The 113,336-nt window shown below is 71.3% G+C and carries 98 protein-coding genes, 3 pseudogenes and 1 riboswitch (1 of these 102 running past the window's edge); of the genes and pseudogenes, 44 read left to right on the forward strand and 57 right to left on the reverse strand.

Features of this window, described 5'->3' with window-relative positions:
* Positions 1-182: 182 nt before the first annotated feature.
* Together pseI and E0H26_RS17150 are read right to left on the reverse strand one after the other, a co-directional pair.
* Complete coding sequence (gene pseI / locus E0H26_RS17145) at positions 183-1,232, reverse strand: pseudaminic acid synthase (protein WP_131304702.1); 1,050 nt, start codon at positions 1,230-1,232, stop codon at positions 183-185.
* Positions 1,229-2,344, reverse strand: a complete 1,116-nt coding sequence (locus E0H26_RS17150) for a glycosyltransferase family 2 protein (RefSeq protein WP_240742233.1) — start codon at positions 2,342-2,344, stop codon at positions 1,229-1,231. Before E0H26_RS17150 ends, pseI begins: the two co-directional genes overlap by 4 nt.
* A 282-nt stretch (positions 2,345-2,626) precedes the next feature.
* Between E0H26_RS17150 and E0H26_RS17155 the strand changes: the two genes are divergently transcribed.
* The 4 genes from E0H26_RS17155 to E0H26_RS17170 all read left to right on the forward strand — a co-directional run bounded on the left by E0H26_RS17155 (position 2,627) and on the right by E0H26_RS17170 (position 6,865).
* Positions 2,627-3,793, forward strand: a complete 1,167-nt coding sequence (locus E0H26_RS17155; RefSeq protein WP_131304706.1) for an acyltransferase family protein — start codon at positions 2,627-2,629, stop codon at positions 3,791-3,793.
* Between the two features lie 106 nt (positions 3,794-3,899).
* Positions 3,900-4,322 (forward strand): hypothetical protein, encoded by a 423-nt coding sequence (locus E0H26_RS17160; protein WP_131304708.1) that lies wholly within the window; start codon positions 3,900-3,902, stop codon positions 4,320-4,322.
* 230 nt (positions 4,323-4,552) lie between these two features.
* Positions 4,553-5,305, forward strand: coding sequence for a hypothetical protein (locus E0H26_RS17165; protein WP_131304709.1), 753 nt, complete (start codon positions 4,553-4,555; stop codon positions 5,303-5,305).
* 325 nt (positions 5,306-5,630) lie between these two features.
* Positions 5,631-5,772: riboswitch (cyclic di-AMP (ydaO/yuaA leader) on the forward strand.
* Positions 5,773-5,992: 220 nt separating this feature from the next.
* Positions 5,993-6,865, forward strand: coding sequence for a C39 family peptidase (locus tag E0H26_RS17170; protein WP_131304711.1), 873 nt, complete (start codon positions 5,993-5,995; stop codon positions 6,863-6,865).
* 95 nt (positions 6,866-6,960) lie between these two features.
* Here E0H26_RS17170 and E0H26_RS17175 read toward each other — a convergent pair whose 3' ends face one another.
* Positions 6,961-7,992, reverse strand: coding sequence for a hypothetical protein (locus E0H26_RS17175; protein ID WP_206025197.1), 1,032 nt, complete (start codon positions 7,990-7,992; stop codon positions 6,961-6,963).
* 248 nt (positions 7,993-8,240) lie between these two features.
* Here E0H26_RS17175 and E0H26_RS17180 point away from each other — a divergent pair, with 248 nt between their 5' ends.
* Positions 8,241-8,972: an alpha/beta fold hydrolase gene (locus tag E0H26_RS17180; protein ID WP_131304713.1), complete on the forward strand. Its 732-nt coding sequence runs from the start codon at positions 8,241-8,243 to the stop codon at positions 8,970-8,972.
* Between the two features lie 22 nt (positions 8,973-8,994).
* On the opposite strand, the gene E0H26_RS17185 is transcribed toward E0H26_RS17180, so the two are convergent.
* From E0H26_RS17185 to E0H26_RS17205, 5 genes are all read right to left on the reverse strand, one after another.
* Entirely contained in the window at positions 8,995-9,216 is a 222-nt protein-coding gene (locus E0H26_RS17185) for a hypothetical protein (RefSeq protein ID WP_240742234.1), read from the reverse strand.
* A 64-nt stretch (positions 9,217-9,280) separates the two neighbouring features.
* Positions 9,281-10,978 (reverse strand): CDP-glycerol glycerophosphotransferase family protein, encoded by a 1,698-nt coding sequence (locus E0H26_RS17190; RefSeq protein WP_131304717.1) that lies wholly within the window; start codon positions 10,976-10,978, stop codon positions 9,281-9,283.
* Positions 10,979-11,011: 33 nt separating this feature from the next.
* On the reverse strand, positions 11,012-12,514 hold the full coding sequence (locus tag E0H26_RS17195) for a bifunctional cytidylyltransferase/SDR family oxidoreductase (protein ID WP_131304719.1): 1,503 nt from the start codon (positions 12,512-12,514) through the stop codon (positions 11,012-11,014).
* Positions 12,515-12,662: 148 nt separating this feature from the next.
* The gene (locus tag E0H26_RS17200; RefSeq protein ID WP_131304992.1) at positions 12,663-13,463 is read right to left on the reverse strand and encodes an ABC transporter ATP-binding protein; all 801 of its coding nucleotides are present in this window, start codon (positions 13,461-13,463) and stop codon (positions 12,663-12,665) included.
* Positions 13,464-13,473: 10 nt separating this feature from the next.
* A complete protein-coding gene (locus tag E0H26_RS17205; protein WP_131304721.1) occupies positions 13,474-14,373 on the reverse strand; it encodes an ABC transporter permease in 900 nt (299 codons plus the stop codon).
* 218 nt (positions 14,374-14,591) lie between these two features.
* Here E0H26_RS17205 and E0H26_RS17210 point away from each other — a divergent pair, with 218 nt between their 5' ends.
* From E0H26_RS17210 to E0H26_RS17245, 8 genes and pseudogenes are all read left to right on the forward strand, one after another.
* A complete protein-coding gene (locus tag E0H26_RS17210; protein ID WP_131304994.1) occupies positions 14,592-15,191 on the forward strand; it encodes a TetR/AcrR family transcriptional regulator in 600 nt (199 codons plus the stop codon).
* 201 nt (positions 15,192-15,392) lie between these two features.
* Complete coding sequence (locus tag E0H26_RS17215; RefSeq protein WP_206025199.1) at positions 15,393-17,870, forward strand: DUF6077 domain-containing protein; 2,478 nt, start codon at positions 15,393-15,395, stop codon at positions 17,868-17,870.
* Positions 17,871-18,015: 145 nt separating this feature from the next.
* Positions 18,016-18,327: a hypothetical protein gene (locus E0H26_RS17220; protein WP_131304723.1), complete on the forward strand. Its 312-nt coding sequence runs from the start codon at positions 18,016-18,018 to the stop codon at positions 18,325-18,327.
* Positions 18,328-18,429: 102 nt separating this feature from the next.
* A complete protein-coding gene (locus tag E0H26_RS17225) occupies positions 18,430-19,086 on the forward strand; it encodes a response regulator transcription factor (protein WP_131304725.1) in 657 nt (218 codons plus the stop codon).
* Between the two features lie 10 nt (positions 19,087-19,096).
* Positions 19,097-20,455 (forward strand): annotated as a pseudogene (locus tag E0H26_RS17230) (sensor histidine kinase); the annotation flags it as partial.
* Positions 20,456-20,780: 325 nt separating this feature from the next.
* Entirely contained in the window at positions 20,781-21,668 is an 888-nt protein-coding gene (locus E0H26_RS17235) for an ABC transporter ATP-binding protein (RefSeq protein WP_206025211.1), read from the forward strand.
* Positions 21,665-22,528 carry an ABC transporter permease gene (locus E0H26_RS17240; protein WP_131304729.1) on the forward strand — a complete coding sequence of 288 codons (864 nt, stop codon included), beginning with the start codon at positions 21,665-21,667 and terminating at the stop codon, positions 22,526-22,528. Before E0H26_RS17235 ends, E0H26_RS17240 begins: the two co-directional genes overlap by 4 nt.
* A 9-nt stretch (positions 22,529-22,537) precedes the next feature.
* Positions 22,538-22,792, forward strand: coding sequence for a helix-turn-helix transcriptional regulator (locus E0H26_RS17245; protein WP_131304731.1), 255 nt, complete (start codon positions 22,538-22,540; stop codon positions 22,790-22,792).
* Positions 22,793-22,802: 10 nt separating this feature from the next.
* Here E0H26_RS17245 and E0H26_RS17250 read toward each other — a convergent pair whose 3' ends face one another.
* The 4 genes from E0H26_RS17250 to E0H26_RS17265 form a co-directional block, all read right to left on the reverse strand.
* On the reverse strand, positions 22,803-23,711 hold the full coding sequence (locus tag E0H26_RS17250; RefSeq protein WP_131304998.1) for a TAXI family TRAP transporter solute-binding subunit: 909 nt from the start codon (positions 23,709-23,711) through the stop codon (positions 22,803-22,805).
* Between the two features lie 152 nt (positions 23,712-23,863).
* A complete protein-coding gene (locus tag E0H26_RS17255; RefSeq protein ID WP_240742236.1) occupies positions 23,864-24,538 on the reverse strand; it encodes a hypothetical protein in 675 nt (224 codons plus the stop codon).
* A gap of 98 nt (positions 24,539-24,636) precedes the next feature.
* Positions 24,637-25,431 (reverse strand): peroxide stress protein YaaA, encoded by a 795-nt coding sequence (gene yaaA / locus E0H26_RS17260; RefSeq protein ID WP_165521899.1) that lies wholly within the window; start codon positions 25,429-25,431, stop codon positions 24,637-24,639.
* A gap of 67 nt (positions 25,432-25,498) precedes the next feature.
* A complete protein-coding gene (locus E0H26_RS17265; protein WP_240742237.1) occupies positions 25,499-27,124 on the reverse strand; it encodes an ArnT family glycosyltransferase in 1,626 nt (541 codons plus the stop codon).
* A gap of 189 nt (positions 27,125-27,313) precedes the next feature.
* Here E0H26_RS17265 and E0H26_RS17270 point away from each other — a divergent pair, with 189 nt between their 5' ends.
* Entirely contained in the window at positions 27,314-28,354 is a 1,041-nt protein-coding gene (locus tag E0H26_RS17270) for an App1 family protein (protein WP_131304737.1), read from the forward strand.
* 136 nt (positions 28,355-28,490) lie between these two features.
* On the opposite strand, the gene E0H26_RS17275 is transcribed toward E0H26_RS17270, so the two are convergent.
* From E0H26_RS17275 to E0H26_RS17285, 3 genes are all read right to left on the reverse strand, one after another.
* Positions 28,491-29,024, reverse strand: coding sequence for a hypothetical protein (locus E0H26_RS17275; RefSeq protein ID WP_131304739.1), 534 nt, complete (start codon positions 29,022-29,024; stop codon positions 28,491-28,493).
* A 134-nt stretch (positions 29,025-29,158) separates the two neighbouring features.
* On the reverse strand, positions 29,159-31,261 hold the full coding sequence (glgB, locus tag E0H26_RS17280; protein ID WP_131304741.1) for a 1,4-alpha-glucan branching protein GlgB: 2,103 nt from the start codon (positions 31,259-31,261) through the stop codon (positions 29,159-29,161).
* Entirely contained in the window at positions 31,249-33,345 is a 2,097-nt protein-coding gene (locus E0H26_RS17285; protein ID WP_131304743.1) for an alpha-1,4-glucan--maltose-1-phosphate maltosyltransferase, read from the reverse strand. Before E0H26_RS17285 ends, glgB begins: the two co-directional genes overlap by 13 nt.
* Positions 33,346-33,632: 287 nt before the next feature.
* Here E0H26_RS17285 and E0H26_RS17290 point away from each other — a divergent pair, with 287 nt between their 5' ends.
* On the forward strand, positions 33,633-33,872 hold the full coding sequence (locus tag E0H26_RS17290; RefSeq protein ID WP_131304745.1) for an AbrB/MazE/SpoVT family DNA-binding domain-containing protein: 240 nt from the start codon (positions 33,633-33,635) through the stop codon (positions 33,870-33,872).
* Positions 33,862-34,329: a type II toxin-antitoxin system VapC family toxin gene (locus E0H26_RS17295; RefSeq protein WP_131304747.1), complete on the forward strand. Its 468-nt coding sequence runs from the start codon at positions 33,862-33,864 to the stop codon at positions 34,327-34,329. The genes E0H26_RS17290 and E0H26_RS17295 overlap by 11 nt, the downstream gene beginning before the upstream one ends.
* Here E0H26_RS17295 and glgA read toward each other — a convergent pair.
* On the reverse strand, positions 34,311-35,507 hold the full coding sequence (gene glgA / locus E0H26_RS17300; protein WP_131304749.1) for a glycogen synthase: 1,197 nt from the start codon (positions 35,505-35,507) through the stop codon (positions 34,311-34,313). The two genes, E0H26_RS17295 and glgA, sit on opposite strands and share 19 nt — an antisense overlap.
* 71 nt (positions 35,508-35,578) lie before the next feature.
* Here glgA and glgC point away from each other — a divergent pair, with 71 nt between their 5' ends.
* Together glgC and pgm are read left to right on the forward strand one after the other, a co-directional pair.
* Entirely contained in the window at positions 35,579-36,811 is a 1,233-nt protein-coding gene (gene glgC / locus E0H26_RS17305) for a glucose-1-phosphate adenylyltransferase (protein ID WP_131304751.1), read from the forward strand.
* 164 nt (positions 36,812-36,975) lie between these two features.
* A complete protein-coding gene (pgm, locus tag E0H26_RS17310) occupies positions 36,976-38,616 on the forward strand; it encodes a phosphoglucomutase (alpha-D-glucose-1,6-bisphosphate-dependent) (protein WP_131304753.1) in 1,641 nt (546 codons plus the stop codon).
* Positions 38,617-38,750: 134 nt separating this feature from the next.
* On the opposite strand, the gene E0H26_RS17315 is transcribed toward pgm, so the two are convergent.
* From E0H26_RS17315 to E0H26_RS17325, 3 genes are all read right to left on the reverse strand, one after another.
* Positions 38,751-40,625: a nucleoside-diphosphate sugar epimerase/dehydratase gene (locus E0H26_RS17315; RefSeq protein ID WP_131304755.1), complete on the reverse strand. Its 1,875-nt coding sequence runs from the start codon at positions 40,623-40,625 to the stop codon at positions 38,751-38,753.
* Positions 40,626-40,734: 109 nt separating this feature from the next.
* The gene (locus E0H26_RS17320; RefSeq protein ID WP_206025201.1) at positions 40,735-41,697 is read right to left on the reverse strand and encodes a dTDP-4-dehydrorhamnose reductase family protein; all 963 of its coding nucleotides are present in this window, start codon (positions 41,695-41,697) and stop codon (positions 40,735-40,737) included.
* Complete coding sequence (locus E0H26_RS17325) at positions 41,694-42,737, reverse strand: polysaccharide biosynthesis protein (RefSeq protein ID WP_131304757.1); 1,044 nt, start codon at positions 42,735-42,737, stop codon at positions 41,694-41,696. Before E0H26_RS17325 ends, E0H26_RS17320 begins: the two co-directional genes overlap by 4 nt.
* A gap of 67 nt (positions 42,738-42,804) precedes the next feature.
* Here E0H26_RS17325 and wecB point away from each other — a divergent pair, with 67 nt between their 5' ends.
* The 5 genes from wecB (at position 42,805) to E0H26_RS17345 (ending at position 49,327) form a co-directional block, all read left to right on the forward strand.
* Positions 42,805-44,040 carry a non-hydrolyzing UDP-N-acetylglucosamine 2-epimerase gene (gene wecB, locus E0H26_RS17330; protein ID WP_240742239.1) on the forward strand — a complete coding sequence of 412 codons (1,236 nt, stop codon included), beginning with the start codon at positions 42,805-42,807 and terminating at the stop codon, positions 44,038-44,040.
* Positions 44,041-44,340: 300 nt separating this feature from the next.
* Positions 44,341-45,603, forward strand: a complete 1,263-nt coding sequence (locus E0H26_RS17335) for a glycosyltransferase family 4 protein (RefSeq protein ID WP_131304759.1) — start codon at positions 44,341-44,343, stop codon at positions 45,601-45,603.
* Positions 45,604-45,667: 64 nt separating this feature from the next.
* Complete coding sequence (locus E0H26_RS29355) at positions 45,668-47,074, forward strand: MATE family efflux transporter (RefSeq protein WP_165521900.1); 1,407 nt, start codon at positions 45,668-45,670, stop codon at positions 47,072-47,074.
* Positions 47,016-48,116: a polysaccharide pyruvyl transferase family protein gene (locus E0H26_RS17340; protein ID WP_165521901.1), complete on the forward strand. Its 1,101-nt coding sequence runs from the start codon at positions 47,016-47,018 to the stop codon at positions 48,114-48,116. The genes E0H26_RS29355 and E0H26_RS17340 overlap by 59 nt, the downstream gene beginning before the upstream one ends.
* On the forward strand, positions 48,113-49,327 hold the full coding sequence (locus tag E0H26_RS17345; RefSeq protein ID WP_131304763.1) for a glycosyltransferase family 4 protein: 1,215 nt from the start codon (positions 48,113-48,115) through the stop codon (positions 49,325-49,327). The genes E0H26_RS17340 and E0H26_RS17345 overlap by 4 nt, the downstream gene beginning before the upstream one ends.
* Here the strand turns inward: E0H26_RS17345 and E0H26_RS17350 are convergent.
* The 4 genes and pseudogenes from E0H26_RS17350 to E0H26_RS17365 all read right to left on the reverse strand — a co-directional run bounded on the left by E0H26_RS17350 (position 49,290) and on the right by E0H26_RS17365 (position 55,162).
* Positions 49,290-50,648, reverse strand: coding sequence for a glycosyltransferase family 4 protein (locus tag E0H26_RS17350; protein ID WP_131304765.1), 1,359 nt, complete (start codon positions 50,646-50,648; stop codon positions 49,290-49,292). The two genes, E0H26_RS17345 and E0H26_RS17350, sit on opposite strands and share 38 nt — an antisense overlap.
* Positions 50,649-50,754: 106 nt before the next feature.
* Entirely contained in the window at positions 50,755-51,849 is a 1,095-nt protein-coding gene (locus tag E0H26_RS17355; RefSeq protein WP_338106219.1) for a DegT/DnrJ/EryC1/StrS family aminotransferase, read from the reverse strand.
* A 367-nt stretch (positions 51,850-52,216) separates the two neighbouring features.
* The gene (locus E0H26_RS17360) at positions 52,217-52,636 is read right to left on the reverse strand and encodes a hypothetical protein (RefSeq protein ID WP_131304769.1); all 420 of its coding nucleotides are present in this window, start codon (positions 52,634-52,636) and stop codon (positions 52,217-52,219) included.
* 107 nt (positions 52,637-52,743) lie between these two features.
* Positions 52,744-55,162: pseudogene (locus tag E0H26_RS17365) on the reverse strand (Tex family protein).
* Here E0H26_RS17365 and E0H26_RS17370 point away from each other — a divergent pair.
* Entirely contained in the window at positions 55,161-56,672 is a 1,512-nt protein-coding gene (locus E0H26_RS17370) for a deoxyguanosinetriphosphate triphosphohydrolase family protein (RefSeq protein WP_131304773.1), read from the forward strand. The pseudogene E0H26_RS17365 and the gene E0H26_RS17370 overlap by 2 nt on opposite strands.
* Before the next feature lie 22 nt (positions 56,673-56,694).
* On the opposite strand, the gene E0H26_RS17375 is transcribed toward E0H26_RS17370, so the two are convergent.
* The 9 genes and pseudogenes from E0H26_RS17375 to E0H26_RS17415 form a co-directional block, all read right to left on the reverse strand.
* Positions 56,695-57,642: a 1-aminocyclopropane-1-carboxylate deaminase/D-cysteine desulfhydrase gene (locus tag E0H26_RS17375; protein ID WP_131304775.1), complete on the reverse strand. Its 948-nt coding sequence runs from the start codon at positions 57,640-57,642 to the stop codon at positions 56,695-56,697.
* Complete coding sequence (locus E0H26_RS17380) at positions 57,639-58,841, reverse strand: GNAT family N-acetyltransferase (protein ID WP_131304777.1); 1,203 nt, start codon at positions 58,839-58,841, stop codon at positions 57,639-57,641. The genes E0H26_RS17375 and E0H26_RS17380 overlap by 4 nt, the downstream gene beginning before the upstream one ends.
* Entirely contained in the window at positions 58,834-59,940 is a 1,107-nt protein-coding gene (locus E0H26_RS17385; protein ID WP_131304779.1) for an ATP-grasp domain-containing protein, read from the reverse strand. Before E0H26_RS17385 ends, E0H26_RS17380 begins: the two co-directional genes overlap by 8 nt.
* 372 nt (positions 59,941-60,312) lie before the next feature.
* Positions 60,313-61,464 carry an MBL fold metallo-hydrolase gene (locus E0H26_RS17390; protein ID WP_131304781.1) on the reverse strand — a complete coding sequence of 384 codons (1,152 nt, stop codon included), beginning with the start codon at positions 61,462-61,464 and terminating at the stop codon, positions 60,313-60,315.
* 31 nt (positions 61,465-61,495) lie between these two features.
* Positions 61,496-62,413, reverse strand: a complete 918-nt coding sequence (locus tag E0H26_RS17395; RefSeq protein ID WP_165521904.1) for a serine hydrolase — start codon at positions 62,411-62,413, stop codon at positions 61,496-61,498.
* A 53-nt stretch (positions 62,414-62,466) separates the two neighbouring features.
* Positions 62,467-62,649 (reverse strand): annotated as a pseudogene (locus E0H26_RS17400) (glutathione-dependent formaldehyde dehydrogenase); the annotation flags it as partial.
* Between the two features lie 523 nt (positions 62,650-63,172).
* Positions 63,173-63,934: a succinate dehydrogenase/fumarate reductase iron-sulfur subunit gene (locus E0H26_RS17405; protein WP_131304783.1), complete on the reverse strand. Its 762-nt coding sequence runs from the start codon at positions 63,932-63,934 to the stop codon at positions 63,173-63,175.
* A complete protein-coding gene (locus E0H26_RS17410; protein ID WP_131304784.1) occupies positions 63,931-65,871 on the reverse strand; it encodes a fumarate reductase/succinate dehydrogenase flavoprotein subunit in 1,941 nt (646 codons plus the stop codon). Before E0H26_RS17410 ends, E0H26_RS17405 begins: the two co-directional genes overlap by 4 nt.
* Before the next feature lie 2 nt (positions 65,872-65,873).
* A complete protein-coding gene (locus E0H26_RS17415) occupies positions 65,874-66,566 on the reverse strand; it encodes a succinate dehydrogenase cytochrome b subunit (RefSeq protein ID WP_276320400.1) in 693 nt (230 codons plus the stop codon).
* A 77-nt stretch (positions 66,567-66,643) separates the two neighbouring features.
* Here E0H26_RS17415 and E0H26_RS17420 point away from each other — a divergent pair, with 77 nt between their 5' ends.
* Both E0H26_RS17420 and E0H26_RS17425 read left to right on the forward strand, forming a co-directional pair.
* Complete coding sequence (locus E0H26_RS17420) at positions 66,644-67,576, forward strand: LysR family transcriptional regulator (RefSeq protein WP_131304788.1); 933 nt, start codon at positions 66,644-66,646, stop codon at positions 67,574-67,576.
* A 91-nt stretch (positions 67,577-67,667) separates the two neighbouring features.
* On the forward strand, positions 67,668-69,011 hold the full coding sequence (locus E0H26_RS17425; protein ID WP_131304791.1) for an NAD(P)/FAD-dependent oxidoreductase: 1,344 nt from the start codon (positions 67,668-67,670) through the stop codon (positions 69,009-69,011).
* Here the strand turns inward: E0H26_RS17425 and hrpA are convergent.
* Together hrpA and E0H26_RS17435 are read right to left on the reverse strand one after the other, a co-directional pair.
* Positions 68,978-73,036: an ATP-dependent RNA helicase HrpA gene (gene hrpA / locus E0H26_RS17430; RefSeq protein ID WP_131304793.1), complete on the reverse strand. Its 4,059-nt coding sequence runs from the start codon at positions 73,034-73,036 to the stop codon at positions 68,978-68,980. The genes E0H26_RS17425 and hrpA overlap by 34 nt on opposite strands.
* A 458-nt stretch (positions 73,037-73,494) precedes the next feature.
* Positions 73,495-73,803: a hypothetical protein gene (locus E0H26_RS17435; protein ID WP_131304795.1), complete on the reverse strand. Its 309-nt coding sequence runs from the start codon at positions 73,801-73,803 to the stop codon at positions 73,495-73,497.
* On the opposite strand from E0H26_RS17435, the gene E0H26_RS17440 reads away from it, so the two are divergent.
* On the forward strand, positions 73,796-74,182 hold the full coding sequence (locus tag E0H26_RS17440) for a cytidine/deoxycytidylate deaminase family protein (protein ID WP_131304797.1): 387 nt from the start codon (positions 73,796-73,798) through the stop codon (positions 74,180-74,182). The two genes, E0H26_RS17435 and E0H26_RS17440, sit on opposite strands and share 8 nt — an antisense overlap.
* Before the next feature lie 313 nt (positions 74,183-74,495).
* Here the strand turns inward: E0H26_RS17440 and E0H26_RS17445 are convergent, their stop codons facing one another.
* From E0H26_RS17445 to trmB, 4 genes are all read right to left on the reverse strand, one after another.
* Positions 74,496-74,951: a hypothetical protein gene (locus tag E0H26_RS17445; RefSeq protein ID WP_131304799.1), complete on the reverse strand. Its 456-nt coding sequence runs from the start codon at positions 74,949-74,951 to the stop codon at positions 74,496-74,498.
* Positions 74,952-76,053: 1,102 nt separating this feature from the next.
* A complete protein-coding gene (locus E0H26_RS17460) occupies positions 76,054-76,695 on the reverse strand; it encodes a hypothetical protein (protein WP_131304803.1) in 642 nt (213 codons plus the stop codon).
* A 139-nt stretch (positions 76,696-76,834) separates the two neighbouring features.
* Positions 76,835-79,339 (reverse strand): DEAD/DEAH box helicase, encoded by a 2,505-nt coding sequence (locus tag E0H26_RS17465; RefSeq protein WP_131304805.1) that lies wholly within the window; start codon positions 79,337-79,339, stop codon positions 76,835-76,837.
* A 118-nt stretch (positions 79,340-79,457) separates the two neighbouring features.
* Positions 79,458-80,081 carry a tRNA (guanosine(46)-N7)-methyltransferase TrmB gene (gene trmB, locus E0H26_RS17470; RefSeq protein WP_240742242.1) on the reverse strand — a complete coding sequence of 208 codons (624 nt, stop codon included), beginning with the start codon at positions 80,079-80,081 and terminating at the stop codon, positions 79,458-79,460.
* 216 nt (positions 80,082-80,297) lie between these two features.
* On the opposite strand from trmB, the gene E0H26_RS17475 reads away from it, so the two are divergent.
* Positions 80,298-80,933: a hypothetical protein gene (locus E0H26_RS17475; protein WP_420812857.1), complete on the forward strand. Its 636-nt coding sequence runs from the start codon at positions 80,298-80,300 to the stop codon at positions 80,931-80,933.
* 376 nt (positions 80,934-81,309) lie between these two features.
* Positions 81,310-81,909 (forward strand): class F sortase, encoded by a 600-nt coding sequence (locus E0H26_RS17480; protein WP_240742248.1) that lies wholly within the window; start codon positions 81,310-81,312, stop codon positions 81,907-81,909.
* 449 nt (positions 81,910-82,358) lie between these two features.
* On the opposite strand, the gene E0H26_RS17485 is transcribed toward E0H26_RS17480, so the two are convergent.
* The 3 genes from E0H26_RS17485 to E0H26_RS17495 all read right to left on the reverse strand — a co-directional run bounded on the left by E0H26_RS17485 (position 82,359) and on the right by E0H26_RS17495 (position 84,573).
* A complete protein-coding gene (locus E0H26_RS17485) occupies positions 82,359-82,670 on the reverse strand; it encodes an antibiotic biosynthesis monooxygenase family protein (RefSeq protein WP_131304807.1) in 312 nt (103 codons plus the stop codon).
* Between the two features lie 61 nt (positions 82,671-82,731).
* Positions 82,732-83,529, reverse strand: a complete 798-nt coding sequence (locus E0H26_RS17490) for an exodeoxyribonuclease III (RefSeq protein WP_131304809.1) — start codon at positions 83,527-83,529, stop codon at positions 82,732-82,734.
* 132 nt (positions 83,530-83,661) lie between these two features.
* Positions 83,662-84,573: a proteasome assembly chaperone family protein gene (locus E0H26_RS17495; protein ID WP_131304811.1), complete on the reverse strand. Its 912-nt coding sequence runs from the start codon at positions 84,571-84,573 to the stop codon at positions 83,662-83,664.
* A gap of 190 nt (positions 84,574-84,763) precedes the next feature.
* Between E0H26_RS17495 and E0H26_RS17500 the strand changes: the two genes are divergently transcribed.
* Positions 84,764-85,531, forward strand: a complete 768-nt coding sequence (locus E0H26_RS17500; RefSeq protein ID WP_131304813.1) for an EcsC family protein — start codon at positions 84,764-84,766, stop codon at positions 85,529-85,531.
* On the opposite strand, the gene E0H26_RS17505 is transcribed toward E0H26_RS17500, so the two are convergent.
* Together E0H26_RS17505 and E0H26_RS17510 are read right to left on the reverse strand one after the other, a co-directional pair.
* Positions 85,519-86,370 (reverse strand): GDSL-type esterase/lipase family protein, encoded by an 852-nt coding sequence (locus E0H26_RS17505; RefSeq protein WP_131304815.1) that lies wholly within the window; start codon positions 86,368-86,370, stop codon positions 85,519-85,521. The genes E0H26_RS17500 and E0H26_RS17505 overlap by 13 nt on opposite strands.
* A 111-nt stretch (positions 86,371-86,481) precedes the next feature.
* Complete coding sequence (locus E0H26_RS17510) at positions 86,482-87,090, reverse strand: antibiotic biosynthesis monooxygenase (RefSeq protein ID WP_131304817.1); 609 nt, start codon at positions 87,088-87,090, stop codon at positions 86,482-86,484.
* 121 nt (positions 87,091-87,211) lie between these two features.
* Here E0H26_RS17510 and E0H26_RS17515 point away from each other — a divergent pair, with 121 nt between their 5' ends.
* The 3 genes from E0H26_RS17515 to E0H26_RS17525 are packed head-to-tail and all read left to right on the forward strand — an operon-like array spanning position 87,212 to position 89,909.
* The gene (locus tag E0H26_RS17515) at positions 87,212-87,475 is read left to right on the forward strand and encodes a DUF6343 family protein (protein ID WP_131304819.1); all 264 of its coding nucleotides are present in this window, start codon (positions 87,212-87,214) and stop codon (positions 87,473-87,475) included.
* Positions 87,476-87,490: 15 nt separating this feature from the next.
* Complete coding sequence (locus E0H26_RS17520) at positions 87,491-88,903, forward strand: NADP-dependent succinic semialdehyde dehydrogenase (RefSeq protein ID WP_131304821.1); 1,413 nt, start codon at positions 87,491-87,493, stop codon at positions 88,901-88,903.
* Positions 88,904-88,943: 40 nt separating this feature from the next.
* Complete coding sequence (locus E0H26_RS17525; RefSeq protein ID WP_131304823.1) at positions 88,944-89,909, forward strand: TIGR03885 family FMN-dependent LLM class oxidoreductase; 966 nt, start codon at positions 88,944-88,946, stop codon at positions 89,907-89,909.
* A 114-nt stretch (positions 89,910-90,023) separates the two neighbouring features.
* Here the strand turns inward: E0H26_RS17525 and E0H26_RS17530 are convergent, their stop codons facing one another.
* Both E0H26_RS17530 and E0H26_RS17535 read right to left on the reverse strand, forming a co-directional pair.
* Positions 90,024-90,548 (reverse strand): GNAT family N-acetyltransferase, encoded by a 525-nt coding sequence (locus E0H26_RS17530; RefSeq protein ID WP_131304825.1) that lies wholly within the window; start codon positions 90,546-90,548, stop codon positions 90,024-90,026.
* 839 nt (positions 90,549-91,387) lie between these two features.
* On the reverse strand, positions 91,388-94,000 hold the full coding sequence (locus E0H26_RS17535; protein ID WP_131304827.1) for a glycoside hydrolase family 9 protein: 2,613 nt from the start codon (positions 93,998-94,000) through the stop codon (positions 91,388-91,390).
* Positions 94,001-94,216: 216 nt separating this feature from the next.
* On the opposite strand from E0H26_RS17535, the gene E0H26_RS17540 reads away from it, so the two are divergent.
* Both E0H26_RS17540 and E0H26_RS17545 read left to right on the forward strand, forming a co-directional pair.
* The gene (locus E0H26_RS17540) at positions 94,217-94,945 is read left to right on the forward strand and encodes a PP2C family protein-serine/threonine phosphatase (RefSeq protein WP_131304829.1); all 729 of its coding nucleotides are present in this window, start codon (positions 94,217-94,219) and stop codon (positions 94,943-94,945) included.
* Between the two features lie 228 nt (positions 94,946-95,173).
* Positions 95,174-96,400, forward strand: coding sequence for an epoxide hydrolase family protein (locus E0H26_RS17545; RefSeq protein ID WP_131304831.1), 1,227 nt, complete (start codon positions 95,174-95,176; stop codon positions 96,398-96,400).
* A gap of 123 nt (positions 96,401-96,523) precedes the next feature.
* Here the strand turns inward: E0H26_RS17545 and E0H26_RS17550 are convergent, their stop codons facing one another.
* Complete coding sequence (locus E0H26_RS17550) at positions 96,524-96,724, reverse strand: DUF397 domain-containing protein (protein WP_131304832.1); 201 nt, start codon at positions 96,722-96,724, stop codon at positions 96,524-96,526.
* Between the two features lie 43 nt (positions 96,725-96,767).
* Positions 96,768-97,610 carry a helix-turn-helix domain-containing protein gene (locus E0H26_RS17555; RefSeq protein WP_131304834.1) on the reverse strand — a complete coding sequence of 281 codons (843 nt, stop codon included), beginning with the start codon at positions 97,608-97,610 and terminating at the stop codon, positions 96,768-96,770.
* A 143-nt stretch (positions 97,611-97,753) separates the two neighbouring features.
* Here E0H26_RS17555 and E0H26_RS17560 point away from each other — a divergent pair, with 143 nt between their 5' ends.
* The 3 genes from E0H26_RS17560 to E0H26_RS17570 are packed head-to-tail and all read left to right on the forward strand — an operon-like array spanning position 97,754 to position 100,541.
* Positions 97,754-98,380 (forward strand): GOLPH3/VPS74 family protein, encoded by a 627-nt coding sequence (locus E0H26_RS17560; RefSeq protein ID WP_131304836.1) that lies wholly within the window; start codon positions 97,754-97,756, stop codon positions 98,378-98,380.
* A 41-nt stretch (positions 98,381-98,421) separates the two neighbouring features.
* Positions 98,422-99,945 carry an APC family permease gene (locus E0H26_RS17565; RefSeq protein WP_131304838.1) on the forward strand — a complete coding sequence of 508 codons (1,524 nt, stop codon included), beginning with the start codon at positions 98,422-98,424 and terminating at the stop codon, positions 99,943-99,945.
* Positions 99,942-100,541, forward strand: coding sequence for a GNAT family N-acetyltransferase (locus E0H26_RS17570; protein ID WP_131304840.1), 600 nt, complete (start codon positions 99,942-99,944; stop codon positions 100,539-100,541). Before E0H26_RS17565 ends, E0H26_RS17570 begins: the two co-directional genes overlap by 4 nt.
* Positions 100,542-100,597: 56 nt before the next feature.
* On the opposite strand, the gene E0H26_RS17575 is transcribed toward E0H26_RS17570, so the two are convergent.
* Positions 100,598-101,422: a SigB/SigF/SigG family RNA polymerase sigma factor gene (locus E0H26_RS17575; RefSeq protein WP_131304842.1), complete on the reverse strand. Its 825-nt coding sequence runs from the start codon at positions 101,420-101,422 to the stop codon at positions 100,598-100,600.
* A gap of 421 nt (positions 101,423-101,843) precedes the next feature.
* Between E0H26_RS17575 and E0H26_RS17580 the strand changes: the two genes are divergently transcribed.
* Positions 101,844-102,545, forward strand: coding sequence for an acetoacetate decarboxylase family protein (locus tag E0H26_RS17580; RefSeq protein WP_240742243.1), 702 nt, complete (start codon positions 101,844-101,846; stop codon positions 102,543-102,545).
* A 119-nt stretch (positions 102,546-102,664) separates the two neighbouring features.
* Positions 102,665-102,793 carry a hypothetical protein gene (locus tag E0H26_RS30330; protein ID WP_276320401.1) on the forward strand — a complete coding sequence of 43 codons (129 nt, stop codon included), beginning with the start codon at positions 102,665-102,667 and terminating at the stop codon, positions 102,791-102,793.
* A 59-nt stretch (positions 102,794-102,852) separates the two neighbouring features.
* On the opposite strand, the gene E0H26_RS17585 is transcribed toward E0H26_RS30330, so the two are convergent.
* A complete protein-coding gene (locus tag E0H26_RS17585) occupies positions 102,853-103,842 on the reverse strand; it encodes a pirin family protein (RefSeq protein WP_131304846.1) in 990 nt (329 codons plus the stop codon).
* An 11-nt stretch (positions 103,843-103,853) separates the two neighbouring features.
* Positions 103,854-104,330, reverse strand: coding sequence for a MarR family winged helix-turn-helix transcriptional regulator (locus tag E0H26_RS17590; protein WP_131304848.1), 477 nt, complete (start codon positions 104,328-104,330; stop codon positions 103,854-103,856).
* Between the two features lie 169 nt (positions 104,331-104,499).
* Between E0H26_RS17590 and E0H26_RS17595 the strand changes: the two genes are divergently transcribed.
* Positions 104,500-105,021 carry a GNAT family N-acetyltransferase gene (locus tag E0H26_RS17595; RefSeq protein WP_240742244.1) on the forward strand — a complete coding sequence of 174 codons (522 nt, stop codon included), beginning with the start codon at positions 104,500-104,502 and terminating at the stop codon, positions 105,019-105,021.
* A gap of 91 nt (positions 105,022-105,112) precedes the next feature.
* On the opposite strand, the gene E0H26_RS17600 is transcribed toward E0H26_RS17595, so the two are convergent.
* Both E0H26_RS17600 and E0H26_RS17605 read right to left on the reverse strand, forming a co-directional pair.
* A complete protein-coding gene (locus tag E0H26_RS17600) occupies positions 105,113-105,700 on the reverse strand; it encodes a general stress protein (protein WP_131304852.1) in 588 nt (195 codons plus the stop codon).
* 193 nt (positions 105,701-105,893) lie between these two features.
* A complete protein-coding gene (locus tag E0H26_RS17605) occupies positions 105,894-107,261 on the reverse strand; it encodes a glycoside hydrolase family 6 protein (RefSeq protein WP_131304854.1) in 1,368 nt (455 codons plus the stop codon).
* Between the two features lie 174 nt (positions 107,262-107,435).
* On the opposite strand from E0H26_RS17605, the gene E0H26_RS17610 reads away from it, so the two are divergent.
* A complete protein-coding gene (locus E0H26_RS17610) occupies positions 107,436-108,395 on the forward strand; it encodes an NAD(P)/FAD-dependent oxidoreductase (RefSeq protein WP_131304856.1) in 960 nt (319 codons plus the stop codon).
* Position 108,396: 1 nt separating this feature from the next.
* Here E0H26_RS17610 and E0H26_RS17615 read toward each other — a convergent pair whose 3' ends face one another.
* Positions 108,397-110,517, reverse strand: a complete 2,121-nt coding sequence (locus E0H26_RS17615) for an ATP-binding SpoIIE family protein phosphatase (RefSeq protein ID WP_131304858.1) — start codon at positions 110,515-110,517, stop codon at positions 108,397-108,399.
* A 190-nt stretch (positions 110,518-110,707) separates the two neighbouring features.
* On the opposite strand from E0H26_RS17615, the gene E0H26_RS17620 reads away from it, so the two are divergent.
* Positions 110,708-111,547 (forward strand): mechanosensitive ion channel family protein, encoded by an 840-nt coding sequence (locus E0H26_RS17620; RefSeq protein WP_131304860.1) that lies wholly within the window; start codon positions 110,708-110,710, stop codon positions 111,545-111,547.
* Positions 111,548-111,627: 80 nt separating this feature from the next.
* Here E0H26_RS17620 and E0H26_RS17625 read toward each other — a convergent pair whose 3' ends face one another.
* A complete protein-coding gene (locus tag E0H26_RS17625; RefSeq protein WP_131304862.1) occupies positions 111,628-112,002 on the reverse strand; it encodes a DUF6401 family natural product biosynthesis protein in 375 nt (124 codons plus the stop codon).
* A 162-nt stretch (positions 112,003-112,164) separates the two neighbouring features.
* Here E0H26_RS17625 and E0H26_RS17630 point away from each other — a divergent pair, with 162 nt between their 5' ends.
* Complete coding sequence (locus E0H26_RS17630; protein ID WP_131304863.1) at positions 112,165-112,611, forward strand: hypothetical protein; 447 nt, start codon at positions 112,165-112,167, stop codon at positions 112,609-112,611.
* 1 nt (position 112,612) lies between these two features.
* Here the strand turns inward: E0H26_RS17630 and E0H26_RS17635 are convergent, their stop codons facing one another.
* The 3 genes from E0H26_RS17635 to E0H26_RS17645 all read right to left on the reverse strand — a co-directional run.
* Entirely contained in the window at positions 112,613-112,825 is a 213-nt protein-coding gene (locus E0H26_RS17635; RefSeq protein ID WP_131304865.1) for a hypothetical protein, read from the reverse strand.
* Between the two features lie 129 nt (positions 112,826-112,954).
* Positions 112,955-113,212, reverse strand: a complete 258-nt coding sequence (locus tag E0H26_RS17640) for a hypothetical protein (protein WP_131304867.1) — start codon at positions 113,210-113,212, stop codon at positions 112,955-112,957.
* Positions 113,213-113,305: 93 nt separating this feature from the next.
* Positions 113,306-113,336 carry the final stretch of an SRPBCC family protein gene (locus E0H26_RS17645; protein ID WP_131304869.1) on the reverse strand. 431 nt of this gene lie beyond the right edge of the window, so 31 of the gene's 462 nt are visible here — the last part of the coding sequence; its start codon lies beyond the right edge, outside the window — the gene reads right to left on this strand; its stop codon occupies positions 113,306-113,308.

Consider the following 113,336-nt stretch of genomic DNA (forward strand, 5'->3'; position numbering starts at 1 on the left):
CTCCGGCACCTGAGCGCCAGGCTCCGGCACCTGAGCGCCAGGCTCCGGCACCTGAGCGCCAGGCTCCGGCACCTGAGCGCCAGGCTCCGGCACCTGAGCGCCAGGCTCCGGCACCTGAGCGCCAGGCTCCGGCACCTGAGCGCCAGGCCCGGCACCCGAGCGCCAGATCCGACGGTGAGGGGTCAGATCAGGTTCCAGCTCAGCGGGGTGCCGCGCGCCACGTTGGTGGTGAACCGGCGGCCCAGCACCCGGTCGATCTCCACTGGGGACAGTCCGCCGGCCGGCCGGATCGAGCGGACGTTCGTGGTGGTCACCTCGTCACCGGCGCGGACGTCCGCCACCACGTACAACGAGCGCCGGAAGCGTAGCCCCTCCTGCTCGGCCGGGGTGGGGCCGACGGCGGTGCCGCCGAGCGCCGCGTGCGCCCGCTCCGTCTCGACGACCAGGGCGGCCAGTTCCGCCGGGTTCAGGGAGAAGTCCGAGTCCACGCCGCCGTCGGCGCGGTCCAGCGTGATGTGCTTCTCGATGAAGCAGGCCCCGAGCGCCACCGAGGCGACCGGTACACCGATGCCGGGGGTGTGGTCGGACAGACCGACCGGCACGCCGAACGCCTCGGCGAGCACCGGGATGCGACGTAGGTTGCTGTCGGCCGGTGGTGCCGGGTAGGCGGCGGTGCAGGCCAGCAACACGATTCCGCCCGCACCGGCGGCCCGGGCGGTGCGTACCGCCGCGTCGATCTCGGCGAGCGTGGCCATCCCGGTGGAGATGACCAACGGCTTGCCGGTGGCGGCGACCAGCCGGATCAACGGCAGGTCGACCAGTTCCGACGACGCGATCTTGTACGCGGGCACGTCCAAGCCTTCCAGCAGTTGCACCGCCGAGGCGTCGAACGGGGAGGAGAAGACGGTCAGGCCCCGTTCCCGAGCCCGCGCGAAGATCGGGCCGTGCCACTCGTACGGGGTGTGGGCCCGCTCGTAGAGCTGGTACAGGTTCTGCCCGGCCCACAGCTCGTGCCCACCGGAGATCCGGAAGGCCGGCGTGTCGACGTCGATGGTGATGGTGTCCGGCCGGTACGTCTGCAACTTCAAGGCGTGCGCGCCGCTCGCCGCCACCGCGTCCACGATGGCCAGTGCCCGATCCAGGTCGCCGTTGTGATTGCCGGACATCTCGGCCACCACGAAGGGGCGTTCACCGGCGCCGACCAGATGCGGCCCGATCTTGAGCGTGGTCATCGCGTTCCGTTTCCGTTCGTCCGTACCAGCGGGCGTGCTTCGGTGGGGTCCGGCGCGGCGCCGGTACCGGTCGACGTGGTCGTCGGTGGGGTGCGCACCCGGCCGGCCAGCCGGTGTACCCGGCGCAGTGCCGCGTACGCCAGATAGCTGTTCCGGCCAACCAGCCGGTGTTTGAGCCCGGCCACGCCGCCCGGTCGGGGGTAGCCGTCGCCGGGGAGGTACCGGCGGTAGTGCTCGGCCACCCGGCGGAAGAAGCGGCGCCGCAGGTGTGGGTGCAGCCGGTCGTCGTTGCCGACCACCACCAGGAAGTGGCTCACCATGAGGTCGAACAGTTCGGCGTGCCAGCGGCCGTCGGGGTGGCGTTGCCCCAGCCAGGCGAAGAGCCGGTCGTACTGCTCGAAGGCGTCGAAGTGCCGGCCGCTGCGGGTCGAGGTGATGGCGCCCTGGCGGCCCAGCCGGTACAGGTAGCAGACCCGGTCGAGCACCGAGATGCGGCTCGCGCCGATCAGCAGCGGATGGCTGAACGGGATGTCCTCGTACCAGCCGGGATGGAAGCGCAGTCCCAACTCGGCCATGAACTCGCGGCGTACCACCTTGTTCCAGGCGGTGTGTTGCACCCGCAACAGCTGTGGCCGGTCGGCCAGCCGCACCACGCCCGGCGTCGCGCGCAGCAGGCGGCTGCTGACGTCCACGTCGCGGCGCCCGCACTCGTACACCCGGAGGTGGTCGATCATCATCACGTCGGGCCGATCCGCGCGCAGCCGGTCGAGTACCGCCGCGATGGTGCCCGCCGGCAGCCAGTCGTCGCTGTCGACGAACCAGACGTACTCGCCGGTGGCCACGTCCAGACCGGCGTTGCGGGCCGGCCCCAGGCCGACGTTCGTCGCCAGGTGCAGCACCCGGACGTTCGGGTGGTCGGCGGCGTACTCGCGCAGCAACTGCCCACAGCCGTCCGGCGAGGCGTCGTTCACCGCGATCAACTCCACGGCGGCGGTCTCGTGCGCCGGCACGCCGTCGTGGATCGAGTCGAGGCATTCCCGCAGGTACGCCTCGACCCCGTAGACCGGTACGACGATGCTCAGCAGCGGCGCTCGGGTTGGCTGAATGGCCACGCCGGACATGTTCGATCGGCGGGGTGGACGGGCCGGGAACCGGACGTGACCGGCAGCGGTGAGGAGATTGAACAGCGGGACAGCAACGATCGAACTCCTGCGATCATGCCCTGCTGTCGCGGTGCCGTCTGGTCCCGACGGATGAGTCGACACCCCAGCGGGTAGGGTGCCCGACGGGCGGCGTCGATCGGGTCGTCCCCGGTAGCCGATCGGATCGGGCCACCTGGCCCCTTGGGAGGAGACGCGCGTGCTGGCGACGCCGCCGACGCCGGAGGTGCTGGCATGACCAGCGCGCCAGTGGCCGCACCGGCGGGCGCCGCGCCCCGCTCTTCGCAGGCGAGCCGGTTACCGTCGTTGACCGGGCTGCGGTGGGTGGCCGCGCTGTTGGTCTTCGGTTTCCACGCCGGCACCATGCGGATCATCGCCGAGCCGGATTACCAGGCGGTGGTCGGCCAGATCTTCACCCTGGGCCTGTCCGGGGTGCAGTTCTTCTTCATCCTCAGCGGCTTCGTGCTGGTCTGGTCGGCCCGACCCCACGACTCCCGGCGGCGATTCTGGCAGCGCCGGTTCGCCAAGATCTATCCGAACCACGTACTGCTCTGGGCCCTGGCCATGTTGGCCGCCGTCTGGTTCGCCGACCCGATCAACCCCGTGGCCGCGCTGGAGAACCTGTTCCTGCTCCAGGCCTGGGATCCCCGGCCGGGGTACTTCTACAGCGTCAACAACGTGAGCTGGTCGCTCTCCTGCGAACTCTTCTTCTATCTGTGCCTGCCGCTGGCCCTGCCGCTGGTGCGGCGGGCCCGGCCCTGGCTGCTGTGGGCCGTGGTGATCGCCGTTCCGCTGCTGATCCTGGCGCTGTGGCCGGCCCAGACGCTGGTGCCCGAGCAGAGCCGGTGGTGGTTCACCCAGGTCTTTCCCCTGGTCCGCTCGCTGGAGTTCTGGATGGGGGTGGCCGCCGCCGAGCTGATGCTGCGGGGGCGCTGGCGCGGACCCCGCCTGCCCCTGGCGGGCCTGATCTTCGTGGCGACCTGGGTGGTCGCCTCCCAGTGGATTCGGGCCGAGCTCTGGGCGGCACTGCTGTCGGCGGCGTACGTCGTGCTGATCGCCGCGGCGGCGGACGCCGACGTGCGGGGGTACCGCTCGCCGCTGCGTTCCCGCCCGATGGTCTGGCTCGGTGAGGTCTCGTTCGCCTTCTACCTGGTGCACGTGTTCGTGATCATGACCATCCTCCGGCTCACCGGCGACTGGGGGACCGGCCTGCCCGGTTGGTGGGGCCCGGCCGCGGTGATCGGTTTCCTGCTGCTCACGCTGGGACTCGCCGCGCTGGTGCACCGGTTCGTCGAACAGCCGATGATGCGCCGCCTGGCCCCACGCCGGCCGGCCCCGCCGAGCCAGGCGATCTCGGCCCCTGACGCCGGGCAGCCCGAGGGCGTCCAACCCGGACGGTAGTCACCGGACATCCGACCAGCGGAGCGAGTACGAACCCGGACAATTTCGTCGCCACGACACGCCCGGCGGCGGTGCGGTTCCTGGGCGGTGGCGGTAGCGTGACAGCGTGCCTCCCGTCGTCCCCGCCCGTCCTCTGTGGTGGCTGGCGCGCTGGGCGGCACGACTGCTGACCGGGTTCGCGGTGGCCGCCGCGTTCACCCTCGGCGCCTGGGCGCTGCCCGCCCACGCCACGCCCACCGGTGACGTCGACCCGGCGGCGCTCGCAAGGCAGCTCACCGCGGTCAGCTCCGCCCAGCCGGCGACCGGCGCGGTGGGGCCACAGGCATCCCACGGGTGGGCCGCGATCCAGTCGGCGGGCGACCCGCAGGGCTTGAGCGACGAGGGCCGCGACCCGGGTGGCTGGCCGGTGCCGGTGTCGCCGGCCCGCCCGCAGCAGGGCGCCGACCCGGCCATCACGGGCGACGACGCCGCGCATCCCGCGACGGCCACCCCGGGCGTCCGCACCGCCCGCGCTCCGCCCCGCTCCTGATTCCACCGCCCGCACCGCCGAGGTGATCCGGACGTCCGCCGTACGGCCGTCCCGGTCCGCCGTCCCGCCGCCGAGCCGGCCGGAACCAGCGACGGTTCGCCGTGACCGGGACCCGGCGCGGATGCCGTCCTCCGACACTTCACGCACGGCCGATCCGGCCTCGCCGCCAGGTGGCGATCCGGCTTCGGTGCTACCCACAGCCGTCGCATCATCTCCCGCGAGGTACCGACATGGAGAAGACCGTTCTCTACCAGTTCCTGATTGACGTGCCCCGGGCCGCCGCCATCTGGTCGGTGCTGCTGGTGCTCGCGCTGGGCGTACTCACCGTGCTGGTCGCCCGGCCCGAGCCGGTCCAGTCGACCGGCCAGGACCCGGACACCCCCGACGACGATGACGTCGCGGCGGACCTGCGCCGCTATGCCGGCGAGGTGGCCGTGGCCGCGGCCGGTGCCGCCCAGAACGCCAGCCGCCGCCGCGACGCGTGGCAGCGGGCCCAGGCGGAACTCGACCGCGCCTGGGCCGCGTACGACGAGGCGGAGTCGGCCGCCCGGCGGCTCGCCGCAGCCGCCGCGCTGCCCAGCCCCGCTACGGTGCGCACCCCTGCCGAGTACGTGGCCCGGGAACGCTGGCTGCACCGCGCCGTGATGACCGCGCACTGGCGCGGTGACCTGTCGATCCGGCAGCTCACCGACGCCCTGGCGCACCGGTCCGGCTGGGACCCCCGGCGCCACCCCGTGGAGCAGGAGATCTTTCTCGCCCGGGTGGTACGCGACGGCCGCCTGGCGGCCTACCAGGCGGCCCGGCAGCAGGAGCGCGACGCGTGGCGGACGGCGGAGCTGGCGGCCGAGGCGGCCGGTGCGCTCTCCACCGAGGCGTACGCCGCCGCGCAGCGGCTGCGACCGGCCCTGCTACCGGCGCCGCGTCGGGTGGCCATCGGCCGGCCCGCCGCGGTTCTGCGCTGGCGGCCGGCCCGGGTGGGCTGAGCTCGGTCACCCGCCGTATGCGCGGGCCCCGGCAGGTGACCGGCCGACAATTGCGTGACCCCGGTCACAGTGTCTGGAAAATCGGTCAGCCGGCACGCTAGGTCGAACATTCGGCGTAATGGTCGGGGCATTGTTTACGGGCGGTCCGGTTATCACCCGACGGTGCTGTCCTGGCGGGGAGTCCCATTGAGCGACGACAGTTCCCCGATTCCCGAAAAAATTGGCAGTAGATCATGTTTAAGCAGGTCAGGACAGCTTGGCGCGAGCCGGGCCGGCCAGTAGTGTCGGCGCGTCCGGTGCGGTAACCGATCGCAGAAGGCGACGCCGCGCCGACCCGCTCAATCGTGATCTCACGAACCGGGGACCCACTGCACCACTGGGGTGAATCCGCGAGCCTTGGCCCGCGGTAGGGCGATCTTCCCGCCCGAATCCGTCAGCTAACCCGGTCGGCGGTGTCGGAAGGAGTTCCCACCCTCGTGCAGCCCAATTCGATCCCCCTGATTGTCCCCCGCCTCCACGGCACCGCGGTGCCTGCGCTCGCCGGGTCGGTCTCCGCGAGCTAGGTCCACCGCCGCCCGGTTCCCGGGCGCATCTTCTGAAACGGCACGTCCGCGTACTCGCCGCGGTCGTCGGCCCCTGCGTGCCGACTGACCGCCGGAGCCGGTACGCCGTGCCCCCCTCAGCCCCGTGGAGGAATCCGTGAAGCACACCGTCAAGCGTCAGCTCCGCCGGCTGACCACCGAACGCCCCTATCAGGTCGTCGCCGCGTCGGCGGCGCTCGTGCTGGCCACCGGCGCCGGTGCGCTGCTCGCCCGGACCGACGTCCCCGCAGCCGACGCGCACAACACGACCGCGGTCGCGGAGTTGCGCGACGACGCCCTGGCGTCGCGCAGCCTGGCCCGGGTCGACCCGGCCGCCACCCCGAGCGACCCGGTTCCGAGCAGCGCCGCCCCGAGCACTGCCGCGCCGAGCAGCGCCGCTGCCTCGCCGTCGCCGCAGGCCACCTCGGCGGACCCGGACGTGGCCAGCAAGAAGGCCGCGCCGAAGCCGCCGGCCAAGAAGGTGCTGGAGTACGACTACCAGGCCCAGACCACCGGCTACTACTGCGGCCCGGCGGCGGTGCGCAACGCGCTCAGTGCCGCCGGTATCGACCGGGACCAGGACACCCTGGCCACCCAACTCGGCACCACCTACGCCGGCACCAACTCGGCCGAGGACACCACCCGGGTCCTCAACGCCGCGGTGGAGGGCAAGCCGTACGAGACGACCATGCTGCCCGGCGGCTCGGCGACACCGGCCCAGATGGACCAGCTCCAGGCCGATGTCGTGGCCGCCGTCGCCGACGGGCGCAGCGTGGTGGTGAACGTCGCCGGCAGCGCCACGGACACCACCGGCGGCTGGCACTCCTTCCCCGGCGGCCACTACATCGCGGTGGTGGGCTACGAGGACGACGGCCGGCTGGTGAAGATCGCCGACTCGGCCGACCCGTCGTACTACTCGTACTGGATGAGCACCATCGATCTGGCCAACTGGGCTGCCACCCGCGGTTACTCCTCCTGACCGGCAGCTTCTCCTGATCGACTACGGCGAGGGCGCCCGGACCTTTGGTCCGGGCGCCCTCGCCGTTGCGGTGTTCGGGTTACCGGTCGGCGCCGTCAGTAGTTGATGAAACCGTAGAGCGCCATGTGGTTCGACTTGGTGCCACTCACCGTGTAGTCGATGCTCGACGGCTGTACGTCACCCCTGACGAAGATGTAGTCGATCTTGCTGGAGCCGCTGGTCGCCCTCGACCCGTAGCCGGTCATGCCGAAGCCGCTCAGGGTGTTCGCGTTGATGCCGGTCCGGTTCGCGTCGATGCCGACGATCCGGATCGTCGAGTTGTTCATCAGTCTGGTCGCGTCCGTGCCGATGTGGATACCGGTGTTGCTGATGCCCGTGATGCCGTCCCCGGCACAGGCGTTCTGCCGGTTCTGCTCCGGCAGGTGCATGGTGGCGGCGAAGACGCTGGTCCCGGTCGCCTTGATGGTGAACCGGGCGGCGATGGCGCTGGTGCGCTTCCACTTGTGGGCGTTCGTGGTGCCGTCGTCGTTGTTCGGCGGCTTGTAGAGCGTGCAGCCGGCGCCGTTGTTGTAGGCCGTGTTGGGCTTCAGCCAGCCCGCGCTCCAGTACTTCGAGATGTCGTCGGCGGCGAGGCTGAGCGTGCGGCTGTTCCAGATGATGGCGTTGGTCTGCTTCTTCTTCAGGTCGCCCAGGGACTGGTCGCTGCACTTGTGCGTACCACCCCACGGCTCCGGGTCGGTCCACACCACGATCGCGCGGTAGGTGCCGGCCGGGTAACCGAACTTGGTGCCCAGCTGGTTCGCGTACGCCTCTGCCTGGCCCGTGCCGCGCACCTGCTGCACCAGCAGCAGGTCGGGGGCGACCACCCCGGCGGTCCCCTTCTGCCCGTTGTCGTCCACCAGCATCGAGGTGAGCTGGTCCGGCCCGGTGACGCGCGTGCAGGTCCCGTCGGAGTTGTTCACCACGAGGTTCTCGATGTTGTTGTTGTAGACCCGAAGGACCCGATCCGCAGCCGCGGCACCCACGTTCTCGTCCGGCTCCAGTTCGGCGGCGGCGGCCGACGCCGGGAGGACGAGCAGTACGGCCACGGCGGCGGCCATCAGACCTGACCGATTCCTCAGCTGCAAGACACACTCCTGTCGAGGAACGTTCGGTGGCGCCCCGCGCGCCATCAGCGGGCACTCTACATTGATCTTGATCGTGCCGAGGCCCGAGTGGTCAATCAGGACGATTGCCGGGAGGCGGACAATCATGAGGACCCGACAACGGCGTGGGCCGCCGGTGACGGCGGCCCGCAGCGGGCTGGACCGCTTCCGATGTCGGGTGCCGGTCGCCGGTCTCGCCGCGGCCGTCCGGACGCTGGCAGACTGCGTGCATGGTCGACGAATCAGCTGACCGTTCAGTCCTGCTGCTGCATGGGATGGGCGGGACCGGGGACGTGTGGCTGCCCTGGGCGCCGCTGCTGGAACGCCGCTGGCCCGGGCGGTGGTCGGCACCCGATCTGGCCGGCCACGGCGGGTCGCCCCCGCTACCGGCGTACGCGTTCGCCGGGCTCGCCGATCAGGTCGCCGCGAGCCTGGACCCCGACGGCCGGGTGATCGTGCTGGGGCACTCGCTCGGCGGTGTGGTCGGCCTGGCGCTGGCCGCCGCGAGTCGGTCGGTCACGGTGGAGGCGGTGGTCGGGCTCGGCATCAAGGCCGTGTGGTCCCCGGCCGAGTTGGCCCGCGCCGCTGATCTCGCGGCCCGCCCGGTCACCTGGTTCGACAGCCGTGACGAGGCGGCGCGGCGATACCTGCGCGTCGCCGGCCTGGCCGACCTGCTCGCCCCCGACCATCCCGCCGTGACGGCCGGGCTGCGGCAGGTGGACGGCCGGTGGCGGCTGGCGATGGACCCGGCCGCGTTCGGCGTCGGCGAGCCCGACCTGACCGCCCTGCTGGCCGCGATCGACGCGCCGGTCCTGCTGGCCCGGGGCGAACACGACCCGATGGTCTCCGACGCACAGCTCAAGGAGTACGGCGTGCCGGTGGTCACGCTGCCCGGGCTCGGCCACAACGCCCACGTCGAGGATCCGGCGGCCGTACTGGCCCTGCTCGACGCCGTACGCTGACCGGCCGCGGTCGCCGTCCCGGTCAGGCGGTCTCGCCGTCGTTGGCCGACTGGGGCGAGGACTGCTCGGGCTTCTTGCGGAACCACAGCGAGACCCCGGCCAGGGCACATGCCGCGCCGCCGGCCGCGATCGCCGTCTTCGCCACCTCGGGAAAATCTTCCAGGAACGGGAAGGCCTTCGAGAGGGCCAGCGCCACGAACGCGATCAGCAACAGGAGAACGGCAAGGATCCGCGGTCGAATCATGGCTGCCATTGGACCACACCTCGACGACCGCCCCATGGGCACCGTCCACTGTGGCCCATGCTGCTCAGGTGGCGGGGGAGAGCGGTGCGTCGCTGGCGATCCGGGGGGTCGGCGCGGCCCAGGCCGGGTCCAACTCGCGCCGGGCCGCCGCCAGAAACGCCTCGGCGTACGCCCCGGCCGGGAAGTCGCCCAGGTAACGCCGCCGGGTGGCCCAGCGGGCGTCGGCGAGCGGGTCGGTGTCGAGTAGCCGCGTCAGCACGTCGTCCAGGTCGGCCATGTCCCGGCGCAGCACGTAGCCGGCGGTGGCCAACGGGAACCGTTCGAGGAACCGGTCACCGTCGGCACCGGTGTCGGTGACGGCGTACGGCTTGCCCGAGTACAGCCAGTCGGAGACCACCCCGGAGACGTCGGAGACCAGGGCATCCGCGCGGTTCACCGACTCGGCCAGGGTCAGCCGGGTCGCGGCGGCACCGAACAGGTGCTGGCGGCCGGTGCGCGCCCGGTCGGCGGCGAGCAGATCGTGCAGCCGACCCAACTGGCGGGCCGAGGCCGGATTCTGCGAGGTGTACGGGTGGGGACGCAGGATCACCGTGGCGCCCCGGTCGAGCAGCCGGCGCAGCAGCGTCTCGGCCATCGGCAGCGAACAGTAGTCGGCGTCGGCGTGGTGCCCGGTCCAGGTGGGGGTGTAGAGCACCGTCGGATCGGGCCGGCCACGGACCGGGCCGGTGCGTACCTCGATCGCCTCGACCTGAGGGCGGCCGACCACCACGAACTTCTCGGCCGGTATCTGCACCCCGGCCCGGGCGTACCGGTCGATGGCGGCCTTGCCGGCGACGAAGATCCGGTCGAAGATCGCCGACACCGGGTTGGCGCTGGACGCCTTGTCGCTGTCGCCGTGGTGCAGCTGCACGTGGGTGAGCTGGGTGAACCGGAGGCAGTGGTTGTTCTTGGCGCCGTGGTTGACGTAGAACGCCACCCGCAGGCTCGGCACCAGCACCTCGTCCATGCTGCGCAGGGTGGGGCAGTAGACCACCGGGGCGGTGGTCGCGGCGGCGATGGCGGGCAGTGCCTCCGGCTCCCGCAGCATCACCACGAACGGCCGGCCGATCCGCTCCAGGTACGGCAGCCACATGGTGGCCTGGTACTCGGACCCGGGCGGGGCGGAGAAGTACAGCATGAACTCCGGCTGCTGCCGGCGCAGTGCCCGGGTCATCGGCGAGCCGCCGGCCCCGGGCCGCAACCGCCGCCGGACCAGTTCGACGGCGACCGCGCCGGCGGCGGCACCCACGAGCAGGCTCGCCACCAGGGCGACCGTGGCGGGCAGACCCGCCAGAGCGGCCAGCGCCAGCACCGCGAGCAGACCCGCCACGGCGTCACCGAGGCGGGCCGCGACCTGCGGCGCCCAGGTGTGTACCGGCAGGTTGGCGGCGAGGACCTCCAGGTTCCCGGCCCCACGCAGCGGGCCGGTGAACATCACCAGCCCCAGCAGGATCAGGGCGGTACCGGCCAGGGCCGGGTCGAAGCCGGCGTCGAGTTGCCGGGCATAGCCGACCAACACCCCGGCCGCGATCAGGGTGGTTTCCGCGACGCCGTCGGCGCCGGGGCGGACCCGGCGCTCCCAGACCGTGGCGGCGAGGGCGATCACCGACAGCCCGAGCCCCCACGTGGTCGCGCCGGTGAGCGCGACCACGACGAACGCCAGGACCGCCGTTCCGGTGGCCAGGCCCCGGGCGACCAACTTCCTGACCAGGTCACCACGCATCTCGGTGTCGCCTCCGCGGTCGTCGTGCGTCGGTCAGCCGACGGGGGCGGCGCTGGTCGGCTGACCGGCCTGGGCCGGCACGACGGCGGCCGGCGCCTCGCCGGGCGGCCGGCGAACGTCGATCACCTGGCCGGTGAGGTCGGAGATCAGTACGTCCAGCGACGCCTGGGCGACGGTCTCGGCGGCGAGCAGCGTGTGCTCGGGCTCGGACCCGAACGCCTTGGTCCGCATCGGGGTGGCGGTCCGCTCCGGGTTGATGATGTTCACCCGTACGCCGAGTTCGGCCCACTCGTCCGACAGTGCCTGGGTGAGGTTCACCAGCGCCGCCTTGGTCGCCGAGTAGAGCGCGTAGTCGGCCCGGCCCCGGGTGTACGAGCTGGAGGTGTAGAGCAGCAGCTGACCCTTGGTGTGCTGGAGGTAGGGCAGGGACTGCCGGGCCACCGTCACCGGGCCGACGAAGTTGACCTGGAGCACCCGGTCGATGGTCTCCTGGTCCATCTCGGCCAGCGCGCCCTTCTCCAGGATCCCGGCGGTGACCACCACGTGGTCGATCCGCCCGGTGGCGTCGAAGGCGGCCTTCAGCGCGGCCTCGACGTCCTCCGGACGCTCGACGTGGGTGCCGGTGCTGGAACGGCTGAACGGGAAGACCTGGGCGCCGTAGCTTCGGGCCAGCTCGGCCAGGTCGTGGCCGATGCCGTAGCTGCCGCCGAACACGACGATCGTGCGGCCCGAGACCTCCTCGCTGTAGGCGCGGCGGTCGGTCAGCCGGGGCACCTTGGCGGCGGCCAGCTGGAACAGCTTGTCCGCCAGGTGTACGTCGACCGGGTGGGTGACCTTGATGTTCTCGTCCGAGCCGTCGATCACCTTGATCGACACCTCGGGGAGGTACCGCAGCACCACACCGCAGTCGTCGGTGGCGGCGAAGTTCGGGTCACCCTCGGCCCGCCGGTACGCCTCCCGGATGGTGCTGGAGCGGAACGCCTGCGGGGTCTGCCCCCGGCGCAGCGTGGACCGCACCGGGATGTCGGTGATGCACTCGTCCTCGTCGACCTGGATGATCGTGTCGGCCGACGGGATGGCCACGTCGACCGCCGCGTACGTCCAGAGGGCGTTGACGCACTCCCGGACGATCCGGCCGCTGAGCAGGGGGCGCACCGCGTCGTGGAAGAGGATGTTGCAATCCTCCTCGCCCACCGCGTCCAGCGCGACGCGGGTGGTGGCGTTGCGGGTGTCGCCACCCTCGATGACCTTGGTGACCTTGCGGAAGCCGGCCTTGTCCACGATCTGCTGCGCCTCGGCGACGTGGCCGCTGGCCATCAGGACGATGATCTCGTCGATCTCCGCCGCGGCCTCGAAGACGGCCAGGGTGTGCTCGATGATCGGCTTACCGGCGATCTTCAGGAGCTGTTTGGGGATGCCGAGGCCGAGCCGGGTGCCGGTGCCGCCGGCCAGCACCACGGCCACCGTCCGTGAGGGTCGCCACGGCGCCGGGTTTTGCGGCGTGGTGCCCGAATCGGTGGTCTGGTCCTGCGTCATTGCCGGTCCTCACTCTCGGTGCATGGCTGCGGTGGGGTAGGTGAAAAGAAGGTGTCGTCGGCGCGGCGACGGGATGAACGATAACGCGGCCCGCACCGACCGGGCGGGCGCGCTGCCGCCCGGACGATGCCGGACATTCACCGGAACTCTACTTGCCGTTGGTGAATGCCTCGTATGCCTTCAACACCTCGGCAGTGGGGCCGTCCATCCTGATCAGCCCCGATTCCAGCCAGATTGTCCGTTCACACGTGTCGCGAACCGACGAGAGCTGGTGGCTGACCAGGAACACCGTGCCGGCGTTCTCCCGCAGTTGCCGTACCCGCGCCTCGCTGCGCTTGCGGAACTGCTTGTCACCGGTGGCCAGCGCCTCGTCGATCAACAGCACGTCGTGCTGCTTGGCGGCGGCGATGGAGAACCGCAGCCGGGCCGACATGCCGGAGGAGTACGTGCGCATCGGCAGCGAGGCGAAGTCGCCCCGCTGGTTGATGCCGGAGAACTCGATGATCTCCGGCAGTTGGCGCTGCACCTCGGCCGGGGACATGCCCATGGCCAGGCAGCCGAGCGTGACGTTGCGCTCCCCGGGCAGGTCGTTGAGCAGGGCGGCGTTCACCCCGAGCAGCGACGGCTGGCCCTCGGTGTAGACCGCTCCCCGTTCCACCGGCAGCAGCCCGGCGATGGCCCGCAGCAGGGTCGACTTGCCGGAGCCGTTGGTGCCGATCAGCCCGATCGCCTCGCCCCGGTACGCGGTGAAGGTCACCCCGCGTACGGCGTGCACCTGCCGGACGTTCGGTGCCGAGGAGCGGGTCACCAACCGCCGCAGCGCGGCGACCGGGCTGTTGCTGCCGCTGCCGCCCTTGTGCACCCGGTAGACGACATGGGCGTCGTCCACCACCACCGTCGGAATCCGTTCCTGGATCCGGGGCAGGGTCACCGTCACGTCGTTGGACATCGCCAGGTGGTCAACCACGGCCGTACTCCTGTTCGCCGCGCCAGAAGTAAAGGTAGCCTCCGAGGCCCATCACGACCGACCAGCCGATCGCGACCAGCCAGGTCAGCGGCAGGGAGTCGTTGAGCAGGGGAGTGTTCTCCAGCAGCGCGACCCGGGCCAGCTCGATGTAGACCAGCATCGGGTTGAACTGCACGATGGCGGTGGCCCAGCCCGGCAGGTTCTCGGCGAACAGTTCGACGCTGTAGAGCACGCCGGAGCCGTACATCCAGGTCCGCAGGACGAAGGGCATGACCTGCTTGAGGTCGGTGGCCTTGGCGCCCAGCCGGGCCACCGTCATGGTCAGCCCGGCGTTGAACACCGTCTGGAGCAGGATCGCCGGCACCAGCATCAGCCACATCAGGGTGATCGGCTCGCCGGTGGCCAGCACGATGGCGAGCAGCACGATCATCGAGCCGAGCAGCTGCTGGAACTGGGTGATGGTGATGGCCAGCGGCAGGCAGGCCCGGGGGAAGTGCAGGGCGCGGATCAGGCCGAGGTTGCCGCTGATCGCCTGGGTGCCGTTCTGCACGCTGGTCTGGGTGAAGTTGAAGATGAACAGCCCAGCGGTGAGGTAGGCGATGAAGTTGTCCATGTCCCGGCTCTGCTGGAGCACCAGGCCGAAGATCAGGTAGTAGACCGCCGCGTTGGTCAGCGGGGTGAGCACCTGCCAGAGCTGCCCGAGGCGGGCGTTGCTGAACGAGGCGGCCAGCTTGGCGTTGGCGTACGCCGTGATGAAGTGCCGGTAGCGCCAGAGCTGGCCGCTGTAGCTGGCCAGCGAGGGGCGTTGACCGGCCATGCGCAGCCCGTGTCGGGCGGCCAGCTGGGCTGGCGGCAGGCCGGAGCCGGGATCGGCCAGCGTGGTGTTGGCCATGGGGATGGGCGCTCCGATCTTGTCGAGCCGGCGGGTGCGTTCGCGACGATGGAATCTAGCGTGTTCGTACCCGGAGCGCCGCCTCGCCGCTGCGTGGACAGTAGTCCGAAAGACGTCGGGACGCAACCGTACCGTCGTTGCGGTACATTGTTCTCCGTGACAGCCGAGAAGAGTCCCAGGTGACGACCGGGAAGAGGCGTGCGCCGGCCGGTGCGGCGGTGCTTCGTGGTGAGATCACCACGGCCATCCGCCGTGCCCTGATGCAGGAACTCGCCGCGGTCGGCTACGGCCGGCTCTCCATCGAGGCGGTGGCCCGCCGGGCCGGAGTCAGCAAGACGGCGATCTATCGTCGGTGGAACTCGAAGCTGGACCTCGTCCTGGAGGTGGTCAACGCCGCCGCCGGTGCTCGGCTGCCCGCGCTGGACACCGGCAGCCTGCGCAGCGACCTCGCCCTGCTCTTCCAGGTGGTGGCGCACGCCCTCGGGCATCCACTGGCCTCGCAGATCATCCCGGATCTGCTGGCCGAGGCGGCTCGGAACCCGACCATCGACGAGACGCTCCAGCAGGTGCTGCGGGCCCGGCAACAGGAAATCGTCGGCCGGCTGATCAGCCGGGCGGTGCAGCGGGGTGAACTGCCGGCCACCACCGACCCGGACGTGGCGGTGGACCTGATCGTCGGGCCGCTGTACTGGCGGCTGGCCATCGCCCGCACCCCGTTCACCGACAGCTACCTGGAGACCCTGGTGGACTCGGTGGTGCGTGCGCTCGGCACCGCGGACACCCTGCCCCGCCAGCGCGAGGCGCCGACACCCGGTTGAGCTGGGCGGGGCTGGGGTACCACCTGAGGGCCCGCCCCCTACCCGGGTCCGGACCGTCGCCGCCGCGCGCGTCGGCTCGACCGGGCCCTCAGGGACGACTACTACTCTCGGTGTGGTTCGCTCGGCGCGGTGGCCGCCGCAGCGGCGAAACTGCCCGCCTGAGCCGCACCTACCCGTACGACGACAAGGACGCTCGTGTCGATGACGGACCACACCGTCGCCGTCGCCGAACCCAGGCCGGCAGCGGCCGACGGGTCGGCTGAAACCACTCCCGCCCCGCGTAGCCGGGTCCGGGTCGTGCTCGGCGGCATCCGGGCGGGAATCGCCGCGATACCCGCGCTACTCACCGACTGCGCCGTGCTCGCCTTCGCGCTCTGGACGCTGCTCTACCACGCCGGACTGCCGTTGGGCCTGGCCCCGTCACTGACCCTGCGGATCTGGCTGGTCGCCGGATCGGCGTTGGCCGTGCTCGCCGTGCTGGCCCGACTGGGCCTGCGGTGGTGGCGCCGGCGGGCGGCCCGGGGCCCGGCCGAGGTCGCGGACCCGGCCATCGCCGAGCGCCCCGAGCCCGCGTCGGATGACCTCGACCAGCCAGCGCCGGCCGACCCGACCGACGAGGCGGTCAGTCCAAGCGACCCGGCGGCGAGCCCGACCGACGAGGCGGTCAGCCCGGCCGACCCGGCCGCAGTTCCAGCGGAGAAGGCGGCGAGCCCGAGCGACCCGGCGGTGAGCGCGACCGACGAGGCGGTGAACCCAGCCGGGTCGGAGCGCGACGAGTCGTCAGCGGAGCAGGTGACGCAGCCGGGCGCGGGTGGGGAGAGCGTCGACGGCGGGCCCGACACCGGGGCCGCAGCCGCGCCGGCCGAGCCGGCGGCGGAGCGGGCCGGTCGGATGGGCGTCGCTCAACGCTTGTGGATCGCGCTGACCCTGCTGGTCGGCACCGGTGCGGCGATCGCCGCCGGCCTGGCCGGCACTCCGGCCGGTGCGGACATCTCCTGGTGGGTCCCGGGCTCCGCCGGGGCCGTCGCCGCGATCGGTGCGGTGCTGCTGACCTGGCGGACCTGGCGGGCCACCCCACCGACCCGGCCGAGCGCGCCCGCGCCGACCGCCTGGCAGTCGGTGTACGCGCTGCTGATCGCGGCGGTGGCCGCGGTGGCCTCGCTCTACCTCGCCCGCAGCACCCCCGACGACATCTACTACGTGGGCCGCTCGGTGTGGGTGGCGGAGCGCGACATCGTCCCGCTCAACGACTTCCTGTTCAGCGAGAACGTGCTCCCGGCGATGGCCTCCCAGCCCCCGGTCGCCAGCGTCGAGGTGCTCGCCGGAGCACTCGCCCGCTTCCTCGGCATCCCGGCGGCGTCGGCCGTCTGGCACGTGCTGCTGCCGACCTTCGCGGTGCTCGCGGTGTTGGCGCTGTGGCGGCTGGTGCAGCGTTGGGCGCCGCGTCGGCCGGTGCTCGCCTTCACCGTGGCGTGCGCTTTCCTCGCCTTCGTCTGCGGCCCGGACGCCGCCCTGGGCACCTTCCACCTGCCCCGCCTCTACCAGGGCAAGGGGATGTTCGTCTCCGCGGTCGTGCCGTTGATGTGGCTGTACCTGACCCGCTGGTTCGACGACCGGTCCAAGCGTGGGCTGGTGCTGATCGTCGCGCTGTCGATCGCCGCGATCGGGCTCACCACCACCGCGGCGATCATCCTGCCGCTGCTGGTCGGCGGGGCGGCCCTGATGATGCTGCTGGTCGGGCGCTGGAAGTCGGCGCTGGCCGCCGGGGTCGCCGTCCTGGCGTACCCGGTCGGGATGGTGATCGGCACCCAACTGGTCCTCGGCACGTCGGCCACCGAGGCGGCGGCAGACGCCAACTTCTACGACGCCGCGCACACCTACCGGCGGACGTTCGAGGTCGGCATCGTGGGCGTGATCGGCGGGCTCGCGTTGTGGTGTGGCCCGCTGCTGGCCCGCCGTCGTACCCCGGCGCTGCTTGCGGCCGGCGGCGCCCTGACGCTGAGCGTGTTGCTGGTGCCGGGGGTGCTGGAATGGCTCAGCGCGGTCACCGGCATCTCGGTGGTGCTCTGGCGGGTGTCCTGGCTGTTCGCCCTGCCGGCGATGATCGGGCTGCTGTGCACCGTCTGGCTGCCCACCCGGCTGCGCGTGGTGCGGGCCCTGGTCGGTGTGGTGCTGGCCGCCGCGATGGTGACCTCGTTCGTCAACTACGCCATCCCGATGTGGGACGAGCGCAGCGGAGTGCTGGTGCACCAGGAACCGACCTGGAAGATCCGGCCGGAGCGGCAGGCCATCGCGCAGTTCATCATCGACCTCGACCGCCCGGACGGCCTCGTGCTCGCCCCGGCGAGCATCATGCGCACCATCCCGCTGATGAGCAGCCGGCCCCGAGTCGTGCTGCCCCGCGACTTCTTCCTGGTCGAGTACGACATCAACTCGCAGTTCTCGCAGGATCGGCTGCTGCTGACCAAGTTCGCCAACGGCGGCCCCCGGGTGGAGCGACCGGAACGCGACGACGTGATCGCCGCGCTGGAGCGGCTGGACGTGGGAACGATCTGCTTCTACAGCCAGAACCGCTTCGCCCTGCGGACCGGTGAGCGGGCCGGCTACACCATGGTCGCCGAGCGGCTGGCCGAGCCGCCCGTACACCCGAATGCGGTCACCTGCATGGTCCGGCAGTGACCACGGCGGGCCGGGCCCGGCATGGCCACGGCCCTGCCGGCCCGGCCGAAAACCGTGCGGCGACGGCGGCTTGTCCGGTACCCGCCCGATCCGCCACCTGCACGGGGCATGCTCACAGGGCAGGCCGCCGCACAGGGAGATGGGCATGGAGAGCTACCACGAGGACTGGACGGACAGCCAACGCGCGCTCTACGACGAGTGCTACCGCGCCGGAGCCGACTGGGCCGACGACCCGGACACGCCCGCCGAGGACGTGCAGCACGTGATCAATCTCGGCGAGGCCGACGACGACACCCTCGCCGACTCCGAGATCGACTTCCCGCCGCTGATCGACGCGGTCACCGAGGCCACCGGCGAGGTCGTCAGCACCGTGCCGGCCAGCCACGACGACCCCGCCTTCAAGGGATTCGTGGACGGCGTGCGGGACGCCACCTCCGACGAGGTCTTCGGCCTCTGAGTCCGGTCAACCGCCCCCGGGCCTGTCACCCCGGCCCGTCGTCTGCCACCATCAACCGGAACCATTCCGCCGGCAGCGGAGCAGACCTAACGGGGAGGCCGGGTGCGGATCCTGCTGGTCGAGGACGACCGCCGGGTGGCCGCCGCACTGTCGTCGGCCCTGAGCCGGCGCGGCTACGAGGTGGAGCACGCCGCCACCGTCGCCGCCGCCCTCTCCGCCGCCCCGTGCGACCTGGTGCTGCTCGACCTGACCCTGCCCGACGGCGACGGCACCGACCTGTGCCGGGAGTTGCGCCGACGCAGCAGCCAGTTGGGCATCATCGCGGTGACCGCCCGGGGTGAGGAACGCGACCGGGTGCTCGGCCTGCGGCTCGGCGCCGACGACTACGTGGTCAAACCCTTCTCGATGGTGGAGTTGCAGGCCCGGATCGAGGCGGTCCTACGGCGGGCCTCGCACACCGCGCCGGAACGGAACCTGATCGAGGTCGGTCCGGTCCGGGTCGACGTGGCCGCCCGTACGGTCACCGTGGCCGACCGGCCGGTCGCGCTGACCCGAAAGGAGTTCGACGTCCTGCTCTCGTTGGCCCGGCAACCGGGCGTCGCGGTTCCCCGCGACCGGATCCTGCTCGACGCCTGGGGGACCACCTTCGCCGACCGGCACACCGTCGAGGTGCACGTCGGCTCGCTGCGCGGCAAGCTCGGCGACCCGCGCCTGGTGGAGACCGTCCGCGGCGTCGGATACCGGCTGCGGGCCGAGTGAGGGGCCGGCGGTGCGACGGCGCCTGGTGATCAGCTACCTGCTGCTGATGGTGCTGGTCCTGGTGGCATTGGGTACGCCGCTGGCGGCGACCCTGGCCACCCGGGAGACCGAGCGGATCCGGGCCGACCGGCTCGCTGACGCCACCCGCTTCGCCTCGCTGGCGGGTCCGGCGCTGCGCGACGGCACCAACGGCCCGCTCGCCAGCGAGCTGCACAGCTACGAGGAGCTGTACGGCATCGACGCGGCGGTGGTCGACCGGGACGGGTCGGCGGTGATCTCGTCGCCCGGCTGGCGGTGGGCCCTGGGCACCCGGGAGGCGTTGGAGGTCGCGCTGTCCGGGCAGCAGACCAGCGGGCCCGACTCGGTCTGGCCGTGGGTGGACGGGCCGATCGTGGTGGCGGTACCCATCAACGACGGCGGTGAGGTGCTCGGTGCGGTGGTCACCGCCAGCCCGGCGGACACGGTGCGTCGTACCGTCACGACGTGGTGGCTGCTGCTGGCCGCGCTGGGCCTGCTCGCCGTGCTGGCCTGCGTGCTGACCGCGTTCGGGCTGGCCGGCTGGGTGCTGCGGCCGATCACCGAGCTTGACGCGGTCACCCATGAGATCGCCGAGGGGGACCGGGGTGCCCGCGTACAGCACCGCCTCGGTCCGCCGGAGCTGCGTCGCCTGGCGGCGAGCTTCAACCACATGGCCGACGTGGTGTCCGACGTGATGGACCGGCAGCGGGCGTTCGTGGCGCACGCCAGTCATCAACTGCGCAATCCGTTGACCGCGCTGCGGTTGAGGGTGGAGGAACTCGGGCCGAGCCTGACCGACGCGCCGGGCCGCGCCGAACACCAGCTCGCGTTGGAGGAGACCGACCGGCTGGCCCTGCTGCTGGACGGGCTGCTCACCCTGGCGCGGGCCGAGCGCCGGGAGAACCAGCGGGTGACCGTCGACGCGGCGGCCGTGGCCGTGTCCCGGGTGGCGGCGTGGGAGCCGCTGGCCCGGCACCGGTCGGTGACGTTGCGTCTGGTCGCCGCCCCGGCCACGGCGTACGCCCGGACCGTGCCGACCGCGATCGACCAGGCGCTCGACGCGTTGATCGACAACGCGGTCAAGTTCAGCGGGGCGGGCGGCGAGGTGACGGTGAGCGTCACGGCCCGTGACGGCGGCATCGTCCTGGCGGTACGCGACACCGGCCCGGGGATGACGCGAAGTCAGCTCGGTCAGGCCACCGAGCGATTCTGGCGGGCCCCGGAGGTGCAGAACGTCGACGGTGCCGGGCTGGGGCTGACCATCGCGGCGGTGCTGGTCGACGCCTCCGACGGGCGCCTCACCATGCACCCGAACTCGCCCCGTGGACTGGTCGCCGCGTTGTGGTTTCCCATGTGCACGGAAGCGGTGGACCGGGCCACGCCGGCCGCCGCGACAGGACCGTCCGTACCGGTCGAACCGTCGACCCCGGCCGGGCCGGCTGCCTGCGCGGAGTCGCCCGCCGCCGCCGGGGCCACCCCGCCCATCCCGACCTGACGTCGTTGCCCGAGCCACGCCGGTCAACCGAGGCTTGCGGCCATCCGTAGTATGAGTGCTATCTTCCGGTGTATTCCTGATACGGGGAGGGTGGATGGCTGTCACTGCCGGGGCGGATGCCCTGACCGCCGCCGAACCGCCGGCCGGCGAGGGCGTCACGCTGGACGTGCGTGATCTGCGGATGCGCTACGGCACCAACGACGTACTCGACGGGGTGTCGTTCACCGCCCAGCGGGGCGAGGTGCTCGCGTTGCTCGGCCCGAACGGCGCGGGCAAGACCACCACCATCGAGATCCTGGAGGGCTTCCGGATGCGTTCCGGTGGCCAGGTCGCCGTGCTGGGGGCCGATCCCGCGACGGGCGACGAGCGGTGGCGCGCCCGGCTCGGCGTGGTGCTCCAGTCCTGGCGCGACCACAGCCGGTGGCAGGTTCGGGAACTGCTTGCCCACCTCGGCAGCTTCTACGCGCCCTATTCGACGGAGCGCATCCGCCGGCCGTGGGATGTCGACGAGCTCATCGAGGCGGTCGGCCTGACCGTGCACGCGGGCAAGAAGGTCGGCCAGCTCTCCGGCGGGCAGCGTCGCCGGGTGGATGTCGCGATCGGCATCGTCGGCCGGCCGGAGGTGCTCTTCCTCGACGAGCCGACCGCCGGCTTCGATCCGGCCGCTCGACGGGAGTTCCACGACCTGGTGCACCGGCTCGCCGACCTGGACGACACCACCATCCTGCTCACCACCCACGACCTGGACGAGGCCGAGAAGCTGGCCGACCGGATCCTGATCCTGGCCGGCGGACGGATCATCGCCAGTGGCTCCGCCGACGAGTTGTCACGGCGGATCTCCATCGACGCCGAGGTGCGGTGGAGCCGGGACGGGCAGCGTTTCGTCCACTCCACCAGCACCGCGACCGCGTTCGTTCGTGAGCTGTTCGCCCAGCACGGGGAGGACATCGCCGACCTTGAGGTGCGGCGGGCCAGTCTGGAGGACACCTACATGGCGTTGGTCCGCGAGTTCGAGTCCGGGCGCGCCGATCGGGCGGCCCGCGCGTTCGAGGAGGTGGCAGCCGGATGAGTCCGAGCGTTCGCCCGCTGCTCCAGGCGGCCCGGTCCGGGTTGTCCCGGGGCCGCATCGAGCTGCGGCAGGGCTTCACGCACGCGGAGACCCTGTGGGGTTACCTGTTCCCGACCGTCGTCCTGCTGGTGGTGATGTTCTTCCTCCGCGGCGCCAAGGTGCCGGGCACCGACTTCTCGCTCGGCGCGCAGACCCTGCCCAGCACGCTGGGCATGACGGTGGCGTTCGGCGGCCTGGTCAGTGTCGCGTCGATTCTCACCGTCGAGCGGGAGGACGGCACCCTGCTGCGCGCCAAGGCCACCCCGAACGGCATGTTCGGCTACCTGATCAGCAAGATCATCCTGGTCGCCGGGATGACCATGATCAGCGTCGCGCTCCTGCTCGTACCGGGCATCTTCCTCTTCGACGGGCTGATGCTGAACAGCCTGTCGGCCTGGCTGACGCTGGCCTGGGTGCTGCTGCTCGGCATGGTGGCGACCATGCCGATCGGAGCGGTGTTCGGATCGCTGCTGTCCAACCCCCGCAACCTGGGGCTGATCATGCTTCCGATCATGGGCCTCATCGCCACCTCCGGCATCTTCTACCCGATCACCGCCCTGCCGGGCTGGTTGCAGGGACTGGCCCAGGTCTTCCCGATCTACTGGCTCGGCCTCGGTACGCGGTCGGCGCTGCTGCCCGACGCCATGGCCGCCGTGGAGATCGGCGATTCGTGGCGCCACCTGGAGACGGTGCTGGCGCTCGGTGGCTGGGCGGTGCTCGGGCTGGCCCTGGCACCGGTGGTGCTCCGTCGGATGGCCCGCCGCGAATCCGGGTCGAGCGTCGCCGCTCGACGGGAGAAGGCCCTACAGCGGGTGACGTGAGGACACGACATGAGTGAGGTGGTCTACAACCGCATCGCCATGCTGCGGGCCGAACGGGGCGTCACCCGCCGACAGTTGGCCGAGGCGCTGGGCGTCCACTACCAGACGATCGGTTACCTGGAGCGGGGCGAGTTCAGCCCCAGCCTGCACCTGGCCCTGCGGATCGCCCGTCACTTCGAGGTGCCGGTGGAGGTGGTCTTCTCCGCCGAGCCGTTTCCCCGGCTCGGCGACCCCGCCGCCACGTCGATCGTCCGCCCGGCCTGACCGGCCCTGCTCAGGGCTTCTTGTCGCGGTAGTACGCCATGGCACCCGGATGCAACGGCAGCGGCGGGGTGTCGATCGCCGAGCGCGGACTCATCCGACCGGCCGCCGGGTGGGCGGCGGCCAGCTCGGAACGCCGCTCCATCAGCAGCCAGGTCATCTGGCGGACCAACTCCTCCGGCAGGTCGGCCCGGACCAGCAGATAGTTGGGGTTGGCCACGGTGGTGACCAGATCGAGGTCGTACACCGACTGGGGAATGTCCCGTGGCACGTACACCTCTCGGAAGGCCCGACGCAGCGGCACGGTCCATTGTTGGAGGCCGACGATGCGGGTGGGGTTGTCCCGGGCGAACTCGGCCACGGCCCGCACCGGCAATCCGCCCGAGAAGAAGAAGGCGTCGATCTCGCCCCGCTTGAGCGCGGCCACCGAGTCGTCCAGGCCGAACTGCACCCGGTGCACCCCGGCCTCGTCGAGTTCCGCCACGGTGAGCAGCCGCTTCACGGTGATCTCCGTACCGGAGCCGGCCGCGCCGATGGACACCCGTCGCCCGCGCAGGTCGGTCAGCGTCCGTACCGGGCTGTCGGCTTTGGTGACGAGATGCAGCAGATCGTCGTAGACCCGGGCGATCGCCACCACCGACGGATCCGGACCCGGGTCGGCGGGCAACACGTCGGCCTGGGTGAATCCGAGTTCGACCTCGCCGGCGTTGAGCAGCCCCACATTCTCCACCGAGGCGGCGGTGACCAGCACCTCGGCCCGCACGTTGGGCAGCTCCCGGTTGAGGATGGCCGCCAGCGACGTGCCGAAAGCGTGGTAGACGGCGGTCGCGCTGCCGGTGGCGATGCGGATACGTATCGGCTCGTCGGAATCGTCCCGGCAGCCGCCGAGGCCGGGCAGGACCAGCAGCACGGCCACCAGCATGGCCGTACGGGCGACGCGCCGGCGGTGTCGGGCGGCATTGCGGGTACGGGTCACGGGCAGCACTGTGCGCCGCCGGACCCCCGTGGCGCAACCCCGGGGTGGCGGAGTTCGTCCCAACCGCGTCGGAGTTCGCCCCGACCGTGGTTGTTCGTTCAGGCGACCGGGCGGTGTGCCACCTCCTCGGCAGCGTGGCGCAGGATCTGTTCCCGGTCCGGGCCGTGGGCGACACTGACCAGGTAACAACCGGTACCCGGGCGCAGCAGCGCCGGTACGTCGAGCAGGGCGGCGCCACGGACCAGCACGGCGGCGAGTTCCCGGTCGGTGATCCGGACGCCGAGGATGTGCCGCCGGACGTGCCGTCCACCCGCCAGCAGGGCGGCCCGCCAGGCAGCGGCGGCCAACCGGGTGCGCCACTGCCGACGGGCCGTCGAGGCGCCCGGCACCGGGCCACCGAGCAACTCCCGCCGGCCCCGGCGCCAGCCGTTCTCCATCAGTGCCGCGTACGCGGGCCGGTGCTCGCGGGGCACATGCAACTGGTGCAGCTCGTAGCGGCGGCGCAGCCCACCGACGGCCAGCTCGTGCCGGACCGCGATGCCGAGCCGGTCCAGCAGTTGGCGGGTACGGCGCGCCGCCTCTTCCCGGTTGAACTCGATCGCGGTGGGCAGGCTGGGCTGCTGCCCGGCGTTACGCTGACCGGGTGTCGCCGGCGGCGGCATGCAGCGCAGCAGGCAGGCTGCCTCGAAGGCGTCGGCCAGGGTCGTCCAGTCCAGGGGCGGCAGGGTGGACGGCGGACGGGGCCGGTCGAGCAGAATCGGTTCGGCAACCACCGGAGGGCCTCCTCGTGGTGTCGGGTTCATTTACGGTGACCCGTGACACCCGCCGGTGGTACCGATCCGGTCCAGCCTTGAGGAAATCTTGCGCCTGGTTACAGTTCGGAAACCACCACGTCGACCTGGCGTGGCCGCCCCGGTGCCGACGGCTGCTCGGACACCGCGTACTTCAACTCGCCGAGCGCACCCACCAGCGCGTCGACGCTGCGCGGGCGGACACCGTGCAGGAGCAGGTCACGGACCAGCCGGCCCTTGGTGGCCTTGTTGAAGTGGCTGACCACCGAACGCACCGGCACCCCGTCGACCTCCCGCTCGTGCAGCACCCGTACGGTGACGGTCCGTTCGGCCAGCTCACCGCGGGGCGTCCAGGCGGCGGCGTAGGCGCCGGAGCGCAGGTCGAGCACCGGGCCGGCCCCGGCCGCCGTGGTCAGCGCCGGCCCCAGCACCCGCCGCCAGAGCGCCGGCAGCGCGCCGAGGCCGGGCAGCCGGGCCCCGATCGGGCAGCGGTACGACGGGATCCGGTCGGTCAGCCGTACCGCACCCCACAGGCCGGAGCTGATCAACACCTGCCGGGCCGCCGCCCGGTGCGCCGCCGGCGGGAGGGTGGCCAGATCCAGGGCCTCGTAGAGCACCCCGGTGTAGATCCGCCCGGCCGGTGCGGTGGCCGACCGTTCCAGGCGGGCGTTGCGGCGCAACTCGCCGTGTTGACCGGCGCCGAGCCCGAGCGCGGCCAGCGCCGCCTCCGGCGGCCCGGCGCTGAGCGTGACCAACCCGGCCAGCACCTGTTCGCGGACGGGGTTCAGCTCCGGCAGCGAGAGCCGGGCCAGGTCCAGGCGGCGACCGGCGCCGGCCTCGGCCTTGCCCTCCGAGGGCGGCAGCAGGATGAGCATCGACAGACTCCTCGACGTCCCGGACCGCACCATCCGCGCCGGGGGTCCGGCCAGCGTACGGCCCGGCTCACCGCCACGGCCGCAGCGGCGTCGGTGGGTGGTAGACGCGATAGCCGCCGACCTCGGCCACCAACGCGGCGTCCGCCCGGTCGCCGAGCAACTCCCGCAGCCGCCGATCGGCCGGCGTGCCCGCCTCCAACACGTACCCGGGTCGTGCCGAGCGCGCCAGCCGCCACCAGTACGCCGGATAGCGGTTCTGCCCCGGATGCAGGTCACCGTCGAGCACCCCGCAGACCACCTCCTCTGCGGTGTTGAAGACCAGTCGGTTGCAGGTCCAGTACTCCCCGTACACCTCGTGCAGCCCGGCGGCGCGGACCGTCTCGGCGAGCTGGCGGGACTGCCGCTCCTGCACCCGACCCGGCGCCGCGCCGACGGTGGCGAACAGCACGGTGACCACCAGCGACGTCGCCGCCAGCGCGGCCAGCACGGCGGTGGCCAGCGCGCCGGCCAGCCGGCCCGCCGCGCCGACCGTGCCCCGCCAGCAGGCCACCGCCGCGACCCACAACGGCCACAGCACCGCCGGCAGCGACAGTTGCAGCACCGACAGGTAGCGGGCGTTGCCCAGCGGATCCGTCGCGGCGAGCGAACTGCGCACGTACGCCAGCAGGGTCAGCGCCGCACCGGCGAGCAGCGCCAGGTGCACCACCGGGACCACCCGCTCAGCCCGCCCGACCAGCCGGCGGTACGCGAGCCCGGCGAGTACCGCCGCGACGACCAGCAACACCGGGTAGAGCAGGCCGAACCACTCCTGCCAGCGGGCGCAGCCCTGCACCGGACACAGCCCGGCGGCCAGTGGCACCCCCTCCAGCAGTCCGCCGTCGAGCCGCTGCGACCACGACGGCGCCGGCCCGTCCGCGCCGCTGATCCGGCCCAGCACCGACAGGGAGTCCTGCCCGGGCGGGGCCACCAGGTTGTCGCGGATCATCGGGGCGACCCCGACCGCGAACCCGGCGGCCAACAGCAGACCCGCCCAGCCGAGCAGTTCCCGGCGCAGCACCCAGAGCAGCGCCAGCCCGGCCACCGCCAGGTACGGCACGATCAGCCAGTCCGACCAGAGGGCCAGCCCGGCGAGCAACCCGAAGCCGCCGACCGCCAACCCTCGGTGCCGCAGCGTGCCCCGGGCCAGTCCCACCACGATCAGCAGCATCGCCAGCACGGCGACCTTGACCTCCGGCCGGCCGCCGACGGTCGTCACCTGGTCCCGGATGACCCGCTCGGAACCGAGCGTCAGCAGCCCGACGATCGTGGTGGCGAACCACGGTGAACCGATCCGCCGGGTCAGCCGGTGGACCAGCCAGAGGAACACCGCGTAGAGCACGAGCACCGGCAGCCGCAGCGCCGGCCAGCTCGGCCCGGTCACCGCGATCAGGGGCGCGGCCAGGTACGACTGCAGCATGCCCATGTAGCGCTGGCCGTACAGGAAGACCGGATGTTCCCGGCCCTGCGCGATGTGCAGCGCGGCCAACCCGAAGGTCGCCTCGTCGCTGTTGGCCACCGGCACGGTGTGCAACACCAGGTACAACCGGTAGCCGACCCCGAGCACGCCGAGGATCAGCGCGACCAGGGCGGGCCGGTCGAGCCGTGGCTGCCACCGTCCGCGCCGTCGCTGTGCTTCCGACCCTGCTCGTGGCACGACCATCGCCCCCGTCGCCGTCCCGACCGGAGTGTTTCACGACCGGCCGCCGGCCCGTGCGCGGTTGCCCTTGATCGTCTGCATTCCACCGACTTTCGCCACGGCGTGTCTGGTCAGCGAAGTGCAGACGATCAAGGAGGCCGGGTCTCCGCGTGGCCGAGGTCGTCGGGGTGTGGCAGGGTTGCAGACGTGCCACCCACTCCCGCTGGCCAGCTGGCCGTACCAAATCTGCACCGGGCCGCACGGATCGAGGACGCGGTGCACGCCCTGGTCGAGCGTCGACTACGGCGGACGGGCTGGCGGGTCAACATCATCGCCTACACCGGGTACGGCGCGCCCGGTTGGGTACGGGTGATGTGCCGGGTGCTGTTGGGACGGCCGGACACCCGCCAGCGGGGGCGGCTGGAGAAGGTCCGCGGCTGGCGGAGCTTCACCACCCTGCCGGCCAAGCACGTCACCGTCACGATCGAGACCGGCGGGGTGGTGCACGAGGCGCAGGCGGACCGCAGCGGCTTCGTCGACACCGTGGTCGAGACGGAACTGCCACCCGGTTGGGGTTCGGTACGGCTCAGCACGCCGGACGCCGAGCCGGTCGAGGCGCCGGTGCGCATCCTGGACCCGGAGGTCCGTTTCGGCATCCTCTCCGACATCGACGACACGGTGATGGTGACCGCGCTGCCCCGCCCGCTGCTCGCCGCGTGGAACACCTTCGTCCTCGACGAGCACGCCCGGGCGGCGGTGCCCGGCATGGCGGTGCTGTACGAGCGGCTGGTCACCGCCCACCCCGGCGCGCCGGTGTTCTACCTGTCCACCGGCGCGTGGAACGTGGCCCCCACGCTGACCCGCTTCCTGTCCCGGCACCTCTACCCGGCCGGGCCGCTGCTGCTCACCGACTGGGGGCCCACCCAGGACCGCTGGTTCCGCAGCGGCCGGGAACACAAGCGGGCCACCCTGGCCCGGCTGGCCAAGGAGTTTCCCGACGTACGCTGGCTGCTCGTCGGTGACGACGGCCAGCACGACCAGGAGATCTACCGGGAGTTCGCGGCCGCCCATCCGGACAACGTCGCCGGCGTGGCGATCCGCCGGCTCTCGCCCACCCAGGCGGTGCTGGCCGGTAGCCTGCCCGTCCCGCACGACCGCCCACAGGAGGGACCGGTGGGCCAGAAGTGGCTCTCCGCCCCCGACGGCGCCGGCCTGTGGACCCTCCTACGCGGCGCCGGCCTGGTCTGAGCCTGTAAGGAAGGGCACCTTATTAACGCCTCCGGTAGAGCAAGGGCCCCCTTTTAACGTTTTCGGCCGGGCGGTGCTGGCGTTGTCGCGCGGGGCCGGCGCCGGTTCGTCCGACCCCGGCCCGCGCGAACCAGCGTCAGCTGCCGGGGGTCAGCTCGACCTCGCCGGTGCAGCCAGCGAGGGTACGTCGATCTTCGAGTAGGTCGATGACGGCCTGCCGGTTGGCGATCCGGGCCTCCGACAGCGCGTCCGGGTTCTGCCGCTGCCCGGCGATGAAGGCGAGGTTGTTGCGTACCGCGCCGTCGAGGCCGTCGCAGTTCTCCGCCGCACCGCCGTTGAGCGCGGCGTTCGGGTCCGCGTCCGGCACCTCGACCTCGCCTGTGCAGCCGGCCGCCGCGCGTCGCTGTTCGAGCTGGTCGATGACGGCCTGCCGGTTGGCGATCCGGGCTTCGGAGAGCGCGTCCGGAAACACCAGTTGGTCGGCGATGAAGGCAAGGTTGTTGCCCACGGCGGTGTCGAGGCCCTCGCAGTTCTCGCTGGCCGAACTGGTCCCGGTCGCCACCGCGAAGGCCACCCCCAGGGTCACCCCGATGGCGGCGATCCCCGCCATTTTCCGCTGTCGTGGTGACGTGCCGCGACCACTCCGGGCCGTACGCCTGCTGCTTGCCATCGATCCTCCGCCTCGTCGTCCACTGCCTCCAGTGGTACGGCGCGCAGGTCCGGACGGTTCACCACCCGACCGTGCGGGCGGTGTTAACAAGGGGCCCTTCCTCTACCGGAGGCGTTAACAAGGTGCCCTTCCTTTCAAGCGGGGCGGAGCCAGAGGGCGCCTAGTGGGGGGACGCGCAGCGCCGCTGACGCGGGTAGACCGTGCCAGGGGACGGGTTCGGCGTGGACGGTGCCGAGGTTGCCGACGCCGGAGCCGCCGTAGTGGTGGGCGTCGGTGTTGAGGATCTCGGACCAGGCGCCGGCCGCCGGCAGGCCGATGCGGTAGTCCTCCAGCGGCAGGGCGGAGAAGTTGGCCACGCAGACCAGGGTGGCGCCGTCGGGGGCGATCCGGACGAAGGAGATGGTGTTGTTGGCGACGTCGTCGCCGGCGAGCCAGCGGAAACCGGCGGGGGAGGTGTCCTGCGCCCACAGGGCGGGGGTGTCCCGATAGACCCGGTTGAGGTCGCCGACGAGGCGTTGCACCCCGGCCCGGGCCGGGTCGTGCAGCAGGTACCAGTCGAGGCCGCGCTCCTCGCTCCACTCCCGGTCGTCGGCCAGCTCGCAGCCCATGAAGAGCAGTTGCTTGCCCGGGTGCGCCCACATGTAGGCCAGCAGCACGCGGACGTTGGCCAGCCGTTGCCACTGGTCGCCGGGCATCTTGGCGAGCAGCGAGCCCTTGCCGTGCACCACCTCGTCGTGGCTGATCGGCAGCACGTAGTTCTCGCTCCAGGCGTACGCCAGGGAGAAGGTGAGCTGATGGTGGTGGTGCTGCCGGTAGATCGGGTCCTTCGAGGTGTAGAGCAGGGTGTCGTGCATCCAGCCCATGTTCCACTTGAAGCCGAAGCCGAGCCCGCCGTCGCCGGTCGAGCGGGTCACTCCCGGCCAGGCGGTGGACTCCTCGGCGATCATCACCACCCCGGCGTGCTGCTTGTAGACCGTCGCGTTCACCTCCTGCATGAACGCGATGGCCTCCAGGTTCTCCCGGCCGCCGTACTGGTTGGGTGCCCACTGCCCGTCGGCGCGGGAGTAGTCCAGGTAGAGCATCGAGGCGACCGCGTCGACCCGCAGCCCGTCGACGTGGAACTCGTCCAGCCAGTACAGCGCGTTCGCCACCAGGAAGTTGCGGACCTCCCGACGGCCGAAGTCGAAGACGTACGTGCCCCAGTCGGGGTGTTCGCCCCGGCGCGGGTCGGGGTGCTCGTAGAGCGGGGTGCCGTCGAAGCGGGCCAGGGCCCACTCGTCCTTGGGGAAGTGCGCCGGTACCCAGTCCAGGATCACCCCGATGCCGGCGGCGTGCAGCCGGTCCACCAGGTAGCGGAAGTCGTCCGGGTCACCGAACCGGGCGGTCGGGGCGAAGTAGCCGGTCACCTGGTAGCCCCACGAGCCGCCGAACGGGTGCTCCATCACCGGCAGGAACTCCACGTGCGTGAAACCCAACTCGACCACGTACGCGGTCAACTGCTCGGCCAGCTCCCGGTAGCCCAGGCCGGGCCGCCACGAGCCGAGGTGCACCTCGTACACGCTCATCGGCTCCTGGTGCGGTGCCCGCTTGGCCCGCTGCGCCAACCAGTCCGCGTCCGTCCACTCGTACGTCGAGTGGTGCACGACCGAGGCGGTGGCCGGCGGCACCTCGGCCCGCGCGGCCAGCGGGTCGGCCTTGTCCCGCCAGTAGCCGTCGGCGCCGAGAATCCGGTACTTGTACCGGGTGTTGGCCGGCGCCCCCGGTACGAAGATCTCCCACACGCCGGTGGAGCCGAGCGAACGCATCGGCCAGCCGTCGTCGGGTGCCCAGCCGGTGAAGTCGCCGATCACCCGTACGCCCCGCGCGTTCGGCGCCCACACCGTGAACGCCACCCCGCCGTCGCGCACCCGGGCGCCGAGCGCCTCCCAGAGCCGCTCGTGCCGGCCCTCGCCGATCAGGTGCAGGTCCAGCTCACCCAGGGTCGGCGGATGACGGTACGGGTCGTCGTACGGCTGCCCGTCCAGCTCGACGCGGTAGTCGAGCACCTCACCGGGGACGGTCGCCTCGAACACGCCCGCGTCGTGCACCCGGGTCATCGGGTAGCGCCGTTCCCCCACCAGCAGGCACACCTCCGCCGCGCCCCGGCGCATCGTGCGGATGACCGTACGCCCGTCCGTGGGGTGGGCCCCGAGCACGGCGTGCGGGTCGTGGGTCTCCCCGGAGATCAGCTGGTCCATCGGGCGTCCTTCATGGCGGAGGCGGTGCCGCTGCGGGGACCGGCGGCAGTGGTGGGCACGGTGGTGGCGATCGGCGCGGGCGTGACGGCAGCGACCGTTGCGGTGGCCGGGGCGGGGGCGTCGGGCCGCCGCAGGACGAACACGTGCGCGGGTTGCAGGTACGGGTCGAGCCGGACCGCGTTGCGCTGCCCCCAGTCGTAGCTGGCACCGGTCAGCTCGTCGTGCACGGTGAACCGATCGTGCCAGTCCAGGCCCAGCGCCGGCAGGTCCAGGGTGGTGTTGCCCCACTGCACGGTGTGCGAGTCGAACGAGCAGACCACCAGCACCGTGTTGCCGGTGACCGGGTCGCGTTTGGACCAGCAGAGCAGTGCCGGGTTGTCGATGTCGTGGAAGACCAGGTTCCGCAGGTGGCGCAGGGCCGGGTTCTGCCGGCGGACCCGGTTCAGGGTGGCGATGAACGGGGCCAGCGACCGCCCCTGCGCCTCCGCCTCGCTCCAGTCGCGGGGGCGCAGCTCGTACTTCTCGTTGTCGATGTATTCCTCTGCGCCGGGCCGGGCGACGTGCTCGAACAGCTCGAAGCCGGCGTACATGCCCCAGGAGGGGGAGAGCAGCGCGGCCAGCACCGCCCGGATCTTGAACATCGGCGGACCGCCGTGCTGCAACGAGGAGTGCAGGATGTCCGGCGTGTTGGGCCAGAAGTTCGGCCGCATGTAGTCGGCCGAGGCCACCAGCTCCGCGCAGTACTCCCGCATCTCGGCGGCGGAGGTCCGCCAGGTGAAGTACGTGTACGACTGGGTGAAGCCGACCTTCGCCAGCCCGTGCATCATCGCCGGTCGGGTGAACGCCTCGGCGAGGAACAGCACGTCCGGGTCGACCCGCTTGACCTCCCAGATCAGCCAGTGCCAGAAGTCGACGGGCTTGGTGTGCGGGTTGTCCACCCGGAAGATCTTCACGCCCTCGCCGACCCAGTGCAGCACCACCCGCAGCACCTCGGCGCGAATACCGTCGGGGTCGTTGTCGAAGTTCAGCGGGTAGATGTCCTGGTACTTCTTCGGCGGGTTCTCCGCGTACGCGATGCTGCCGTCGGCCCGGGTGGTGAACCACTCCGGGTGCTCGGTCACCCACGGGTGGTCGGGGGCGCACTGCAACGCCAGGTCCATCGCCACCTCCAGGCCCTGCTCGGCGGCGGCGGCGACGAAGTCGCGGAAGTCCGCCGGCGTACCCAGGTCGGGGTGGATGGCGTCGTGCCCGCCCTCGGCGGCGCCGATCGCCCACGGCGAGCCGACGTCGTCGGGGCCGGCGACCAGGCTGTTGTTGGGGCCCTTGCGGTTGACCCGGCCGATCGGGTGGATCGGCGGCAGGTAGAGCACGTCGAAGCCCATCGCGGCCACGCCGGGCAGCCGCTCGGTCGCGGTGGCGAACGTGCCGGAGCGGGCCGGCGCGTCGACGGTGGCCGCGATGGCGCCCTCGGAGCGGGGGAAGAACTCGTACCAGGCGGAGAAGAGCGCCCGCTCACGATCCACCCAGATCCGGTACGTCTCGCCGGTGGTCACCAGCTCCCGTACCGGGTGTTCCCAGAGCAGGTCGGCCAGTTCCAGCGCCGGGCCCACCCGCTGCGGCAGCGGCTGGGCGATGTCGTTAAGCGTTCGTACCGCCTCGTCCAGGCTCACCCGCTCGGCGACCGGCACCAGGTCGGCGGCGGCGCGCAGCACGCGTACCCCCTCGGCCAGGTCGTTGGCCAGCTCTGCCGCGCCCTGGCCGGCGGCGATCTTCTTGGTCACCGCGTGTTGCCAGGTCAGGTACGGGTCGCTGAACGCCTCGACGGTGAAGATCCACTCACCGACCGCGTCCGGGACGATGGTGGCGTGCCAGCGGTCCTGGCCGGGTTCGCCGGGGCGCATCCGGGTGAACGGGCGGGCCAGCCCGTCGGGGCCGAGCCAGACCACGTTGCAGCCGAGCGCGTCATGCCCCTCGCGGTAGGCCAGCGCCGTCACCGGCACCAGTTCCCCGACCACGGCGCGGGCCGGATAGCGCCCACAGGAGACGACGGGGGAGACGTCTTCGATCGGGAACCGTCCGCTCACCGCCCCAACCTACTGTGGCAACCTGCCGCGCGCTCGTCCGACCACCAAACAAGATCTTGGTACGCGGCCACCCGCGCCGGGACGTCGCCGCCCCGGATTCCCGGCCGCTGCCCCGTGATCCGCTCAACATCAGGGATGTTGCTGTGTCAACCCGGCCGGGAGGCAGCAACATCCCCGAAGTTGAGTCGATCAAGGAGGTGCAAATGGGTGCGCTGGGCGTTTGACGTCGCCGGGCGTATCCGTCTTCTGACACGTATCGTTGGTATTACGTGCTACGTGGAGGCGTCATGAAGCTCAACAGCAAGGGGCAGGTCACGATCCCGGCCGCGTTGCGGGCACGGCACGGTCTGCATGAGGGCGACGAGGTCGACGTCGTCGAGGAGAACGGCGCGCTGCGGATCGTCCGGGTAAGCGGTGCGGAGAGCCGGGGGCAACGTCTGGTCCGGCACATGCGTGGCCGGGGAAGTGCCAAGCAGACCGAGCACATGTCGACCGACGACCTGATGGAGTTGTTGCGTGGCGAGTGATCGGCTCCGCGCTGTCGCACACCGATCCGCCGACTCGGCCACGACCCTGGTGGACACCAACGTACTGCTGGACATTTTCACCGACGATCCCCGATGGGGCGACTGGTCCAGCGCCGCGCTCGCGGAGGCCCGCGACGTTGGCGCCCTGGTCATCAACCCGATCGTCTACGCGGAGGTGTCCGTGCGTTTTGCCCGCATCGAGGACCTCGACGAGGCGTTGCCCGCTGGTGACTTTCTCCGTGAGGAACTGCCCTACCCGGCCGGCTTTCTGGCCGGCAAGGCGTACGTGGCCAACCGCACGCAGGGTGGCACCAAGCGATCCCCGATCGCTGACTTCTACATTGGGGCGCATGCCGCCGTGTGCGGGTACCGACTGCTCACCCGTGACGGCGCCCGTTACCGGACGTACTTTCCCAAGCTTGAATTGATCACCCCCGACTACGCCAGGGAGCGGTAGAGGTCGAGCGTCTGGCGGGCGATGGCGTCCCAGGAGAAGTGCTCGACCGCGCGGCGGCGACCGGCGCGGCCCAGCGTGGCGGCCCGCTCGGGGTCGGCGAGCAGCGTGTTCAGCCGTGCCGCCAGGTCGGCCTCGAAGCGTGCCGGGTCGGCCGGCGTGCCGTCGAGACCGGCCTGTTCGATCGGGACCAGCAGGCCGGTCTCGCCGTCGGCGACCACCTCGGGGATGCCCCCGGTGGCGGTGGCCACCACCGCCGTCTCGCAGGCCATCGCCTCCAGGTTGACGATGCCCATCGGCTCGTACACCGACGGGCAGACGAAGATGGTGGCGTGGGTGAGCACCTGGATCACCTCGGCCTTGGGCAGCATCTCGGCCACCCAGATCACCCCGGAGCGGCCCGAGCGCAGCTCGGCGACCAGGCCCTCCACCTCGGCGGCGATCTCCGGTGTGTCCGGTGCGCCGGCCAGCAGCACGAGCTGGGTCTCCGGCGGCAGGTCGCGGGCGGCGCGCAGCAGGTACGGCAGGCCCTTCTGCCGGGTGATCCGGCCGACGTAGACCACGCTGGGCAGGGCCGGGTCGATGCCGAGCCGCGCCAACACGTCGGTGCCCGGATCCGGGGCGTACTGCGCGGTGTCGATGCCGTTGTAGATCACCTTGACCCGGTCCGGATCGATCGCCGGGTACGCGGTCAGCACGTCCCGGCGCATGCCCGCGCTGACCGCCACGATCGCGTCGGCGGACTCGTACGCGGTGCGTTCGCACCACGAGGAGAGCGCGTAGCCGCCGCCGAGCTGTTCGGCCTTCCACGGTCGCAGCGGCTCCAGGCTGTGCGCGGTCACCACGTGCGGTATTCCGTACAGCAGCTTCGCGGTGTGCCCGGCCAGGTTGGCGTACCAGGTGTGGCTGTGCACCACGTCCGCGCCGGCACACCCGGCGGCCATCTCCAGGTCCACGCCCATGGTCCGCAGCGCGGCGTTCGCGCCGGCCAGGGCGCTCGGCTCGGCGTACGCGGTGACGCCCGGCTCGCTGCGCGGCGCGCCGAAGCAGTGCACCCGGACCTCGGCGAGCCGACGCAACTCCCGCGCCAGGTACTCGACGTGCACCCCGGCGCCGCCGTAGACCTCCGGCGGGTACTCGCGGGTGAGCAGGTCGACGCGGATCGGGGCGGAGTCGGTCATGCCCGGCACCCTAGTACGGAACTGTGCCCGTACGAGTGGTGAAGTGGCACCGGGATGGATAGCGTCTGGTCATGGCTGCCAAGGTGCTCGCGATCGTCCTGGCCGGCGGAGAGGGCAAGCGCCTGATGCCGCTGACCACGGACCGGGCCAAGCCGGCCGTCCCGTTCGGCGGGATGTACCGCATGGTCGATTTCGTCCTCTCCAATCTGGCCAACGCCGGCTATCTGAAGATCGTCGTGCTGACCCAGTACAAGTCCCACTCCCTCGACCGACACATCACCAAGACCTGGCGGATGTCGACGCTGCTCGGCAACTACGTCACGCCGGTGCCCGCGCAGCAGCGCCGTGGCCCGTGGTGGTTCGCCGGCTCGGCGGACGCGATCTACCAGAGCTTCAACCTGATCTACGACGAGCAACCCGACTACGTGATCGTGTTCGGCGCCGACCACATCTACCGGATGGACCCCCGGCAGATGGTGGAGGACCACATCGCCTCCGGCGCCAGCGTGACCGTGGCCGGCATCCGGCAGCCGCTGTCCACGGCCGACCAGTTCGGTGTCATCGAGGTCGCCGAGGACGGCCGGCGGATCCGGGCCTTCCGGGAGAAGCCCACCGACGCGGTCGGGCTGCCGGACGCCCCCGACGAGATCTACGCCTCGATGGGCAACTACGTCTTCACCACGCGGGCGCTGATCGACGCGGTCGAAAGCGACGCCGAGGACCGCACCAGCAAGCACGACATGGGCGGCAGCATCATCCCGATGTTGGTCGAGCGGGGCGAGGCGAACGTCTACGACTTCCGCGACAACGAGGTGCCGGGCAGCACCGACCGGGACCGGGGCTACTGGCGCGACGTGGGGACGCTCGACTCCTTCTACGACGCCCACATGGACCTGATCAACGTCCACCCGGTGTTCAACCTCTACAACTTCGACTGGCCGATCTACACGGAGCAGCCGCCGTACCCGCCGGCCAAGTTCGTGCACCAGTGGGGGGAGCGGGTCGGCCGGGCGGTCGCCTCGATGGTCTCGCCCGGCGCGGTGATCTCCGGTTCTCTCGTGGAGAACTCGATCGTCTCACCCAAGGTGAAGGTGCACTCCTGGGCGCACGTGGACGGCTCGGTGCTGATGGAAGGTGTCGAGATCGGCCGGCACGCGGTGGTGCGCCGGGCCATCCTGGACAAGAACGTCCAGGTGCCCGAGGGTGCCGAGATCGGCGTGGACCTGGAACGGGACCGGCAGCGCTACACCGTCTCCGACAACGGCATCGTGGTCATCGGCAAGGGACAGAAGGTGGAACCGTGAGCGCGAGGAGTGAGCTTGCGAGCCCCGCAGTCGCGAACGAAAGGCCAGCCCGGTGAGCGCGAGGAGTGAGCTTGCGAGCCCCGCAGTCGCGAACGAGAGGCCAGCACCGTGAGCGCGAGGAGTGAGCTTGCGAGCCCCGCAGTCGCGAACGAGAGGCCAGCACCGTGAGCAGTCACCCGCGCGCCGGTCAGCCGGCCGAGCCCGCCGACCTGGTCGACGTACCGAGGCTGGTGACCGCCTACTACGCCGAGCATCCGGACCCGGCCGATCCGGCCCAGCAGGTCTCCTTCGGCACCTCCGGGCACCGTGGGTCGAGCCTGCGCAACGCCTTCAACTCCGACCACATCCTCGCGGTCACCCAGGCGCTCTGTGACTACCGCCGGGAGCAGGGGATCGACGGGCCGCTCTTCCTCGGCCGGGACACCCACGCGCTCTCCGCTCCGGCCGCGGTGGACGCGCTGGAGGTGCTCGCCGCCAACGAGGTCACCGTGCTGCTGGACAGCCGGGACGGCTACACCCCCACCCCGGCGGTGTCGCACGCCATCCTCCACCACAACCGGGGTCGCACCGCCGGGCTCGCCGACGGCATCGTGATCACCCCGTCGCACAATCCGCCGGACGACGGCGGCTTCAAGTACAACCCCACCCACGGTGGTCCGGCCGACTCCGATGCCACCCGGTGGATCCAGGACCGCGCGAACGCGATCCTCGCCGCCGGGCTCAAGGAGGTGCGCCGGATTCCGTACGCGCGGGCCCGCGCCGTCGACACCACCGGCACGTACGACTTTCTCGGCGCGTACGTCGACGACCTGCCGGCGGTGCTCGACCTCGACGCGATCCGCGCCGCCGGGGTGCGCATCGGCGCCGACCCGCTCGGTGGCGCCAGCGTCGCCTACTGGGGCGAGATCGCCCAGCGGCATCGCCTCGACCTGACCGTGGTCAACCCGACCGTCGACCCGACCTGGCGGTTCATGACCCTGGACGGGGACGGCAAGATCCGGATGGACTGTTCGTCGCCGAATGCGATGGCCTCGCTGATCGCGATGCGCGCCGACTACCAGGTGGCCACCGGAAACGACGCCGACGCCGACCGGCACGGCATCGTCACCCCCGACGCCGGGCTGATGAACCCGAACCACTACCTGGCGGTGGCGATCGCCCACCTGTTCCGTACCCGCGAGCAGTGGAGTCCGGCTGCCGCGGTCGGCAAGACCCTGGTCTCCTCCTCCATGATCGACCGGGTGGCGGCCGATCTCGGGCGCCCCCTGCTGGAGGTGCCGGTGGGCTTCAAGTGGTTCGTGCCCGGCCTGCTCGACGGGGCGGTGGGCTTCGGTGGGGAGGAGAGTGCCGGCGCCTCCTTCCTGCGCCGCGACGGCGGCACCTGGACCACCGACAAGGACGGCATCCTGCTCTGCCTGCTCGCGTCCGAGATCATCGGGGTGACCGGGCGGACCCCGAGCGAGCATTTCGCCGAGTTGGCCGAACGCTTCGGTGCGCCCGCGTACGCCCGCATCGACGCACCGGCGACCCGGGAGCAGAAGGCCGTGCTCGGCAAGCTCTCCCCCGAGCAGGTACGCGCCACCGAGCTGGCCGGCGAACCGATCACCGCCACGCTCACCACCGCCCCCGGCAACGGCGCGCCGATCGGCGGGCTCAAGGTGACCACCGCCTCCGGCTGGTTCGCCGCCCGCCCCTCCGGCACCGAGGACGTCTACAAGATCTACGCCGAGTCGTTCCAGGGCCCCGACCACCTGACCCGCCTCCAACAGGAAGCCCAAACCCTCGTCACCGACGTCCTGGGATGAAAGGAAGGGCACCTTCTTAACGCCTGGAGTAGAGCAGGGGCCCCTTCTTAACATCCGGCGCGGAGCGCCGTCAGCACGCACCGGGGCCGGCTCCGCTGATCACAGCGACGGAACCGGCCCCGGTGTGGCGTTGCTCAGCGGGCGAGCGGGATGCCCGCCGGCCGGTTGCGATCCGCGCCCGGCTTGATGCCGCAGAGCTGGATGAGCTGCTCGACTATCCGGTGCGGTTCGTCGAACGGATCCACTCCGCTGACCTCGATCGGGTCGAGGGTGGGCACGCTCACGTGCGAGATCAACGGATGCAACGGCCGAAGATCGTTCTCACCCTGCCCCAGGAGGTCCTCGTGCAGCTTCTCACCGGGCCGCAGCCCGGTGTAGACGATCTCGACCGGGTGATCCGCCTGCTCGACCATCCGGCGGGCGATGTCGTCGATGCGTACCGGCTCGCCCATGTCGAGCACCAGGGCCTCACCGTCGCGGCCGATGCTCGCCGCCTGGAGGACCAGGTGCACCGCCTCCTGGACCGTCATCAGGTAGCGGGTCACCTCCGGATGGGTGACGGTCAGCGGCAGCCCCGCCGCGATCTGCCGCTGGAAGGCGGTCACCACCGAACCGCGACTGCTGAGCACGTTGCCGAACCGGACACTGAGGAAGGTGCCCGGATAGGTCGCGGCGGCGTGCGCGGTCAGCATCTCGGTGAGGCGTTTCGAGTAACCCAGCACGCTGATCGGGTCGGCGGCCTTGTCGGTGGAGATGTTCACGAAGCGCGCCACGTCGCGGCAGGCGTCGAGGACGGTGAGCGTCCCCCACACGTTCGTCTTGACCGCCTCGCCGGGGTGCCGCTGAAGCAGGGTCAGGTGCTTCAGCGCCGCCGCGTGGAAAACGATCTCAGGCTGGCGCTGCTGCATGATCCGCCGGATGCCCTCGTCGTCGCGCAGGTCGGCGAGGATGAGTTCGGGGCCGTCCAGCAGCGCGCGTCCGGTGAGTGACATCTGGAGGCTGTGCAGTGCCGACTCGTCCCGGTCCAACATCATCAGCTCGCCGGGGTTCGCGCGCATGATCTGCCGGCACAGCTCCGAGCCGATCGAACCACCGGCACCGGTGACCAGCACGCGCCGTCCGGTGACTCCGTTGTTGTCCAGCGTCAGGTCGCCGACCACCTGGCGCCGGCCGAGCAGGTCGCTGATCTGGACGTCCCGTACGTCACTGACGGTGATTCGATGGTCCACCAGCTCCCGTACGGGTGGTAGGATCTTGAATGCGGCACCCGTACGGAGGGTGGCCTCTCGGATCTCCCGGATCAGGGTGGCGTCGGCGTTTGCCACCGAAAAGATCACGCTCGTCGCGCCGGTACGGGCAAGCGCGTCGCCGAGTTCCTTCCGGCCGCCCAGCACCGGGACACCGCCAATGCGCAGGTCACGCTTGTCCGGGTCGTCATCGAGCGCGCCGACGGGCAGGTAGCGGCCCTTCGGATCGCTCAACATCGCGCGTACCAATCCCTGACCGGCCTCGCCGAAGCCGAAGAGCAGTACCGGTGCCGCCAGTCGGGCGTCCGGACGCATGGCGCGATCTCGCCGGTACCGGTGCAGGAGGCGGAAGCTGAGCATCAGCAGCAGGGCCAACGCCCCGCCGACAACGGGGGTGCTGGCGGGCACCGGGCGGTCGCTCTGCGCGAGGAGTGCGACCAGGACCACGACCGCGGTGGTTGCGGTCGTTTCGGCCAGTCCACGGACCTCCTCGATGCTGCCCAGTGGGTGGCGACCCGAGTAGATCCGCCGCAGGGCGCTGATGCCGAAGTGCAGTACGGCGGCGGCGACGCCGAAGATGAGGGCATTGATCGCCCGGCCGGCGAGGATCTGCTCGTACCGGGCCCAGCCGGCGACGACGAACCCGGCGACCCAGGCGAGGGTGTCGGTGGTCAAAAAGATGACGGTACGGCGACGACTGACCCTGGCCCGGCCGCTGACTGCTGGTTCTGTTCGTTGGGGGTTCCGCATTTCCGGCGGCATGTACCACTCCCTGTGGTGTCTGTGGCCGACGTGAACAGGCAACTTGTGCCGTGACGTGCCGGGCCGGCGCCGTTGCCTAGGTGCTGGCTGGTCCGGTCCGGGATACCGGTCACGGACGCATGGCAGCGGTGGCGGCCAGCGGGTGACCCCAGGCGAGCGCCGCCTGATGGAGCTGGCGCACCATCGTGGGCCAGGCCGGCGGCTGGTAGCCGGTCGCCGCTCGGAACGAGGCGGCGGAGAGCGACCGGTCGCAGCCGAACTCGTCCGACGGGGCGATGTGGCCCGGCCACCCGTACTCCTCGGCGAGGATGCGTAGCAGGTGGTATTTGGTGATCGGTGCGGCGGCGACGTGGTACAGGCCGGACAGGTCGGCTCGCGGTAGGACGACCGCGCGGAGCATGGCCGCGAACTCCGTGGTGGTCAGTCCGGAGTAGATGGCGCCGGTGAAACCGTTGACCGTGCCCCGTTGGTTGAGGAACCAGTCCACCAGCGACCGGGCACCGGACATTTCGTGCCCCACGATCGAGGTACGCAGCGTCAGCGCACCGTCGCGGGTCGTCTCACCCAGCAGTTTCGTCCGGCCGTACAGGTCGTACGCGTCTGGCTCGTCCTGTTCGTCGTATCCGCCGCGCCGGCCGGAGAACACACAGTCGGTGCTGACCTGGATGAGCCGGGCGTTCAGCGCGACACACTGTTGCGCCAGCCGGTGTGGGAAGAGTGCGTTGACGGCGATGGTGGTCACCGGGTCGGTGGCCTCCGGCCGTTGTTTGATCACGCCCACGCAGTTGACCACCACGTCAGGTGCGAGGGCCGTCAGCACCCGGCGTAGGGCGTTGTCGTCCGTCAGGTCGACGCCGCAGGTCACGCGTTGTGCCAGCGGTTCCGGGAAGCTGGCCCGCACCGCCTCGGCGTTGCGGGCGCAGCCGAAGACGTCGAGTTCCGGCGCGGCGACGAGCTGCCGTAGCAGGGTGTGGCCGAGCATGCCCGTCGCGCCGAGGATCACCACCCGTTGCCGAGGCGTCGGGTTGCTCCCGTCGGACCGCGGATGAGCCAGCGAACGCTGGCCGCTCACGAGCGGCCCACCGACAGCGACTCGTGATCCAGGTGCTGCCGGATCTCGGGCAGGGTCAGGAGCAGCGACATGACCTCCGGCACCGTCAGTCTGGTGGTGTTGTCGGAGGTGTAGTCGAGCCGGCGGTCCCGGGAGGTGTCACCCTCCTCGAAGTAGAGGGAGTAGTTGAGGTCGCGGCTGTCGACCGGGACCCGCAGGAAGTCGCCGAAGTCCTCCGCGCGGGCCAGTTCCTCCTGGCTCGCCAGGGTTTCGGAGAGCTTCTCGCCGTGCCGCAGGCCCAGTACGTCGAACTTGGCGGGTACCTCGAACAGGTTGCACAGGGCGGTGGCGAGATCGCCGATCGTGCATGCCGGCGCCTTGCGGATGAAGATGTCACCCGGCTGGCCATGGCTGAACGCGTGCTCGACGAGTTCGACCGAGTCGGCCAGGGACATGAGGAAGCGGGTCATCGTCGGTTCGGTGACGGTCAGCGGCATGCCGTTGCGGATCTGCTCGATGAACAACGGGATCACCGAACCCCGTGAACACATGACATTGCCGTAGCGGACCGAGCAGACGCGGGTGCGGGCGCCGGGGTTGTTCCGGGCGTGCGCCTGGGCCACCTTCTCCATCAGCGCCTTCGTCATGCCCATGGCGTTGATCGGGTACACGGCCTTGTCGGTGCTGAGGTAGACCAGTGCCGATACGCCGTTGCGCTCGCAGGCGTCGACCACGTTGGCGCTACCGAGAACGTTGGTGCGTACCGCCTCCAAGGGGAAGAACTCGCAGGAGGGCACCTGCTTGAGCGCGGCGGCGTGGAAGACGTAGTCGGTGCCGCGCGTGGCCTTGGACACCGAGTCGAGATCCCGAACGTCGCCCAGGTAGAACCGCACCCGATCGTCGCGCAGGCGAATTCGCAGCGCCTCCTGCTTGGCCTCGTCCCGGCTCAGTACGCGGACCTCCCCGGCGCCGGCATCGAGCAGTCGGGCCACCATCGTCTGACCGAAAGATCCAGTGCCCCCGGTAATCAGAATGCGCCGATCCGAAAGTGAAGGCGACAATTTCTCTCCTTGTTCGCTGTCAAACGTTGGCGCGCATAATGCCGCCGGGGTGACGATAGCGTCACCGGTGGCGGTGGGGGTCGAAACTGCAGAACCCGATGCTGACGCGAACGTGACGTCCAGTCACTCGAATCGTTGGAGCTTCGCAGGGGTCGGCCGGCTACAGGGAGGGTGCCGAATGACGCGGGTCATGACGGTGGTGGGTACGCGCCCGGAGATTATTCGTTTGTCTCGGGTTATCGCGCTACTCGACCGTACGGTCGATCACAGTCTCATCCATACCGGGCAGAACTGGGATCCGGCGTTGTCGGATGTGTTCTTCACCGAACTGCGGATCCGTACGCCTGACCGATTCCTGCATGTCGACACCACATCGCTGGCGCGCGTGCTCGGCGGCGTGCTGCTCGGCACGGAGCAGGCGATCGAGGAACTGCGCCCGGACGCCCTGCTGATCCTCGGCGACACGAACAGCGCGATCGCCGCGCTGATGGCTCGCCGGATGCGGGTGCCGGTCTACCACATGGAGGCGGGCAACCGGAGTTTCGATCTCAACGTGCCCGAGGAGACGAACCGCCGGCTGGTCGATCACGTGGCGGACTTCAACCTGGTGTACTCCGAACACGCCCGCCGCAACCTGCTCGCCGAGGGGGTGCATCCGCGTCGCATCCTGCACACCGGCTCCCCGATGCGGGAGGTGTTGGACCACTACATGGACGACATCAAGCGCTCCACCGTGCTCGACCGTCTCGGCCTCGAACCGGCGCGCTACTTCGTGGTCAGCGCGCACCGGGAGGAGAACGTGGACCGACCGGAGCGGTTGCGTGCGCTTCTCGACTGCCTGCAGGCCGTCCGCGACCAGTGGCGGCTGCCCCTGCTCGTGTCGACGCACCCGCGTACCCGCAAGCGGCTGGAGGCAGTGGCGCTCGACGACAGCGCGCTCGACGGGATTCTCTTCCACGAGCCCTTTGGTTTCTTCGACTACATCACGCTGCAACGTCAGGCCCGTTGCACGCTCTCGGACAGTGGCACGGTCAGCGAGGAAGCCGCGATTCTCGGTTTTCCGGCGGTGACGTTGCGCGACTCCATGGAGCGGCCGGAGGCGCTGGATGCCGGTGGCATTCTGATGACCGGACTGGAGCCGGCCGGTGTGGTGGAGGCGGTCAAGGTGGTGATCGACCAGGTGTCGACGGCCGGCGTGCCGTGCCCACCGGATTACGCGGTCGCCGACACCTCTCGCCGCACGGTCGACTTCATCTTGTCGACCGTGCGGCGACACCACGGCTGGGCGGGCATCCGACGCTGACGTCATCGGTCCGTCGGCCGCCGACGGGACGCGAGATGGCGCACCGTGTCGGCAAGGAACGAGCCCAAACGTGTTCGGGTGGGAGCCGTTCTGCGATGCGTGCATTCCTGGCCGGTGCCAAATCGATGGTGAATTGCGCGGTGACGCCGGCGAGAGCGTGAAATCCGTTCGTTTCATCGAATTGCCGCAGGTATTGATGTGCGAGTGCTAGCTTGTTCTCGCTGGCTGTCCTGCTGAAAATCTTTCCGAGGGTGGTCGCTGGCCCTCGTGTTCAACGTCGATCCGCATTGGGGTGACGAGATGACCTACGGAATCTCCGAACGGGTCCGTGTCGAGCATTCGGCCGAATCCGTTCGGCGGGTCGCCCTGGTGACCCACGGCCTGCATCGCAATGGCGGAGTGGGCACCGTGGTGAGCTGGTTGCGGGATGGCCTCAGGGCGAGCGGTCGGTTCACCGTGGACCTGCACGACCTGGCCACGTCGGCGGGCGACCGGTCGAGCCGTCGCCTCCGCGCACCGCGATCCTGGTGGCGTAGGAGTGTGCTGAGCGGCCGGGCCGACGCGCCCGACGAGCGGTACTGGGGCGCCAACGCCGTCGAGCTGGAGTTCATGCGCTACCGGCCGCGCCGCGAACTGACCGCGGCGCTGGCCGACTACGACCTCATCCAGGTCGTCTGCGGATCTCCGGCCTGGGCCGCCCCGGTGCTCGCGGCCGGCCCGCCGGTCGTCGTGCAGATGGCGACCCTGGCCAGGTGGGAACGCGACTCGCATCCCAAGTCGTGCGGGTACGCGCTGGCGGGCTGGCGGGCCGCGATGACCCGGATCACCGACCGGATCGAACGGTCGACCCTGCACGCGGTGGACGCCGTCCTCGTCGAGAACCAGCCGATCTTCAACTGGATCGAAGCCCTGGGACAGCCGAATGTCGTGCTGGCGCCACCGGGTGTCGACACCGACCGGTTCTCGCCGTCGCCGGCCGGGTGGCGATCGGACGGATATCTGCTCTCCGTCTGCCGGCTCGCCGAGCCCCGAAAGGGCCTTGACCGGATGGTCCGCGGCTACGCGGAGATCCTGCGGACGAGGCCCGACGCTCCGCCACTCGTCCTCGCCGGCAAGGGACGGCTCGAACCCTCGGTGGCGGCGCTCATCGCCGAGCTCGGGCTGACCCACCGCATCGTGGTACGCCCCGACGTGTCGGCCGGAGACCTGCCGGAGCTGTACCGAGGGGCGTCGGTGTTTCTCCAGACCTCCTACGAGGAGGGCCTCGGCATGTCGGTCATCGAGGCGATGGCCTGTGGCGTCCCCGCCGTGGCGACGGCCACCTACGGGTCGCGGGAAAGTGTGGTCGACGGGCGGACCGGCTGGCTGGTTCCCCTGGAGCCGGCGGCCGAGGTCAGCCAGTTCCTCGCGGCCCGGGTGCTGGACGTGCTGGATCAGTCCGGTCCGGGCATGGCGGCGGCGGCTCGGCACCGATGCGAGCAGGCTTTCTCCCAGCAGGTCGCGCTGGGCCGATTCGTCGAGACCTACGACCGACTGCTCGGTGCCGGGGGAGCCCGGCGGTGACCTCGGCGGTGCCGCGGAGGACGCGCCCCGCCCGGCCCTGCGCGCCGGCCATCCGGGGCGCCGCGTGAGCGTACCCACGACGGTGCGGGCGGGCGCCGGTATCCGTCGCAAGCTGGCCGGGCGGTTCGGTGCCGGGCAGCGGTTCGGCCGACGTGCCGTCGCCGCGTTCTGCACCAACGGACTGTCCAGCGTGGGCAACCTCGTGGTCTCCGTTGCGGTCGCGCGTGGTGAGACGCTGGACCGGCTGGGCCAGTTCGCCCTGGCCTTCTCGATTTACGTCCTGGTCACCGGGCTGGTGCGGACCACGGTCACCGAGGCGGTCCTGGCCGAACGGCCGGAGCGGATGTCGGCGGCGACCCGGGCGGGCGCCCGCCGGGCGATCCTGCTCGCGACGGTGGCCGCGGTCCTGGTGTCGGTGTCCGCGGCGATCAGTGGCTCGCCGTACCTGCTGACCGCCGGGCTGGCAATGCCCGGCCTGGTGCTCTACGACTACATCAAGGCGACCAGCCTGGGCGTCGGAGTGGCCCGGATCGCCCTGACCCAGGAGGGTGTCTGGACCGGGTGCATCGTGGCCGCCGTCCTCGTCGGCCTCGTGGTGCCGGTCGCGCCGCTCGTGCTTTTCGGAATCTGGGCGGCTGCCGGAGCGGTGGTCGGAATCGTGGTGGCACTGCGCCTGAGGTATCTCCTGCTGCCGGCGTGGGGGCTCGACGGTCGGCGTACCCGGGTGGCCGCCGCCTTCGCGGCCCAGTTCATGGTGACCACCGGATCCGCGCAACTGGCCCTGACCGGCCTGGCCGTGGCCGGCGGTGCCGCCGGCGTCGCGGTCGTCGGCGCCCTGGGCGCCACCCGAACCCTGTTCGGGCCGGTGACACTGCTGATGGCCACGCTCTCGTCGTTGATCATTCCGTATCTGGGCCGGATTCGTCCGGTCACGGTTCGCGAACGGCTGCGCACCACCGGGCCGGTCATCGCCTTGGCGGTCGGCCTCATCGCCCCGGTGGCGTTGGCCATCTGCCTGCTCCCCGAGTGGGCTGGTGAGCTGGTGCTCGCGGACAACTGGAGCGTGGCCCAGCCGCTGTTGCCGCTGATCGCCGTCGAGACCGTGCTGGCGCCGATCGCCGTGGTGGGGTTCGCCGGCCATCGGGTACAGGGCGCCAGTCTCCGGGCGCTGTCGATCGGTGGACTGCTGGGTCCGGTCCGCATCGTCGTGATCGTCGCCGGCGGTGTCCTGCTCGGGGCGCCGGGCGCGGCGGGTGCGCTCGCCCTGATCGCGGTGGTGAGCGCCAGCTGCTGGTGGATCAGCTATCTGTCACTGGGTGTGAAAGGTGAACATGGCCATGAGTCCCACGGTCGGATTGGTCTGCCTCGGGGAGGCGGGAAACTTCGGAGACGACCTGATAATGGTCGCCGGGATGTCGACGATAGCGGCCACCCGGAGGGACGTCGGGGTTCGCTATCTGAGCTTCGGTAGGCCGGTCGACTGGTCCGCCCTGTCCACGCGGCTCGGGCTGCCGCTCGATCCCCAGCCCGTGCGCCCGGGCCGGGACCTGCCAGGCTCCTCCCGAAGCGAACGGAACTTCCAGAGCTGCGCGGCGGTGCTGTTCGGTGGCGGTGGCCTGCTCCAGACCAGTCACCACCCGTACACACCGTACGCGTGGTTGAGTCACCTGCCCCGTCAGCTGCCGGCGGTGCCGGTGCTCGCCGTGGGGCTCGGTCTCGGGCCGCTGAGCGCCGACTGGCTCAGCCGGCTGCGCGAACTCGGGTCCCCGTTCGACGAGTGCTATCTGCGTGACGTGGACTCCGTGACGCTGGCCGAACAGCAACTGGGGTGGCGGGCCAAGCGGTGTCGAGACTTCGTCGATCCCACCTTCGTCGCCCAACTGGGCATCCGTCCGGGGCGTACCACCGCGTCGGTGCTCGGCGTGGCGCTGCGCCGGTGGCCGGGGCTCGACGCCGTCGACACGGCCCGCCACATCGGCCGGGTCGCCGACGCGCACGGCGTGACGGCGGTCCGCCTGTTCGTGCTGGAGGCCAGCCCGGGCGGCACCGACGTCTCCTTCACCGAGCAGGTGTGTCGGCAACTCGGGGCCCGCAGCGCGGAGGTCGTCGCCTACCAGGGCGTGGAGCTGCTGGACTTCGCCGCCGCCATGGCCGAATGCTCACTCGCCATCTCGATGAAGCTGCACTCCAGCGCGCTCTGGGCGGCTCTCGACGTACCGATGTACCCGATCTCCTACGCCCCGAAGACCGCGGCGTTCTTCGGCCAGCCCTTCAACGGTCTGGAGGTCTTCGAGCGGATCGTCGCGCCGGTGGTGGAGGACGACTCGGTTCCGCGCGCGGTCGACGTGGTGCAGCCCTGGCTGCACCGGGCGTTGGCCGGCCAGGTGCCGGTGACCCGCGCGGTCCTGACGAACCGCGACAAGCTGTGGCTCCAGACCTCCCGCGCCGCCGTGAACACCTACCGGCGCCTCGGCCGGTCGGTCCGCGGTGCGGTCAGTGGAGGAGCACGATGACTGCCCCCGGCGGCACCAGGACACCCGAGCCGACGGCTGCCGGGGACTCGGCGGCGGCGGAGTTCCGCGTGCTGATCACGGTCGGTTGCTTCGAGCCCGGTGTCCGGGGCGGGGGGCCGGTCCGCTCCGTGGCAAACATTATCGACACGGCCCCGCACCATGTGGTGCCGACCCTGGTCACCCGGGACCGGGACCTCGGCACCACCGAGCCCTACCCGGAGTTGTCGGGGCGCTGGTGCCGGCGCGGCCGATCCGCGATCTTCTACCTCAACCTGCGTCGGCCGGCACATTACCGGCTGCTGTGGCAACGACTGCGCCGCGTCCACTTCGACCTGCTGTACGTCAACGGAATCTGGTCGGTGTTCTCGCTGCTGTCCATCCTGGCGCTGCGGCTGCGACTCATCCGGGCAACTGCGGTGCTCCTCGCACCCCGGGGGGAGTGCTCGGTGGCCGCGCTGGCGCTCAACGGCGCGAAGAAGCGGGCCTTCCTGAGACTGTGGCGCCCGATGTTGCGGCGGTTGCCCCTCACCTGGCATGCGTCCACTCAGGCCGAGGGCGACGACATCCGGGCGGTGTTCCCGTGGGCGCGGGTCATCGTCCAGCAGAACCAGACCGCCGCGCCCGGCGTCGTGGCGCAGCCGGACCCGGGCCGACCCGGCGCCCCGGCCCGGCTCGTCTTCATCGGGCGGATCAGCCCGATGAAGAACCTCGACCTGGCCATCGCCGCGCTGGCCGAGGCGAGCCGTCCGGTCACCTTCGACATCTACGGGCCGATGGAGGACGCCGCCTACTGGGCGCGGTGCGAGGCGCTGCGTGCGCGACTACCGGCCCATGTGACCGTCAACTACCGGGGCCTGCTGCCACACGACGACGTGGCACCGACCTTCGCGCGGTACGACGCCTTCCTGTTCCCGACCCGAGGCGAGAACTTCGGTCATGTGATCGCGGAGAGCCTCAGTGCCTGCTGCCCGGTCATCTGCTCCGACCGTACGCCGTGGTCGGCGGTGTTCGAGGCCGGCGGCGGGCGGGTGGTACGGCCCCTGACGGTGGCCGGGTTGGCTCAGGAGATCGAGCGGGTGGCCGGCATGTCGGCGCAGGAGCGCCACCGGGCGCGGCTGGCCGCCGGGGCGGCCTACCGTCAGTGGTGCCAGGAGAACCGGGACGGCAACGTGCTCAGCGTGTTCGCCGCACCCGATTCGCTGCCGTCGTGATGACGTCGGCCAGGAGCCGGGTGTTCGCCGCTTCGCTCATGTGCAGGTGGTAGTAGTCGTGGCCGGCCCGCCCCATCGCCCGCAGCTGCGGCCGGGGCGTCTGTAGGCCCTGACGGAGGACCTCCGCCAGCCGTACCGGGTCCTCGGGCGGGGCGGTGAACCCGGCCCCGGCCTCGGTCACGATCCGCGCCGCGTCGCCGGGCGCGCAGACCAGGATCGGTTGGCCGCAGGCCAGCAGGGCCTGGAGCTTGCTGGGCAGGGTGATGCGGAACAGCGGATCATCGGCGAGCGAGACCAGGTGCAGGTCTGCTGCGGCCAGGATCGCCGGCAGTACCTGCGGCACCACCGGATCCACCAGGTGGACCCGTGCCAGTCCCAGGCGTTCCGCCTGGTCGCGGAGATTCTGCCGCTCGACGCCGTCTCCGATCAGCACCAGGTGGACGTGCGGCACGTCGGACAGCCGCGCCATCGCCTCCACCACCACGTCGAGGCGCTGTGCGCTGCCCAGGTTGCCGGCGTACATCAGCACGAAGTCGTCGGGTGCCAGTCCGAGGCGGGTACGGAACAGCGGATCCGGTGCCGTCGGCTGCATCACCTTCTCGTCGGTCCAGTTGTAGACCACCGTGACCTTGTCCGGTCGGACTCCCCGGGCCACGATCGCGTCCCGGATGCCCGGCGCGGGCACGGTCACATGGTCGGCGAACCGGTAGGCCAGGTTGGTGAGCCGGGTCAGGGCGGACTCGGCGATCCGTCGTTTGACGCCTCCGGTGAGGAAACCGGTAGCGAACACGGAGTCCGGCCAGAGGTCCATGACCATCAGCACGTACGGCATCCTCCGCCGGAGCCGGGCGGCGATCGCCGACGTCGCGGCGGTGATCGGCGAGCCGTAGACGAGGGCTACGTCGGCGTGGCGGCGTACCGACCGGCCGAGGAACGTCGAACTGGCCGCCCAGCTGACGTAGTTGATGGCGCGGCCCGCCGCCGACCTGTCGTGGCTGGGATAGAGCGGTGTCCGCAGGACGTGCAGGTCGTCGTGGCGTTCACTGGTGCGTCGCCAGGCCGAGTACCCCTGCCGTATTTTTCCGGTCGGGTAGTTGGGGATGCCGGTCAGCACCTGCACCCGCATGCCGTGCGCCCGCAGCGATCGGGTGATGCCGAGCGGAATGGCGGCTGGCTCGGGGTGGAAGCACTGGGTGAGGAAGGCCACCCGCGTGCCGACCGGGTCGTCCCGACGATGTCCGAGATCGCCGGGGTCGACGACGTCGTCGTGCCGTAGCGCCACGCCGCGCCACGCCGGACGACTCTGCGGATGATCGGACATGGAGGTGCTCCACTTCTGTGCGGGTGGTCGCCACGAGGCGGTGTCCCTGCGACCGAGAAGGGCCCCCCGCCGGCGGGGGATGTGTCACTGCGGCGACGAGCGTCGGTCAGTTGTCGAGGAAAGCGGTGATCGCCGTGAGTACCGTGGCCCGCTGGTGCTCGGTGAGCACCGAGCCGCTGGGCAGGGCCAACCCGTTCTCGAAGAGGTGTTGGGCCGCGCCGGTGACCAGGGCCTCCGCGCCGGCGTACGCCGGTTGCAGGTGCAGCGGCTTCCAGATCGGACGGGTCTCGATGCCGCGTGCGGCCAGGTGGTCGGCGAGGTCGCGGGCCCGCCAACCGGCCGCTTCGGGATCGACGACGATGCAGGTCAACCAGCAGTTGGACAGGTCGTCCGAGTGCGCCAGCAGCCGTACCCCGGGCACGGCGGCGAAGAGGTCGGCATACAGCTTCCGGAGCTGGCGCCGCCGGGTGACCATGTGGTCGAGCCGACGCAACTGGGCACGGCCCACCGCCGCGAGCAGATTGCTGAGCCGGTAGTTGTACCCCACCTCGGGGTGCTCGTAGTGCGGCAGCGGCAGGCGGGCCTGGGTCGACAGGTACCGCACGCGTTCGGCGAGCACACCGTCGTCGGAGAGCAGCATCCCGCCACCCGAGGTGGTGATGATCTTGTTGCCGTTGAACGACAGGACCGCGGCGTGACCGAACGAACCGGCTGGGCGGCCCCGGTGGACGGCACCCAGGGCCTCTGCGGCGTCCTCGACGACCGGCACACCGGCGGCCGCGCAGATGGGTAGCAGGGCCGAGTAGTCGGCGCAGCTGCCGAAGATGTCGACCGGGAGCACGGCGCCGACCTGCCGGCCCGACGACCGGAGCTGTTCGAGCAGGGGGGCGAGGAGGGCGACGTCGATGTTGCCGGTGGCCGGGTCACAGTCGACGAAGACCGGCCGGGCGCCGGTGTAGCTGACCGCGTTGGCGGTGGCCACGAAGGTCAACGTGGGTACCACGACGACGTGTGCCGGGCCCACTCCGAGCGCGAGCAGTCCGAGATGGAGTGCGGCGGTCCCCGAGGAGAGCGCCACCGCGTGTGCGACGCCGACCCGGTCCGCGATCTCCCGCTCGAAGGCGGCCAACTCGGGCCCGACCGGAGCCACCCATCCCGACCGCAACGCGCTCACCAGATAGGACTCTTCGAGCGGTCCCACGTCCGGTGCGGACAGGTGGATAACGGGCGGAGCCGAAGTCCTCTCCCGCGGATTGGGGGGACTGAGGTTCCCCGATAGGTGCGTCAACGGACCTCCCCGCGATTGACGGCAGCTGCGTACGGTCCTTCTTAACACCATAAGTGCGCAGAAATCGTCGAATGTCGAAAATGTGTTTTCTGGGCGGAGTCCATGGGTGACGGTCGGCGACCATGAGCGCGGCACTCGGGGCCGCGACGGGTTGTCGCAAACTCCCTGACAACAACCACTCGACGCCGGTCGAGGTCACGGGCTACGACGAAGGAATACGCACCTGGGGTCCCATGTCGCCGGAGCCGTCACGACCCACGGGCCCGCCTCGACCCACGCGCTAGGTCGACAGGCGCCGGGCGAGCAGGGTTCGCAACGGCATCGACTCGCCGTCGCGTCCGCCGGCACCGAGCACCAACGGCGCCGGCGACGGCTCGGGGTCCACACCGAACAGCCGGGCCCGCAGCCCGCCCGGCACGGTCAACAGGTGAAATCGCCCGTCGACGTCGACCGCGCGGCTGCGTGCCTGGTCCACGTACCAACCGAGCAGCCGGGTGCGATAGCGGCCCCGGCCGTCGTACGACCGCGCGGTGAGCCGCTCCGGCGGCAGCCCGCGGCGCCGTGCCTCGGCGACGAACCAGGCCACCAGTTCCGCCGCCTCGGCCTGCTCGGCGACGCGCTGCTGCTGCGCGGCAGCGGCATGTGCCTGCACCGCCCGCTGCCGGGCCGTCCGCCACTCCGGGCCGTCGTTGCCCACCATGGCCGCGACGGTACGCCATCAGCCGCCCGGCGGAGGCCGACCCCCGAGGGGTGGTACCTCCGCCGAGCGGCCCGACCTCGCGGCGGACTACCGACCGGTCGGCTGGCTCAGAGGAGCCCGGCGCGACGTAGCGCGTCGGCCATCGCGCTGTCAGCGGGAGCGTTCGTGTTGCCCCGGCCCGCGCGTGCCCCGCTGCCGCCCCGGCTGGGCTGCCCCGTTCGTCCCTGGCTGGGTCGGCCCTGTCGGTCACCGCCAGCCCGCCCGCGTCCGTCGGCCGGGTCCTCGTCCAGGCGCAGGGTCAACGAGATGCGCTTGCGGGGTACGTCCACGTCGAGCACCTTGACCTTGACCACGTCGCCGGACTTCACCACCTCGTGCGGGTCCTTGACGAAGGTGCGCGACATCGCCGACACGTGCACCAGGCCGTCCTGGTGCACCCCGACGTCCACGAACGCGCCGAACGCGGCGACGTTGGTGACCACCCCCTCCAGGACCATGCCGGGGGTCAGGTCACTGATCTTCTCGACGCCTTCGGCGAAGGTCGCCGTCTTGAACTCCGGCCGTGGGTCGCGGCCTGGCTTCTCCAGTTCGGCGAGGATGTCGGTGACCGTGGGCAGACCGAAGGTGTCGTCGACGAAGTCGGTGGCCCGCAGCCCGCGCAGGATGGCGCTCCTGCCGATGATCGAGCGCAGGTCCTGGCCGGTCGAGGTGAGGATCCGACGCACCACCGGGTACGCCTCCGGGTGCACGCTGGAGGAGTCCAGCGGGTCATCGCCGCCGGGGATGCGCAGGAAGCCGGCACACTGCTCGAACGCCTTCGGGCCCAGCCGGGACACCTTCTTCAACTCGGCGCGAGTGCGGAAGGGCCCGTTGGCGTCCCGGTGCAGCACGATGTTCTCGGCCAGACCGGCGCCGATGCCGGAGACCCGGGTGAGCAGGGGAGCCGACGCGGTGTTGACGTCCACGCCGACACCGTTGACGCAGTCCTCCACGACCGCGTCCAACGACCGGGAGAGCTTCACCTCGGAGAGGTCGTGCTGGTACTGGCCGACACCGATCGACCGGGGGTCGATCTTGACCAGTTCGGCCAGCGGGTCCTGGAGCCGCCGGGCGATCGACACCGCACCACGCAGCGACACGTCCAGTCCGGGCAGTTCCTGTGCGGCGTACGCCGAGGCGGAGTAGACCGAGGCGCCCGCCTCGGAGACCACCAGCTTGGTCAGTTTCAGCTCGGGGTGCCGCTTGATCAGGTCGCCGGCCAGCTTGTCGGTCTCCCGACTGGCGGTGCCGTTGCCGATGGCGATCAGCTCGACCCCGTGCCTCGCGGCCAGCGTCGCCAGGGTGTGCAGGGACGCGTCCCACTGCCGGCGCGGCTCGTGCGGGTAGATGGTGTCGGTGGCGACCACCTTGCCGGTGGCGTCCACCACGGCCACCTTCACCCCGGTACGCAGGCCCGGGTCGAGTCCCATGGTGGGCCGGGCGCCGGCCGGCGCGGCGAGCAGCAGGTCACGCAGGTTGGTGGCGAAGACCCGGACGGCCTCCTCCTCGGCCGCCTGCCACAGCCGCATCCGCAGGTCCGCGCCGAGGTGGATGAGCACCCGGGTCCGCCACGCCCAGCGCACCGTGTCGGCGAGCCACTTGTCGGCGGGCCGGCCCTGGTCGGTGACGCCGAACCGACCGGCGATCGCGGCCTCGTACCGGGTCGGTCCGCTGACGACGGCGTCGCCGTCGCCATCGGCTTCCGGATCCATGGTCAGGTCGAGCACGCCCTCCTTCTCGCCCCGGAACATCGCCAGGATCCGGTGCGAGGGCAGCTTCGGGTACGGCTCGGCGAAGTCGAAGTAGTCGGCGAACTTCGCCCCGGCGCTCTCCTGCCCGTCGCGTACCCGGGACACCAGCCGGCCCCGCGACCACATCTGCTCGCGCAGCGTGCCGATCAGGTCGGCGTCCTCGGCGAACCGTTCGATCAGGATGGCCCGCGCCCCGTCCAGCGCGGCGGCGGCGTCGGCCACCCCCTTGTCCGCGTCGACGTAGCCGGCGGCCACCGCCTTCGGGTCCTGCGTCGGGTCGCCGAGCAGCGTGTCCGCGAGGGGCTCCAGCCCGGCCTCGCGGGCGATCTGCGCCCGGGTCCGCCGCTTGGGCTTGTACGGCAGGTAGATGTCCTCCAGCCGGGACTTCGAGTCGGCCGCCATGATCTGCGCTTCCAGGGCTTCGTCGAGCTTGCCCTGCTGGCGGATCGACTCCAGTACCGCCGCCCGCCGCTCGTCCAACTCACGCAGATAGCGCAGCCGCTCCTCCAGGGTGCGCAGCTGGGTGTCGTCGAGCAGCCCGGTGGCCTCCTTGCGGTACCGCGCGATGAACGGCACGGTGGCGCCGCCGTCGAGCAGCTCAACGGCCGCGCGTACCTGGTGCTCGGCGACGCCGAGCTCCCCGGCGATGCGCTGATGAACAGAGAGGGTCACGATGTCGCTCCGCCTTCTGGTGTGGGTTCCGTCGTGCATTCTGCCGGGCTACCGTGGCGATCATGGAAGCACCTGTGGAGCCTCGGGCGCGGCGGCTGTTCGGCGGCAGCGCGCGGGCCCTCGGCGACCTCGCGACCAGCCCGTTCCGGGCCGACCGGGACCGCATCGTCGGCTCGCCGTTCTTCGCCCGGCTGGGCGGAGTCACCCAGGTGGTGAGCCCGGGCGGCTCCGGGCTGCTGGTGCACAACCGGCTCACCCACAGCCTCAAGGTCGCCCAGGTGGCCCGGGCGATCGCCGAGCGGCTCGTCGCCGACGACTGGCAGCGCGACCTGGTGGAGAAGCTGGGTGGCTGCGACCCGGACGTGGTGGAGGCCGCCGCGCTCGCCCACGACCTCGGCCACCCGCCCTTCGGACACCTGGGGGAGCGGGTGCTGGACCGGCTGGCCCGGCACCGACTCGGCCTGGCCGACGGGTTCGAGGGCAACGCCCAGTCGTACCGGATCGTCACCTCCACCGAGATCCGTGGCGCGGCGACGACCGGACTGGACCTGACCGCGGCGGTGCGCGCGGCGATGCTGAAGTATCCGTGGACCCGGCTGGACCATCCCGACCCGCATCCGCGTCTGATGGATCCGCCGCCGCGCGGGGCGAGCCCGCCGCCGGACGACCCGGACAGCGGCTCGGCGAAGTTCGGGGCGTACCGCACCGAGCTGGACGACCTGCGGCAGGCCCGGGCGCCGTTCGCCGGGCGGATCGCCGACTGGCAGCAGACCGTCGAGGCGTCGGTGATGGACACCGCCGACGACATCGCGTACGCCATCCACGACGTGGAGGACTTCTACCGGGTCGGGGTGCTCCAGCAGGGTGCGGTGGCCGCCGAGCTGATGGCCTGGCAGCGCGAGGGCGGCCACCTGCGGGCCATCACCGACGCGGCGTTGACCACCTCGGCCCGCCGGCCCGGCGCGGCGATCGAGCGGCTGCGCCGCCACCTGCACCGCAAGGACGACTGGGTCGCCGACGACGACGCCTTCGCGGCGGCGGTCGAGCACGTCCGGGAGGAACTGGTCGACGGGCTGCTCGCCGTGCCGTTCGACGGCTCGATCGAGGCCGAACAGTACGTGGCCCGCTTCTCCGCCCGCTGGACCACCCGATTCGTCGACGCGATCACCGTCGTCGAACAGCCGTCCCTGCGCTCGGGGCACGTACTGCTCGCCCCGCCGCAGTGGCACGAGGTGCAGGTTCTCAAGTTCGTCCACCACCGGTTCGTGCTGGCCCGCCCCGACCTGGCGCTGCACCAGCGGGGCCAGGCCCGCCTGCTCGGCACCCTGGTCGAGGCGCTGCTGGAGTGGCTGCTCGACCCGGAGGAGGAGTCCCGCCTGCCCCGGCGCCTGCATGACCTGGTCGAGCTGGCCGAGGCGGAGTTGCACCCGCGTACCCCGGACCGGATCGGCAAGGCCCGGGGCCGCGCCATCGTGGATTTCGTGGCCCAACTGACCGACGGTCAGGCGGTGGCGATGCTGGACTCCCTCTCCGGGCGTTCCGGCGCGCTGTGGACCGACGCCTTCGTGCTCTGAGCGCAGGCTGCTCGGCGACGACTCACTCGACCAGGTGGTTCATCAGTCCACCGGTGTGCCAGAAGACGACGGTGGCGTTCGGCCGGAGTGCGCCGGTGCGGGCCAGCTCGGTCAGGCCACGGAACGCCTTGCCGGTGTAGGTCGGGTCGAGCGGCAGCCCGAGCCGCCAGGCATGCCGCACCGTCTCCCGGGTGGCCTCGGAGGCATGGGCGTACCCGCCGTCGACAAAGTCGTCGAGGAACTCGATCGGGGTCTCGGCGTCGCCGTCGAGCCAGGACAGGGCCTCCTGGACGGCGGCACCGCCCCGCGCGGCGGTACGGGCCACGGAGATCCCGATCACCCGGCTGTGGCAGCCGGCGCGGGCCAATCCCGCGACCAGCCCGGCCTGGGTCGCACCGGTACCCGAGGCCAGCACCACCGCGTCCGGTGCCGTGCCGAGTTGGCCGAGCATCTCGGCCGCCGCGTCGGCGTACGCCTCGACCCCGGATTTCGTGTGGCAGCCACCTGGAATGACGTGCACCGTCTGACCGGCGGCGGCCCGCACCGCTGTCAACTCGTCGATCCGCTGACCCACCTCCTCGGGTGCCACGAGGTGCACCTGGGCACCCGTGGCGCTCGCGAGTCGTACCGACAGCTGTTCCTTCGCCACCGCGTTCGCGCGTGTGTGCAGGACGAGGTCCACGTCGAGGCTCAGCCGGGCACCCATGAGAGCGGCGGTACGGCAGTGATTGGAATCGACCCCACCATTGGTGATCACGGCATCGCCGGGGCGTACCGCGCGAGCGGCCAACTCCCGGCCGAGCTTGCGGACCTTGTTGCCGGACAGCGGAAACGGCAACAGGTCGTCCCGCTTGACGAGCAGGCGCATGCCCAGCCGGCGGCCGATGAGGTCCCAGTGTTCCAACGGGCTCGGTGGTAGGTCGGCCGGCCTGGGCGCCTCGACCGGCGCCTTGATCAACAGTGCGGTCATCTGACGACCACCCCAGCCGGCCGGGTCGTGCTGCCCGCGGCCTGGGCGGCCAGGAAGTCCGCGCGGCTGAGGGTCATGCTTCGCCGACCGTCGGCCCGGGCCACGTCCCGAAAACCGAGCGAGGCGTAGATTCGGCAGGCGGCGTCGTTGTCCTGGTGCACCGTCAACAGAATGGACTCCAGCGATAGTCGTTCGAATGCCCAGCGGCACACCAACTGGGTGGCGGTCCGGCCGATACCCCGGCCGTAGCGCTCCGGGTCGACGAACACGTAGAACTCGGCCTCGCCGGCCGTGCGCGGGATGAGCCCGGCCATCCCGAGCGTCCCGCCGCCGGCCTTGTCGATCACCACCAGGTCGTGCCGGTCCGGATCCTGGCGTACGCGGGTGAACCACTCCTGCGTCGCGGCCAGGGTGACCGGGGTGATCTGGGTGTGCTGCCGGGTCCGGGGATCGTTCATCCAGTGCACCCGCTGCTCCAGATCACTGCCCCGCAACCGGCGCAGGGTCACCGCACCGAGGCTCGGATAGCTGCGCTCGGTGTCCAGCGGCTCCCCCTGGTCGCCGGGAATCACCACGACGTCTCGGCGCCGGACGATGCCGACGACGGTCCGCCAGAGAATCCGCATGTCGGTGCGGAGCGAGGCGCGGACGACGTACTCGACGTCGGTCTGCAAGCGCTCGTCCCACCCCAGGTGGTTACGCCCGCTGACCTGGGCAAGCCCGGTGATGCCGGGGCGGACGGCGTGCCGCAGCCGCTCGTCGTCCCGGTAGTACGGCAGGTATCGGGTGAACAGCGGGCGGGGCCCGACCAGGGACATCTCGCCCCGTACGACGTTGAGCAGTTGCGGCAGCTCGTCCAGGCTTGTGGTGCGCAGGAAACGACCGAGCGCGGTGAGCCGCTGCCGGTCGTCGCGCCCCGCGATCCGCGCGTCGGCCGATGCGCGCATGGTGCGGAACTTGTGCAGCGTGAAGGGCCGGTCCCGGTAGCCGAGGCGGGGCTGGCTGAACAGGACGGGACGCCCGTCGCACAGCAGGATCGCCGCCGCGACGACCAGGAACACCGGCGTGGCCAGCAGCATCAGCACGCCGCCGAGAACGGCGTCGACGACCCGTTTGGTGGTGGTGACGCGACGGATGCGGGAACGTTCGCTCGTGGTCAGCCGGTTTCGTTCGATCCGATCGAGCACGCTGCTAGTCACCGGCCGCCCCCGTGATGGCGGTCACCGACTCGTACTTGGCGCCGGTGACGCCAGCTGCCGCGACCAGCCACTTCGGGTCGTGTTCCTTGCCGGCGTGCCAGGCCACGTAGCAGGCGGGCACGTCGGCGCCGGCGAGATGGCTGAACGGGTAGCCGCCACCGAAGCGAGGGTTGACGTCGATGACCCAGGTCTCGCCGGCCTCGTCCACGATGGCGTCGACGTCGATCAGGCCACGGGCGCCGGTCGCGGCGGCGAGTCGGGCGCCGACCTGGGCTATCGGGCCGGGGTCCACGGTCACCGCGCGATCGGTCTCGCCGGCCCGCATGGCGAACTTGCGGCGGGCCAGGCAGGCCAGGTGGCGGCGGTCGAAGTCGGAGACGACGTCGAAGCCGTACTCGACACCACGGATCCGCCGCTGCACGACGACCAGGTCGTACCGCGGCTGACCGTCGTCGGAGGGCGGTCGACCGGAGCGGTCGGGCGCGGTCAGCGCGCACGAGCGCAGCTGCTCCTCCAGGTCATCCGCCGCACAGAAGGCCAGTCCGGAGGAACCACTGCCGTACCGGTGCTTGACCACCAGGTCGTCACCGAGTTCCCGCCATCCGCCGGGGGCGGCGAGCAGGTCGGCGGCGAGGCGGGTGGGGGGAGTGGCCACGTCAGCGGCGGCGGCCAGCTCGGCGAAGGCGTACTTGTCCTCGATGGCACTCTGGACGCCCCGCGCCAACGCCATGACCTGGGTGCCGGCGGCTTCGAGGGCAGCCGCCGGTTCGCCGGCGAGCGTGGAGATTTCGTAGTCGTGCAGCGGGACCAGCAGGGAGACCTCGTGCCGGGCACAGGCGCTGGCCAGGTTGGTGAAGTAGTCGGGTGAACGGTGCGGAGGCAGGTGGATGAAGTGGTCTGCCGCGATCTGCGCGGGAGCCCGGCGATCGCAGTCTGCCACCTGGATACGGCCACGAATGCCGGACCTCGTGAGCGCCTGGGAGAACCACTGTACGAGATAGTTCCGGCGTCCGGCCGAGGTCAGAAGAATGTTCAACATTTCCTCCGCTACAGACTGCGCAAGGTTTCGGGGGATGTGTCGGCGATTCTTCTGCGCCATCGTCCGCTATCGGGCGCGAATCGCCACCAACCTTTCTAGCAGCCCAGAGGGGGTGTGGCGCGCATTCCGTGGAAATCCGCCAGGTGTAAGTTATTCGCTTTCCAGTGCCTGTCTGGGCGTACTGAATCGACCTCGAAAATCAGTCGGTACGAGTAAGAGAATGCGAATCGGCTGCACGGCGCCAGAATAAGAAATGCGCGAGCCGCGACCACGGCGCGACCGAATTGCGTGACATCGGAGCAGGAAAAGCCGAGGCAATGAGAATTCGCCGACCACCGGTCGGCGGTGGGTGCTCGCTACCGGTGCAACGCCCGAATCACCGTCGAGTGACGGGTGGAACCGCTGGAGTACGCCGAAGCACTCCGCGGATCGTCAGGCGACGGACTGCCACCAGCCGTCGACCGGCGGCGGATCGTCGACCACCACCCGCTCGCCCGGACGTGGCACGGCAAGCCGGACATCACGCGCCTTGGCCTCGGCCCAGAGCCGGTCCACCGGCTCGGACCAGTCGTGCAACGCGAGGTTGAACGTCGCCCAGTGCACCGGAACGAACAGCCCGCCGCGCAGATCGAGGTGGGCGTTGACCGCCTCCTCGGGAAACATGTGGATGCTCGGCCAGGCCCGGTCGTACGCGCCGATCTGGATCAGCGTCACGTCGAACGGCCCGTGTGCCGCACCGATCTCGGCGTACCCGGCGAAGTAGCCGGAGTCCCCGGTGTAGTAGACGTTGCGCTGCCGACCGGCCACCACCCAGGAACTCCACAGGGTGGCGTTGCGGTGCAGACCGCGGCCGGAGAAGTGCTGGGCGGCGGTGCAGGTGATCTCCAGATCGGCCACCCGGTGGGTCTGGGCCCAGTCCAGCTCGACGATCCGGTCCGCCGGCACCCCCCACCGGTCGAGGTGGGCGCCGACGCCCAACGGCACCAGGAACGGCGCCGACTGCCGGGCCGTCAACTCCCGCACCGTGGCCATGTCCAGGTGGTCGTAGTGATCGTGGGAGATCAGGATCGCGTCGAGGCGGGGCAGTTCGTCGAGGCGTACCGGCGGTTCGTGCAGCCGGCGCGGCCCGACCGACGACGACGGCGAGCAGCGCTCGCTCCAGACCGGGTCGAGCAGCACCCGCCGGCCCTCGATCTCGATCAGGGTGGAGGCGTGGCCGTACCAGACCACGTTCAGCTCGCGGGTCGGGTCGATCGCGGCCTCGGCGGCCGGCCGCACCAGCGGCACCGGGGCGCTCGGCCGGCGTTGCTGCTTACCGAAGATCAGCTCGCGGATCAGGTTGCGGTCCGGGGCGGGAGCCATCGTCCGGGTGTCCGCCCGGTTGTGGAACGTGCCGTCGCGGTACTGCGGCGACCGGGCGGCCCGGTCGGCCCGCGCACCGGCCAGCCGGCCGCCGAGGGCGGCCGGCACGCCCCGGGCCGCCCAGGCCAGACCGGCCAGCCCGGCCAACGCTGCCAGGCCCGCCATCGAGCCACTGATCCGTCGGCCGGTCCGCTGTCCGGTCGGCTCCTTCGGCGCCCGCATGGATCCCCCTCCGCTGCTCCCGGCGTCCACGTTAGCCGCCGCCGCCAGCTTCAGCCGCCGTTGCCGGGACGGCGCGGGGCAACCCGGTGCGCGATTCCGCTGCCACCGACCCGTCGGTGGCCTTCAGCAAGTGCCGCCCCAACCGGGCCCGGGCCTGCACGGCGGGGTGGGTGGCACCGTAGTCGTCCGCGCCCGGCTGGCCGTCGGCGAAGAGCGCGTACGTCAGCACCGGAGTGCCGGCGGTGTCGAAGATCACCCCGGCCTCGTGCCGGGCGTCGGCGAACCAACCGGCCTTGGTGGCGATCCGGGCCCGCTCGGCCGAGGACATCTCCCGCCGGACACCGTCGTTGAACGCCACCGGCGAGCGCAGCAGCCGCAGCACGAAATCGGTCGAGGCCGGGGTGAGCAGGGCGCCGCCGACGAGCGCCCGGAGCAGGTCGTGCGTTTCCCGGGGCGTGCTGGTGCCGAGGTAGAACCGGTTCGGGTCGGCCACCGGTTGCACCTGCGTGTGGGGGAAGCCCTTGGCCAGGATGATCTGGTTGAGTTCGGCGGCCGGGCAGACCAGCCCGCACAGCCGTACCGCGGTGTCGTCGGAGACGGTCAGCAGGTTCGCCAGCGCGTGCCCCAGGGTGACCTGGCTGGGATAGGCGCCGTCCAGGCTGAACATGCCGTCGCCGCCGGGCACCACGATCGCGGCGGTCACCTCGACCTGCTGGTCGAGGGTGAGCAGGCCCCGGTCGACCTTGTCCAGCACGGCGACCGCCACGGCGATCTTGTTGACGCTGTACGCCTCGATCCGGCGGTCCGCCGACTCGCTCACCGCGACCAGCGGGTCATCGCCGGCCGGGCCGGCGAGGCTGACGTACGCCTGCCAGTTCCCGCCGGCCCGGGTCCTCGCCCGGCGGTACGCGGCCCGGATCCGGGCGGCGATGATCGGCAGATGTGTCATCGCCGATGTGTTCACGGGGTGAGCACGACCGTGACGCAGCCGTCCTCCTTGCGCTCGTGTCCCAGCACGCCGCCGGGCTTGAGGTACGGCCCGAGAACCTCGTAGAGGTGCAGGTCAGAGCCGCAGATGGCGGTGGAGGTGATCCGTACGATCGCGTCGGTCGGCGCCTCGATCTTCGGGTCGGGCACCTCCTCGACCCGTACGTCCCGCTTGCCCTGCCACGTCAACGCCCGCATGCCGGTGCCCTCCTGGATTCCGCTCGTAGCCGGACTGCTACCCCGGCCGGCGCTCTTCAACCGGCCCGGGCCCGGCCGGCGTCGATGCCGGGAAAACTGTGACGGCAGGGCTGGCTGCCCACCTCCGGCGGCGTCCGGTTGCGGGTGCGGGCCTGCTACGGGCGGTGTCGGGTTGCGGGTGCGGGCCTGTTTCGGGCGGTGCCGGGTTGCGGTTTCGGCTCGGACGGCGTCTGGGTGCGGGTGCGGGTCTGCTTCGGGCGGTGTCGGGTTGCGGGTGCCGCCCTGCCTCGGGCGGCGGCCGGTTGCGGGTGCCGGCCCTGTCGAGCTGCTGGCGCGAACGGTTCAGCCCCGATGCGGCTGGAATCCGGCCGTGTCGACGCCGATAGCCCAGCCGGTTCAGCTCGACAGCGCTCGAAGGGAACCTGCCCGCAGCCGGTGTCGGGGTGCCCATGGCCCACGGGTATACACGACCGGCCGCCGTGGCCCGAAGCAGGGCGGCGGCGGCCGGTCGGTAGTTGCTGGCTCAGGTGCCGGGGGTGTCGCCCCGCTTCGAGCTGGCGGCCAGGTAGTCGCGGTTGAGCCGGCCGATGGTGGTCAGCGGGATGCCCTTCGGGCAGACCACCGTGCACTCGCCGGCGTTGGTGCAGCCACCGAAGCCCGCCTCGTCGTGGGCGTCGACCATGCCGATGACCCGGGTGTGGCGCTCCGGCTGGCCCTGCGGGAGCAGCCCCAGCTGGGTGACCTTGGCGGCGGTGAACAGCATGCCGGAGCCGTTCGGGCAGGCCGCCACGCAGGCGCCGCAGCCGATGCAGGCGGCCGACTCGAACGCGGCGTCGGCGTTGGCCTTGGCCACCGGGACCGAGTGCGCTTCCGGTGCGCTGCCGGTGGGCGCGGTGATGTACCCGCCAGCAGCGATGATCTTGTCGAAGGCGCCCCGGTTGACCACCAGGTCCTTGATCACCGGGAAGGCCCGGGCCCGCCACGGCTCGATGTCGATGGTGTCGCCGTCTTTGAACTGCCGCATGTGCAGCTGACAGGCGGTGGTGCCGCGCTGCGGCCCGTGCGCGTCGCCGTTGATCATCAGGCCGCACATGCCGCAGATGCCCTCACGGCAGTCGTGGTCGAAGGCGATCGGCTCCTCGCCGGCGAGGATGAGCCGCTCGTTGAGCACGTCGAGCATCTCCAGGAACGACATGTCCGGGGAGACGTCGTCGACCTGGTAGGTCACCATCCGACCCTTGTCCTGGGGGCCGGACTGGCGCCAGATGCGCAGGGTCAGGTTCACTTGTAGCTCCGCTGCGTGGGGTGGACGTATTCGAACTCGAGGTCTTCCTTGTGCAGCACCGACGGCTCGCCGGTGGCCGTGAACTCCCAGGCGGCGACGTAGGCGAAGTTGTCGTCGTCGCGCTGCGCCTCGCCGTCGGGGGTCTGGTGCTCGGCCCGGAAGTGGCCGCCACAGGACTCCTCCCGGTGCAGGGCGTCGATGCACATCAGCTCGGCCAGCTCGAAGAAGTCGGCCACCCGGCCGGCCTTCTCCAGGGACTGGTTGAGCCCGTCGGCGTCACCGATGATCCGGACCCGCTGCCAGAACTGCTCGCGCAGCGCGCGGATCTCGTCGATCGCCTTGCGCAGCCCGGCCTCGGAACGCTCCATGCCGCAGTGTTCCCACATGATCTGGCCCAGCTCGCGGTGGAACGAGTCCACCGTCCGGTCGCCGTTGACGGCGAGCAGCCGCTGGAGGCGGTCCTCGACGTCGCGGCGCGCCTCGACGGCCGCCGGGTGGCTGGCGTCGATCTTCTCGAACGGCCCGGCGGCCAGGTAGTTGGCGACGGTGTTGGGCAGCACGAAGTAGCCGTCGGCCAGCCCCTGCATCAGCGCCGAGGCGCCGAGCCGGTTCGCGCCGTGGTCGGAGAAGTTCGCCTCGCCGATCACGAAGAGGCCGGGGATGGTCGACTGGAGGTCGTAGTCGACCCAGAGGCCACCCATCGTGTAGTGCACGGCCGGATAGATCCGCATCGGGACCTCGTACGGGTCCTCGCCGGTGATCCGCTCGTACATCTCGAACAGGTTGCCGTACTTGGCCTCGATCGCCTTGCGGCCGAGCCGGTTGATGGCGTCGGCGAAGTCGAGGTAGACCCCGAGCTTGGTCGGGCCCACGCCACGACCCTCGTCACAGACGTTCTTCGCGGCCCGCGAGGCGATGTCCCGGGGCACCAGGTTGCCGAACGAGGGGTAGATCCGCTCCAGGTAGTAGTCCCGCTCGTCCTCGGGGATGTCCCGGGGGTTGCGGTCGTCGCCCTTGGTCTTGGGCACCCACACCCGGCCGTCGTTGCGCAGCGACTCGCTCATCAGGGTCAGCTTCGACTGGTGGTCGCCGGAGACCGGGATGCAGGTCGGGTGGATCTGGGTGTAGCAGGGGTTGGCGAAGTACGCGCCCTTGCGGTGTGCCCGCCAGGTGGCGGTGACGTTGCAGCCCTTGGCGTTGGTGGAGAGGTAGAAGACGTTGCCGTACCCGCCGGAGGCGAGCACCACCGCGTCGGCGAACTCGGAGGTGATCTCGCCGGTGACCAGGTCACGGACCACGATGCCCCGGGCCTTGCCGTCGACGACGATCAGCTCCAGCATCTCGTGCCGGGCGTTCATCTCCACGTTGCCCAGGCCGATCTGCCGCTCCAACGCCTGGTACGCGCCGAGCAGCAACTGCTGCCCCGTCTGGCCCCGGGCGTAGAAGGTGCGCTGCACCTGGGCGCCGCCGAAGGAGCGGGTGTCGAGCAGGCCGCCGTACTCGCGGGCGAACGGCACGCCCTGCGCGACGCACTGGTCGATGATGTTGGCCGACACCTCGGCCAGCCGGTGCACGTTCGACTCGCGGGAGCGGAAGTCGCCGCCCTTGACCGTGTCGTAGAAGAGCCGGTGCACCGAGTCGCCGTCGTTGCGGTAGTTCTTGGCGGCGTTGATGCCGCCCTGTGCGGCGATCGAGTGGGCCCGGCGCGGGCTGTCCTGGTAGCAGTAGGACTTGACCTGGTAGCCCTGCTCGCCCAGCGTGGCGGCGGCGGCACCGCCGGCCAGGCCGGTGCCGACCACGATCACCGTCATCTTGCGACGGTTGGCCGGGTTGACCAGCTTGGCCTCGAAGCGGCGGCGGTCCCAGCGGCTCTCGATCGGGCCGTCGGGAGCCCGGGTGTCGGCGATCGGGTCGCCCTCGATGAAGAGATCATCCATGGTCAGGACACCAATCCGGTGAGTACGGCGAACGGGACCAGGAGGTAGCCGGCGCAGAGCGCGACGGCGAAGACCAGTGCCACCGCCCGGGCCCGCTGCTCGCCGCGCGGGGTCTGCTGTCCCAGGCTGCGCAGTGCGCTGAACACGCCGTGGCGCAGGTGGAAGCCGAGCGCCACGATCGCCAGGGTGTAGAAGAGCGTGACGTACCACCGGGCCGGCGCGAAGTCGGCGACGACGTTGGCGTACGGCCGGGACGGGTCGCCGACCGGGTTCAGTGTGCCGGTGGTCAGGTCCAGGATGTGGTAGATCACGAAGAGCAGGATGATCACGCCGCCCCAGCGCATGGTGCGGGCGGCGTAGCTGCCCCGGACCTTCTTGCGGTGGGCGTAACGCACCGGGCGGGCGGCGCGGGCCCGCAGCGCGAGCACCGTGGCGGCCCAGATGTGCCCGAGCACCGCGACCAGGAGCCCGACCCGCATGATCCACAGGAACCAGACGTTCGGCAGGATCGGGGCGCCGATCTCGCGCAGCCAGTGCGCGTAGTGGTTGAACGACGCGTCGCCCGCGAAGACCTTCAGGTTGCCCAGCATGTGCGCGATGAGGAACAGCACCAGGAAGATGCCCGTCACCGCCATGACGGCCTTGAGGCCGACATTGGATCGGATGGGCGACCGCGTTCTTGTCGTGACTACCACGCGACCGACGCTAGGAGTACTTTGATCAGTCGTCCAATGCATCGACACCGCAGTCTTGATAGCCATAAGCTATGTAGATGCAGCTCCATCAGCTGAAGTACTTCGTTGCGGTGGCCGAAGTACGACATTTCACCCAGGCGGCCGATGTCGTCGGCATAACCCAGCCCTCGTTGAGTAAGCAAATTCACGCGCTGGAGGACACGCTGGGCGCCCCGCTGTTCGAGCGGGTAAGGGGCAACATCACCCTCACCACCGCCGGCGAGGTGCTGCTGCCCCTGGCCAAGCGGATCCTCGCCGACGTGGAGACCGCCACCCGCGAGGTACAGGAACTCGTCGGCCTGCGGCGCGGCCGGGTCCGCCTCGGCGCCACGCCGAGCCTGGCCACCTCGCTCGCGCCGCCGGTGCTGCGCCGCTTCCGCGACGCCCATCCCACCGTCGACCTGCGGGTGGAGGAGGGCGGGTCCCAGGACCTGGTCCGTGACCTGCTCCGGGGCGACCTGGACCTGGCGCTGATCATCATGCCGGCCCAGGGCACCGACCCCGGGCTGCGCGCCGACCCGATCCTCACCGAGAGCCTGGTCGTCGCCTCGGTCGACCCGCTGCCGACCGCCTCCGCCAGCGGCGACCTGCGCATCACCGACCTGCGCGACCAGCCCCTGGTGATGTTCCGCGAGGGCTACGACCTGCGTGACGCCACGCTTCAGGCGTGCCGGGCCGCCGGCTTCGAACCCACCCTGTCGGTCGACGGTGGCGAGATGGACGCCGTGCTCAGCTTCGTCGAGGCCGGGCTGGGCGTCGCCCTGGTACCCGGCATCGTGGTGGCCCGCCGACCCGGCATCCGGGTCACCCGGCTCGCCCCGCCCGGCGTACGCCGAACCATCGGGGTGGCCCGCCGCCGCGACGTGGTGCCCACCCACGCCGGCCGCGAACTGCGCCGCATCCTGCTCGACTACGTCCACACCGCCGTCGCCGCCGACGAACTCCCGCCCGGCGTGGAGGCGCTGGCCTGAACCAACGGCCGGCAAGCTCCGCACCGGCGGGTGCGCAATCGAGCACGGATGAAGACGCTCCGACCCCGCGCAGCCGCATAGGCTCCCCGGCATGGCAGCGTCCGGTCACGCCGTCGTCGTCGGAGCCAGCCTGGGCGGTCTGCTCGCCGCCCGGGCCCTGGTGGAAACCTTCGCCCAGGTCACCGTCCTGGATCGGGACAGCCTGCCGGCCGAGTCGGTGCCCCGTCGCGGGGTCCCGCAGGGCCGCCAGGTGCACGTCCTGCTCGCCCGGGGCAGACAGGTCCTGGAGGAACTGTTCCCGGGGCTCGGCGCGGACCTGTACCGCAACGGCGCCACCCCGGTGGATCTGCACGGCCAGGTGCACTGGTACAACGACGGCCACCGGATGCGTCCCGCGCGTTCGGACCTCACCGCCTTCGGCATGAGCCGTCCCCTGCTCGAACAGGCGGTACGGGACCGGGTGAACGCCCTGCCCGGAGTGCGCCTGCTGCCGGAGTGCGAGGTCACCGGGCTGATCGCCACCCCGGACCACGGCCGGGTCACCGGGGTACGGCTCGCCCCGAAGAACGGCCAGCCCGGCGAACTGCACGCCGACCTCGTGGTCGATGCCGGCGGGCGGGCCACCCGCAGCCCGGTGTGGCTCGCCGAACTCGGGTACCCGGCGGCACCACAGGAGCGGGTGGAGGTCGGCGTCACGTACGTGACGCGCCGCTACCGCCGGGAGACCGGTCAACTGGACGGGATGCTCGGCGTGCTCGCCAACGCGATGCCCGGTCGCCCCCGATACGGGGTGGTGGCGCCGCAGGAAGGCGGACGGTTCGCGGTCACCATGGCGGGCATCCTGGGTGAGGAACCCCCGGTGGACGACGACGGCTTCGTCCGGTACGCCGCCTCGCTGACCGCACCGCAGATCGGCGAACTGGTCCGGCAGGCCGAACCGCTGGACGACCCGGTGCTGATGCGCTTCCCGGCCAGCGTCCGCCGCCGCTACGAGCGGCTGAACCGGTTTCCGGACGGCTACCTGGTGTTCGCCGACGCGCTGTGCAGCCTCAACCCGGTCTACGGGCAGGGCATCACCGTCGCCGCCGTGCAGGCACTGCTGCTGCGTGGGCTCCTCGCCCGCACCCGCGACCGGCTGGCCCGGCGGTTCTTCCCCCGCGCCGCCCGCCTGATCGACGCGCCCTGGTCCATCGCGGTCGGTGCCGACCTGCGCTTCCCCGGGGTACGCGGCCGGCGCACCCTGTCGGTCCGCATGATCAACGCCTACCTGGCCCGACTACACGCCGCCGCCTCGGACGACGCCCTGCTCGGGGCCGCCTTCCTGCGGGTGCTCAACCTGATCGACCCGCCGGCCCGGCTGCTCGGCCCGGACGTGATGCTCCGGGTCCTCGCCCGCCGACGTCAGCGCCCCTCGGCGTCGTCCATCGCGCGATAGATCCGCTGCTCCGAGACCGGATACGGGGTGCCGAGGGCCTGCGCGAAGACGCTCACCCGCAACTCCTCGATCATCCAGCGGATCTGCCGGACCGCGGCGGAACCGCGTCGCGCCGGGGGGAGCGCGGCGAGCATCTCGTCGTACTCCCGCTGGACCACCGCGATCCGGTCCTGCTGCTGTTTGTCCCGAGGGGGATTGGTGGGCAGCCGGTCCAGCCGCCGCTCGATCGCGGTCAGGTAGCGCAGCAGATCCGGCAGGCGGGCGTAGCCGGTCTCGGTGATGAAGCCGGCGTGCACCAGCCCGTTGAGCTGGGAGCGGATGTCGGCCAGGGCGGCCACCACGGCCAGGTTCTTCGTCGCACCGAGTCGTTGCTGCACCGCGTACGTGGCGGCGAGCACCGCCCGGACCCGATCCATCACCTCCACCACGGTGTCCACCAGGGCGGCGCGGACCTTGTCCCGCAGCGCGGCGAAACCCTCGGCGTCCCAGGCCGGCCCACCCGCCTCGGCGACCAGCTTGTCGATCGCCGCCCCGGCGGCGTCCTCGATCAGTGCCTGCACCCCGCCGTGCGGGTTGCGCGACAGCGCCAACTTCGCCTCGTTGGTCAGCCGCCCCTGAAGGAACTTCGCCGGCGACGGCACGGTCAGCCGCAGCAGCCGCCGGGTGCCCGCCCAGTGCGCGGCCTCCTGTTCGCCCGCCGAGTCGAAGACCCGCACCCCGACCGTGGCGCCCTCGTCCACCAGCGCCGGGTACGCGGTCACCGCGTACCCGGCCCGCACCTGCTCGATGGTGCGCGGCAGGGTGCCGATCTCCCACGCCGTCAGACCGGTCCGGGCCACGTCCGGCGCGGCGGCGGCGACCACCTGACGTACCTCGGCCTTGAGTTGGCGTTGCAGGGCCGGCAGGTCCTTGCCCTCGGCGACCGGCTTGTCGTCCTCGCCGAGCACCCGGAAGGTCACCCGCAGGTGCGCCGGCAACCTGCCCAGATCCCAGGCCTCCCGGGGCACGGTCACCCCGGTCATCCGGCGCAACTGCCGGGTCAGCGCGTCCAGCAGCGGCTCCTCGCCGGCAGTGATCGCGGCCAGCGCCGCGCGGGCGTAGTCCGGCACCGGTACGAAGTTGCGCCGCACCGGCTTCGGCAGCGAGCGGATCAACGCGATGACGAGTTCCTCACGCAGGCCCGGCACCTGCCAGTCGAAGCTCTCCGCCGGCACCTGGTTCAGCAGCGGCAACGGGATGTCCACGGTCACCCCGTCGGTCGCCGTACCCGGCTCGAAGGTGTACGTCAGCGGCAGGCTGACCCCTTCGGTGCGCCACTCGTCCGGGTAGTCGGCCTCGTCCAACCCACCCCGCCCCGCGTTGACCAGCAGCTCACGGGTGAAGCTGAGCAACTCCGGGCGCTCCCGCCGGGTCCCCTTCCACCAGGTGTCGAAGTGCCGTCCGGAGACCACCTCGGCCGGGATCCGCGCGTCGTAGAACTGGAAAATGGTCTCGTCGTCGACCAGGATGTCCCGCCGCCGGGCCCGGTTCTCCCACTCCTCCACCTCGGTGAGCAGCCGCTGGTTGTCGCGCCAGAACTGGTGGTGGGTCGACCAGTCACCCTCGACCAGCGCGTGCCGGATGAACAGTTCCCGGCTCAACACCGGGTCGACCCGGCCGAAGTTCACCTTGCGGGAGGTGACCAGCGGTACGCCGTACAGGGTGACCCGCTCGTACGCCATCACCGCCGCCTGCTTCTTCTCCCAGTGCGGCTCGCTGTAGCTGCGTTTGACCAGGTGCTGGGCCAGCGGTTCGACCCACTCCGGTTCGATCCGGCCGTTCACCCGCCCCCAGAGCCGGGAGGTCTCCACCAGTTCGGCGGCCATCACCCAGCGCGGCGGCTTACGGAACAGCGCCGACCCGGGGAACAGGCCGAACTTCGCGCCCCGGGCACCCAGGTACTCGTGTTTCTGGGCGTCCTTGAGGCCGATGTGCGACAGCAGGCCGGGCAGCAGCGACTGGTGCACCTTCGGCGTGTCGATCTCCTCCGGCAGGTCCGCGCCGCCCTGGCGCCGCCCGCCTCCGCCGGGGTCGACCTCCGCGCCGGCCCGCCGGCCGCGCCCCCGGCCATCCTGATCGGCGGTACGCGACACCTGGCGCAACTGGCTGACGATGTCCTGCCACTCGCGCACCCGCAGGTAGTTGAGGTACTCGGCCTTGCACATCCGGCGGAACGCGCTGGAGGAGAGTTCCCGCTGCTGCTCCCGCAGATACCGCCACAGGTTGAGGAACGCGACGAAGTCGGATTCGGCGTCCGCGAAGCGCGCGTGCGCCTGGTCGGCCTGGGCCTGTTTGTCGGCCGGCCGCTCGCGCGGATCCTGAATCGACAGCGCGGCGGCGATCACCATCACCTCGGTGGCACAACCGTTGCGCTCACCCTCCAGGACCATCCGGGCCAGCCGAGGGTCGACCGGAAGCTGGGCCAGCCGCCGACCGAGCTGGGTGAGCCGCCGAGCCGGATCGGCTTCGCTCGGGTCGAGCGCACCCAGCTCGTGCAGCAGGTTGACCCCGTCGGCGATGTTGCGGCGGTCCGGCGGGTCGATGAACGGGAAGGCGCTGATGTCGCCCAAACCGATGGCGGTCATCTGGAGGATGACCGAGGCCAGGTTGGTCCGCAGGATCTCCGGGTCGGTGAACTCGGGGCGGGCCAGGAAGTCCTGCTCGTCGTAGAGCCGGATGCAGATGCCGTCCGAGGTACGCCCACAGCGACCCTTGCGCTGGTTGGCGCTGGCCTGCGAGACCGGCTCGATCGGTAGCCGCTGCACCTTCAGCCGCTGCGAGTAGCGGGAGATCCGGGCCGTGCCGGGGTCCACCACGTACTTGATGCCGGGCACGGTCAGCGACGTCTCCGCGACGTTGGTCGCCAGCACCACCCGCCGGCCGGCGTGCGGGGCGAAGACCCGGTGCTGCTCGGCGACGCTCAGCCGGGCGTACAGCGGCAGAATCTCGGTGCCGAGCAGCGAGCGCTTGTTCTGCACCAGCTTGCCCAGCGCGTCGGCGGTGTCCCGGATCTCCCGCTCGCCGCTGAGGAAGACCAGGACGTCGCCGGGACCTTCGGCGGCCAACTCCTCGACCGCGTCGCCGATGGCCTGGATCTGGTCACGGACGTTCTCCTCGTCCGCGTCCTCCTCGTCGGCCTCGACGACTTCGACAAGTGGCCGGTAACGCACCTCGACCGGGTACGTCCGGCCGGACACCTCGACCACCGGCGCCGGTACGCCCTCGGGATGCTCGTCGGTCGGTGGGCCGGCGAAGTGCCGGGCGAACCGGTCGGTCTCGATCGTCGCCGAGGTGATGATCACCTTGAGGTCGGGTCGGCGGGGGAGCAGCTGCCTGAGGTAGCCGAGAATAAAGTCGATGTTGAGGCTGCGCTCGTGCGCCTCGTCGATGATCAGCGTGTCGTACTGGCGCAGCATCCGGTCGGTCTGCAACTCGGCCAGCAGGATACCGTCGGTCATCAGCTTGACCAGGCTCTGCTCGCCGACCTGGTCGGTGAAGCGCACCTTGTAGCCGACCACGTCGCCCAGCTCGGTGCCCAACTCCTCGGCGATCCGGTCGGCGACCGTACGGGCGGCCAACCGGCGGGGCTGGGTGTGCCCGATCAGCCCGCTGATCCCGCGCCCCAACTCCAGGCAGATCTTCGGCAACTGGGTGGTCTTGCCCGAGCCGGTCTCGCCGGCCACGATCACCACCTGGTGGTCACGGATGGCCGCGGCGATGTCGGCGGCGCGCTCGCTGACCGGCAACTGCGCCGGATACGTGATCTTCGGCAGCGCGGCCCGGCGCCGCTCCAGCCGGGCCTCCGCCGCGGCCACCTCGGCCGCGATCTCGGCCAGCGCCGGCTCCCGCCGCTGCGGGTCGCGCAGCTTGCGCAGCCCGTCCAGCCGTCGCCGCAGTTGGCGCTGGTCGCGGAACATCAACGGGGCGAGCCGACGCTGCAACGCACGGATCGGGTCGGCCGCGGCGGGTGAGGCTGGATTCTGCATGGCGTGCCCAAGGATAGGCAGCCCGCCGCCAACCCGCCTCCTGGTTACCTCCCCACCCCGCCGTAGCCCGACCTGCGCCCCCCAACCCCCACCCGCTGTGGGCCCCCGCCTGCGCCTCCGGGGCCCCACCCGCTGTGGCCCGGACGCAGGCCCGACCCCTGCTCGGCCTTCGCGTGGCCCGGACGCAGGCCCGACCCCTGCTCGGCCTTCGCGTGGCCCGGGCGCAGGCCCGACCCCTGCTCGGCCTTCGCGTGGCCCGAGCGTAGGCCCGACCCCTGCTCGGCCTTCGCGTGGCCCGGGCGCAGGCCCGACCCCTGCTCGGCCTTTGCTCGGACTCGACCCTGCTCGGGCTTTGCTCGGACTCGGCCGCTGTTCGGCTCGACCTTGCTCGGGCCCGCTCTCTGTTCGGGCTCGGCCAACGCTCGGGCTTGACCTCTACTCAGGGCTCGGCCCTGCTATCAGTGAGGCGCGTTCTGCTGCGGAACCGGCCGCCGCTGTGTGGACCCGGCGGCGCCCACGGCGCCCGGCCCATCCTGCAGCCGGTGGCCGACATCGACCTGATCGCTGGTCCACGCCGGCCTGTCGGCCGGCACCGACATCTCCAACGCCTTCCTTTGCTCTGCTTCAATCCACGCAACGTTTTCGACCCATAACCAGTGCGTCGATTGAAGCAGAGCAAAGGGAGGTTTGATGGTGTCCGCAGGGCCGGGCGGCGGTCTATCGTTGACCGCCGAGCGACGAGCGAACAGAAGGGCGCCGATGGCCATGCGCGACACCGACCGGGCGCTGGTGCAGGCCGCCAGCGCGGTGGCCAAGCTGCGCTGCCGCAGCGCCGCCCACACGCTCGCCTCGGCGGCCCGGACCGCCGACGGCCGGGTGGTGTCCGCCGTGAACGTCGTGCACGACACCGGCGGCGCCTGCGCCGAAGTGATCGCGGTGGGCGCCGCCGCGACCCAGGCCGTGGGCCAACTGGAGACCATCGTCACGGTGGGGGACCGGGGGCGCACCGTGGTCATCCCCTGCGAGTCGTGCCGCCGCCTGCTCGCCGATCACTTCCCGGCGCTGCGAGTGATCGTCGGGCCGGCCGACGATCCCCAGGTCGTACCCATCGCCGACCTGTCCATCAGCATCCCCCAAACCCCCTGATCCCTGTCCCGCCGTTGCCTCCCCCGGGCGGGCCGCCCGCCCTCGCCGCATCCGCCCGCCGGCCCCCGCGCCGGTCCGCGTTGGTCCCGCGCCAGCCCTTGCGCCGGTCCGCGTTGGCCCCGCGCCAGCCCTCGCGCCGGTCCGCGCCGGCCGACTTCGGTGGACGTTGTCCTCGGGCATCGTCCAGGTAACTCATGATCCACGCAGTTTCGGGGAAGTTGCTGCCTGACAGGGGAGTGGAGGCGGCAACTTCCCCGAAACTGCGTGGATCTTGACGGGGTAGCGGTGTGGGTGGAGCTTGACGGTGCGGGGTTTAGGGGGTGGGGCGGCGGGCCAGTGCCTGGCGGAGTTCGGCGAGGAAGCCGTCGAAGTCGCGGTGGAGTCGCTTCGCGGTGACATGGAGCACGATCCAGTCCTCGCCGAGGAGCCGGTTCAACCGGCGCCGGTCGCGATGGAACTGCTCGGGGTCGTGATGCCAGAGCCCGTCGTACTCGACGGCCACCCGCAGGTGCGGCCAGGCGAGGTCGACCCGTGCGATGAACCTGCCCTGGCGCTCCACGACGAACTGGGTCACCGGTGGCGTGATCCCGGCCAACACGATGCGCACCCGCAAGCGCGATTCGGGCATCGACTCGGCTCCGGCGTCGGCCAGGTCGACCGCCCGCAGCAGCCGCTTCCAGCCCCGGTCGCCGGCCCGCGACCGGGCCAGGTTGGCCAGTTCGTCGAGTCGTACCGTTCCGGCAGCGGCGAGTCGATCCACACACGCCACCGCATCCTCCACCGAACACCACTGCGCGAGGTCCCAACAGGTTCGTAGGGGCGTGGTCACCGGGAGGTCGCTGCGCCGCGTCAACTCATCTTGCGTGACGGCAGCGGTGTGCACGATCAAGCCTTTCATCGGCCCGAACCTTTGGCCCGCCGGCACGAGTACATCGATCGGCTCACCCGCAGCGGGGATCGTGGCGCCGAACAGCGCCGCGGCGCTCCGGCCAGCGATCGCCACGCCAGGGGGAAGTAGAAAGCGGGCTGCGGCCCGGCACCGGGTCTGGTGCGAGATCGTCAGATGCGCGTCCGCGAAGACGTCGCGAAAGATCGGACGCCAGGCTTTGCTTCGCAACTCGGTACGCGTGAGCAGGCCCCGCGCCACCGCATCGGAGCCACGGAAGATGCGTCCGCGCAACTGTGCGGGAAGTCGGGGAGCAAGCGCCATGGCCCACACCCTGGACGAGTGGAGCGTCGTCGCGCTGCCCCTGTGGATAACCCCAACCTGGCGGCGGCCAGCCCGCCATCCGCCCGGCCTGCCAACCACCGGCCTGCCAACCACCGGCCTGCCAACCACCGGCCTGCCAACCACCGGCCTGCCAACCACCGAGCCCGCCAGCCGCCGGCCTGCCAACCACCGAGCCCGCCAGCCGCTGCCTGCCAACCACCGGCCAACCACCGGGCCCGCCACCAGCCACCGGGCAAGCGGACCGGTTGGTCGGCCGGCATGCGGGGACCGGTTGGGCGCAGGCCCGGTCATCAGCCGGCATGCAGGCAGGGGCAGCCGGCAAGCGGGGAGCAGTTGGTTGGCCGGGGAGCAGGACCAGTTGGTTGGCAGGCAAGTAGGGACCGGTTGGCCGGTCAACCGGTGGCGGGCCGGTCAGCCCGGTCACCCGGCGAGCAGGTGGGCCGGCCAGCCTGGTTAGCCAGTCGGTCGGTGCGGTTGGCGGGTCGGTCGGTCAGGCGGGCAGGTCGGCAGGTCGGGCGGTGCGGTTGGCGGGTCGGTCGGTCAGGCGGGCAGGTCGGCAGGTCGGGCGGTGCGGTTGGCGGGTCGGTCGGTCAGGCGGGCAGGTCAGCAGGTCGGGCGGAGGGGTTGGCAGGTCGGGCGGTCAGGCGGCGGACCAGATGGCGCGGAAGGCGGCGGCCTCGCCGGCGAGCCAGCGTTCGATCTCGTCGGACTTGACGCTCTCGGGCATCCGGTGGGCCACGCCTCGGCGGACGTCGACCAGGATCGGCTCGGCGTGTGGCAGGACGGCGTCCATGTGCCGGGTCATCAGGTGCAGGGTGGCGAGCGCCGCCTCCTCGCTGGGCGGGGCCTCGTCGAAATGCAGCCGGACCGCCTCGGCGCGGCCGTCGGCGTGGCGTACGCCGAAGTGTGGGTTGATCTTGACGGGTAGGTCGCCGAGCAGGGCGAGGGCGTCGCGGGTCTGGGCGAGGTCCACCGAGCGTGGCTCGCCCAGGGAGTGCAGCCAGGCCGTCGCGCCCGGCACCAGGGCCTGGTAGAGCGGGCGCCAACGGGGCTTGACCGCGTCGACCACCTGGGTCAGGTGGGTGCCGCCGGTGTGGAAGGCGATGTCCGCCTTGAGTGCCTTGACGAACTGGCCGTGTGGGTTGAAGCCGGAGCGGCTGGCCCGCTGCCGGCGCAGGCCGCCGACGAAGCTGGCCTTGGTCGGCCCGGTGCGGTCGACGTACCGGGTGAAACCGAGGAGGGTGGCGTACGGCGTGAGGGGGGTGGAGGTGGGCGCGGTCACGAGCATCCTCCCAGGTCAGGAACTCGATTAGTACACACATTCTAATCGATGGTGCTGACATCGCCCAGGGAAGATAAGGGGCCACCCGGACACTCCGGATGGCCCCTTGGAAGAGTTTCTGGCCGGGTGCCGGCCGACCTCAGAGCTGGCCGACGTCGGTGATCCGGATGACCGCCGTGCCGGCCTCGTCGGAGGCGGCCAGGTCGACCTCGGCGCTGATGCCCCAGTCGTGGTCACCGTCGGGGTCGTCGAGGATCTGCCGTACCGTCCAGCGTTCCCGACCCTGCTCGATCATGAGCAGCGCCGGGCCGCGGGCGTTCGGTCCGGTGCCGATTTCGGCGTACGCCTCGAAGTAGGGTTCGAGCGCGTCGGCCCAGGCGTCGGCGTCCCAACCGGCGGCCCCGTCCAGGTCGCCGAGCGCGTCCCAGTGGCGCAGCGCGGCCAACTCGACCCGCCGGAACAGGGCGTTGCGTACGAGGACCCGGAACGCCCGCGCGTTGCGGGTCACCGCCGTCGGGCGATCCTCCAGGGCGGCGGCTACCTCCGGCAGATCGGTCGGGTTGCGCAGCCGCTCCCACTCGTCGATCAGGCTGGAGTCGACCTGCCGGACGAGCTCGCCGAGCCACTCGATCAGGTCGATCAGCTCGTCGGTCTTGGCTTCCTCGGGCACCGTCTGCCGCAGCGTCTTGTACGCGTCGGCCAGGTAGCGCAGTACCAGGCCCTCCGAGCGGGACAGCCCGTAGAACTGCACGTACTCGGTGAACGTCATCGCCCGCTCGTACATGTCCCGTACCACGGACTTGGGGGAGAGTTCGTGGTCGGCGACCCACGGGTGGCCCTGCCGGTACATCTCGTACGCGTTGCCCAGCAGTTCCGCGAGGGGCTTGGGCCAGGTCACCTCGTCGAGCAGTTCCAGGCGGGCCTCGTACTCGATGCCTTCGGCCTTCATCGCGGCGACCGCCTCACCGCGGGCCTTGAACTGTTGCGCGGAGAGCACCTGCCGGGGGTCGTCGAGGATCGACTCGATGACGCTCAGCACGTCCAGGGCGTACGACGGCGATTCGACGTCCAGCAGCTCGATGGTGGCCAGGGCGAGCGGCGACAGCGGCTGGTTGAGCGCGAAGTCGAGTTGCAGGTCGACGGTGAGCCGGACCCGCCGGCCGGTCTCGTCCGGCTCGGGCAGTTCCTCGACCACGCCGCCGGCCTTCAACGCCCGGTAGATGGCGATCGCCCGGCGGATGTGCCGGCGCTGGGCGGCGGCGTCCTCGTGGTTGTCGGTGAGCAGGTGCCGCATGGCGGCGAACGCGTCGCCGGGTCGGCCGATGACGTTGAGCAGCATCGAGTGGCTGACCTGGAAGCTGGAGGTCAGCGGCTCCGGCTCGGCGGTCACCAGGCGGTCGAAGGTGGGCTGGCCCCAGCCGACCGAGCCCTCCGGCGGCTTCTTCTTGACCACCTTGCGTCGCTTCTTCGGATCGTCACCGGCCTTGGCGAGGGCCTTCTCGTTCTCGATCACGTGCTCGGGGGCCTGCACCACGACCCGGCCCAGGGTGTCGAAGCCGGCCCGACCGGCCCGCCCGGCGATCTGGTGGAACTCGCGGGCCTTGAGCAGCCGGGTCCGGATGCCGTCGTACTTGGACAGGCCGGTGAACAGCACCGTGCGGATCGGCACGTTGATGCCGACGCCGAGGGTGTCCGTACCGCAGATGACCTTGAGTAGCCCGGCCTGGGCCAGGGTCTCCACCAGCCGGCGGTACTTGGGCAACATCCCGGCGTGGTGCACGCCGATGCCGTGCCGGACCAGCCGCGACAGCGTCTTGCCGAAGCCGGAGGTGAACCGGAAGCTGCCGATCGCGCTCGCGATCATGTCCTTCTCGGCGCGGGTGCAGACGTTCACGCTCATCAGCGCCTGGGCGCGTTCCAGCGCGGCGGCCTGGGTGAAGTGCACGACGTAGATCGGCGCCTGCTTGGTCTCCAGCAGTTCCTCGAGCGTCTCGTGCAGCGGTGTCATCGCGTACGAGAAGAGCAGCGGGACCGGCCGCTCGGCCGAGCGGACGACGGCGGTCGGCCGACCGGTACGCCGGGTCAGGTCGTCGACGAACCGGGTGGTGTCGCCCAGCGTGGCCGACATCAGGACGAACTGGGCCTGGGGCAGCTCGATCAGCGGTACCTGCCAGGCCCAGCCCCGGTCGGGCTCGGCGTAGAAGTGGAACTCGTCCATGACCACCTGGCCGACGTCGGCGCGGGTGCCCTCGCGCAGCGCCAGGTTGGCCAGGATCTCCGCGGTGCAGCAGATGATCGGGGCGTCGGCGTTGACGCTCGCGTCGCCGGTGAGCATGCCGACGTTCTCGGCGCCGAAGACCTCGCAGAGCGCGAAGAACTTCTCCGACACCAGGGCCTTGATCGGCGCGGTGTAGAAGGTGGTCCGGTCGTCGGCCAGGGCGGCGAAGTGCGCGGCGATCGCCACCAGGCTCTTACCGGAGCCGGTCGGCGTATTCATGATCACGTTGGCGCCGGAGACGATCTCGATGACCGCCTCCTCCTGGTGCGGATAGAGGTCGAGGCCGCGTGCGGAGGCCCAGCCGGCGAACGCGTCGTAGAGGGTGTCGGGGTCGGCGGTCAACGGCCGCGCGGCGGTGAGTGTCATGGCCGGTCCATGGTGCCTGGATCATGCCCCCCGACGCCAACCGGGCGACCGGTTTCGTCGAGCTGTTCGTTAACCGGGGGCCCTTTTACCACTCCAGGCGTTAATAAGGTGCCCTTCCTTACCGGCGGGAGTAGATCAGGTCGGCGACCGGACGGCCGGCGCGCAACGCCCGCCGTTCGAACCGGGTCACCGGCCGGTGGGCGGGTCGGGGCGCGTAGCCGTCGTGCTGGTTGACCAGGCCCGGATCGGCGTCCAGCGTGGCCCGCATCGCCTCGGCGTACTCCGCCCAGTCGGTGGCGCAGTGCAGCGTGCCGCCGACGGCCAGTCGGGAGCGCAGCAGCGCGACGTGGGTCGGCTGGATCAGGCGCCGTTTGTGGTGCCGGGACTTCGGCCACGGGTCCGGAAAGAAGACGTGCACCGCGTCCAGCGAGTCCGGCGGGAGCCCTTTCATCAGCTCCACCGCGTCGCCCTCGGCGATCCGGACATTGCCCAGCTCCCGCCGGTCGACCAGGTCCAGCAGGTTCGCGATTCCGGGCGTGTGCACCTCGACCGCCAGATAGTCTCGATCCGGGTCGGCGGCGGCCATCTCGGCGGTCGTGTCACCCATGCCGGACCCGATCTCCACCACCAGCGGGGCCCGGCGGCCGAACAACGCGGCGGGGTCGAACGGCGTGGCGTCGCTGACGCGCAGGCCGTACCTCGGCCAGAGCTGTTGCAGCGCCGTCGTCTGCCGGTCGCTCATCCGGCCACGTCGCGGGTGGAAAGTACGGATCGCCCGCGCCGGATAGGGCGCGGCGACTGCGGGGATCGGTTCGGTGGAGGTCACAGCGAACCGAGCTTACGCGAGCACGATGCCGGATCGGATGTGATGTACGACCGGGGGTGAGACCATCATCCCGTACCGCAGACCGGGTGTCCGGCGGCGCCCGGCGACTGCTCCGTGGCGCCGGGAGGGGGCATCGTGCCAGTGACCCGCACTCGTCCGGCGCTGTCGGCCGCCACCTTCGCCGCCCCGTTGCTCGCCCTGGCGACCGTCGCCCCGTTCGTCGCCGCCGCCCTGGTCGGGACAGCGGCACCGGCCCGGGCCGCCGGTCCGGTCGCCGTCCACACCGCGCCGCAGCCGGTCGCCGCCCCCGTCGTCGCCGGCATCGGGTGGCAGCCGGTGGCGGCGCCGCAGCCGCCCGGCCCGAACGTGTTCATCGAGGTCAGCCCGGGCACCGTGGTGCCGGGGCACCTGGTCGGCCTGCGGGCCAGCTGCCAGGACAACTCCGTCGGTGCCATCGTCGTCTCGGACGCCTTCGGCCGGGTCGCCGTGCAGCCGCAACACGGGCTGCTGACCGGCACGGCCCAGGTGAAGGACCGGGTGCTGCCCGGCAGCTACCGGGTCAAGCTGGAATGCCGGGGCGGGGAGACCGCCTCGACCATGCTCCAGGTGGTACGCACCGTCAAGCCCAGCCGAGGACCGGCGACCGGATTCGGGGGCGGTGCTGGTGGCGTCGCCTCCGGCCTGCTGCTGCCCGGCGGACTCGCGCTGACCGTTACCGGCCTGGTCGTCTGGTTCGCCGCGGCCCGCCGTCGCGGCGCGGGTGGGTGAACCGGCCGTGCCCGCCGCTCGCGCGCCCCGCCCCAGCGGCTCCGGCGGTACGCCCCGCGGTGTCGGTCGCCCGTCGCCCGGCTCCGGCGCCCGCCGTGCCCGCCCGGTGAACAACCCGCCGCGTCCCGACCTCTTCGTGCCGGACCCGCCGCGTCCCGGCCCGCGTCCGCCCGTGGCCGCCCCGCCGGCGACCCCCCACGCGCCGCGCCCGTGGGCACACCTCCCCGTCGCCACGCCGCCGCCCGGCCGGCGGTTCCCGGCCGATCCCGACGGGCGGACTCCGCCGGACGTCGAAGGCCGTGCCCCGTTCGCCGGTGGTCGGGTACGGCGGGCCAACACCGCACGTGCCGAACCGTCCGGCCGTCGACCCTGGTCGCTGCCGCTGGCCGTGGTGCTCGTGCTGGTCGGCGTCTTCGCCACGGGCGCCGGTCTGGGGCGTACCACCGGTTCCCCGCTCGGGTGGGCGGTGACCGGCGGGGAACAATCGTCGACCACAGCGCCCGCCGCGCGGACCGCCGCCCGTCCGGTGAGCCTCTCGGTGCCCTCGATCGACGTCTCCGCCCCGGTGGAACCGGTCGGCGACGCACCCGACGGCACGATCGGGGTGCCGCCGCTGAGCCGACACGAGGAGACCGGCTGGTACGACCGGGGGCCGGTGCCCGGCGACCCCGGCCCGGCCGTGATCGTCGGGCACGTCGACACCAAGAGCGGCCCCTCGGTCTTCTACGACCTGGGCAAGCTCCGGGTCGGTGACACGGTCGAGGTGACCCGGCAGGACCGCTCGGTGGCGGTCTTCACCGTGGACTCCGTCGAGCACTTCCCCAAGGACCAACTGCCCGCCGACCGCGTCTACGGCCAGGACGGCCCGCCGACCCTGCGCCTGATCACCTGCGGCGGCCAATGGATCGGCGGCCGGACCGGCTACGCCGACAACGTGATCGCCTTCGCCACCCTCACCACCACCCGCCCCGGCTAGGCCCTGTCTCGCGGATCTTGTTGGTCGGGACGACGGGTAGGCCGATCGACGTTCGACGAGTCGAGCAAGGTGTGGACGTGGGCACCGAGCAGGTCGTACCTGGCCGCCTGCCTGCGCCGGTGCGCGCCCTTGAAGCCGCACCCGGCTACGTTGCTCGTCCACGGCGCGGTCCACCATCGCTGCTCGGCCTCCCGGTCCTATGCGCGGATCTTGGTACGAAACGGCCCCCATGGAGGCCGTTTCGTACCAAGATCCCGCGAGACAGCACCTAGGCCCTGCGTCGAAGTCCTCGGTCGAGGCGAGGCGGAGTCCAGGCCCGTCCGGCAAGGCGAGGATTGGGCCGGAGAGCGGTGTGGCATCCGGCCGGGGTTTGGGCCCGCCGTGGGCCGGCCAGGGACTTCGACACCGGGCCTCGGAGCGGCGGGTGCGGCCCGGCTTTGGTCGGTGGGTCAGGGAACCCGCTGGACGACCTCGAATTCGAGGAGGGTGGCGCCGGAGGCGACCGGTGGGCGCTGTTCGGCGCCGGCCGGGGCGGCGTGGGCGGCGCGGGCCGGGCCGGCAGCCCAGTCCTGGTATGCCTGCTCGCTCTCCCAGCGGGTGTAGACGAAGTAGCGGTTCTCGCCGGCCACCGGGCGCAGCAGTTCGAAGCCGAGGAACCCCGGCGAGTTCTCCACGGCGCGGGCGCGGGCCGCGAAGCGCTTCTCCAACTCCTCGCCGGCGCCAGGCGGAACGTCAATCGCGTTGATCTTCACTACTGCCATGTCCCCACCCTAACCGCGTGGTGGACACAGATATGGATACGTCAGCGAGCAAGATCGGAGGTCAGAAGGACTCGACGGGTGGTACCAGGTCGGCGTCGACCACGATCGGGGCGTGGTCCGAGGGGCCTTTGCCCTTACGGGCCTCCCGGTCGACGTACGCCGAGCGGACCGTCCGGACGAACGGGGCCGAGGCGTACACCAGGTCGATCCGCATGCCCTTGTTCTGGTGGAACATCCCGGCGCGGTAGTCCCAGTAGGTGAAGGGGTGTGGCCCCTTCATCGGGGTGGGCACCACGTCGGCGAGGCCGAGGTCGCGCAGCGCGGCAAGGGCGGCCCGCTCGGCCGGGGTGACGTGGGTGGAGGTGGCGAACAGCGCCGGGTCCCAGACGTCGTCGTCGGTCGGGGCGACGTTGAAGTCGCCGCAGACCGCCAGGGCGGTGGCCTCGGTCAACTCGGCGTCCAGGGCGTCCCGCAGGGCCGCCAGCCAAGCCAGCTTGTACGCGTAGTGCGGGTCGTCGGGGGTGCGCCCGTTCGGGACGTACACCGACCAGACGCGCAGCCCGTCGCAGGTGGCCGCGATGGCCCTCGCTTCGGGCTCGGGAAAGCCGGGTTCGCCGGGAAATCCGACCGTGACGTCGGCCAGGCCGACCCGGGACAGGATGGCCACCCCGTTCCACCGGCCGTCGCTGTGGCTGGCCACGGTGTAACCCAGCTCGCCCACCTCGGCCACGGGGAAGGCGCCGTCGGGACACTTGGTCTCCTGTAGGCAGACCACGTCCGGCCCGGTGCCGGCCAACCAGTCGAGCAGTCGAGGCAGCCGGGCCTTCACCGAGTTCACGTTCCAGGTCGCCAGGCGCATGGTGTCAGCCTGCCGCATCCCGGCTCACTCCGCGCGCCGCCACCCGGGCCCGGTCGGTCGCGATCCCGCGAGCTGTTAAAAGGGGACCCCTGCTATACGCCAGGCGTTAACAGGGGGCCCTTCCTTACATCCTTACTCGTTGTTGGGGCGGGTCTGTTCGGCCAGGAACCGTTCCAGTTCGGCGCCGAGTTCCTCCGCCGTGGGCAGTGGGCCGTTCTCGGCGGCGAGCAGGTTCTTGCCGCTGCGACCGCGGGCGTACGCGTCGTACTGCTCCTCCAGGGCCTGGACCAGCGCGGCGGCTTCGTCGCTCTGCGCGACCTGGCGGTCGATCTCCAGCCGGACCGCCTCGGCGGCCGAGCGCAGCCCGTCGCGGGGCAGTAGCAGCCCGGTGCTGCGGGACACCGAGGCCAGCAGCACCTCGGCGGCGGCCGGGTACTCGGCCTGCGCCACGTAGTGCGGCACGTGCGCCGCGAAGCCCAGCGCGTCACGGCCGGCCTCACCGAGGCGGAACTCCAGCAGGTGACCGACGCTGCCGGGCACCTGGACCCGTTGCAGCCACGGCTCGTAGCCGGCGATCAGCTCACGTCGGGTGGCGTGCGCGGTCACCCCGGCCGGCCTGGTGTGCGGTACCGCCATCGGAATCGCGTTGAGCCCGACGGTGAGGCGTACGCCCAGCCGGGCGGCGAGGCTCGCCACGGCGGCGGTGAACCGCTCCCACTGTAGGTCCGGCTCCGGGCCGGTGAGCAGCAGGAACGGCGTTTCGTCGTCGTCGTGGAGCAGGTGCAGCGCCAGCTCTGGCTCGTCGTAGCTCTCCCAGTGGTCCTCGACGAAGGTCATCACCGGACGGCGGGAGCGGTAGTCGAAGAGCTGGTCGAGGTCGAAGCGGGCGATCGGGCGGGACTCCAGCGAGGTCAGCAACTGCTCGCGGGCCAGCCGGCTGGCGTTGCCGGCGTCGACGAAACCGGTGAGCGCCTGGATCAGGACCGGTTGCCCGAGGTCGGACAGGTCGTCGGTGAGTTCGTAGAGCTCGTGTGGATCGAGCACCGGTGCGGCCTCCCTGGTTGCGCGTAACGGGTTGCCCGGCTTGATGGCTCCCCGATCGCCAGAACGTACCCGTCATCCTGGCGCATTCCTGCCGCGCCGGTCCGGGCGGCCCGGATTCGACCCGGCCGGTCCCGATAGGGCGTTGTCGGGCGGGGGTACATATGGATGGGCACCATCGAAGGGAGAGGCGATGAGCGACCCGGCCGACGGCCAGCCCGTCACCACCCCGGCGGCGTCCGATCCCCGGCCCGCCGGCGAGGCCCCCGAGGCCCCGCCGGTCACCCTCTGGGACCGGATGCGCCAGGACCCGCAGTACGCCCCGGAGCATCTCGCCCTGGAGGCGGTGCGCCGGCTCGGGCCGGAGGCGGCGCGCTGGGCCCGGCAGGCGCGGGCGCAGCAACCCGAGATCAGCGCCGAAGCCCTCGCCGAGCGGGCGGTACGCCGGTTCGTCAACCAGGCCCGGCTCTCCGGTGCGGTCTCGGGTGCCGCCGGACTGCCCGGCGCGGTGCTCGACGTGGGCGTGCTCGCCTGGACCCAGGCCCGGATGGTGCTGCACGTCGCCGCCGCCTACGGGGCGGACCCGACGCACCCGGATCGGGCCGCCGACCTGCTGGTGCTGCAGAGGGTGCACAAGGTGGCGGCGAGCGCCCGGCTGGCCCTCGGGGTGGCGGCCGGCCGGGAGCGGGCCGGGGCGCTGTTCGGTGGTGGCGGGCAGCCGGCGCTCGGCCGGGCGATGCTGCGGCTGGGGGTCCGACTCGCCCAGATGGCCGGGGTCCGCGCCGCGAAGCGGGTCTTCGCCAAGGTCGTTCCGGGGGCCGCGATCGTCCTCGGCACCTGGGCGAACTCGTCGGCCACCAAGGGTCTCGCCGAACGCTCCCGAGCCCACTACCGTCAGCATGGCAACCCGCACGTCCCGGCACCCCGCCGCTCTCCCGAGGCCGACGATCAGTCGGCGTAGCCGGAGGAACGCCAGGTCACCTCGGCCAGGCGGGACTGGCCCGCGGTGTTCGGGTGGAAGTAGTCCAGCGGGTTGACCAGGTCCAGGTCGAACCGGACCCGATGCACGGCGCCGCCGTCGTAGCGGCACCGGGAGCCGTACGCGCGGCAGGCGGCCGAGAGTTGGCTGTTGTAGGCGGAGATCCGCTCCTTGAAGGCCGCCCGGCGGGCCCGGTCGGCCGGCGCCGTCGAGGTCGGCTCGGCCAGCAGCGCCGGGCAGACACCGCGCCGCCAGGCCCGTGCCGCGCGTGCGTCGTCGTGGCCGACCTCCCAGAGTCGGTACAGGTTGGGAATGCTGACCACCAGTACGCGCGCCTTCGGGCGGCCTTCGCGCAGCACCCGCAGCCCTCGGTCGACCTCGGTCCGGAACTCGGTCACCGGGGTCATCGCCTCGATCGTGCCCCGGCAGGCGTCGTTGGCGCCGATCAGCACCGTCACGTAGTCGGCCCGGTCGCGTACCGCCGCCTCCGCCTGGCCGGCCAGCGCCGTGGCCCGGGCCCCCGGACGGGCGTGGTTGTACGCCTTGTCGCGCAGTCCCGGGTTGCGTTCGAGCAGCCGGCGGTAGTGGCTGTCGACCCGCAGCCCCGACCCGGTCGACCAGGAGTTGCGTTCGCAGGAGGTGAGTACCAGGCAGGAACCGAATCCGGTGGTGATGGAGTCGCCGAGCGCGGCGACCACCTTGGGTGAGCCGGGCGGGGGAGTGCCACCGGTGGGTCGCGGTGCCGCTTCCCCACCCGCCTCGCAGGCCAGCGCGACCAGCGCGAGCAGGCAGACGGCGGCGGTTGTCCAGCGTCCAGGCATGACTTCCCCAGCCTCGTAGCGCGCAGCGACGGCATGGTGACTCTACGCGCGGGCTGGGTGGCGGTCGCGCCCTGTTGTCGGAGATGCGGCAGAGTGCTGTCGCAGCGCCGGTCAGCGTGGTAGACGCCAGGGCGCCCGCTGGCCGTGCAGCCACCACTGCAGGGCCCGGGTGATCCGGGGAAGCACCAGGTAGGTCATCAGCGGGGTCAGGGTCAGCGTCATGACCAACACCCGTGCCGGTATCGGCAGACTCGGCAGGAAATGCCCGGTCAGCAGGGTGGCGGTCAGGCTGAGCGGGAAGAACGCCAGCCAGATCGTGATCGCTTGCTTCCAGCGCGGCGGCGACGGCGGTGCCACCGCGGTCGGTGCCGCGTCGAGCGGTTCGACGGGCTCCGCGCGGGGCGGATCGAACCAGCCCTCGATGCCGGTACGTCGCTGCACCCGGGTGTGCTCGACGATGCCCTGCGCCGAGGTCAGCCACCAGTGCCGCTGCGGCGACTCCTCCCAGCGGCGCAGCGTCTCCGGGTCGGCGAAACGGTAGAGCATGTGCCACTCGCCCGACCCGGGGGCGCTGCGCACCCACCCGGCGCCGAGGAAACCGGGAAAGACTTCCGCCAGTGCCGTACCGGCCCGCATCCACGCCACCATCTCGTCGGTACGGGCGGGGTCGGCGCGACGGGCGACGGCGACGGTCACCGGCACGGCGTGGCTCACGGTCATGTGTTCCATGTTCCCCGCCGAGGGCCGGATAGGTGGGCTCCAGCGGGGTCGATGTAACGCAACCCACCACCGGCAGGCACGGGCGACGGTTAGCCAGGGCAGGGCGGGGTAGGTGGGGATGATGACGAGATCACAGCCCCGGCGTGCTCGCGGCACGGTCGGCCACGCGTACAGCGCGCTGAACCTGCGGCTCGCGCTGGCCAGCTTCGGGCTCGTCACCATGGTCGTTTTCGCGGTGCTGGCGTTTCGTGCCGATCTGGCCTGGCTCGGCATCGTCTGCGCGATCCTCGCGGTGGTCGCGGTCGTCGACCTGGCCGTCATCCAACGTCGCCGTGCCGCCCGCCGCCGCGAGGAGCCCGGTGTTCGGCACTCGCTCTTCGAGTGACGGGAGTCAACCCTGATGACCATCGCCACCACCAACCCCGTTACCGGCCAGGTGCTCAAGACGTACGAGCCGATGTCGGACGAACAGCTCGACGGCGCGATCGAGCGGACCGACCTGGCGTACCAGCAACTGCGTGGTACCAGCCTCGACCAGCGCGGGCGGTGGCTGAACGCGGCGGCCGACCTGCTGGAGGCCGAGCGCGACGAGATCGCCCGGCTGATGACCACCGAGATGGGCAAGACGTTCGCCGCCGCCAAGGCCGAGGTCACCAAGTGCGCCGCGGCGTGCCGCTTCTACGCCGCCCACGCCGCCGAGTTCCTCGCCGACACGCCAACCGACGCCAAGGCGGTCTCCGCGACCCGGGCGTACGTCCGCTACCAGCCGGTCGGGCCGGTGCTCGCGGTGATGCCCTGGAACTTCCCGCTCTGGCAGGTGATGCGCTTCGCCGCGCCGGCCCTGATGGCCGGCAACACCGGGCTGCTCAAGCACGCCTCCAACGTGCCGCAGACCGCGCTGCTGCTGGAGGACGTGTTCCGTCGCGCCGGCTTCCCCGAGGGGGCCTTCACCACCGTGCTGGTCGGCTCCGACGCGGTCGAGAAGATCCTGCGCGACCCACGGGTACGCGCCGCCACGCTGACCGGAAGCGAGGTCGCCGGCCGGTCCATCGGCCAGATCGCCGGCCGCGAGCTGAAGAAGACCGTGCTGGAACTGGGCGGCAGTGACCCGTTCGTGGTGATGCCCTCGGCCGACGTGGAACTGGCCGCCGAGGTGGCCACCACCGCGCGCTGCCAGAACAACGGCCAGTCCTGCATCGCCGCCAAGCGATTCATCGTGCACACCGACGTCTACGAGGCTTTCGCCGAGGCGTTCGCACACCGGATGTCGGCGCTGCGGGTCGGCGACCCGATGGACGACGACACCGACGTCGGGCCGCTGGCCACCGAGCGGGGCCGCGACGAGGTCGACGCCCAGGTACGGGACGCGGTCGACAAGGGAGCCACGGTGCTCTGCGGCGGGGAGAAGCCCGCCGGCGAGGGCTGGTTCTACCCGCCGACGGTGGTCACCGACCTGGATCCGGGCATGCGGATGTGGGCCGAGGAAGTGTTCGGGCCGGTCGCCGGGCTGTACCGGGTGTCGTCGTACGACGAGGCGGTCGAGTTGGCCAACGGCACCGCCTTCGGGCTCGGTTCGAACGCCTGGACCCGGGACCCGCAAGAGCAGGAGCGCTTCGCCACCGACCTGGAGGCGGGAGCCGTCTTCATCAACGGCATGACCACCTCGTATCCGGAGTTGCCCTTCGGTGGGGTGAAGAACTCCGGCTACGGCCGTGAGCTGTCCGCGCAGGGTATGCACGAGTTCTGCAACGTCAAGACGGTCTGGGTCGGCGAGGGTACGGCCACCGCCGGCGCCGGCGCACACGCCGAATAGCCCGCTTACACCCGCGCCGACGTGGGTAGGGAAGGCCGGCATGACGGCGATCGGTTTCCATGCCTCCCACGAGCAGATCCATCCGCGCGCCCTGCTGGATGCGGTGAGCCACGCCGAGCACGTCGGCTTCGACGCCGCGATGTGCTCCGACCACTTCGCGCCGTGGAGCGAGCGGCAGGGGCAATCCGGATTCGCCTGGTCCTGGCTCGGTGCCGCGCTACAGGCCACCGGACTGTCGTTCGGGGTGGTGAACGCGCCGGGCCAGCGCTACCACCCGGCGATCATCGCGCAGGCGATCGGCACCCTGGCCGCGATGTACCCCGGCCGGTTCTGGGCCGCGCTGGGCTCCGGCGAGGCCGCCAACGAACACATCACCGGCGAACCCTGGCCGCGCAAGGACGTCCGCAACGCCCGGCTACGCGAGTGCGTCGAGGTGATCCGCGCCCTACTGGCCGGGGAGGAGGTCAGCCACGACGGCCTGGTCCGGGTCGACCGGGCCCGGCTGTGGACCCGTCCGGAACGCCCACCAGCGCTGGTCGGCGCCGCGGTCAGCGTCGAGACCGCCCGCTGGTGCGCCGAGTGGGCGGACGGCCTGATCACCGTCAACGCCCCGGCCGAACACCTGCGCCGGATGATCGACGCGTACCGCGAGGCCGGCGGACGCGGACCGCTGCACCTCCAGGTCCACCTCAGCTGGGCGCCCGCGCAGGCCGAGGCCGAGGCCATCGCGTACGACCAGTGGCGCAGCAACGTCTTCGCCCCGCCGGTCTGTTGGGACCTGGACACCCCCGAACACTTCGACGTGGTGTCCGCCGAGGTCCCGATGGCCCGGCTCGCCGAAGTGGTCAACATCTCCGCCGACCTGGGCCGCCATGTGGCCTGGCTGGAGGAGTACATCGACCTGGGCTTCGACCAGATCGCACTGCACCACGTCGGACAGGAACAGCGCCCCTTCCTCGACGCGTTCGGCGACCGCGTACTGCCCAAGCTGCGCCGTGTGGCCTGACCGTCGCCCGTCAGGTCGGTCGGCGGATCGACACCTGGCCCGGCCAGGGCGGCCATGTGTGGTCAGGGCAGTCGACTTGGCCCGGCCAGGGCGGCTGGGACGGTCCGTGCGTGGTCAGGGCAGCCGGCGGATCAAGACCTGGCCCGGCCAGGGCGGGCGGCCGGGACGGTCCACCGTGAACCGGTCGGTGGCGGTGAAGCCCTGCCGCTCGTACCAGCGCACCAGCGCACCGTCGTCGCCGGCGTAGCAGTCCACCCGCAGCAGACCGACGCGGCGTTCCCGGGCGAGCTGCGCGGCGTGGGCCAGTAGCTGTCCGCCGACGCCCAATCCGGCGTACGCCCGATCGGTGACCAGCAGGTTCACGTACAACTCCGGCTCGGTCGCTGCCGGCACGTACTCGGTGGCCGTGCCCACCACCAGCGCGCCGACCGGCCGCCCGGCCACCTGGGCCAGCCACAGCCCGCCACCGGTGGCCCAGGCCTCGGCCTGGGCAATGCGGCGCGGGTCGGTCGAGGCGGCCTCGGTGCCCCACTGCCCGGTGCGTCCCCGCGCCACCAGCCAAGCGGTGGCGTCGTCGAGCAGCCGCAGGACCACCGCGGCGTCCGCCGGCCCACCCGGCCGCAACAGGAATTCGTTCATGCCCGCAATCCTGCTACCCACCGCACACACCTGCCGACCGGCTTCCACACCCCAGCGCGCCCCTGGGTTCTGTCTCGCGGATCTTGTTGGACGGGGACGGCGGGTAGGCCGATTCGAAGTTCGGCGAGTCGAGCAAGGCGTGGAAGTGGGTACCGACCATGTCGTACCTGGCCGCCTGGTCGCGCCGGTGCTTACGCCGCTGAAGCCGCGTTCGACCTGGCTACGTTGCTCCTCCACGGCGCGGTCCAACCTCGCTGGTCGGCCTCCCGATCGACACCGCCGGGCGACCCGGTCCGCTTCACCCGATCCAAGCCGCGGATCTTGGTACGGGACGGCCCCCTCGGGGGCCGTCCCGTACCAAGATCCGCGAGACAGAACCTAGCCCCCAAACACGAGCAAAGGTCCCACCCCGAACCCCACCAAACTTCTTGATCACACCTCCCATCCCGGGTTGATCAAGAAGTTTTGGTCGGCCCACGCCCGAAAGTCAGACCGAAACCTCTTGATCACCAGGCACTGTCCGGGTGATCAAGAGGTTTCGGTCGGGCCTTGTCCGGAACCCCGACGAATAGTTCTTGATCGGCGGCTCGGCCGGGTGATCAAGAGGTTTGGGTCTGGCCGAGCGTGAAATTAGACCGAAACCTCTTGATCAACTCGGGGGGCGGGTGGGGTGGAGGGTGGGGCCGGGCGGACGGTGAGGGGCCAGGGAGGAGACGGGGGTCGGGCGGACGGTGAGATCGGGGGCGAGGGCCGGGGTGGTGGGTGGGGGTGGGGTGGGGCCGGGTGGGTGGGGTGGGGCCGGGTGGGGCGCCGGTCGCCGACGGCGCCCCACCCGGGGATCAGGAGGCGGCGCAGGGAGCGCCGTTGACCGTGATCAGGTTGGGGTTCGGGCTGGCGCCGCCGGTGGTGGTGGCGTTGAAGCCGAACATCGCCGTGCCGCCGGGGGCGATCCGGGCGTTGTACGACTCGTTCTTCGCGGTGACCGTGGCGCCGGACTGGGTCACGTTCGCCATCCACGCCTCGCGGACCTTGGCGTCGCCGGTGAAGGCGAACCGGGCGGTCCAGCCGTTCACCGTGGTCGTGCCGGTGTTGCGGAGGGTCACCTGGGCGGTGAAGCCGGTGCCGCCGTGCCAGGTGCCGTAGTTGGTGTACGTCACCGAGCAGGTCGGTGCGGGCACCGCCTTGGCGTCACCCTGGTCGGCCAGGAACGAGGCGATCCAGGTCAGCGCCGAGTTCCAGTTGATCGCCACCTCGTTGGTCGAGTACGAGGCGATGTCGTCGACGAAGCAGAACATCGGGGCGCAGCCGGCGAGCAACTGTTCCACGAAGGGGTCCTGTAGGTCGGCGTTGGGGCCACCGGCCAGCGAACCGGCGGGCGGCTTGGGCATGGTCGGGTCGAGCTGGTAGCCGAAGATGCGGCTGTGCTGGTTCTGCGCCGCGTGCTCGCCCCACCCGGTGACGTACGAGATGTTCAGCGCGTTGCGGCCGAGGATGTAGTCCATCGCCTGCACCGCGCCGTCGCGGTACTTCGCCTGCCCGGTCAGGTCGAAGGCGGTGGCCAGCACGACCGCGTTGTTGATCACGTTGCTGTTGCCGCCCCAGAAGTAGCTGCCGGCGTCACCGGGCATCGGCAGCCCGTACGCCTGCCGGCGGATCTCGGCGAGGTAGCCGTCGGCGGCGGCGGTGACCGACGCGCGGATGCGGGTCAGTTCGGCCGCCGGTAGCCCGTTGGGCACGGTGGCCAGGTCGAGGCGGCCCAGCGCGGCCACGCTCTGCCAGCCGAAGCCCCGGGCGTCGAACACGTTGCCGGTGTGGTGCGGCGAGGCGGTCAGGTCGGCGAGGTAGGCGGGCTCACCGGTGGTCAGGTACAGCTCCACAGCCGCCCAGTAGAACTCGTCGGCGACGTTGTCGTCGCTGTACGTGCCACCGCCGTTGCCGTCGGCCGGGTCGGCGTACCGGGTCGGGTTGGCCTTGGCCGCGGCGTACGCGGTCTTCGCCGCGCTGCCGCACCGCTGGGCGAACGCCGCGTCGTACGGGGCGAACAGCCGGGCGCACTGGGCGGCCACGGCGGCCAGGTTCAGCGTGGCGGCGGTGGACGGCGGGTGCAGTTCGCGCGGCTCCGGGTCGTCCTCGGGCTGCAACGGCAGCCCGGTCCAGTTCCGGTCGTGGATCTTGTGGTGGGCCATCCCGGCCAGTGGCTTGCCGGCCGGCACCTGCATGCGCAGCAGGAACTCCAGCTCCCAGCGGGCCTCGTCGAGGATGTCCGGCACCCCGTTGTCGCGCTCGGGCAGCCGCAGCGTGCCGTCGCCCAGGGCGGCGCCGAACCCGGCGGTGGCCGCGTTCTTGGTCCGCTCGAAGGTGCTCAGCAACTGGTAGGTGGCGATGCCCCCGTTGACCACGTACTTGCCGTGGTCACCCGCGTCGTACCAGCCGCCGCGTACGTCGAGGCGGTAGTCGCAGACGCCGGGCTGGCAGGGTACGTCGATGTCGCCCTGGTTGGGCGCGACGCCCACGTGCCCGGCCGGGCGGGCGTACTCCTCGCCGACCAGGTCACCGTCGATGGCGATGCCGCTGCGCTGGATGTAGAAGAACTGGAGCGCGTCGGAGCGCAGTTGGTCGTAGAGCGTGCCGGAGACGTCGAACGGGTGGCTCACCTCGCCGTCGATCGCCAGGGTCAGGCCGCGTCCGGGGGTGCGGTACGACGAGAAGTCGACCGAGTGGACGTTCTGGGCCGATGCCGGGTCGACGCCGCGCGGGGTGGTGGTGCCGCGGGCGAGTACGGCACCGGAGGCGGAGCGCAGCTGCCAGGGCAGCGCCGTGGTGGCGTCGGTGACCACGGTCGCGTTCTTCGGCCCGTGCGGCAGGTAGCCGACCTGGTTGACCCGTACCCGTGGGCCGGTGTCCGGCACGTACGGCTCGGGCGGGTTTCCGCCGCGCAGCGAGACGTTGTCCAGGCAGATGGTCTGCTCCTGGGCACTGCCACCGACCTGGAAGATCAGCTGGGCCCGGGTGTCGTCGCTGGGGGCGACGAAGGTCCGCTCGACGCGTTGCAGGGTGGGCGTGGCGGCGGCGTTGACGGAGTAGTAGCCGGTGTAGGGCGCGCTGCCGAGTTGCAGCACGGCGGTCACCGAGCTGCCCGGGGTCGCCCGGACGTCGAAGCCGAGCGTGTATTCGGCGCCGGCGACCAGCGGGACGCCGTCGTGACCGATGCCGGCGTCCCACGGGTTGCCCAGGCCGCCGGCAACGGTGGTGCAGAGCTGGCCGTCGGTCACGCCGAGCGGGCCGGTGCCGTAGGAGAACCAGGGCGACACGCCGTTGCTGAAATCGCCGTTGTTGATCTGTTCGGGGGCGTCGGCCGGGGGGTCGGCGTACGCGGTGCCGGCACTTGCGCCGGCCAGCGCCACGGCGGTTGCCGCAGCAAGCACCGCGAGACGACGTCGGGATGGCGTCACGGGGGATCCTTCCGACGAACGGGACGGGCGGTAGGGTGGTGGAGAATGCTGGGAGCGCTCCCAGGTATCGGGCATGTTTCCAGGGTCGGCGGACGCTGTCAATCGATCGCGTCCGATCCGCTGCGGGGTCGGTCAGCAGTGAGATTCGCCGCGCCGCGCCCGGTCGTCCCGATCTCCTAGAGACAACCGCGCCCTTCGCCTGGCAGGCTGCGTGCCATGACCCTGAAGCTACGTTCTGCCGGAACGAGCGACCGTGGGCTGATCCGCAGCGGTAACCAGGACGCCGTGCACGCCGGTGCCTGGCTCGTCGCCGTCGCCGACGGCATGGGTGGCATGGCCGCAGGTGACCTGGCCAGTGCCATCGCCATCGACGCGATGGCGCCGCTGGACGTGGAGACCCCCGAGGACGCCTTGGTCGCCGCGTTGCAGAGCGGCATCCAACTGGCCACCGGCCGGATCCGCCAGGCGGTCGCGGAGGACCCGCAGCGGCAGGGGATGGGTACCACGCTGACCGCGTTGCTGTTCGCGCGTACCGGCAGCTGCCTGGCGCTGGCGCACGTGGGTGACTCCCGGGCGTACCTGTTCCGCGAGGGCGTGCTGAAGCAGATCACCCGGGACGACACCTTCGTGCAGATGCTCGTCGACCAGGGACTGATCACCCCCGAGCAGGCCGGCAGTCACCCCCGCCGGGCCGTGGTCACCCAGGCGCTGCAGGGCGACGACGTCGCACCGACGTACGCGACGATGCTGCCCTGGGCCGGCGACCGTTGGCTGCTGTGCAGCGACGGCCTGTCCAACGTCGTGCAGGCCGACACGCTGGCCGAGGTGCTGGCCGGCTACCCGGATCGCCAGGAGTGCGCGCGGCGGCTGATCGACCTCGCCTTGCGTGCCGGCGGACCGGACAACGTGACGGTCGTCGTCGCGGACGTGGTCGACGAGGACTGAGGCGGCCAACCGGCACCACACCACCTCGCCCTCCGCCGAAGACCGCGAACGGGACGTTGCTCCGATGGCCCCGTCGCCGTCGTGGCGGCGTTCTAGTGTTGGCCGAGGCGGCATGTTCCTCGGGACCGGCCTGGTCGAGGCAGCCGCCGTCCACGGGATGCGCGCCTGACCGGGCGACGGCCGGCAATCCCACCTGCTTGATCCCGATCACGGGGACAGGAGGCATGCATGGCTGTCAAGACCGAGGCGCCGGTACGCACCGCGCAGATCCGGCCGTTCACGGTGGAGATTCCGCAGGCGGAGCTGGACGCGTTGCGCAAGCGCATCGCGGCGACCCGCTGGCCGGACAAGGAGACCGTCGACGACCAGTCGCAGGGCGTGCCGCTCGCCACCATCCAGGCGCTCGCGGGCTACTGGGAGAAGGAGTACGACTGGCGGAAGATCGAGGCGAGACTCAACGATCTGCCGCAGTTCATGACCGAGATCGACGGGCTGGACATCCACTTCATCCACGTCCGGTCGCGACACGAGGACGCGCTCCCGCTCGTCGTCACGCACGGATGGCCCGGATCCGTGATCGAGCAGCTCAAAATCATCGGGCCGCTCACCGACCCCACCGCGCACGGCGGTAGCGCGTCGGACGCCTTCCACCTGGTGATCCCGTCGTTGCCGGGGCACGGCTTCTCGGGCAAGCCCACCGTCGGCGGTTGGGGACCCGAGCACATCGCAGGCGCCTGGACGGAACTGATGAAGCGCCTCGGGTACACCCGGTTCGTGGCCCAGGGCGGCGACTGGGGCGCGATCGTCACCGACCAGATGGGTGTGCAGGCGCCGGCGGAACTGCTCGGCATCCACACCAACATGCCGGGCGCGGTGCCGCCGGACCTCGACGCGTTGTTCCAGTCCGACGTCTCCGGGGCGACCAACGCGCTCGGTTCCCTGCCGGGCGATCTCACCGCCGAGGAACAGCACGCGAGTGAGCAGCTGGACTTCGTGTGGAAGCACGTCGCGTACGCCCTGATGATGGCGACCCGGCCGCAGACGCTGACCGGGTTGGCGGATTCACCGGTGGGCCTGGCGGCGTTCCTGCTCGACCACGACGCCCGGAGCCTGGACCTGATCTGTCAGGCCTTCGCCGGCCGCCGGGTCGGCCTGACCCGGGACGACATCCTCGACAACATCACGCTCTACTGGCTGACGAACACGGCGGTCTCCGCGTCGCGTCTCTACGCGGAGAACCAGCTCTCCTTCTTCGCCACCAAGGGCGTCTCGGTGCCGACCGCGGTGAGCGCCTTCCCGGACGAGCTGTACCAGGCTCCGCGCAGCTGGGTCGAGCGGGCGTACCCGAATCTCATCTACTACCACCAGCTGGACAAGGGTGGGCACTTCGCGGCCTGGGAACAGCCGGAGGTCTTCGCCGAGGAACTTCGTGCCGGCTTCCGGCCACTTCGCTAGCACGCACCGTGGGCCGGGCGTCGAGGTGTTCGGTGCAGGCCGGTGCACAGGGGCAGCCTCCCGGGTGGAGGCTGCCCCTGTTCGGCACCGCTGCCGGTGCCCCGCGTCTGCGCGCCGGACGGCTCAGCGGCCGTCGGCCTCGTCGAGGCCGAGCACGAAGGCGTTCCAGGCCGACGCCGCGAAGGCCAGAACCGGCCCGCCGCGATCCTTGCTGTCCCGCACCGCGACGTGACCGTCGACGGTGGCGACCTCCACGCAGTTGCCGTTACCCACACTGCGCGTGCTGGTGCGCCACTTCGCTCGGGACAGGTCGAGCGCGGTCATCGCGATCCCTTCGTCGATACTGACGGTGACCGCGCCAGCGCGGTCACGTATAGTAGCGAGAGGCTTCCTTCAGGCGGATCATGGATGCCGTGGGATCGAGCGCCAACCGGCACAGCCTCTCGTGCACAAGGCTATACGAGCGCACCTGCGTAGCCTCCTCCAGTGCCAGGCCTGTCGTGAGATTTTCCAGGTAGACAACGGCGGCGTCGGCGGCGTCGGCGAACGTGAGGAGGACGTACGGCGAGTTCATCGCGGGGTGCCCGCCGGCCTCGAACGGAAGTACCTGGATCGTGACGTTCGGTAGTTGAGCGACAGTCTCCAAATGGGACAGTTGTCCGGCCATGACGGCCCGATTGCTGACAGGGCGTAACAATACGGCCTCGTTCAACACCACCGACAGCTCTACCGGATCGTCACTGCGAAGGACGTCCTGCCGGCGCAGCCGGGCGGCCACCTTGCGGTCGAGGTCGTCCTCGCCGGCGGTCAGCCGGTAGACGTCCCGGGCGTACGCCTCGGTCTGCAACAGGCCGGGCACCGCCTCGGCCTCGTACGTGCGCAGGGTGGCGGCCTCGGCCTCCAGTCCGACGTAGAACTCGAACCACTCCGGCAGCACGTCGCTGTAGTGCTGCCACCAGCCGCGTTGCTGGGCACCGCGGGCGATCTCGATGAGTGCCTCGGCGTCGTTGCCGGTCACCTGGTACAGCGCCAGCGCGGCACGTACGTCGCGCGGCTTGATGCCGATCTGGGCGTTCTCGATGCGGGACAGGTTGCTTTTGGACATGTCCAATTGCCGAGCGGCGGCATCCAGGGTCATTCCGGTGCTTTCGCGCAATTGGCGCAGTTCCCGGGCGATGCGGCGGCGGCGGACGGTGGGGCTCGCGGTCACCCTCCGAGTCTGTCATGGGAAAAGGCGCAGGTCGCATCAGTACGGAGTGCAACTGTCGAATACGGGAGTTGCATTGCAGTTGCCCGAGGTGCATGCTTGCCCGAAGTTAGCGATCACAATGGACGGCGATTCCGGGAGGACGTTTGCTCATCGCCGACGAGTTCTTCCTGATCGCTCACAACGACATCCGAGGCAAGGCGAAACTGCATCCGGCAGCGACCGGCCTCGGCCTGGCCAGCGGCCTCCTCGGTGAGTTGATCCTCTATGGACACATCACGGTCACCAACGGCCAGGTCCACGTGATCGACCGTCGCCCGCCCGGCGACGCGCTGGCGCACACCGTGCTGGACCAGTTGGTCGGTGAGGCCCAGCACCAGGCCGTACGCACCTGGCTCAGCTTTCTCGCCCAGACCTCGGCGACCTCGGTGGGGGAGCGGCTCGCCCGGGCCGGCGTACTGCGCCGGCAGGAGACCCGGCGACTGCTGCGGACCAGCGTGAGCTACGTGCCGATCGATCCCAACGTGGCCGCCTGGCCGGCCACCCGGCTGCGCGCGGTGCTGGAACGCGTCGACCCGCCCAGCGTCCCCGACGCGCTGCTGCTCGGGCTGGTCGCCGCCGCCGGGTTGACCCGGGAGGTGCTGTGGAGCGCCGGCCCCCGTGCCCACCACCGGCTCAACCTGATCATTCCGGCGCTACCGGCCCCGCTGAAGGAACTCGTGGCGCACACCGAGGCCGCGGTGGGCGCGGCCGTGCTGCGCGGCATTCCCTGAACCGGTACACCCCCTACCCCTCACCCTGAACCGGAGCAGTCATGTCCTCCACTGTGACAACCGAGCGACCAAGCAACGTCTCCGAGGCGCTGGCCCGTGGCCGGCTCGGCGTACCGTCGGTGGTCTTCTTCGTCCTCTCCGCGGCGGCACCGCTGACCGTGGTCGCCGGGGTGGTCACCACCGGCTACGGGGTCATCGGAGTGCTCGGCATTCCGCTGGCCTTCCTCGCGGTCGCGGCGGTGCTGGCCCTGTTCTCCGCCGGATACGTGGCGATGGCCCGCCGGATGGCCAACGCCGGTGCCTTCTACGCCTACGTCAGCCGGGGCCTGGGACGCCCGGCCGGGGTCGGTACGGCCTGGGTCGCGTTGCTGGCGTACAACGCGTTGCAGGTCGGGCTCTACGGCACCATCGGCGCGGCGGCCACGCCGGTGCTGGACCGGCTGTTCGGCATCGCCCCACAGTGGTGGGTGGTGGCGCTGGTGGCCTGGGCGCTGGTGGGTGTACTCGGCCTGCTCCGGGTGGACATCAACGGCATGGTGCTGGCCGGACTGCTCTGCGCCGAGATCGCCATCATCGTGGTGTTCGACCTGGGCCAGTTGAGCAACCCGGCCGCCGGCGGTGCCAGCTTCGCGGCCTTCTCCCCGGACAACTTCTTCGTACCCGGCGTCGGTGCGGTCCTGGTCCTGGCGATCCTCGGTTTCGTCGGCTTCGAGGCGTCGGTGGTGTTCAGTGAGGAGAGCAAGGACCCGAAGCGGACCGTGCCGATGGCCACCTATCTCTCCGTGGCGATCATCGCGGTGATCTACGCGCTCTCCTCGTGGAGCATGACGGTGGCCGTGGGACCGGACCGCATCGTCGAGGAGGCCGGCACCCAGAGCGTCGAACTGATCTTCAACCTGGCCGGAGCGCACCTGGGCGACACGGTGCTGACCATCGGGCAGGCGCTGTTCCTGACCTCGGTGCTGGCCGCGATGATCTCGTTCCACAACACGACCGCCCGGTACGCCTTCGCGCTGGGCCGGGAGCGGGTGCTGCCGGCGGTGTTCGGACGCACCTCGCCGACCACCGGTGCGCCCCGGGCCGCGTCGCTGGCCCAGAGCGCGCTCGGCCTGGCGGTGATCCTGCTGTACGCGGTCAACGGCTGGGACCCGGTGCTCCAGCTGTTCTTCTGGTTGGGGACCAGCGGCGGGTTCGGCGTGCTGCTGCTGATCGCGACGACCGCGGTAGCGATCATCGTGTACTTCGCCCGCAGCGGTGAGCAGGAGACCCTGTGGCGTCGGCTGATCGCCCCCGGGATCGCCGCGGTCGCGTTGATCGCGATCATCGTGCTGGCGGTGCAGAACTTCGCCAACCTGCTCGGCGTGGCGCCGGACTCGCCGCTGCGCTGGCTCTTCCCGGCGGCCTACCCGGTGGCCGCCGCGCTCGGTGCGCTGTGGGGCCTGGTGCTGCGGCGCAGCCGCCCCGACACGTACGCCCGGATCGGGCTGGGCGCGGAGAGCGCCGCGGCGGTCGTGGTGCCCCCGGCCACCGAGCCGGTGCCGCCGACGGCGGGGGCGCGGCGATGAGGCAGTCGACCATCGAGCGGCTCGGCGCGGCCGACGCCCGGTGGGTGGCCGAACGGATCGCCGAGGCGTTCCTGGTGCTGGACGCGACCCGGTGGCTGGTGCCGGACGAGGCCAAGCGGGAGTCGGTGCTCGCCGGTCAGTTCGAGATCGTCGTCGCGTACGCCCTGCGGCACGGTCTGGTGTTCGGCACCGAGGACCGGACCGGCGTCGCCGTCTGGCTGCCGTCGGTGGGTGACCCGCTGCCTCCGCCGGAGGACTACGACGCGCGGCTGGCCGCCGCGTGTGGGGAGTTCACACCCCGCTTCGCGCACCTCGACGAGCTGTTCGCGGCGAACCACCCGCACGCCGATCACCACCATCTGGCGTTGCTGGCCGTGCGGCCGGACCGCCAGGGCCAGGGCGTCGGGAGCGCGTTGCTGCGTCACCACCACGCCTGGCTGGACGCCAACGGCGTACCGGCCTATCTGGAGGCGAGCAGCGAGACCAGTCGGGACCTGTACGCGCGACACGGCTACCGGGTGTCCGAGCCGTTCCGGCTGCCGGACGGCACACCGTTCTGGCCGATGTGGCGCGAGCCGGGCACCGAACCCGGTTGATCCCCGGACACGATGGTGGCCGGGCCCGCCGGCCCGGCCACCATCGCCACCCCCTCCTAGTACGTTCCGTCGAGCTGCCCCCGCAGCTTCGTCAGCGCCCGGGCCAGCAGCCGGGACACGTGCATCTGTGACACGCCGATCTGGTCGGCGATCTGCGACTGCGTCAGGTTGCCGTAGAACCGCAGCGTCAGGATCCTCTGCTCCCGCTCGTCCAGCGTGGCCAACGCCGGCCCGAGGGCCACCCGCAGCTCGGCCAGCTCGAACTCGCCGTCCTCACCGCCGAGCATGTCGCCGAGTTCGGTCGCCCGGTCGCCGTCGCCGGTCGGCGTGGACAGCGACACCGCGTTGTACGCGCGGGCGCCCTCCAGGCCCTCCAGCACCTCTTCTTCGGTGAGCTTGAGGTGGGCGGCGATGTCGGCCACCGTGGGCGAGCGACCCAGGCTCTGCAGCAGCGTGCTGTTGGCGTCCGAGATGGCCAGGCGCAGCTCCTGCAACCGCCGGGGCACCCGGATGTCCCAGGTGCGGTCGCGGAAGTGGCGCTTCAGCTCGCCGATGATGGTGGGGATCGCGTAGCCGGCGAAGTCGACGCCCCGGGTGGGGTCGAACTTGTCGATGGCCTTGATGAGGCCGACCGCCGCGGTCTGGGCCAGGTCGTCGGTCGGCTCGCCCCGTCCGCTGTAGCGGTGGGCGAGGTGGTTGGCCAGCGGCAGCCAGGCTTCGATGGCCCGGTCGCGCAGCGCGGCGCGGGACGGATGCCCGGCGGGCAACGCGGCCATCGCGTTCAGCAGGTCGGTCGCGCTGTCGGTGAGCGCTCGCGGGTCGAGCTTCGTCGCCGCGGTCGCCGGCTCGGTCGCCGGCTTGGTGATCGTTGGCGCGGTCATGGTGGTCCTCCCTGCACCTCGTCCGCGGGTAAAAGACGTGACGCTTTGGTGGTGCGCTGTTAGTCCGTTCGGGAGTCACCATAGCCTGATCGTGCCGCCGAAATCTAGCCGAACGGACGATGTGTTTAAGTGATTATCGTTCGGATAACCTCACAAACCGGGCGCAGTGCTTGTCCTGAGGCATGCGAAGCGCCGGCCGATGCGGGTTCCGTTGCCCGTTCGGAGGGTGGCGAACAAGCCCTTCGCCTGACCGACCCGACCGGCCGGTGGGCCAGGTACGCCCGAGCGGCTGAGGTGGGTGGCGGCGACCCGACGGACTGTCGCCTTTCAGTCCTTGTCCCGTGCATGGGACTGGCCTTAGCGTCGCGGTACACCCCTGTTCGGAGGCCCTGTGCTCGACCCTGCCGTACCTCATCTCGTCGTGAACAGCCGCTCGCTCTACTTCAGCTGGCTGCCGGCGGATCCGGACGCGGTGGCGGCGCTCGTCCCGCCCGGGCTGCGACCGCACCCGGACCGGCAGGTCTTCATGAACCAGTACGTCGTCGACGACCCGACCCAGACCTCCGGGTTCGGCTCGTACTCGCTGGCCTACCTCGGGGTGACGCTGGCCGACGTGAACGCCCCCGACGGGGTGACCCCGGGCGGCTGGTGGACCCACTACGTGACCTCCAGCGAGCAGGTCCGCAGCTACGCCCTTGCCCGCGGTGCCCCCGCTCTGGCCGGCAGCACCACGATCGAATCGCGCCGCGAGTCGCTGGTGGCCGAGACCGATGTCGACGGCGTCACGATGATCCGGGCCCAGGTCCGCGTCGGTGAGACCGGCCACGCGACGCACAACGGCCACCACCGCTACCTCACCGCCCTGCACGGGCAACTGGTCAGCAGCATCTACCCGGTCGTCGCCGAGCCGGTCGAGGAGTTCGAGATCGAGTCGGTGGAGTTCCTGGAACCGGAGCACCCGATCTACGCGCTTCGTCCGGAGAACCCGCTCACCATCGCCTGGGGCTACTACTCGCCGCGGTCGTCCTTCGCCTACCCGGGTGGGCTCACCGTGTTGGGCGCTCTGGAGCCGTCGCCGGGTACGGGTGCCTGGCCGAGCGGTGCGCTGCTGGACCGGTTCTAGGCCGTCCTCGTCTCGCCAACGGTCCCGCGATTTGCTGGGGCTGTGGGGGTTTCCGCTGTTCGGAACGGGTAAACCAGTCGCCGGATCGGCAAACACCCCTACTTCGAGGAGGCCGCACCATGCCCGGCGAGACCACGAGCGCCGTGACCGAGCACCGCGAGCAGACGGTGGAGGGAGAACGGGGGGCGCTGTTGGCCGTACTGGTGATGGTATTGCTCGGGGTGGCCGGCATCTTCGCCGTTTCCTGACCTCCAGGGGGCGCCCCGGTCGCACCGGGCGCCCCCCAAGCTGACACCGTCGCCGCAGGTCAGGGCCGAGATCCCTGGCCGTCGGTGTGCGGCACCCGCTCTGCCGGGACGACCCCGAGCCGGCCGGCCTGGTAGTCCTCGAAGGCCTGGATCAGCTCGTCACGGCTGTTCATCACGAACGGGCCGTACTGGGCCACCGGCTCCCGGATCGGCTGGCCACCCATGATGTAGAGGTCCAGCGCCGGGGTACGACTGTCCTGCCGGGCGTTGGCCCGGAACCGCAGCGCGTCACCCGGCCCGTGCACCGCGAGCTGCCCGGTCCGTACGCCGCGCCCGTTGGCGCCGACCGTGCCACGGCCGCCCAGCACGTAGACCAGGGCGTTGAAGTCGGGCCGCCAGGGCAGGTCGACCTGCGCGCCCGGCTCCACCGTCACGTGGGTGACGGTGATCGGGGTGTACGTCGATCCCGGCCCTTGGTGCCCGGCGATCTCCCCGGCGATCACCCGGATCAGCGCCCCGCCGTCCGGCGTGGTGAGCAGGGCTGCCTGGTTGCCCCGGATGTCCTGGTATTTCGGCGGGTTCATCTTGGCCACCTTGGGCAGGTTGACCCAGAGCTGGGTGCCGTGGAACAGCCCGCCGCTGACCACCAGGTGCTCCGGCGGCGCCTCGATGTGCAGCAGGCCACTGCCGGCCGTCATCCACTGCGTGTCGCCGTTGGTGATGGTGCCGCCACCACCGTGACTGTCCTGGTGGTCGAAGATCCCGTCGATGATGTAGGTGACGGTTTCGAAGCCCCGGTGCGGGTGCCAACTGGTGCCCTTCGGCTCGCCCGGGGCGTAGTCGACCTCGCCCATCTGGTCGAGGTGGATGAACGGGTCGAGCTCGCTGGTCGGTACGCCCGCGAAGGCCCGGCGCACCGGGAAGCCCTCGCCCTCGAAGCCGCTGGGCGCGGTGGTGAGCCGGCGGACCGGCCGGATGACGGTGGTGGACTCGTCCAGCTTGGGCAGGCGGGGCAGGACGAGGACGTTGTCGACGGTGATGGCGGGCATCGGAGGCTCCTTCAACTGTCGCTGGGGGCGGCGCTGGCGGTTCCCTGTAGCCGCTGGCCGAGTCGGGTGAAGATCCTGGTCAGGCAGGCGATCTCGGCGTCGTCGAGGTCGTCCATCAGGTGGGTGCGTACCGAGTGCAGGTGGTGCGGGGCGGCCTCGCGCAGGGCGAGCAGGCCGGCGGCGGTGAGCACCGCCTCGCTGCCCCGCCCGTCCTCCGGACACGGCTGCCGGGCCACCAGGCCGCGCCGCTGCATGGACGAGACCTGGTACGTCAGCCGGCTGGGTGAGAAGACCAGTCGACCGGCCAGCTCGCCCATCCGGAGTCGTTGCCCGGGAACCTCGGAGAGCAGCACCAGCACGTGGTAGTCGGCAAAGCTCAGCCCGCTGGCGACTCGCAGGTCGTCCTCCAGCCGGGTGAACAGGCGCTGGCTGGCTTCGATGTACGCCCGCCAGGCGGTCAGGCGGTCGTTGTCCAGGCTCTCGGTCATGGCGCCATGGTAACACGGTAATCAAAATTTGAACAACAGCCCCGCGTGCATGCCCGGACGATCGGTAGGGGCCTGTACGGAGGCAGTGTTGAAGGTTTGAACTAGCGCTCCGGGGCGGGCGGCGGAATTCCAGCGGTGCTGCCGGCGGGCGTGTGCCAGACTGCCCGGCGTGGAACTGACCGGCCCCGGCCTGCTGCTACGTCCCTGGCAGGACGCCGACGCCCAGGGCGCGCTCGACGCCTTCCGCGACCCGGCCATCGCCCAGTGGAATCCGCAGGGCGACGGTCTCGACCTGACTGCCGCCCGGCGGTGGGTACGGCGCCGGGCCGACTGGTCCAACGGCGCTCACGTCTCGCTGGCGGTGGCCGACCCGGCCGCGCCGGGCACACTGCTCGGTTCGGTGTCGCTGCACCGCATTCACGACGGTGACGCCTCGATCGGCTACTGGACGGTGCCCGCTGCGCGTGGCCGTGGGCTTGCCTCGGCGGCGGTCACCCGCCTCACCACCTGGGCCTTCACCGAACTCGGCCTCTACCGGATCGAGTTGTGTCACGCGGTGGCCAACCCGGCCTCCTGCCGGGTCGCCGAGCGCGCCGGCTACCTGGCCGAGGGCACCTTGCGACAGTCGCACCGCTACGGCGACGGCCGCCGCCACGACGAGCATCTGCATGCCCGGCTGGCCACCGACTGACCGCAGGCCCGACGGATCAGCACCGGCAGTCCCCGGCCGGGCTGGCCGGGGACTGCCGGTTTGCAGGCCGGCAACGCGTCGCTTCAGGTGCTCAGCCCGCGGTCTGCGGGGTACGGCCGCCCAGGTGCAGTCGGCCCAAGAGCTGACGGGCCGGCTCGGCCACGTCGGCATCGACGATGACCGCGTACTGGCCGGCACGCAGTGAGCTGGCGGAGGTGAAGTCACGCCGGCCGCCCGTCATCGCGTGCGCGACGCCGCCGAACACCGCGCCCCAGATGGCGCCGATGACCAGGCCGGCGAGGATCACCGCGACCCAGTTGCCGATGGTGAAGATGCCGAACAACAGACCGATGAAGAGGCCGAACCAGGCGCCCGTACCGGCGCCGATCAGGCTCGCGCGGCCGGTGGTCATCCGACCCAGGACGGTCTCCACCAGGGTCAGGTCGGTGCCGACGATCGCGCTGCGCTCCACCGGGAACCGGTTGTCGGCGAGGTAGTCCACCACCCGCTGGGCGGAGGGATAGTCCGGGTACGTCCCGATCGTCACGGTCGGCGGGCCGAGCTGTGGGCCGTGCCCGTCGCCGCTGGGTGCCGTGGTCCGGCCGCCCGGGCCCGACGGGAGGGTGCCGCCGCCGGTCACGCCCGGCTGCCAGGCCGGGGGATTCGACTGTGTGGTCATGGGTCTCCTCCTTCGTCGCCGAACGCGTTCCCGCCCGATGGCAGGGGTAACGCGTCGGGGTTCCCTGGCTGCGTTGCCACGGGTGCCGGCGGTGACCCGGGTCTGCCTCGCGGGCCCCGACGGAGGAGTGGGCACAGGCGCAGGCCCCTCGCCGGCGCCCGGAAGGCGGTGGCAAGGGGCCTGGCCCGGCCGATCAGGCGCAGGCGGTGCCGTTGAGGGTGAAACCGCTCGGCGCGGGCAGGCTGCTGCCCGTCCAGGTGCCCTGGAAGCCGACGCTGAGCGTGCCACCGCTGGGCACGTTGCCGTTGTAGTCGAGGTTACGCACCTCGACGCGGGTGCCGGACTGGCTCCACACACCGTTCCAGCCGTTGCTCAGCCGCACCCCGGAGCCGACCGTGAAGGCCAGCGTCCAACCGGTCAGCGCCGCGGCGCGGTTGGTCACCCGGATCTCGGCGGTGAAGCCGCCGGTCCACGCGTTCGGGGTGTACGTCACCGTGCAGCCACCGGTGGGCGGGTTGGTCGTGGGCGGCGTGGTGGTCGGCGGGGTGGTGGTGGGTGGGGTCGTGGTCGGCGGGGTGGTGGTCGGCGGCGGTCCGGCCGCGACGGCCAGGTCGTACGCCCGCTGCGGCACGAACTGGCCGGCGGCGGCGATGCAGCCGTCGGCCTCGCCGGGCAGTTTCACCCAGAGGAAGGCGTCGATCGCCGCGTCGCCCGTGGCGGTGGTGCTCGGCGTGCCGATCGCCCGTCCGGGCGGGTCGCACCACTCCGAGCCGGCCGGGCCGTTGCCGTTGCGGCTGGTGTCGATGACCGCCTTCAGGCGGGAGATCCCGGTGGCGGCGATGATCGACTTGGCGTACCCCACCTCGTCGCTGGTGCGCCGGTAGTTCGACACGTTCAGCGAGATGCCGTCGGCGCTGTTGGCGATGTCGGACGCGGTCAGCCGGGCGGCGGCCTCGCCGGGGGAGAGCCAGGCCGAGTGTCCGATGTCGAAGTAGACCTTGGCGGCGGCGGAGCCGGCCTTGAGCGCCTTGCCGGCGTACGCCATCGAGGCCCGCGTCTCGGCCTGCTGGCTGGCGTTCTGGCAGCTGGTCATGATCGGCAGCACGTCGGGTTCGAGGATGATGGTGGCCGGCCGGCCCGCCAGACCGGCCGCGACCTGGTCGACCCACTGCCGATAGGCGGTGTGGTTCGGGGCGCCGCCGCTGCTGGCGCCGCTGCAGTCCCGGTTCGGGATGTTGTAGACCACGATGATCGGGATCTTGCCGGCGTTGGCGGCGGCGTTGACGAAGGAGTTCACCTCGCCGCGTACGGTCGAGGTGTTGGTGGTGGTGAACCAGCGGCCCTGCGGCACGTTGGCGATCCGGTCCCGAATCACCGCGGTTCGTGAGTCGTTCGGGTTGGCCGCCACCCACCGGGCGGCGCTGGTCTGCGGATCGACGTAGAAGGCGGAGTCGGCGGCCGCGGCGGGCGTCGCCAGTAGCGCGCCCACGCCGACGGTGGCGGCGACGGCGAGTGTCGTCGCCGCCGCGCCGACCACGGCGAACGTGCTTCGGGTTCTCATGGTCTGCTCCTCGGATACATCGAAAGAGATACGTGGAAGCGCTCCCACATGTCCGCCAAGGTACGGGCCCGTTGCGGAATTGTGAAGACCTTCCGGAAGCATCCCCGCTTCGCCGATCGCACCCCGGCTGCCAGGCGCGAAACCCCGGTCGGACGCGATGCCTAAGATCACCGGATGGCTATGGACCGGACGGGCGTCGTGGTGGTCGGTGCCGGCATCGCCGGTGTGGCGTGCGCGGGTGAACTGCGCCGTGCCGGCGTACCGGTGGAGATCCGCGAGCGTGGCCGGGTGGCCGGCGGCCGGATGGCCAGCAAGCGGTTCGACGGACGCCCCGCCGACCTGGGCGCCGCCTACTTCACCGCGAGCGATCCGGACTTCGCCGAGGTGGTGGCGGGGTGGCAGGCCGCCGGACTGGTCCGCGAGTGGACGGACACCTTCGTCGCGTACGGCGAAGGGGGTCGGCAGGACGTCGGCGGCCCGATGCGGTGGGCGGCGCCACGAGGACTTCGCTCGCTTGTCGAGCACCTGGCACAGGAACTGCCCCTGAACGTGAACCGGCTGGTGCTCGAGGTCGGGCCGGGGCCCACGGTGGATGGCCAGCGGTGCCGGGCGGCCGTACTGGCGATGCCCGGGCCGCAGGCCGCGCTGCTGCTCGACCCGGCGCTCGCCGCCGCCACCGAGGTGCTCGGCGAACAGCGGTGGTCACCGTCGCTGGCGGCGGTACTGCGGTTCCCGGCCCGGCGCTGGGCGGACTTCCGTGGTGCCTTCGTCAACGACCACCCGGTGCTGCGCCTGGTCTGTGACGACGGCGACCGACGTGGTGACCAGGCACCCGTGCTCGTCGCGCACACCACCGCGCAGTTCGCCGCCGGGCACCTCGCCCAGCCCACCGCCGCCGCACCGACGGTCGAGGCGGCGGTACGCGACCTGCTCGCCCTGCCCGATCGGGCGGTACACGTGCACATGCACCGCTGGACGTACGCCCAACCCACGGCCGCCGCCACCGCCGGATTCCACCTCGACGAGGACGGGATCGGGCTGGCCGGGGACGCGTTCGGTACGCCGCCCCGGGTGCAGACGGCCTGGCGCTCCGGCCGCGACCTCGGGCGTGCCCTGGCCCGGCGGCTGGCCTGAGCTACTGCGGCGGAGTCAGGATCTCGAACCAGACCGTCGAGCCCCGCACGGTGGGGTCGGTGCCCCAGGCATCGCTCAACTCCTCGATCAGGCCCAGCCCTCGGCCCCGGCTGCTCAGCGTGTCGGTACGGGCCCGGGTGACCGTGCCGCGCGAGCCCGAGTCGGCCACCGACACCAGCAGGCGCTCCGGGCTCAGATCGATCTCCACCCGGGCCGCCGTGCCGGCGTGCAGCAGGGCGTTGGTGGTCAGCTCGCTGGTGCAGAGCACCGCCGCGCCGATCACGGACTCGGCCACCCGCCACTCGGTGAGTTGAGCGGTCATCCAGTGCCGCACCCGGCTCGGCGCGGTCGGCTCGGCGGGTACCTCCATCCGGGCCGATCTGCTCGGGCGCAGCGCGTACTCGACCGCGAGTACGGCCACGTCGTCCTCGGTGGCACCGGGCACCGCGGCGGTGGCGGCGGCGCAGAGCGCCCGGGGGTCGCCACTGTGGGCCGCGGCCACCGACTCGGCCAGTCGGGCCAGACCGTGCGACAGCCCCTGCCGCCGCCGTTCCACCACGCCGTCGCTGAACAGCAGCAACGTGTCGCCGGGCGGGAACGCCACGGTGCAGGTCGCCGGCCGGTATCCGACGCCCAGCGGCGCACCGGCCGGCACCTCGACGTACTCGGCCCTCGGCTCACCGCCCGACGAGCAGCGTCGCAGCAGCGGCGCCGGGTGGCCTGCGCTGGCCAGGGTGAGCAGTTCGCGATCGATGTCGATGACCCCGAACGCCACGGTGACGAACAGCTCGTGCGTGCCGGCCTCGGCGCCCAGGCTGCTGACCAGGCGGTCGAGCCCGATGAGCACCTGGTCGGGGCGAGGGTCGCCCAGGGCCAGCGCCCGTAGGGCGGCCCGCACCTGGCCCATCCGGGCGGCGGCCTGCACGTCGTGTCCGGCGACGTCGCCGAGGACCACGCCCAGGTCGCCGGTGGGCAGCACGAACGCGTCGTAGAAGTCGCCGCCGGCGGCGTTGCCGTCGACGCCCGGGTCGTAGCGCGCCGCGATCCGCAGCCGGGGCAGGCCCGGCAGATTCTCCGGCAGCATGCTGCGCTGCAGCAGTTGGGCGGTGCCGTGCTGGGTCTCGAACCGGCGGGCCCGCTCGGTGGCCTGCCCGACCAACTCGGCCGACGCGGCCAGCAACGCCCGTTCCGGCGCCGACCAGGTGTGTGGGGACCGGTAGCCGACGGTGAGGGCGCCGCGCACCGCGGCGGCCCGCAGCGGCACCGCGGCCAGGGCCTGGATCCTCTGGTCGTGCCGGTCGGCGGCGATCTCGCGCAGCGGCTCGCCGTCGTTGGTGTAGCTGGCCCGTCCGCTGCGGGCGCTGACCACCGCCGGGGCCGGCCAGTCCGCCGGCCCGCGCCGCCACAGCGGGGGCAGCCGTTCGTCGGCCTCGTCCACGAGTTCGCCCCGGACCCGTCGGGCCAGTCGCCAGCCGCCCCCGTCGTCCACGGCGAAGGAGACCCGGTCGGCGTCGAACGAGGTGATCGCGTAACGCAGCGCGACCCGGGCCACGTCGTCCAGGGTGAGGGTGCCGGACAGTGCCGCGGCGAAGTCGCTGAGCCCCTGCAACTGCCGGGTCGCCGGGTTGGTCTCGGTGACCACGGACAGCACGCCGACGATCCGGCCCCGGCTGTCCCGCACCGGCGAACAGGCCCGGACGTACACGGCCTGGTCGAGTTGGCCGGCGTCCGGGCGCAGCGGCAGGGTCACCTCCCGCTCCAGGAACGGTTCGCCGGTGCGGTAGGTGTGCTCGACGATGTCACCGATACCCGGCATCGGCCACACCTCCGCGAAGACCTGCGGGGCCGGCTGACCGAGGGCCTGCGGATGCTTGTCGCCGATCAGCTCCGCGTACGCGTCGTTGTAGAGCAGCAGAAACTCGTCGCCCAGGTGCAGCGCCATCGGTGCGCGCGAGGCGAGCACGATCTCGGCGGCGGCCCGCACGGCCAGGTCCCAGTACTCCGGGGGGCCGAGCCGCGTGCCGCTCCACTGGTGGCGGCCGACCATGCCGGCGTCGCCCGGCGCGCGTGCGCCCGGGACGGGGCCTGCTGGCGTGGGGACTCGCCCGACCGTACCTGGCATGGACAGCAGCCTAGTCCGGTGGCCCGACCAGTGTTTCGATCATGCGTCGGGGTGCTCGGCGTCGGGGAAGTAAGGCCAGGTCAGGGCGGGTCTGTGGTGGCCTGTCGAGAAAAACGAGGCGATCGGCGCGGCGTGCCGCCCGAGGGAAGGGGTATGCGCGCCGGGCAGACCATGCGACAGGAGGGACATCATGCCGGAAACCCTTGCGGCCGGGCAGGTCAACATTGGCACCGCCGTGGCCGACATGTGGAGGTCGGTGCTGCTGTTCGTACCTAGGGCCATCGCGTTCATCGCGATCCTGGTGATCGGATGGCTCATCGCCAGAGCCGTACTGAAAATCGTCGACGCGGCCCTGGAACGGGTGGGGTTTGACCGAGCGGTCGAACGGGGCGGCATCAAGCGGGCACTGGAACGGACGAAGTACGACGCCAGTGACATCCTGGCGAGGTTGGCGTACTACGCCGTCCTGCTGTTCACGCTGCAGTTCGCCTTCGGGGTCTGGGGCCCCAACGCGATCAGCAACCTGATCTCGGGTGTGGTGGCCTGGCTGCCACGCGCGTTCGTCGCGATCGTCATCGTGGTGATCGCCGCCGCGATCGCCAACGCCGTACGGGACATCGTCAGCGGAGCGCTGGGGGGCCTGTCGTACGGCAAGGTGCTGGCCGACCTGGCGGCCATCTTCGTCATCGCGCTGGGTGTGATCGCGGCGCTGAACCAGGTGGGTATCGCCACCACCGTGACCACGCCGGTGCTGATCGCGGTGCTCGCCACCGTGGCCGGCATCCTGATCATCGGTGTCGGTGGTGGTCTCGTCCGGCCGATGCAGAACCGCTGGGAGGGCTGGCTGCACCGGCTCGCCGAGGAGTCGAAGGCCGTCCGCGAGCAGCGGCAGGGCGCCGAGGCCGGTCGCGGTGACATGTCTCGGCAGATGGCCGACCGGGCCGGTGCCGAGCGCAGCCAGGCGATGGCCGGTGGCCGGGGGACCCATCAGTCCGGCACGGGCGACGAGACCCAGCAGTTCCGTCCGTGAGGACGGCAGTGGGACAGCGTCCGTGAGGACGGGAGCGCACAGGCACGGGTGTCCGCCGCCGGCGGGCACCCGTGCGGCGTTCACAGCGGGGGCGGTTGCGGAGCCGGCGTCTCCAGGGTGGCGGTCAGCGCGCAGACGCCGAGCAGCCGCACCAGCACCCAGTCGGCCTCCGACCAGTCCACCGGATCGGTGGGCGGCTGCCAGCCGTGTTCGTTGGCGGCGGCGCAGACTCCCTCGACATAACCGGCGAGCGCCGCGGCGGTCAGTGGCCGTTGGTCGCCGTGCAGGCTGTCACGGACCGCGGCGGCGTGCTGGTCCACGACCGCGAGCAGGCCGGGCAGGTGGGTGGCGGCGGCCAGCCCGTCGAGACCGACGGCGTTGGCGAGTGCCACGAGGGTGGTTCGCGCCGAGTCGACGGCGGTGTGGGCGGGGACCCGGTTCGGCGGCACGCGCATGGGGAACGAATCTAGCCAACGCGTACCGGCTGCGGCCTCGTCCGCTCGGCTGGTGGGCGGATCCACCGCTGGTCGCCCGATTGCTGACCGAGCGGTCCGAGTCGGTGTGGACCGGGCAGCAGGCGACGCCGCAGATGGTACGGCTGGCGCAAGGAGGCACGAATGGACACCACGGACGGCCCCGACGAGCGGCACCAGCGACCCGCCGGAGTGACCGATGACACAGTGGCGGCGCTCGGCAAGCTCAGTGAGGCCCTGGAGTGCGTGGAGCGTGCCCGTGGCCAGCTCTATTCGCTGCACCAGCTCATCGGTCACGCCGACCTGATGCTCGACGACGCGGCCCGGATGTTCCGGACCGCCGGCCACCCCGCGATCGCCGACCGGATCGCCGACGAACTCATCGGCCGCAACGTGATCGCCGGCCGGTGGACGTTCCAGATCGTGGAGGACTTCGACGACGGGTACTACGCGCTCTTCCGCGAGCTGGACCGGGCCGCCCGTGCGGAGCTGGTGGGCGGACGGCGGCACCTCTACGAGGCGGAGATGAAGGAACGCCGGAGGACCCGGGGCCGACCCGGACACGAGGCCCGTCCCGGCGGCCCGCTCTGACTCAGTCGGACGAGCGGGCGTCGGCGGGACGTCGGCGGGCGGCGTCGTCCGCGATGATCACCGTGGCCACCATCAGCGCGACGCAGAGGCTGAACAGCCAGGAGCTGTCCGCCACCAGTCGGGCGGAGACGGGTGCCTGGATGGCGGCGAGCAGGAAGCCGATCCAGGCCAGGCGGCGCTGACGTGGGGTGAGGAAACCGGAGCCCTGATGCATTCCGAAAGTCTTGCGCGCCACACGGGCATTGCCGTCAGCCGAACGGCCGATTCTGGCTGACCTGTCCGAATTCCCGACCCGTTCGGCCACCGCCGGCCCGGGCCACCCGCTGTCGGGGCCGGCCGGCGGCTACATGTTGTCCGGGCCGGTGCGGCCGGTGGTGGAGGGGCGGTACGCCCGGTCCGGGTCGGTCGGCTCGCGACCGGTGCCGGGAATCTCGCCGCCCCGGTCGGCCGCCTCGGGGCCGTGGCCGAAGGCGGCCTCCTCGCCGGCGTCGTTGGCGGTCACGTCGTCCGCCTGCCCGTCGAGGGTGGAACGGGCGACCGCCCGGTCCAGTTCCTCCAGCGGGAGCCGTTCCTCGTCGCGCCACACCCTGTCGTCCGTCATGCCATCGCGGTACCCCGGGCCGATCTCCCCAAACGACGGGCCGGACACGCGACGGCCACCGGCGCTGCCGGTGGCCGTCGACGACATCGGAGATCAGGGCTGTGGCCGGTCCACCTTGCCGCGC

Source organism: Micromonospora zingiberis (assembly GCF_004331455.1).
Classification (GTDB): domain Bacteria; phylum Actinomycetota; class Actinomycetes; order Mycobacteriales; family Micromonosporaceae; genus Micromonospora; species Micromonospora zingiberis.

What these genes read in the sequence shown, in the direction of transcription:
- E0H26_RS17335 (WP_131304759.1), top strand. Translation starts at nt 44,341, where the DNA reads ATGACCTACGGAATCTCCGAACGGGTCCGTGTCGAGCATTCGGCCGAA.
- E0H26_RS17390 (WP_131304781.1), bottom strand. Translation starts at nt 61,464, where the DNA reads ATGCGGGCGCCGAAGGAGCCGACCGGACAGCGGACCGGCCGACGGATC.
- E0H26_RS17410 (WP_131304784.1), bottom strand. Translation starts at nt 65,871, where the DNA reads ATGGATGATCTCTTCATCGAGGGCGACCCGATCGCCGACACCCGGGCT.
- glgB (WP_131304741.1), bottom strand. Translation starts at nt 31,261, where the DNA reads ATGGACCAGCTGATCTCCGGGGAGACCCACGACCCGCACGCCGTGCTC.
- E0H26_RS17620 (WP_131304860.1), top strand. Translation starts at nt 110,708, where the DNA reads ATGCCGGAAACCCTTGCGGCCGGGCAGGTCAACATTGGCACCGCCGTG.
- E0H26_RS17340 (WP_165521901.1), top strand. Translation starts at nt 47,016, where the DNA reads ATGTCGACGATAGCGGCCACCCGGAGGGACGTCGGGGTTCGCTATCTG.
- E0H26_RS17540 (WP_131304829.1), top strand. Translation starts at nt 94,217, where the DNA reads ATGACCCTGAAGCTACGTTCTGCCGGAACGAGCGACCGTGGGCTGATC.
- E0H26_RS17375 (WP_131304775.1), bottom strand. Translation starts at nt 57,642, where the DNA reads ATGACCGCACTGTTGATCAAGGCGCCGGTCGAGGCGCCCAGGCCGGCC.
- E0H26_RS17505 (WP_131304815.1), bottom strand. Translation starts at nt 86,370, where the DNA reads ATGCCTGGACGCTGGACAACCGCCGCCGTCTGCCTGCTCGCGCTGGTC.
- E0H26_RS17575 (WP_131304842.1), bottom strand. Translation starts at nt 101,422, where the DNA reads ATGACCGCGCCAACGATCACCAAGCCGGCGACCGAGCCGGCGACCGCG.
- E0H26_RS17250 (WP_131304998.1), bottom strand. Translation starts at nt 23,711, where the DNA reads ATGCTGGTGGCCGTGCTGCTGGTCCTGCCCGGCCTCGGCGGCTGCCGG.
- E0H26_RS17550 (WP_131304832.1), bottom strand. Translation starts at nt 96,724, where the DNA reads ATGACCGCGCTCGACCTGTCCCGAGCGAAGTGGCGCACCAGCACGCGC.
- E0H26_RS17520 (WP_131304821.1), top strand. Translation starts at nt 87,491, where the DNA reads ATGACCATCGCCACCACCAACCCCGTTACCGGCCAGGTGCTCAAGACG.
- E0H26_RS17485 (WP_131304807.1), bottom strand. Translation starts at nt 82,670, where the DNA reads ATGGCAGTAGTGAAGATCAACGCGATTGACGTTCCGCCTGGCGCCGGC.
- E0H26_RS17585 (WP_131304846.1), bottom strand. Translation starts at nt 103,842, where the DNA reads ATGCCCGCCATCACCGTCGACAACGTCCTCGTCCTGCCCCGCCTGCCC.
- E0H26_RS17385 (WP_131304779.1), bottom strand. Translation starts at nt 59,940, where the DNA reads ATGGCGCAGAAGAATCGCCGACACATCCCCCGAAACCTTGCGCAGTCT.
- E0H26_RS17435 (WP_131304795.1), bottom strand. Translation starts at nt 73,803, where the DNA reads ATGGCCATCGGCGCCCTTCTGTTCGCTCGTCGCTCGGCGGTCAACGAT.
- E0H26_RS17205 (WP_131304721.1), bottom strand. Translation starts at nt 14,373, where the DNA reads ATGGCCAACACCACGCTGGCCGATCCCGGCTCCGGCCTGCCGCCAGCC.
- E0H26_RS17190 (WP_131304717.1), bottom strand. Translation starts at nt 10,978, where the DNA reads ATGCGTGGTGACCTGGTCAGGAAGTTGGTCGCCCGGGGCCTGGCCACC.
- E0H26_RS17195 (WP_131304719.1), bottom strand. Translation starts at nt 12,514, where the DNA reads ATGACGCAGGACCAGACCACCGATTCGGGCACCACGCCGCAAAACCCG.
- E0H26_RS17440 (WP_131304797.1), top strand. Translation starts at nt 73,796, where the DNA reads ATGGCCATGCGCGACACCGACCGGGCGCTGGTGCAGGCCGCCAGCGCG.
- E0H26_RS17290 (WP_131304745.1), top strand. Translation starts at nt 33,633, where the DNA reads ATGAAGCTCAACAGCAAGGGGCAGGTCACGATCCCGGCCGCGTTGCGG.
- E0H26_RS17525 (WP_131304823.1), top strand. Translation starts at nt 88,944, where the DNA reads ATGACGGCGATCGGTTTCCATGCCTCCCACGAGCAGATCCATCCGCGC.
- E0H26_RS17360 (WP_131304769.1), bottom strand. Translation starts at nt 52,636, where the DNA reads ATGGTGGGCAACGACGGCCCGGAGTGGCGGACGGCCCGGCAGCGGGCG.
- E0H26_RS17510 (WP_131304817.1), bottom strand. Translation starts at nt 87,090, where the DNA reads ATGACCGTGAGCCACGCCGTGCCGGTGACCGTCGCCGTCGCCCGTCGC.
- E0H26_RS17350 (WP_131304765.1), bottom strand. Translation starts at nt 50,648, where the DNA reads ATGTCCGATCATCCGCAGAGTCGTCCGGCGTGGCGCGGCGTGGCGCTA.
- E0H26_RS17615 (WP_131304858.1), bottom strand. Translation starts at nt 110,517, where the DNA reads ATGCCAGGTACGGTCGGGCGAGTCCCCACGCCAGCAGGCCCCGTCCCG.
- E0H26_RS17610 (WP_131304856.1), top strand. Translation starts at nt 107,436, where the DNA reads ATGGCTATGGACCGGACGGGCGTCGTGGTGGTCGGTGCCGGCATCGCC.
- E0H26_RS17215 (WP_206025199.1), top strand. Translation starts at nt 15,393, where the DNA reads ATGACGGACCACACCGTCGCCGTCGCCGAACCCAGGCCGGCAGCGGCC.
- pseI (WP_131304702.1), bottom strand. Translation starts at nt 1,232, where the DNA reads ATGACCACGCTCAAGATCGGGCCGCATCTGGTCGGCGCCGGTGAACGC.
- E0H26_RS17545 (WP_131304831.1), top strand. Translation starts at nt 95,174, where the DNA reads ATGGCTGTCAAGACCGAGGCGCCGGTACGCACCGCGCAGATCCGGCCG.
- E0H26_RS17235 (WP_206025211.1), top strand. Translation starts at nt 20,781, where the DNA reads ATGCGCTACGGCACCAACGACGTACTCGACGGGGTGTCGTTCACCGCC.
- glgC (WP_131304751.1), top strand. Translation starts at nt 35,579, where the DNA reads ATGGCTGCCAAGGTGCTCGCGATCGTCCTGGCCGGCGGAGAGGGCAAG.
- E0H26_RS17420 (WP_131304788.1), top strand. Translation starts at nt 66,644, where the DNA reads ATGCAGCTCCATCAGCTGAAGTACTTCGTTGCGGTGGCCGAAGTACGA.
- E0H26_RS17240 (WP_131304729.1), top strand. Translation starts at nt 21,665, where the DNA reads ATGAGTCCGAGCGTTCGCCCGCTGCTCCAGGCGGCCCGGTCCGGGTTG.
- trmB (WP_240742242.1), bottom strand. Translation starts at nt 80,081, where the DNA reads ATGAGCGACCGGCAGACGACGGCGCTGCAACAGCTCTGGCCGAGGTAC.
- E0H26_RS17630 (WP_131304863.1), top strand. Translation starts at nt 112,165, where the DNA reads ATGGACACCACGGACGGCCCCGACGAGCGGCACCAGCGACCCGCCGGA.
- E0H26_RS17370 (WP_131304773.1), top strand. Translation starts at nt 55,161, where the DNA reads ATGGAAGCACCTGTGGAGCCTCGGGCGCGGCGGCTGTTCGGCGGCAGC.
- E0H26_RS17315 (WP_131304755.1), bottom strand. Translation starts at nt 40,625, where the DNA reads ATGCCGCCGGAAATGCGGAACCCCCAACGAACAGAACCAGCAGTCAGC.
- E0H26_RS17635 (WP_131304865.1), bottom strand. Translation starts at nt 112,825, where the DNA reads ATGCATCAGGGCTCCGGTTTCCTCACCCCACGTCAGCGCCGCCTGGCC.
- E0H26_RS17155 (WP_131304706.1), top strand. Translation starts at nt 2,627, where the DNA reads ATGACCAGCGCGCCAGTGGCCGCACCGGCGGGCGCCGCGCCCCGCTCT.
- E0H26_RS17530 (WP_131304825.1), bottom strand. Translation starts at nt 90,548, where the DNA reads ATGAACGAATTCCTGTTGCGGCCGGGTGGGCCGGCGGACGCCGCGGTG.
- yaaA (WP_165521899.1), bottom strand. Translation starts at nt 25,431, where the DNA reads ATGCTCATCCTGCTGCCGCCCTCGGAGGGCAAGGCCGAGGCCGGCGCC.
- E0H26_RS17425 (WP_131304791.1), top strand. Translation starts at nt 67,668, where the DNA reads ATGGCAGCGTCCGGTCACGCCGTCGTCGTCGGAGCCAGCCTGGGCGGT.
- E0H26_RS17200 (WP_131304992.1), bottom strand. Translation starts at nt 13,463, where the DNA reads ATGTCCAACGACGTGACGGTGACCCTGCCCCGGATCCAGGAACGGATT.
- E0H26_RS17515 (WP_131304819.1), top strand. Translation starts at nt 87,212, where the DNA reads ATGACGAGATCACAGCCCCGGCGTGCTCGCGGCACGGTCGGCCACGCG.
- E0H26_RS17165 (WP_131304709.1), top strand. Translation starts at nt 4,553, where the DNA reads ATGGAGAAGACCGTTCTCTACCAGTTCCTGATTGACGTGCCCCGGGCC.
- E0H26_RS17245 (WP_131304731.1), top strand. Translation starts at nt 22,538, where the DNA reads ATGAGTGAGGTGGTCTACAACCGCATCGCCATGCTGCGGGCCGAACGG.
- E0H26_RS17565 (WP_131304838.1), top strand. Translation starts at nt 98,422, where the DNA reads ATGTCCTCCACTGTGACAACCGAGCGACCAAGCAACGTCTCCGAGGCG.
- E0H26_RS17570 (WP_131304840.1), top strand. Translation starts at nt 99,942, where the DNA reads ATGAGGCAGTCGACCATCGAGCGGCTCGGCGCGGCCGACGCCCGGTGG.
- E0H26_RS17590 (WP_131304848.1), bottom strand. Translation starts at nt 104,330, where the DNA reads ATGACCGAGAGCCTGGACAACGACCGCCTGACCGCCTGGCGGGCGTAC.
- E0H26_RS17220 (WP_131304723.1), top strand. Translation starts at nt 18,016, where the DNA reads ATGGAGAGCTACCACGAGGACTGGACGGACAGCCAACGCGCGCTCTAC.
- glgA (WP_131304749.1), bottom strand. Translation starts at nt 35,507, where the DNA reads ATGACCGACTCCGCCCCGATCCGCGTCGACCTGCTCACCCGCGAGTAC.
- E0H26_RS17185 (WP_240742234.1), bottom strand. Translation starts at nt 9,216, where the DNA reads ATGATTCGACCGCGGATCCTTGCCGTTCTCCTGTTGCTGATCGCGTTC.
- E0H26_RS17625 (WP_131304862.1), bottom strand. Translation starts at nt 112,002, where the DNA reads ATGCGCGTGCCGCCGAACCGGGTCCCCGCCCACACCGCCGTCGACTCG.
- E0H26_RS17180 (WP_131304713.1), top strand. Translation starts at nt 8,241, where the DNA reads ATGGTCGACGAATCAGCTGACCGTTCAGTCCTGCTGCTGCATGGGATG.
- E0H26_RS17275 (WP_131304739.1), bottom strand. Translation starts at nt 29,024, where the DNA reads ATGGCAAGCAGCAGGCGTACGGCCCGGAGTGGTCGCGGCACGTCACCA.
- E0H26_RS17500 (WP_131304813.1), top strand. Translation starts at nt 84,764, where the DNA reads ATGAGCGACCCGGCCGACGGCCAGCCCGTCACCACCCCGGCGGCGTCC.
- E0H26_RS17490 (WP_131304809.1), bottom strand. Translation starts at nt 83,529, where the DNA reads ATGCGCCTGGCGACCTGGAACGTGAACTCGGTGAAGGCCCGGCTGCCT.
- E0H26_RS17640 (WP_131304867.1), bottom strand. Translation starts at nt 113,212, where the DNA reads ATGACGGACGACAGGGTGTGGCGCGACGAGGAACGGCTCCCGCTGGAG.
- E0H26_RS17465 (WP_131304805.1), bottom strand. Translation starts at nt 79,339, where the DNA reads ATGACACTCACCGCCGCGCGGCCGTTGACCGCCGACCCCGACACCCTC.
- E0H26_RS17395 (WP_165521904.1), bottom strand. Translation starts at nt 62,413, where the DNA reads ATGACACATCTGCCGATCATCGCCGCCCGGATCCGGGCCGCGTACCGC.
- E0H26_RS17605 (WP_131304854.1), bottom strand. Translation starts at nt 107,261, where the DNA reads ATGAGAACCCGAAGCACGTTCGCCGTGGTCGGCGCGGCGGCGACGACA.
- E0H26_RS17600 (WP_131304852.1), bottom strand. Translation starts at nt 105,700, where the DNA reads ATGACCACACAGTCGAATCCCCCGGCCTGGCAGCCGGGCGTGACCGGC.
- hrpA (WP_131304793.1), bottom strand. Translation starts at nt 73,036, where the DNA reads ATGCAGAATCCAGCCTCACCCGCCGCGGCCGACCCGATCCGTGCGTTG.
- E0H26_RS30330 (WP_276320401.1), top strand. Translation starts at nt 102,665, where the DNA reads ATGCCCGGCGAGACCACGAGCGCCGTGACCGAGCACCGCGAGCAGACG.
- E0H26_RS17345 (WP_131304763.1), top strand. Translation starts at nt 48,113, where the DNA reads ATGACTGCCCCCGGCGGCACCAGGACACCCGAGCCGACGGCTGCCGGG.